We start from the raw sequence: 115,343 nt of genomic DNA on the forward strand, positions 1-115,343 counted from the left end.
CGCAAGAAGCTCGACAAAGATTGGATTCTCACTACGGAGTTACTCGCGAAGATTTCTCCTTCGTCGAAATGACAAATAGTACGCTTAATTCTCCAATAAAAAACTTTGCGACTCTGCGACTTTGCGAGATTAAAAAACAAACTTTGCTTAGGAACATTTACCACAAAGCTGTAAATTTAGAGCATTATTTAGACAAAGTTTGAACTTGTAACTTTAAACAAATAAAACTTGAAACTTTTCCTCCATGATACATCAAGATAAAGAAATAAAAAATACTAAAAATAAAACCAAACCATCCTGCTGTTGTTCACACGACGAACCTGTACATTCAGATAATGACGGACATGACCACGGCCACGATCACGAACATGGAGCCGAAGGCAGTTTGTTTAAATTATTCCTGCCATCTATTATATCTCTTGCTTTATTGCTTATAGGAATTGTTTTCGATTATTATTTCCCTCAAAACTGGTTTTCAGGATATGTTCGAATCGCCTGGTATGTCATTGCTTATCTTCCGGTTGGACTTCCGGTTTTGCGAGAAGCTTATGAAAGCATTGTAAAAGGCGATGTTTTTTCGGAGTTTTTCCTAATGTGTATTGCCACTATTGGAGCTTTTGCAATTGGAGAATATCCCGAAGGTGTTGCCGTTATGTTGTTTTATACCATTGGAGAAACATTTCAGGGAATGGCGGTCAGTAAAGCAAAATCTAATATTAAAAGTTTACTGGATCAGCGACCGGATGAGGTTAATATTTTAGAAAATAATATTGCAGTAAAAATAAATGCCAAAGAGGCTAAAATAGGCGATATCATTCAGCTTAAAGCAGGTGAAAAACTAGGTTTAGACGGCGAATTATTATCAGATTCGGCTTCGTTTAATACCGCAGCTTTAACGGGAGAAAGTAAACCCGACACTAAAAAGAAAGGCGATACGGTTTTAGCCGGAATGATCAACGGAAATACAATTGCACAGGTAAAAGTGACAACGGCTTACAACGATAGTAAACTTTCGAAAATACTCGAATTAGTGCAAAATGCGACAACAAAAAAAGCGCCTGCCGAATTGTTTATCCGCAAGTTTGCCAAAATTTATACACCAATTGTAGTGTATTTAGCAATTGCAATTTGTTTACTGCCAATGCTTTTTGTCGATAATTATGTGTTTAGCGACTGGTTGTACAGAGCTTTGGTTTTTCTGGTTATTTCTTGTCCGTGTGCTTTGGTTATCAGTATTCCGCTTGGTTATTTTGGCGGAATTGGGGCTGCGAGTAAAAACGGAATTCTATTTAAAGGAAGTAATTATCTTGACAGTATTTCGAAGATTCAAAATGTGGTGATGGACAAAACCGGAACTATGACCGAAGGTGTTTTTAAAGTGCAGGAAGTCATTATAAAACCTGATTTTGATAAAGAAGAAATCCTGAAGCTAGTTAATGTTTTAGAAGGTAATAGTACACATCCCGTAGCAACGGCGATTCATAATCATGTTGGTGTAATTGATTCTTCAATAGAACTAAAAAGCGTCGAAGAAATTTCCGGACACGGATTAAAAGCTGAAGTAAACGGAAAAGAACTGCATGTTGGGAATTTCAAATTACTGGATAAGTTCAATATTTCTTATGATATTGATCCAAGTTCAGTAGTTTATACAACAATCGCCATTGCTTACGATAATAAGTTTGCAGGTTATTTAACCATTGCCGATGAAATTAAAGCAGATGCCCAGGAAACAGTTTCAAAACTAAAAACATTAGGTGTAAAAGTTACGATGTTAAGCGGAGACAAAACAAATGTGGTTCAGTTTGTTGCCGATAAACTCGGAATAAAAAATGCTTTTGGAGATTTACTTCCGGAAGATAAGGTCAATAAAGTAAACGAAATCAAAGCCAAAAACGAAACGGTAGCTTTTGTTGGCGATGGCGTAAACGATGCTCCGGTAATTGCATTAAGTACCGTAGGAATTGCGATGGGAGGTTTAGGAAGCGATGCCGCAATCGAAACCGCCGACGTTGTAATTCAGGACGATAAACCAAGTAAAATTGCGATGGCAATTAATATTGGGAAACAAACCAAAAAAATTGTCTGGCAGAATATTGGTTTAGCTTTCGTTGTAAAAGCTTTTGTACTTATTCTCGGCGCAGGCGGACTTGCCACAATGTGGGAAGCGGTTTTTGCCGATGTTGGTGTAGCGTTGTTGGCGATTTTAAATGCGGTTCGCATTCAGAAGATGAGGTTTTAGTTTGATGAAATTCTGCCTTATTTTGATATATTAATAACTGATATAGAACATTCTAATTGTTTTATATAGAGAGATTTTGTAACTGAAAATATATTTAATAATTTATGAATTGGGATAATTATTTATTAGAAGAAAAAGCACCATGTGGAGCAATAGCTCATTTAGGAGTTTTAGAAGGAAATGTTTCTGGAATCTATGATTTATCAAAAGTAGATAATAATACACGAGTTCTGAGCTTATCAACCCCACTTAAAAAATTTAAAAAAGCGTATACAAATTTTTCTTCTTTGATTGTAAATGAAAAAATTGAAGCTATTTATGTCAATGACATTGATAAAGAACGTATTTCAGTTTTTTCAGCATTACCAAATTTAAAATATCTACAAATAAGTTCAAACAAGCAGGACGAAATTCCGAATTTAGATTCTTTAAATTCAGTAGAGGTTTTGATACTTGCAAATGTCACAAAAATTCAAAATCTAGATTTCTTAAAAAATATGAAGAATTTAAAAACCCTTTATATTTATGGAATGAATAATTTATATGACTTAACTCCAATTTCTACTTTAATCAATTTAAAAGAACTAGATATCGAGCATGGAAAGATGAATGGTACCGGAAAAGCTGTAAAAAGCATAAGTCCATTAAAATCATTAACTCAATTAAAGTATCTCAGATTGGCGGTAAAAATAGAAGATGAAAGTGTTGATCTAAAATCTTTATATGGATTAAAAAACCTTCAAAAAATTAGGATACTTCCTAGATATTTAAAAACTGAAAAATGGAAAAGTTTAATAAATGAATTGCCTTTAATAAAATAGGTTTTAAAATGATTTACACCAAATTAAATAAAGAAATCGAAAAGTATTATAAGCAAATTGGTATGTATGCTGAATTGCAGTTCTAAAAGATTATGAAGATTATCCAAACAAAAATGAAGCAGAAAGAATAGAATAGTTTTTTATTTGATAATAGAAGGTTTGAACGGTATAGAAAAAATTGATAAGTTGGATTTGCAAACTTTAAGTGAGTTTTTAGATGAAGTCGAGAAAGAAATATAAAATAAAAGCCCATTTCATAATAGAAACGAGCTTTGTTATTTTGATTAATATTAGAAATTATCTTTTGCAAACTGTTCACAAAACTCTTTTATAGTTTGTCTTACGGTTCTAAACTCCTGTAAAATTTCTTCTTCAGTTCCGGTTGCTTTAGCCGGATCATTAAAGTTTTGATGTATTTTATGAGCTTTTGACGGAAAGAACGGGCAGCGCTCTTTTGCATTATCACAAACTGTAATTACAAAATCAAAATCTATATTTTGGTATTCATCAACATGATTTGAAGTATGATTAGAAATGTCAATTCCATCTTCTTTCATCGTTATAATTGCTCTTGGATTAACTCCGTGCGTTTCTATTCCGGCGCTGTAAATGCTGGCTTTATCGTCTAAAAAGTATTTTAAATAACCTTCGGCAATTTGACTTCTGCAGCTGTTTCCTGTGCAGAGTACTAAAATGTTTTTTGTCATAATTTAAACTAATAACCAAATGATATTGATGATGCAGAATTTTGGCTCAAAGCCAAAAATAAGCTGCAGCACAATTACAGATGTTGTAATGATAATAGGTTTCTTGTATTTAATTATTTTCTGTTTCATTTAGCAGCAGCCCGAATTTGGAGAACAGCTATTGGCTTCGCTTTTGTAAAGTTCAGTCAACCCTATTTTTTCTTTTGATGCAGGAACGCCGCATGCTTCTTGCGCCAGACAAGCCGTAGTTTTGTTTTTTAGAATAAAATGAGTTCCGTTAAATTCTAAATCATATCTCCCGATGGTTTCATTTTGATATTCAACTTCAATTTCAAAATCTTGAATATTTAATTTTTCTTCTGATAATTTAATGATATTCAGAAGTTTGCTTGGTTTCAATCTGTGTTCAAAATCATTTGCATTCCACAACTGAAAATTAACGGCACTTTCGTCGCGAATTACGCCGCCGCAGTCAATAAATTTTTTATTGGTAGTTCCAACTTCAGTTACATGAAAATGTTCAGGAACAAAAGCTCCGTTTTCTAATTGAAATACAACATTTTCCAAATTTGGAAGAATGTTTTTAATGTCTGATAGTTTCATTGTTTTTTTATTTTATAGTTATAATGCAATATTGCGATATAGATTTACAAAAAAAGGTTTAACAGCATTTCTGCTCTTTTGTAACAGCAATAATATTAGAGAAATAAGCTTTTAAAATATCAAAAGTATTTTCATCTATGCAATAGCAAATAGCATTTCCTTCTATATTACCTTTTATAAGTCCGGCATTTTTTAATTCTTTTAAATGCTGCGAAACAGTAGGCTGGGCAAGTGGAAGTTCGTTTACAATATCACCGCAAATACATTCATTTACTTTCAAAAGATATTCAATAATAGCAATCCTCGCCGGATGTCCCAAAGCTTTTGCTATGGTAGCAATTTGGTTTTGTTTATCTGTAAAATGTTCTGTTTTAGTAGCTCCCATTTTATTTTAAATTTTAATATAGCAATATTACGATATAGTTTTTAAAAGAACAAATCATTTTTAATAAAATTTATTCGTCATATTCAGGTTCTTGATCTAAAAATAATAAAAGCTTATTTGCTCTGATATAATCATATTGTTTTTTTGTGAGAAAGATAACTTTTGAGCCTTCTCCTCCGGTATGTAAATCGTAAAATTTCCCGTTGAGCTTATTTTCAGCTGCAACAAGTTCTATAAATTCAAAAAAGTATAAATCAATAAAATAATCGCTTATCCTAAGAACTTTAGTATAAGATTTATTTCCGACTTTAAATTTTAACGTTGACTTTTTAGTTTTTTTGTCAAAAATGTTTGAAATATTGGTTGGATTGAATTGATTATGAGAAATCTTTGAGTATTCTTTTGTTAATTCAGCATACGAATCTTTAAAATTTGGAAGGCTATTAGGAATTGAATATATGATGTTTGGAAAAGCAGAAAGAATTTCTATATAATTATTGTTTTCCTGCTCTGCAACATTTTCTTTTCCCAGATTGATTTGAGCAGCACTTAGATATGAAAATAACCCAATGTTTGAATACTCTTCTATTACTTTGTCGATTTGCGAAGTTGTAAACTTCTTTTTGTAATCTTCCTGACTTGGTATGATATAAGTTTCGTGTATCTTCAGTGCTTTTTCTTGTTCTTTTGTCAACATCATTATACCAAGAACTTCCGGGTAAGTTTCATCTACATTAAATTTAATTTCATGAAGTCTATACGGAGAATGCTGATCATTCAAAATTTTATTGAAAATTTGATAATAGTCTTTACAATTTATTTTATTTATTGAAAAATCATCTTTTGACGATTTGCGAACTCGATAAGAACTTTTCTGTTTGTAAATTTTTCCACCTGATTTTAACGATACAATAAAATCATAAAATTTATCGGTATCAGGAACTATTTTAAGCTCAAAATCAGTAAAGTTTAATTCTGGGGATAAAGAAGCTGTTTTTTTATAAATAGCCTCTAAATACTCTTTTGGTTCATTTGTATCATCCTTTGTGTCAATAGTTATAGATCTTTCACAATACAAAAGTAAGTCAGCATGTTCTTTTATCTTTTCCTGATCTATCGCAGCAATAAGACTTTCATATTTTGTATCTGCTATTTTGTATTCTTTAAGAAAATTTGCAAATTTTTTAAGCCTTTCTAAGTGATCTGCATTTAAGGTCTTATTTGTAATATCTTTTAAAAATTGTATTTTATAACTATACGAATTATTATTTATTTGCTGTTGAAAATAGCTAAATTGCTTTTCATTAATTAGATCACATTTTTTCAGTTTGAAAAGATAATCGCTAAGTTCGATATTTTCTTTTTTTTGTTCTCCTTCAGTAAGTTGTTCATCTTCAATCGCAACCATATCAGTTATAACTTGAAAATAAAAGTGACCATGTAGTTTTTTAAATTCACACTGAAACAATCCATATAAGTAGGAAGTTTTATTTTCCATCTTAAAGTCGAGTTGTTTTAGTTCAAAATCGCTAACATCTTCTTGGTTAATAAGTTGATTGTCGATTAACTTTTGTAAAGTTAAATCTTGTGATTGCGCGTTTGTAAAATTGCTTGTTAAAAGCAGTAATAAGATGATTCGCTGAAATAGTTTTTTCATTTTAAGCTCAGAGTGATATATATACTTTTTAGCATTTTATGAAATTTAAAACACTTGGTAAATATATTGCATTTGAGTATTAAAACTTCAATTCAATTATATTTTCATTGTTCTCTAAAACAATTTCTGTTTTATTACTCTCAGAAGGTGTTTGTGTCGGATACCAATTTCGATTTGGTCTTACTAAAATCAATAAACCTTCATCATCGCCAATTGCTGTAAAAACTTCAGTGTTATTGTTTTTAGAGAAAAAGCTTAAGCCATGTTCTGCGATTAATTTATTTCCTAATTCCAAAGGGTTTTCATTGACAATTCCAATCTCGCTTATATTCAAAATAGATTTAGAACTAAATTCTTCCGTTTGGGCATTATTGAGATCATGACGGGCAATAAACTCTAATAAATTACCATTATTATCATAGAAATATACAGCATGAGCATTCCAGTTTTCAAAATGAGTAACATTTTGATCTTCAATAGTAATTAAATTTACTTTGCCTTTACACCATTGAATAGCATCATCAAGTTTGTTTGTCGGGATGTTGAAAGCGAAATGATAAATGGATTTAAATTGTGGATTTTCAATGAATTTTAAAATAGAGTTTCCGGTTTTAATCGTAATATATTCTGAATCATTTTCTATAATCGAAAGACCTAGAATATCTTGATAAAATGCGGCAGTCTCTTTTATATTGCTGGTTTGGATCTGGATGTGTTCTAATTTCATGATGATATTTTTTATAAAAAGAAAAAGCTTCTTTTCTGTTTCAAACAAATTTAGAAAATCAGAATTCTAGTTTTATCAGGAGACTATTTTATGCTTCAATAGAAATATAGAAAAAGAGTATTGTTGTTTTGATAAAAGTTATGTGTTTTTTAACCAAAGGACGCTAAGGTTTTTGCTAAAAGACTAAAAAGATTTAACGCAAAGTACGTTAAGTTTTTTCGCAAAGTTCACGAAGTTTTTGAGAGAGTTTTATAAACTCTAAGTTCACAAAGCTAAACGTAAAGCTTTGTGAACTTTGAAAAAAACTTTTCTTTCTTTTAAGCTTAGCGAACTTTGCGAAAAAACTTAGTGCACTTTGCGTTAGAAATAAGAGGTAAAAATCAATTTAGAATCAAACTTACTTTTTGAGATAAGCTTTTCGCTAATTCCGGTTTATCGCTGTTATTGATAATCCATGGAATCAGTTTTCTTTTTTCTATAATTTTTTCTTTAGAATAAACCAGTGTAAAATACTCAGCTGGCGAATGGATATTTTTTTTAGATTCTGAAAACTCTTCGTAATAATAACGGGATTTTTTTAAGGAAGGATATTTGTTTAACAAATAATTGTTTACGGTATAAGTTGGACCTTCTTTATATAAATCGTTGCGCGGAATTGCTGTTATCGTAAGCTTTTTAATATTCAGTTTTAAACTGCGGTAAGTTTCTCTTGTAAAGGAAAAATCGGAAGATTTAAGTTTTCCTTTTTCAGATAATTGCCGAATAGGAGAAAGGCGAACATAATCGCCGTTTATTTCGACTACTTTAAAAATAAGATAATTGAATTGTGAACTTTGGCTTCCATTTGAACCTGTTTGCTTGCTAAAAAGGAAACTTCCCATTTGCAATCGATGCTCTGGGGTGTTCATCGCTTTTTTCCACATATAGGGTTTATAAACGATTTCTCTAAAGGCATAAAAAACAGCAAGAACTAATATACTTATTAAAAGTAGTTTTTTCATTAATTATAATTTGAGGCTTATATTTAACAGTTTTATTTCTAAATTTTCGCTAAAAGTAATAAAATACTAATATCTTTCTTTAAAAAATGAAAATATTTTTTTGTTATTTTTTGCCGCTAGGAACATAAAATTTTAACGCAAAGTCCGCAAAGTTTTTTCGCAAAGTTCGCAAAGGTTTTTTATTGAAATGCAGTTTTTTAAAGCAAAGTCCGCAAAGGTCTCGGTAGATTTTTAACGCAAAGAGCGCAAAGGTTTACGCAAAGAGCACAAAGATTTTGTATAAGAGAGTTTTTTAAAACTCGAAGTTCACAAAGCTATGAGTATACATATAGCTTTGTGAACTTTGCAAAAAGACTTTTTCTTTATTAATCTTAGCGCCCTTTGCGTAAACCTTTGCGCTCTTTGCGTTAAAAAAAACTCAGTGCTATAAAAAACTTAGCGTTTAAAATTCCTGCATCCAACACCAATCAACACTAAATTGAAAAGCAGTAATGGCAAAAACGCTTTTACATAACTTGTTTCTGATTTATCATTAAACGTTTGCACTTTAAAATTCTCCCATTTTTGTTGATTAACCGCCGCATTATCAAATATCTTCGGATAAAAATGCAGTCTTAGTTTTTCATGAAATTGATTGGTTTCTTTTAGAAATAAAAGCTGGTTTCTCAAGTCTGATTTTGCAATTTCATTCAATTGAATCTGAGTATGCAATGTTGGAATAAACTGCGCAATCCATTCACTGGCATTATTTCGCTGTTCTAATTTTGACTCTAATTCTTTTGATTGTATGGCAGATTCATCATCGCCCATTTGCTGCATGGCATAATACCAAAGCCAGCTGAATTCACTTTCCGGTAAAGTGTAATGTTTAAACTGCGGATAATGTTTATAGAATTTATTTAGCGTTTGCTGTTTATCCATATCCCATTTTTCGTGATAGGCATTTCGCTGCGTAAGCGTTAATTCTAACGCTTCGGGAACTTTGTATTTATTGATAATATAGGTGTTGATTCCGGCAGGAAGAATGATAATCAGAAATAACCAGATCGTTAATAAAATAACAGCATTGAAGTTCGAATTCTTTTGAAGAGAAACAATAAAAAAGCAAACCGCAAACCAAAATAAAATATATAAAACTGCGATTCCGTAAAATAGGATAAACGCTTTGTCAATCGGAATTTCCAGAAGAAAAACTGCAATTAAAAGTATAAAAGACAAAAGACCAATTAAACTTAAAATACGAATATAAAACAGTTTTAAAATATATAAAAAGGTATTCGGACTTTGTGTTGCCACAATTTTCCAGGTTCCTGATTCTTTTTCTTCGGAAATAATATTATACGAAAAAGCAATAATTAAAAGTGGAAACAAATACAAAAGCACAAAACTAAAATCGATATTTCCAGATAAAAGATTACTTGGATTATTGAGTTCAGAATCGTATTTCTGAGCTTCCAAACCCCGAATCGTCACACTTTGAATCGATGGATTTACATCACGCTGCCCGATTGCTAAACTGCTAATTGGTAAAGTGTTATTGACCAATGAAAACTTAATGTAATATAGCAGAAGTCCAATTTCGTCTTTATGAAAAGCGGCGTTTCTGGCCATATGTTCTTTTTGGTAAATGGCAGCTTCATCTATATTATTTTGCTGTTTTTTCTGAAACTGACGGCCAATTAAAAGGCTTATAAAGCCAATGATTAATAAAAAAAGTAAGCCAATTTTGGTACCTTTTGAGCGGATGAAATTTTTAAATAAGAGAACTAACATATTAAATGGCTTTTAGGTTTTTAGCAGCAATTTTGATCAAAACAAACAGCAGGATTATCCATAGCAATATGGAGATGACAGCAGTGATTTCGGACTTTAAGACTTCCCAAACTGGTTTTGGTTCATAATGAAATTCTTCAATAATAGACCAATGTCTTTTGTCAATTGTTAAAGGTTTATCCTTTGGACCGGGTTTTTTATTGCTGATGTATTTTATTTGTAACGCATTCATTTTCTGCGCCATATTGTAGCGGTAATTTTCCGCTTGCTGCTGAAAATCGATGTACGAATCATAATCTGTATTGGATAATCCCATCGATAAGTTTTTCATGGCGATGTATGGATTTACGAATGAAACAGCTTTAGAAAAACTATTTTGTTTTTCGTAAATTTTTAGAAGATCTTCTAAATGTTTATTATAAATATTTGAACTGATTCTTTCGCCTTCGGTCATAATAAATCCGGAATAATTAAAAGGAAGTTTTTGTACCGAATCGACTTTGTAAACACGTAACAAAGAATCTTTTATGGCTTTATAATGCACATCATTCGGATTATGACTGTCACCTTGTTTCAGGATGTCTTTTTCAATATCGCTGTTAAAACGGATTTTCGAAGGTGCTTCATATAAATACGCTCCAATTGCCTGTGTTGTTCTTGGCAGAATAATGGTCAAAATCAGCCAGATTCCAATTAAAGAAACCAACGCTTTTTTTGAAGTTTTGCTTGACGCCGAAACCAAAACGGCAACGACACAAAAGAACATCAGATAAATAAAATGAAACCCAACAAACAATAGCATTTTTATCGTTTCATCTGCCGAAATGCTAAAGCTTTGAAGCAGTAACCAAATCAAAACCAATACAATAATGGTTGGAACAAAAAGCAGCATAACAACGCTTGCAATTCCAAGGATTTTACCAAACAAAAACTGTTTCCAATTAATTCCCTGACTTAAAAGAATTTTTAAAGTTCCGTTTTCCCTTTCGTAAGCGACTGAATTAAAGCCAACAAAAAAGATCAGTAAAGGCAGTAAAACCTGCAAAACCATCGCAATACTGATTTCGCCAAAACGAAGCATACTGTTTGAGAATCCGGCTTCAGAGAAATTGGCCGTGTTTTGTTTGTGTGCTTCGAGGAAAATAGCATTTCCGAAAAACGGTTCCATCCCAAATTCAAAAACACTTAAAGAAGTACTTTTTCTAAAAGCAAAATTCCCGTAATGTGCCATTCTATGCGGGTTTTTATCCGGATTTTTTAGCCAGTCTTCGCGTGATTCATGCTGATATTTTTCGCTGGTTTCGTTTTGGCTTTTGTAATTATCCCAACCCGAAAAAGCTGCAAATAAAAGCAGCGCACCAATAAAAAGTGTAATAATATAAATCGCCGAATTTTTAAAAACAGCATTTTTTAAATGCCTGGCTATAATGATTTCTTTATCTAATAATTTCATAATTAATTAAAATTTACCTGTTGAGTGTAATTTGTTTAAACACATAGAAACATAGTTTTTAGGTGATTTAAAAAAAGGCGTTTCACTTGCATAAATTCACATAGCTATTGTGTTAGAAACTAGTTTCTTTCAATTATCTTCTTTAGAAAAAAAATCTATGTTTCTATGTGTTTAAATATTTTTCAACTCAACGAATTAAAATTTATAAGTTACGGTAAGGCTTACGTTTCGTGGACTTCCGGGAAATAATCGTAAGTAATTCTGCGCGCCAAGCCAATACGTTTTGTTTAATAAATTGCCGGCATTAACAGCAATCTGCACATTACTTTTGCTTGGTTTGTAAAATAAAGCAGCGTCAAAAATCGTAAAATCAGGAAGTGTAAAATCTCTTGTAAACCAAGGCACTTTAGAGCTTTGATACTGCATTCCAAGACCAATTCCTAAATCCTGCAAAGCAGAATCTGAAGCAAAGTTGTATCTCGTCCATAAATTCGCGCTGTTTTTTGGCGTGTTTTGTTTTCTGGCACCAATTAAAGCCGGATTATTGTCCTTGATAATTTCGGCATCGATATAACTGTAGGAAGCATTTATCTGCCAGTCGGGCGTAATATAACCTGCTAAATCGCATTCAAAACCACGGCTTCGTTCTGCGCCTCTTGTAACCAATAAATCAGGATTTGCAGGATCATTTGCATTCATTAAAATATTGCGCTGTCTGATTTCATAAATGGCCGCGTTAAAACTCATTGAGTTATCTAAAAAAGTTGTTTTTATTCCCACTTCTTTCAAATCACTTTTAAGCGGATCAAACAAACTTCCGGCTGGCAATGAACCCGTTTGGGGCATTAAAGTAACCGTATTCGATTGCGGCTGATACCCTTCGAGATAGGTTGTGTAGACATTTATCGCATTATTTACCGCATAAGTAATTCCAACTCTTGGCAGCAAAGCTGTTTTTTTGACTTTTAATTCGTTGCTGGTTTCGTAATTCGTAATATCCTCAAACCACTCGTTTCGCAAACCCAATAAAAAAGTAAATTTTTCCCATTGAATCTGATCCTGAATATAAATTGCATTTGTAGTAGTTAATGCAGATGGCAAAGCTGTTCGTACATTCAGCGTATAATCTTCCGGACTTGTAATTTTATAAATTGGATTGTTTAAGTTGAAATATTCGACATTTGGTTTTGGCAATACAACGCCGTCAACTGTAATGGTTTGGTAATTTGAGGCATTAGCTAAAACAAAAGAACTCGCAACTGTTCCGTCTTTTAATAAATAACCTCTGGCTGCGTTTTGCCCGCCGCCTTTATTTTTATTCCAGCTGCTTAAATCGTAACCCGTTAGTAATTTATGATTGAGTTTTCCGGTTTTGAAATCGAAGTTTAAAAAAGCATTCAGATTGTCAATATCCCAATTTTGCTGACGCTGCACAAACTGCATCATTGCCAGACTTGTTACAGGCTGATTGTTGATATCGACCGCAAATGCATTTGTAGTTCTGTGTTCCTGAAGATCTTCTGTCCAGATTTGTTTCATGTATGATGCATTAAAAACAATTTTAGAACTGAATTTATGGGCAAAATTGGTCATCAAAATCATTTCTTTCGACTTAAAAAAATCACTCGGAGCTCCCAGATTTAAACTGATTGGCGTTTTATTTAAACTTGTTTTTCCGGCAACGGCACCAAAAATGGGCTGGCCTCTGTCAAGATTTCCATTCATATCGCTCAAAATCAATTCGGTATTAATGGCCGTTTTTTCATTTGGGATATAACTGAAGGAAGGCGAAATCAAAAACGATTTATTATTCACTAAATCACGAAACGATTTTGCCTGTTGATAAGCACCATTTACACGATACAAAAGTGTTTTTGATTCGTTTAAAGGGCCTGTAAAATCAAGCGTTCCGCGTAAAGTGCTGAAACTGCCCACGCTCATACTGATTTCTTTTCGGTCAACTGTCAAAGGTTTTTTTGTTACCATATTGATGCTTCCGCCCGGATCTACAGATGAAAATGTCGCACTCGACGGACCTTTAATCACTTCAACTCGCTCAATATTACTCGTTAAAGGCTGTAAAAAATAATACTGGCGAGTTCGCATTCCGTTGATAATCTGACCTTCTTCATTTTGGCTGATGCCTCGAATCGTGTATTGATTGTAATAACTTGCCGGAATCACACCACTTGCCATTTTTACGGCATCGGCGAGATAAAAAGCACCTTTATCTGTAATAAGTTCTTTGGTTATGGTTGAGATAGACTGCGGAATATCTTTGTTTAAAGCTGCAGTTTTTGTAGCGGCAAATGAATAATCGCTGGTGTACTTTTTTGTCGAACGCCCCACGATTTCAACGGTTTGTAATTCGGTTCTGGCCATTTTAACAGAATCCTGAACAATACTGTCTGTGTTTTTTTTATTAGTCTGCGATTGTATGGAATGTGTGGCAATTATTAAAAATAAAAAGAGAATTATAGGTTTCATTTTATACTTTGATTGGAAATATCTTTTCCTTTAAACGGTTTGTAAATACAAGTCTTCGAGTTCGTTTGCTGAGATTTTATCGGCTTCGATTACCGTGACTAAATTTCCCTGCTTCATAATGCCAATGTGCGAAGCAACTTCTCTGGCTCTGAAAATGTCATGCGTTGCCATTAAAATTGCTGTTCCGTCGGCAGAAAGTTCTTTTAAAATCTGCGAAAATTCGTTAGAAGCTTTGGGATCTAAACCGCTCGTAGGTTCATCTAATAAAAGCACTTTAGCTTTTTTGGCAATCGCAATTGCAATTCCCACTTTTTGGCGCATTCCTTTAGAATATCCGTCTAAGTTTTGATCGTGCGCTGCTGCCTGTAAACCGGCTTTATTAAGGAAATAAGTTAATTCTCCCGCAGAATATTTGAATCCTGCCAGTGACGAAAAGAATTTTAAGTTTTCTAAACCCGTTAAATTGGGATACAGCATTACAGTTTCGGGAATGTAAGAAACGTGTTTTTTTGTTTCCTGATTGTTTTGAGTAACCGAAATGTTATTGATTTCCAATTCTCCCGATGTTGGTTCGATAAAACCTAAAAAAAGATTGATTGTAGTGGTTTTTCCTGCGCCGTTTTGTCCTAAAAGCGCAAAGATTTCGCCTTCGTTTATGGTTAAGTTTAAAGAATTCAAAGCGGTATGATCACCATATTTTTTGGTGAGATTTTTTGCTGTAAGCATAGTTTTTATGTATTTGGTAAATTGATTTTAAGCAGATATAGAAACCTCAGGCTTTTACCTAATTAGTAAGGCTTGATTGTGATTGTCTAATTTTGAGAAGTGGTGATTTACTACAAGAATTAAAAGGCTGATTTGCTGATTTGAGTTCCAATAAAGGAACCAAAACAGTTGTAAAACAGTATTTCCTTTTACCCATTTTATTGAAGGTAAAAAGCTGTTTTATTTAAAGATGAAGTGTAGTAAATTAAATGAATGCGGGAGGCGCGCGCAGTGCAAAGAGACTGCCTTTAAAAAATGCTGTATAAACCTTCGAATAAAAGAATTTATAAGAGGTTTCAACCGTTATTTTATGAAATGATAAGGCCTGAAAAGAATTCGGAATAAAGGTACTAAAGGCAAAATGGCAAATATGACAATTGGCATCGACCGAATGGCTGTGCGTTATTTGCTTTTGTCCGGCGGTAGTTTTATGCTCACAGTGTTTTTCTGAAGCCTGCCTTAAAATATGCTCGTAGGAGTGAACCGTCTGAAACAGCATGGCGAACAATACTGCAAAAGACATCAGTAAATTTACAACTACGATTTTCTTTTTCATTCGGTGGTATTTCTGCTGAATATCTAACCGTTTCATTATGAAACAAATAAACGCAACAGTGTTGCAAATATAAATATCTTAATTTAGAAATACACTAATGCAACATTATATTTTTAATGAAATACCAGTAAACCGCCTGAATTTATTGATTTTACAAATTACTGTATAGTAGTTGCAGTGTATGAAAATCAGAAGATCCGTCGAAGTATTTATGCAAAACTTCCTGAAAAACCGGTTCTGTATTTTGAATACTTGCAAAAAGCGTCATACAGGATTGCAAATTTTCAACATCTGGCGTACCAAATATATCTACAGCTTCGAGTTCGTCTTTTTTGACTAATTCTTCTGTTATTTCTATAAGGTGTTTTCCTAAAATTGGATGCTCAAGAAAAGCGATTGCTTCATCGGCATTTTTAATTTCGTAGAATTTTGATGTATCAGTAGAACCCATTCCTTTTATCTGCGGAAAAATACACCACATCCACGGAGATTCCTTTTTACCTTTCTTAATTTCATCAAGAGCAGTTAGATACAATTTATTTTGTGCATCTAAAAACCGAAGTAATTCGTTGTTGTTGTAAGCCATTCTTTACTTAATTGATTTGGGGGTATCAGATCATAAAACTACTGAAAATATGTTTAGTTGTACATTACAAAATCCTTTTTTTACTGCTATTTTTTCTGAATATTACGAACAAAAATTGTTGAAAAAATTACCGTAAAAATTTAGCTGCAAAAAGATTCAAATAGCAAGCTAAGTTCTTAATGTTTTGCCACGAAGACGCGAAGGCACTATTTTTTTAATCTCGCAAAGTCGCAGAGTCGCAAAGTTTTTGCTTAAAGAAAAATATTCAATAGCGTCCAGCTTTAGCTGGATGTAAAAATACAGGCAAAGAAAAGGGCTTTAGCCAAACTTTACTAGTTCGGCTGAAGCCTTTTTGCTATTGAAATAAAAACCTCCAGTTAAAGCTGGAGGCAATTGATTTTTATATTCTAAAACGTATTGTTTTTCATTTCGACTGAAAGGAGAAATCGCACTCGTAAATTTACAAAGAGAATCGCCAATCTTTGTCGAGTTTCTAGTGCTATTTGCTTCGCCTATTCGCTATCGCTCGAGTCTCCTTTCAGTCGAAATGACATAAAATGAGAAAAAACTTTGCGACTCTGCGACTTTGCGAGAGATTTCACTTATAAGATTTCACAAAAACTTATTCAACAATCGCAGGTTTCCTAACGTTCTTTCCGACTTTATTAGTCAAATCATCGCCAAGATCTTCTCTGGCGGTTTCGGCTATTTTTTGAATCTCTGCTACAATTTCAGGATATAATTCCTGAACATCACGAACTTCACCCGGATCATGCGCCAGATCATATAACGCAAGCGGAACTTCAACCACAGCGCCTTTGCCTCGTAAACCGCCTTTTCCGGTTAAATTTTTATTGTATGATGTGCTTTTGTGCGGGAAAACCAATTTCCAGTGTTTGTAACGAATCGCTTCAAGATTATTGCTTCCTACACCAAAATAATAATAGAAAGTATCTCTGGGACCTTTATTCGTTTTTCCTGTCAGTAAAGAAAGAAAATCCAGACCGTCGATTTTATTTTCAGGCAAAGCAGATTTGGTTATGTCGGCAATTGTTGGTAAAAGATCCATATTCGTTATAAGCGATCCGTTTACAGTTCCGGCTTCTATTTTTCCGGGCCAGCGAATCAAAAATGGAACTCTGGTTCCGCCTTCCCAAGTGGTTGATTTTCCTTCTCTAAAACCACCAGATGATCCTGCGTTGTCACCAAAAAAGAGCCACGGACCATTATCGCTGGTTACAATTACAACCGTATTTTTGGTAAGTCCTTCTTGATCTAAAGTTTTTAATATTTCGCCAATAGACCAGTCAATTTCCATAATAACATCTCCAAATAAACCTAAATCACTTTTGCCTTTAAATTTATCTGAAACAGCCAAAGGCGCGTGCGGCAGCGGATGTGTGAGATATAAAAAGAACGGCTGTTTTTTATTTTTTTTGATAAAACCCACTGCTTTTTCGGTAAAAACTGTAGTTAATTTAGATGCCTCTTTTATGTTTCTAATAGTATCTATAACAGTCGTATTGCTGATTAATGGAAGAGGAGGAAAGGTAGAACGCAGATCTTGAGGATCGGTTACCAATGAATATCCGTCGTAATCAATTGGCCATACATCATGAGAATACGGAATCCCGAAAAACTCGTCAAAACCATAATTTGTAGGCCAGTACGGTAAATTATTTCCTAAATGCCATTTTCCGTAATTAGCGGTTCTATACCCTGATTTTTTCAAAAGTGAAGCTATCGTTTCTTCTTTTGGATTAAGGGCATGTTTTGCTCCCGGAAGCAGTACACCCGACATTCCAATTCGGTTTGGATAACATCCTGTCAATAACGCCGCTCTCGATGCCGTACAAATAGCCTGAGCCGAGTTAAAATTAGTCAAGCGCATTCCTTCCTGCGCCACCTGATTAAAGTGCGGAGTTGGGATTCCCGTCATTCCGTAAGGTTCAGTATCTCCATAACCCATATCATCCATATTGATAATAACGATATTGGGTTTTTGGCTTTTACTTTGGGCGGTTATTTTACTGCTAATGAAAGGAATTACTAATAAAAGCAGCATTAGACTTTTTCTCATAATTTGTGTGGTATTTATTGGGATAGCTAACTACAAATATAACCCGCAAAAATGAAAAGTATTCTTCTTGGGATAACTCTTTTGTTTCAAATAAATATAAAATTGTTATTTCCTGAGAGTTGAAGCAGGATTATCGTGTGAAATATTTTATTTGATATATCAAATAATTATATATATTTGATATATCAAATAAATTTAAATATAACTTATTTAAAATGAAGCAGAAAAATCCAACAGGAACGGTTCTTTATACCATAGAACAGGCTATAAAAGAATATAGGAAAGTTTGCCAAAAAAACATTGAGAAGGTCGTAAGTGATATTACGGTTGATCAATGTTTGGTGTTAATTATTTTAAATGAAAACGAAAAAATTTCTCAAATTGAAATAGCCAGATTAATTTTTAAGGATAATGCTTCCATTACAAGAATTATCGAATTAATGGTCAAAAAAGATTATTTGATAAGAGAAGCAAATGAAGTTGATAAAAGAAAATCAAAGCTTGTAATTACAGAAAAAGGCAGGGAAACAATTGTTTTACTAACGCCTGTTTTTAACCTAAACCGTAAAACTGCTCTTGACGGTTTATCATTCGACGAAATTGAATTACTGGACAAATTACTGCATAAAATAATTTCAAATTGTAAAAAATAATAAAGATGAAGCAACTTATAAATGTGATATTACTGCTATTATCAATTGGTGTATACGCACAAAAAGAACCTGATTTTACGGAGTTAAGTAAAAAACAAGTTATCGATTCGCTGGGTAAAGAACTCGAAGAATTTTACATTAGACCGAATGCAATTGAAAGTATTCAGAAAAAATTGAAAGAGAATTTTAATGCAGGAGTTTATAAAAACAGTGTAACGCCAAATGAATTTGCCTCAAAACTTACTATGGACCTTTTAGAGGTTAGCAAAGATTTACATTTTAGAGTAATGTATGATCCGGAATGGACTGATCCTCTGCAAAAAAATGAAGATAAAAAGGCACAGGAAAAAATTAAAGCAGCAGAATTAATTGAGGCAAAAAACAGGAATTTCGGATTTCAGCAAGTACGTATTTTAGAGGGAAATATTGGCTATTTAGCATTTGATTATTTTGAAGATCCTGCAATTGGGAGCGAAACAGCCGCTTCTGTGATGCAGTTTTTAAATAATACAGATGCACTGATTATTGATTTGCGTAAAAATAATGGCGGGGCAATGGAAATGGGGCAGTTTATTAGCAGTTATTTTTATTCGAATAAAGAATTACCGCTTTATAAATATTATTATTACGAGAAAAACAGAAAAAAAATTGAAAGAGAAATGTGGCTGCTTCCGTCTGTTCCCGGTAAACGTCTGGCCGATATAGATATCTATATTCTAACAAGTTCCGTTACATTTTCTGCTGCAGAATGGATGAGTTATTCGCTTCAAAATTTAAAACGTGTTACGATTGTGGGCGAAAAAACGGCTGGTGGAGCGCACCCAATAAACCGGGTAGGAATATCAAATGGTTTTTCTGTAAATATACCTTTTGGCGAAGTCAAAGATCCGGTTACGAATCTGGATTTTGAAGGAAAAGGCGTTATGCCGGATGTTTTATGTAAGAGCGAAGAAGCCATAAATACGTCTCATTTATTAGCTTTGAAAAATTTAGCCTTAAAAAATAAAGATTCATTAAATAATCTTAACTGGTTTATTCCGGTTATTAAAAACAGACAAAAACCATTACATGTTGATAATGCTGTTTTAAAATCATATCAAGGCAAATATGGAAAATCTGAATTGGTTTATGAAGGGGATAATTTATATTACAGATGGAATAATATCGTTACTCTTTTATTGACTCCAATTGAAAAAGATTTATTTCTGGTTGATGGAACAGATGAATATCGTATAAAAATTGTTTTCGAGAAAAAATCTTTAACAGCGATAAAAAGAATTTATCATAACGGACAAGAGAGAGTTTATAAAAAAGATAAAGTTTAACCCTTAAAAGCTACAAAGTTTTATCCCAATAAATTGAAAACCCCAATAGATCCTAAAATCTATTGGGGTTTATTATTTTAGCTTATTTTCTAAACTTAAAAAATAAAATTATTGTTTACTTACTGGGATTGCTTTACTGGAAGCATTAGTTTTTATAAAATAAATTCCAGTTGCTTGTTCAGAAATTGAAATTACATTTCCTTTTCCTTGTTTAATTTTATTTCCTGCAGCAGAAAATACAGTCCATTCCAGTTCTTTTGATAAATGGAATATTCCTTTTGATGGATTTGGATAAACTACAATTGCATTTGGTTCTGCATTTGGATTTTCAACACCAAGGTGACAGTCGTGAACCATATATGTAACTGTTTTCGTGTTGCTTCCTTCTGAATTGCTTACGGTAAGTGAAACTTCTTTATCTCCTTCTGTAGAATAAGTTACAGTATGAGGGCCAGCTCCGGTTGCTGTTGCAGGCTGAGCGTCAGCACCAAAATTCCATAAATAGTTATCAATTGTACCAATAGAAACGGATGTAAAAGTAACAGGCTCATTTTCGCAACCCATTTGTGGTGTAAACTCATAATCGGCTACCGGGCTGGTAATTCCAGACAATACAAAATCCATTTTGTTTACGTTAATGTCATTTTCATCAAAATATAAAGTAATGACATGATTACCCTGCGTTAAAGGAATATTAGGAACGGCAACAGTCTGCCATGCCTGGAAACCTCCCGTATTTGGGATATTTAGTATTCCGGTAACGTTTACACCGTCTACCTCAAGATGTAATTTTCGGTTAATATAAGGTGTTGAAATTCTTAAATTGATGGTATAATTTCCGCTGGTACTTACTCTTGCAGAATATTTCAGCCATTCATCTTTTGCTACATACGCAAGATTATATCCGCCTTCGTTACACGCTTCAGTTCCTACGCCGTCGCCAGCTCTGTATACATTATCTCCGCCGCCGTTTTTATCCAGAAAAGCACCCGGGCCAACATCATAATTTTCTGCTTCAATAGTTCCCGGAATTTGAGCAACTAATCCCTGATATGGTGCATTTTGAAGTACAGTTGCTGTATAAAATGCTGTATATGTAATGGTTCCTGTTGCTGGCGCCGTAAAAGTTTGATTTGCAGCTCCGCCCTGACTCCAATGGTCAAAATCGTAACGCGTATTTTCAATATACTGAGGCGTTGGTGCATTTAAAGTTTGTACCGCTGCATTTGCCACAACTTGTTTTGTAGAAGGTGCTGTAACTGGTTTTTGATTGAATTCTAAATTAAGTGGTACTGGTGAACTTGTCGCAGTAACATCAACCAAATTAGGTTTAATATCAACAAAAGTAGTAGCAGTTAAACCATCGCTGTCGGTTACTTTTACCGTAAATCTGTACCACACATTTGGTGTTTTTTCTCCTTGATTTGAAGCGGTGAAATCCCCAGATTTTACACCTTGCGGACTTGCACCAGGATGCGAGTGTCCGGCTCCCGGAATATCTTCGTGAAAAAGATCAATACTCCATGAAAAGGCACTTGCAGGTAAAGTTCCGTCCTCAACATCTGTTGCAGTGGCTTCAAAATGAACTACATCTTCAGCATTCCATTTTAATGATGGAAGCGGAGAAACAATTGTTACCGTTGGTTTATTACTGAATGGTTTTACCGTTAATGTTGCCGGATTACTGGTTACATTTCCTGCTGTATTAGTTACAATAACTTTGTAATCGCCTGCATTTGCATTTGTTACATTAGGAATTGTATAACTTGCTCCGGTTGCTCCGTTAATATCGACATTATTAAACTGCCATTGATAGGTTAAACCTGTTCCGCTTGCCGAAACTGTAAAAGTTACCGGATCTGTTTCCATTATAGTTTGAGAAACCGGATGATTTACAATTGTTGGTGCAGCGGTTGCTATATAGTCTAATTTAATTAATGAACCATTATTTCCGTATTCACAGTAATAAATGAAACCATCATTTCCTAACATCATACCCAATACCTGAAATTGTGGTGCCGAATAAAATTCTGTAGAAACGGGATTCGCAACATTAGGATCAAACCAGCGAATTGCATTTCGGACAAAATCTTTGATAATGAATTTTCCCTGTAAATTAGGATAACGGGAGATTGTTGGATTATACAAAACTCCATTTGTTAAAGCATTTCCAATACTTCCCGTTGCGTAGGTAAATATCGGATTTGTAAATAAATCAGTTTCGGTTTGCATTCCGTCGCCTCCCTGCGGATGTCCCCAGGCATAATTGCGAATTGTTGGATTGCTGATTTCATTAATTTCTTCCCATGAAGTTCCAACATCCAGTACAAATAATTTATCGGCAACAGCATTGGGAACAAGTCTCCACGGATTTCTAAATCCGTAAACCCAGATGCTTTGTCTTTGTACAGAACCGCTTCCGTAAAATGGATTTCCCGGTGCAGGAAGTCCGTCTTCTGTAATACGAAGAATTTTTCCTTTATAAGTGTCTAAATCCTGAGAATTAGTGTTTTGCTGACTATCTCCAACGGTTACATACAAAAATCCATGGAAGAATTTTAAATCTCCGCCATTATGAAATCCGTTACCAATAGGTTCTAAAAGTAAAATTTCCTGTCTGCTTACTACTTGGTTAGCATTGTCAATTTTGATTCTTTCAATTTTATGTCTGACTTTTTCTCCTGCTGGTTGTATAGAATAAAAAACATAAATGTAACCGTTTGTTGCAAAGTTAGGATGCAGCGTTAATCCAAGTAACCCTTGTTCGTTATCTGTTACGGTAGGAACGGTAAATACATTTGTAACCGTATTGTTTTGAAACACTTTAACAATCCCGCCGCGTTCTGCTATAAAAATTCTTCCGTCAGAAGATTGTTCCAGCGAAAGTCCTTCTTTGATAACCGCAGTAGGAGCAAGGTTTTGCGTGATGTATTGCGAATAGGATTGTGAAGAAATCAATAAAGCAAAAGCTATTATTAGATGACTAAGCAATTTATTTTTAATGTTAAATTGTAGATTTTTTCTCATAATTATTCAGAATTTTTAGTGATTTGGGTAATCAAATTTAAACTTTTTCTGTATAATTATTTAGTTTACTAAAATTTCTTTACGATATCGATTTAGTGATAATGCCACAAAGGCACTAAGGCACAAAGTTTTTTTTACACAATCCTTATAATTATCGGGATCAGGTTAAGTAGATTTTAAAATCATTTTAATCCTTTTAATCTGTGGCAAAAAAACTTTTATTTTCCGATAATTTCTTTTCGGTGTAAAGTTCCCCAGTCTTTTAGGGCCATGATAACATCTCCTAAAGATTGACTGTGCTGGGTGCGTGAATATTCGACCGTTGGCGGAAAAGTATCGTAAACAGTTCTAGTAACAAGTTTATTGATTTCGAGATCTTTTAATTCTTTCGAAAGCATTTTGTCCGTAATTCCGTTGATGTCTTTTGAGATTTCTTTAAAACGTTTTGGTCTGTCAGACAAAGCAATTAAAATGGGTAGTTTCCATCTTCCGCTTAAAACTTCTAAAGCATCTCTTACAGGCAATAATGCCGCCATGCATTCTTGTGGTTTGCAATCTTTATCTTCTTTTTTGAATGTTCTTACTGCTGTTTTTACTTCTGCTTCCATATATATCACATTACTATCCTCAAGGGTAGCGCTATCCTCGGGGATAGTACTATAAAAGAGATAGCAAATGTAGATAAGTTTGTATCGTAAAACAAATAATTTAAATCATGAGCCAAAAAATTCTACGCATAATTACCAGTACAAACGGAGACACTTCGTTTAGTAATCAATTATCAAATGCTATTATCGAAAAACTAGCAGCACAAACAGAAACGGAAGTACAAACACTAGATCTTACTCAAACACCTTTGCCTTATTTAACAGGTTCGCATATTAATGCGGTTTATACACCTGCAGAAGCTCATACGCCAGAACAAACAGACGCATTGAAATATTCTGATGCAGCAATAAAAACGTTATTAGAATCGGATATAATCGTGATTGGTGTGCCTTTATACAACTTCGGAATTCCGGCAGTTTTAAAAGGATGGATCGATCAGGTTGCAAGAGCAGGAAAAACTTTTAGCTATAGTCCGGAAGGAGCAAAAGGATTAGTTACCGATAAAAAAGTATACTTGTCAATCGCTTCCGGAGCTATATTTTCTGAAGGGCCATACAAAAGTTACGATTTCTCGGAATCATATCTTAGAACTGTATTAGGCTTTTTAGGAATGACTGATGTTACAACTTTCCGTGTGGAAGGAACTGCAATTCCTGATTTTGCACAAAATGCTTTACCAAAAGCTTTATCTTCTGTTGAAGATTTTGCTTTTTAAAAAAGAAAAGAAAATAAGAAATCTGCCAAATCTGCGTGCAAAAAAAAAATACTCCCGCAGATTTAGCAGATTCAACGGATTTATAAAATGAAATTAAAACCTTATCTTCTGTTGCAGAATTTATTTTTTAAAAAGAGAGAAATTAAAAAATCTGCCAAATCTGCCAAATCTGCTAAATCTGCGTGCAAAAAAAAAACTCCCGCAGATTCAGCAGATTCAACGGATTTATAAATGAAATTAAAACCTTATCTTCTGTTGCAGAATTTGCTTTTTAAAAAAGAGAGAAATTAAAAAATCTGCCAAATCTGCCAAATCTGCGTGCAAAAAAAATACTCTCGCAGATTCAGCAGATTTATAAATTTTATTATTTTTCAATAATCATCGTAACGCCTTGTCCTCCTGCGGCGCAGATAGAAACAAACCCTCTTCCTGAACCTTTTTCATTTAATAATTTTGCCATAACGCCAATTATTCTTCCTCCGGTTGCGGCAAAAGGATGCGCGGCTGCAAGACTGCTTCCTTTTACATTTAGTTTTTCCCTGTCAATTGCACCAAGTGTTTTCTTCAAGCCTAATTCGGCACTCAATTCCGGGCTTTCCCAAATTTTTAAAGTTGCTAAAACCTGAGCGGCAAAAGCTTCGTGAATTTCATAATAATCAAAATCCTGTAAATTTAATTCCGCTTTTTCAAGCATTCTGCTGGCTGCAAATAAAGGCGCCAATAAAAGATTCTGCTGATTTTTTACATATTCAATCGCCGCAATTTCAGCAAAAGTAATATAAGCCAAAATTGGTAATCCGCGTTCGTTTGCCCATTCTTCGCTGGCTAAAAGTATGCAGGAAGCACCGTCAGTTAAAGGAGTTGAATTCCCGGCGGTTAAAGTTCCGTTTGCTTTATCAAAAGCAGGATTTAGTTTCGCCAGTTTTTCTATACTGCTGTCTTTCCTTAAATTATTATCTCGGTCAAGTCCGTTAAAAGGCGTTATCATATCAGCAAAAAAACCTTCGTCATACGCTTTTGCCATATTCAAATGACTTTTAAGAGCCAGATTGTCCTGATCTTCCCTTGGAATTTTATAATATTTTGCCGTACTCTCCGTATGTCCGCCCATCGAAAGTCCGGTTTGTGTTTCTTCATTTCTTGGAACTAACGGAGAAAAATCTTTTGGACGAAGCTTTAAAAACGCCTTGATTTTTTCACCCAATGATTTTGCCTGTCTGGCTTTAAGCAATGTTTTTCTCAAATTTTCACTTACCGCAATTGGCATATCACTAATAGAGTCGACACCTCCGGCAATTCCGGATTCGATCTGGCCAAGCGCAATTTTATTGGCAATATAAACTGCACTTTCAATTCCGGTATCACAGGCTTGCTGCAAATCGCAGGCTGGGGTAGCGGGATCGAGAGCCGTTTTCATAACACATTCTCTGATCATATTCATGTCATAAGAATGTTTTATTACGGCGCCTCCTGCAACTTCACCTAACAATTGTCCCTTTAAATTATATTTATCAATAAGCCCGTTTAAGGCTGCGGTCATCATTTCCTGATTTCCAACATTTGCGTAAGCGGTATTGGCTCTTGCAAACGGAATTCGATTATAACCTACAATAGCTACTTTTCTAACTGTTTTTGTGGTATTCATTGATTTATGTTTTTTGTTGTTCTGGAAATTATTTTGCGGATTAAAGATAACTATACTTCCTCAATTATTTGCTTTCTCTTAAAGTTTATAAAGTTACAAGTGTAAAAATATCACTAAACAGTCTTATTATTTTATATTTATTTAGAATAATTAAAAATAATTTGGAAAACCCAGCATTACCGTTTACTTTTGCCAAACAAAACTTAAAATAGTACTAAAATGAGTATAAATATCATTAAGAAAGTTTGTTTTTTGATGGTTCTTTTGACTTCACTAAATGTAATGAGTCAGGAATTAGGAAAGGTAAACGGAAAGATTTCTTTAAGCGGTAACGAACCAGTGCCGGGTGTTTCAATAGTTCTAAAAGGAACAAGATATTCGGCTGTTACAAATGACAACGGTCAATATGAAATTAAAAATGTTAAGCCGGGTTCTTACACGATTAGTGTTCGTGCAGTTGGAATTCATGCCGTTGAAAACACAATCGTAGTAACGGCAAAACAGACTACTACCAAAAACTTTACACTTTCTGAAAGTCAGGAAGATCTTGATGAAGTTGTTATTACAAAAAATAAATACAAACAAGACAAGCCCTCATTGTCATTACGTCTTCAGACTCCGGTACTTGAAATCCCACAGAATATTCAAATCGTAAGCGGACAAACTTTAAAAGACCAGCAGATTATCAGTATGAGCGATGGAGTGATACGTAATGTGAGTGGTGCTGTGCGATTAGAACACTGGGGAGATATGTATACGAATATTACAATGCGTGGTTCACAAATCCAGGCTTTCCGTAACGGATTTAATGTAGTTACTTCTTTTTGGGGACCATTGACAGAAGATATGAGTTTTGTGGATCATATCGAATTTGTGAAAGGACCAGCAGGATTTATGCTTTCGAGTGGTGATCCAAGCGGACTTTATAATGTTGTGACTAAAAAACCAACCGGGATTACCAAAGGAGAAGCCACTGTTATGGCTGGAAGTTTTGATTTTTACAGAGCAAGTATTGATCTTGATGGAAAATTTGATAAAGAAGGGAAGTTTTTATATCGTTTTAATGGTGCTTTTCAAAAGAAAGGTTCTCACAGACCGTTTGAACACAATGACCGTTATGTAATTGCTCCGGTACTTTCGTATCAAATTGATGATAAAACAAAAGTTACTTTAGAGTACAATTATCAAATGGCTAATATGACTGAGGTTGGTTCTTATTATATTTTTGGAGCTGACGCTGGAGGATATGCAACTTTGCCAAGAAATTTTACTATGACACAGCCGGGTCTGCCAGATACAAAAATGAACGATCACAGCGGATATTTTACATTTGAACATAAATTTGATGACAACTGGAAACTTACTGCACAAACATCATATTTTAAATATCTACAAAAAGGATACAGCTCATGGCCAACCGGAGTTGGGCCCGGACCAGTTGATTTAGATTATGATGAGATACCTGACGGAACTCTTGGGTATGGTGAAATTATACGAAATGTTGGTATTTGGGATGCGGAAAGCGACATGTTTTTAGGACAGATTTTTGTTAATGGTAAATTCAATACCGGACCTGTTTCTCATAAAGTATTAGGAGGAATAGATGCAGGAAATAAAGAATACTATGCAGATTTTTACCAATCACATGATTTAGATACTTTCGATAATCCGTTTAATATTTTTGCACCAAATTACGGATTGCCGGCAAACGGACTGCCTGTTTTTGATCGTGATACACCGCTTAAGGAGAGATCTTTTGGCGGTATGATTTCAAAATATACGGCTGCTTACATTCAGGATGAATTAGGTTTCTTTGAAAATAAATTGAGATTGACTCTTGCGGCAAGATATACATGGATTAATCAGACAAACTGGGGCGATGTTCAAGAAGATACTCACATTACACCTCGTGTTGGTATTAGTTATTCTATAACGCCAAGTACATCGGTTTACGGATTGTATGATCAGGCTTTTACGCCTCAATCAGGAATTATTCAAAATGGAGATCCAATTAAACCTCTTACTGGAAATAATATCGAGTTTGGAATTAAAAAAGATTGGTTTGACGGATCATGGAGTACTACAGTTGCTGCTTATAGAATTTTGAAAGAAAACGAATTGACTTCTGATCCTGCTAATGGACCTAATGATGTATTTAAAGTTGTATTAGGAGAAAAAAGAGCACAAGGTATAGAAGTTGATCTTAGAGGAAAAATCTTTGACGGTCTTAATTTAATTGCAAATTATGCTTTTACAGAATCTATAGTTACAGATTCTAATGTTCCAAGTATTATACAAGGTTCTACTGTACCGGGTTTCTCTAAACATGTTGCAAATGCATGGCTAAATTATACTCTTGTAAATGGTAAGTTAAAAGGATTTGGAGCGTCTATTGGAGGTACATACCTTGCAGGAAGACAAACAGATACTTGGGCTGTCGGACTCGAAAGACTTCCAGAATATTTTAAACTTGATGGTGGTTTATCTTATGAGATTGGAAAAATGAAATTTACAGCGAATGTATTTAATATTTTAGACAAATATCTTTACAGTGGTTCTTATTATGCTTCAACTAATATTAATGCTTACTATTGGCAGACAGAACAACCAAGAAACTTCAGATTTGGCGTAACATACAAATTCTAAAAATATTTAATTGTTCTGGTTGAAAAATTACAATTAAAAAAGAAAGCATCCGCTAAAACGGATGCTTTCTTTTTTATAGGTTCAGAGGTTCAGAGCGGCAAAGGTTCAAAGTTTTTTTGAAAATTTGTCCACGGATTTGACGGATTAAACGGATTTGCACGATTTTATTTTATTAATAGTACCAGATAAAAAACACCAGTGTAAATCCGTTTAATCTGTGTAATCTGTGGCCCAAAACCACACAAACTATTACCCTTTCTTAATCAAAGGAATTAGTTTTGTTCCAATAAGTTCTATGGCGTTCATTAATTGAGAATGTGTTAATCCTGCGTTGTCCATTTGGAACGTAAATCTTTCAACACCGCCAAGCGCTTCGCTGTGACGTAAAATTTTCTCTGCAGCCCTTTCAGGACTTCCCACAATTAAAACACCAAGATCATCAATTAATCCGTCAAATTTACCTTTTGTAACCGGAGGCCAGCCTCTCTCATATCCTAATTTTGTCCACAATTCGGCATAGCCCGGATAATATTCTTCGATAGCTTTTTCGGTTGTATTCGAAACATAACCCGGCGAATGCAATCCAACTTTTAATTCGTGCGGTTTAAAACCAGCCGCTTTTCCGGCTTCACGGTATAAATCAATCAAAGGTCTAAAACGATGTGTTTGTCCGCCAATAACGGCAACCATTAAAGGCAATCCTAAACTTCCGGCTCTTACAAAAGATTCCGGAGTTCCACCAACGCCAAGCCAAATCGGCATTTTTTCCTGTAAAGCCCTCGGATAAACCGGAAGATTATTCAGTTCCGGACGAAATTTCCCATACCACGTTATAAATTCGTTATCTCTAACCTGTAAAAGCAATTCAAGTTTCTCTTTAAAAAGCGCATCATAATCTTTAAGATCATATCCAAAAAGAGGATAAGCTTCAATAGCAGATCCGCGCCCGACAACAATTTCGGCTCTGCCTTTTGAAATTAAATCCAATGTCGCAAAACTTTGGTAAACCCTAACAGGGTCAGCAGCACTTAAAACCGTTACCGCACTTGCCAGTCTGATATTTTTTGTCCGAGCCGCAGCCGCACTCAAAATTACCGCTGTTGCCGAATCCAGAAATTCTTTTTTATGATGTTCTCCAATTCCAAAAACATCCAATCCAGCCTGATCTGCAAATTCAATTCTCTGCAGCAGTTGTTCCATCGCGTCAACACTACTCAAAGTGTTGCTGTCGCCGTACATTGCCGAAGCAAAACTATCGATTCCTATTTCCATAAAATATTTTTAAATTTCAATGACAATGTCAATATCAATATCAAATTCCAATTTTTAAATTCCAAATTCCACAATCTAAAATCTAAAATCTACAATTTTCTAATGTGAAAATCCAAATGAAATACTGGTTATAATAATCAGAATAACAATCAGCGTGATCACTACATATAAATAATCTTTCTCGATCAAAAAAGAGAAAAGAGAAAGTAAAACCCTGAAAACGGGAGTTAAAAACAATAATATGATTCCGAAGAAGATTAAAAATTCGCCGCTTCCCGAAATTACACCATTCACAACCGATGTAATTACTTCAAAGATATTTCGGTCATTTTCCTTAAAAACAGAATAATCTTCAATGTCATTTCCGTGGTGCATCAAATAAACGATTCCGCCAATAAAAGCTACTGATAATGAAATCCAAACGCCATAGCGTAATAAGTTTCCAATAATGGTTTGAAAATCTTTTTCTCCAAATTTTTCGTGCGTCATAACTTTAGATTTTTCCATTAAGTCCATTGTAGATCATATTAACTGCCAGCACAAAAATTAAACAGGCAAAAAATATCCTAAGTTTTTTAGGATTTGTTCTAACCAAAATTTTTGCTCCGGCCATTGCGCCAAACAAAACCCCAATAACAACCGGCATACAAATTCCCGGTTCGATATATCCTTTTTGAATGTAAATAACAGAACTCGCCATTGCCGTAACACCCATCATAAAATTGCTGGTTGTGGTAGAAACCTTAAACGGAATTCGCATAATATTATCCATCGCAATAACTTTAAAAGCACCAGAACCAATCCCCAGTAAACCCGACATCATTCCGGCAATTCCCATCATACAGAAACCGCCAATAACATTTTTAGTTCCGTAGCTTACCACTTGTCCGTCGTGCGTTGGGTAAGTTCCCTGAAGTTTTAAACTTTTAGCAAGCGGACTTGATTCTAAAACAATATGTTCTTCTTTTTTACGAAGCGAATTTATAGCCGAAAAAATCAAGGTAAGTCCGAATAAAACGGCGATAAATGAAGTAGGAGCGATGGTCGAAAGTAAAGCACCACAAACGGCTCCAATAGTTGTAGCGATTTCCAGAAAAATGCCGAGGCGCATATTGGTAATTCCCTCTTTAACATAAGCCGCCGCAGAACCCGAGGAAGTCGCAATTACCGAAACTAAAGCGGCTCCAATTGCATAATGAATATCAACACCAAGAATAATAGTGAGTAGCGGAATAATTATTATACCTCCGCCCAAGCCTGATAATGAACCAATAAAGCCTGCTAAAAAAGCACCAAGCAGCATTATCAGGGTAAAAGTAAGTACTGTCATTAAGATATATTTTGTTTGATGCTAATTTACGAATACATATTTGTTCGGAATGAGTTTACGACCTTAAATATACCTTAAAAATGTTTTTTTAGTTTTCAGTCGCAGTCTCAGTTTTCAGTCTTGGTGCTCAAAAACTTTGTCAAAGTTTTAAACTTTGACAAAGTTATAGCGACTGAAAACTACGACTGAAAACTACGACTGAAAACTGCGACTGAAAACTGCGACTGAAAATTAACAATTCACCATTTACAATTAACAATTAAAAAAAATCATCATTTATAATGACTTCTCCACTATAACGAACTTTTACATTTGCGGTTTTAAAATTGAAGAATAAATCATGAAAAATTACCGTTCGTATAAAAGAGTTGATCCCGTTTACTTTAGCGGAGAAATTTTCTTTCCTGTCGGATTATTGTTTGTTGCCGCGCTTATAAGTTATTTTCTATTGTACTTCCTCGGACTTGGATTTGCGGTGTTTTTTAATGCTGCCATTGCCTGGTGCGGTTATTTTTACTTTTTTTATTACGGAAAATCCAGTGCCAGTATCAGTTTAGAATTTGTGTTTGGCGTTATTGTGATAACCGCATTGCTGCTTTTTGTCGATTATGGCGTTTATGCTTTGGTTACGTATCAAAAAACAGGAACTTTTAATGGCTTGTATTTTTCAATATGGCTTGCCGTTTTACTTGGTACTCCGCTGGTTTATTATACACATTATTTTGGCTCAAATCATTACGCACAAGTCAATCTGGCCAGTACTTATTTTAAAGCCACTTTTAGCGTTTTTCACGATCGCGAACTTTTAATGCATATTGATTCGATTGCATTTGTTAATTCTTCAAAACATGTAATTTCAGATATAAAACTGGAGAATAATATTTGTTTTTATTCAGAAGAAGAACTTTCAGAAATGGAAACACAATCTAAATACTATCATTTAAACCAATCAACTTTTTCCGGTTTAATTCATATTCCGTTTGATGCAGACCGTTTTCAAATCTCATGGTTTTCTATAGTGGAAGATCGGTATTATAATATTGATGTTCCGTTTCCGATGGAGAAATTAGAGCTTGAAGAAGAGAAATATCCGTTAGACGAACCCAAAAACATTCGAGGTAAAAAGTCGAAGCGAATCTATCTTCATATTTACCAAAACGGAGGCTTTAAATTATACAACGATGATACGGTTTTACTGGACTTTGAAGCCAATAATGAAACTGAAATAACCGAAGAACAAAAACAAGAAAAAATTATAGCAAACCGACGTTGTCATAGATTTTATGATAACGAAGAACGTTTTTCTCAGTTAATTGAAAGAATAAAAAACTCCAATGACATTCAGGAACGTTTTGAATTAAAAGATAAACTTGTAGTTTGGAATTTAGAATTTGAAGGCTTAGACAAACGCAATTATCTCGAAATAAACGATAATTATTTTAAATATTATAAAATTGAAAAAGAAGCCATTGCAGAACCGGCTTTAAGACATTTGCCCAGAAAAATCATTTTTGTACATAGAGGGTCTTATTTACGAACCTGGATGCGAGTACATGTTGATGTTCAAAAATTAAACCAGAAAATTGAAGAAGTTCTGGCAGCGGGTTCAAAAAACCAGGTTTTGTTTTCTCTTGATTTTAAAGATGCTGTAGCAAAAGATTTAATTTTTACAGTAATTGGAAACGATAAAAAAATAGTTTTCACAGGCTGGGAAATTGAAATAGACGAATATCGAAAAAAAGAAATAGACGACGAACATCTCGAGCAAAAAGAAGACGAAACCAAAAGGGCACTTTTAAAAGAAGGCTGGGATTTTATTTTTGCCAAAAATTATGAAGAAGCACAAAAAACATGTAATGCTATATTGCTTATAGACCCTCAATATGCTTCGGCTTATTTTCTTGAAACCAGAATATTATGGTATACGAAAGGTTTTGAAGCCAGCTTTAAAAAAAGAAAATATTATTTCACAAAAACACAGCACGAGCCTCCTGTAAATGCTCTTATTTACAACAATTACGGATGTATTTTAGATAGAGAACTTCGCTATGAAGAATCACTGCCGTATTTTGAAAAAGCAATCGAAATAAATCCGAAAGAACCCATTTTTGTGTGCAATCTCGGGGAAATGTATTATAAATTAAAACAGCCCGAAAAAGCACTAAAAGAAGCCAGAAAAGCAAAAATGATGGGATATCAATCGGCAATGTTAACCGAAATTATAACCAATAAAGGCAAAATTGATTCAGATAAATCAGTATTAAAATAGAAATCAAAATCACTATAAATAGTGATGCCAGATAAAAATACGGAAGATAAATTTGCCCCAATAATTAATCAATTAAATTAAATATGGGATTAGCAGAAAAACGTTTAGCAGAATCGATTAAAGTAGAAAAACTTCCGGCTTTTGAAGCAAAACTAAAAGAAAGAGCGGGTTATGATATTAAAGTAGATATTGACTGGAATACTTTTACAGCTTATGATCAATATCCTTTATCAAGACTGGATATTGTTTTTGACGACGTAGAATCTTTCGTAAAAAAAATCTGTTCTGATGATATGGGAAAAGAAGCGCTGCAGGAAAAACTGAGCACCATTAACTTAACAAATTCTGAAAATAATGATGACGTTAAAATGGAATTAAAAGATGACACCTTGTTTTTAACCGTCCAATTGGTGCAGTCTTCTTTTAATTCCCAAACTGATTCTCAAATCGCAAACTATGTAGAAGCACTTTTGTAGGTTATTGGTGTTTTTAAATATTTTGTGGGGCAAAACGGGATAGAGTAGTCTATCCCGTTTTCGTTTTTTGATATCCGGTCATCATTCCGTTAGGAATGTTTCATTGGTAGAAAAATTACAACCATCGGCATTTACATTCCGTAGGAATGTTTGATGTTTCAAATTGTTAAAAATGAGAAAGCCATGTCAAAATCAAACGTTCCTACGGAACGCAAACAATAATAACAATATAATTTTCTACCAATGAAATGTTCCTACGGAACAAAGAAAATTATAAAATAAAAAGAGGTTATCTCGACTTTTGAGACAGCCTCTTTTGTTTTTTTATATTTTATTATCAGCAGCAAAAGCAGTTTTACCAATTGTAGAAAGCAGTAAAGCCGCAGCAGCACTTGTCAAAACAGAATAATCAAAAGGCGCTTTTACCGAAATAGAAATTGCCATTGCAAATGCAAAAACCAACATTAAAAAAGCAGTTCCTAAAGCAGCAATTCTGGTTTTGAAACCAAAGATTAATAAGACAGAAAACAGAATTTCAAAACCTGTTGCAATTGCACCCAATACTTCGGCTGTCGATTTGCTGGCAAAAGAATTAAGCGTCTGCGTATAAAGAACAAAATTTTCCCAGTTTCCCCATGCAACACCATTCGAACCGGGCGCGCCCCAAAATCCAAATCGGTCGGCAACTGCTGATAACATTGTTATTCCTAAAACTATTCTTAAAACTAAACCTGCTTCTAATATTGTTATGTTTTTCATTCTGTGTATTATTTATTTGTCAAATTGGGGGATTAAACGAATGTTTTTCCAACTAAAAAAAGCTGGCAAATCATTTTTATAACGATATTCTAAGCTTCAAATTGTTTAAAAAGGAGAATTCACAATCGATATTACTTTTTTTATAGGCTTTTTAATGAGAAATCATCATTTCTAATGATTTTTACTGCTGAATGAAATTCTACATTTGCCTCAGGATTTTTTGTTTTTATTTTTAGAAGTTCTGTAAATTAACTTGGAACGTAATCATCAGCAACTTCTTTTTAAAATAGGCTTCTATTTTAAGTATTAGTAAAGTAAAAAAGGGATAGAAAATTAATTCTATCCCTTTTTGTTTTCAAATATCTGAATTCTTATTTCAATGTTGTTTTAATTACAACCGCAGCTTGTTGAATTGCAGTTTGAATCGCCGGAACATTTGCAATTGGATTTAAAAGTCCGTAATCGTGAATCAATCCGTTGTATCTTGTTAAAGTTACAGGAACTCCGGCTTCGTTTAATTTTCTCGCATACGCTTCACCTTCATCTCTTAAAACATCATTTTCAGCAGTCTGAACTAAAGCAGGAGGTAAGTCTTTCAATTCTGCTAAACTTGCCTGAAGTGGGGAAGCATATTTTTCTGTTCTTTTTGAAGCGTCTGGCAAATAATTATCCCAAAACCATTTCATCATATTTTTAGTTAAGAAACGTCCGTTAGCATATAAATTATAAGATTCAGTTTCAAAATTAGCATCAGTTACAGGCCATAATAAAACTTGTAATTTAATATGAGGACCTTTTTTATCTTTAGCCATTAAAGTAATTGCAGCAGTCATATTTCCACCCACGCTATTTCCCACAACAGCCAGGTTTTTACCGTTTACACCAATTTCTTTTCCATTTTCGGCTACCCATTGCGTTGCTGCGTAAATTTCATTAATTGCCACAGGATATTGAGCTTCCGGAGAAGGAGTATAATCTGGGAAAACCGCAACTGCACCACTTTCTACAACTAAATCTCTAACCAGCCTTCTGTGAGTTGGATAATCTCCTAAAACCCATCCGCCGCCGTGAATAAAAATAAATACAGGAGCATTAGCTTTTGCACCTTTAGGTTTTGTAATATGGATTTTAACTTTTAAACCGTTTTGAGAAATTACTCTTTCAGATTCTTCGATACCAGAATAATCAACTTCAACTGATTTTTGTGCACCAACTAAAACGTTACGTGCGTCTGTAACAGATAATTGTTCCAAAGGTTTTCCGTCACCAGAATTTAATGCGTTTAAGAAACCGCGTACTTTTGTAAAAATTTCTGGGTCATTTTGCCCTTTAAATTGTCTTTCTTGTGCTGAAGCAATTGTATTTACGATTAACAATGCTGCAATAAATAAACCTTGTTGTAATACTTTAATAGTTTTCATATCATTTGTCTTTTTAATTATTTATAATTTGATAGGACAAATATATGGCGGTAATAAGGCTGTAAAAATAGACAAAAGTCTATTCTAATTGTACATTTTTCCCTTGAAGGTATTTTTTCTTGAAATTAGACGGAGTGTCGCCAACTTTATTGGTAAAAAGTCGGTTAAAGTAAGCCGGATCTTCATATCCTAATTGATATGCAATCTCTTTTACACTTAAGGAAGAATAGCCCAAAAGCCTTTTAGCTTCCAGAATAATTCTATCCTTAATAATATCGTTGGGCTGAGAAAGCTCTAAACGATTGAATTTATTCGAAAGTGTTTTTGGCGCAAGACCTAAAATATCAGCATAATCAGCAACCGTATGTTTGGTTCTGAAATGAATTTCGACCAATCGGCTGAAATCCCTGAAGAAATCCATTTCCTTTGAAGGTTCATCATTTAAAACACCCAATTGCTGTATTTTCCAGATTCGGGTTGCTTTAATAATAAGTTGTTTCAAATAAGTGCGGATCATTTCTTCCTGCGAAGAATCGGGAGCATCAAATTCCTGCTGAATCTGACTGTAAATACCTTCCACAAATAAAACCTCTTTTTCAGGTAAAGTTGTCATTGGCATTTCAAAAATATTATTGAACAACAAACCGTCGCAGGCAACCTCGGCATCATGAATCTGCACGCAATAAAAGTCACGGTTATAATACATAAAATAACCCTGCTTTTTTCCTTCCTTATTAATCTGTAAATATTGATTGCTGTTTATAAAAAACAAAGAAGGACTCGAAGTTTTGTATTGTTTAAAGTCAATTGTTATTTCATAACCTTCTGGTAAATACAATACCTTAATATAAGCTTTGTAATCTTCACCATTAATTTCCTCTACAGTTTCCTGATTCAGAATTAAAAATCCCAGTTTCTTATAATTAGATTCAAATATTTGGTGGTTCATTTCGGCTTGTTTTGGTTTAAAAATACTAATTTTCTTTGGCAGAGCCGAATTTTAATTCGGACTTATTTGGAGATGATCCAGTTTTTTTCCAACCAAAGTTTTTTTGCCCACAACCTTAAATCCAAGTTTTAAATAAAGACTTTTCGCCAGCGGATTATCTTCGTCAACCAATAATCCTAAAGTCAGTTTATTTTTATGCACATATTCATCAATTAGAAACTGAAGTATTTTAGAACCAATTCCTTTTCCCTGATATTTCGGGTTTATTCCCACCGAATCAATATAATATTCACCAGCCTGCGTTTCTTCTTCAAGATGAAAATCAGGATTAAAGTTGAGATGTACATAATCAATAATAGGAGCGCGTAATTCACGTAAATCGACACCATTATAAACGCTGACGGCGCCAATAATTTCATTTTCAGACTCGGCTACAAAACAATTTTCATACGAATATTGATTGCCTTCTCTTGCTGTAAAATAAGAAACCAATTCGAGTGCGCTGTCATGATCCTTTTTGCCCATATATTTGTAAATGATATCTTCCATTGCCAGTAATAAAATAGGAGCAATGGATTTTGAATCGGATATATTGGCTTTGCGGATATTCATTTTGAGAAGTTTGATTTAGCAAATTTAAAGTTTTTTAAACACATAGGAACATAGTTTTTCTTTGTGTGTAAAGGCGTTTCACTTCTTTCAATGCACATAGCTATGTGTGAAAAAACGAGTTTTTTTTAATATCCTCTTTTTCAAGAATTAAAAATCTATGTTTCTATGTGTTTAAACAAAAATGCCGAATTTCGACCAATATAAAATAAAAATATATCAGCTCTATTATTTTAAAGAGATTTGCTTTAAAAAATATGTTTCCCGCGGATTTTGCAGATTGAGCTGATAAATAAAAATATCTGCTAATCTGCAAAATCTGCGAGAGAACAAATAAAAGGCATTGAAAAATTTGTACCGATATTTTATAAAAATATACAAGTTATAAGAGTTAAAGCCCTCGTATCTTTGTTAGTATATTTTAATTAAAAATTTAGAAAACGATGAAAGCAATAGGATTCAAATCATCATTACCCATAGAAGAAAAAGACAGTTTTATAGAATTTGAAACTGCAAAACCAATACCCGGAGCGCACGATTTATTAGTAAAAATTGATGCCATTTCTGTAAATCCGGTAGATTTTAAAATTCGCCAAAGCGCTGCAAAAGATACTGTTCTGGAAACCCCAAAAATTATTGGCTGGGATGCTGTAGGAATTGTGCAGGCAGTCGGCGAAAAAGTAACTTTGTTTGAAGTTGGAGATCCGGTTTATTACGCCGGAGATTTAACCAAACAAGGAAGCAACGCCGAATTTCAAATTATTGACGAAAGAATTGTAGGCAATAAACCAACATCATTAACCAATGCAGAAGCTGCCGTGATTCCGTTAACTGGTTTAACAGCCTGGGAAATTCTTTTTGACAGAATCAGAATCAATCCTGAAAAAGACAAAGGAAAATCTATTTTAATTATTGGAGGTGCCGGCGGCGTTGGCTCTATCGCCATTCAGCTATCAAAGAAAATTGCAGGATTAACGGTTATTGCGACAGCTTCACGTCCGGAAACAATAAAATGGTGTAAACAGCAGGGAGCCGATTTTGTGGTTGATCATAAAGATTTAGTTACTTCGGTTAGAGAAGCGGGTTTTCAGCACGTAGATTTTATTTTAGATTTTGTTGATACAAATGCGTATTGGGATATTATGGCAGAATTAATTAAACCTCAAGGACATATTGCATCCATTACCGGAAGTGCAGAACCTGTTGTTTTAAATAAACTGAAAGGGAAAAGTGTTTCCTTTTCATGGGAATTAATGTACACGCGTTCGATGTTTCAAACAGAAGACATGATCGAACAGCATCATATTTTAAATAAAATCGCCGATTTACTAGACGAAGGCGTTTTAAAAACAACTTTAAAGGAAACTTATAAAGGACTTTCGGCTGAGAATCTTAAAAAAGCGCATCAGCTTTTAGAATCCGGAAAAACGATTGGTAAAATTGCTATTAAATATTAATTGCATTTTTTAGATAGTAAAGAAATCCCATTTTGTAATGGGATTTTTTTGTTTACAGCAGTTTTATTTAAACACATAGAAACATAGATTTTTTAATTCTTGAAAAGAGGATATTAAAAAAACTGGTTTTTTGCACATAGCTTTACGCATTTTGATGGCGCAGCTTTGTCAAAGTTTTAAACTTTGACAAAGCTTTAAACGCACAACTATGTGCATTAAAAACAAGTGAAACGCCTTTATACACAAAGAAAAACTATGTCTCTATGTGTTAAAAAATTAATTGCATTCCAAAACTCAGAATAGTATTTTTGCGATCCAATACCAAAACTTATTACATGCGATTTCTATTTTTCTTCTCTGTTTTTATCCTCACTTTTTCGGCAAAATCACAAGCAGTTTCAGGAACTGTAAATGGTGCAAACGGAAAACCATTATCTGATGTTTTGATTCGGAATTTAATTTCTAAAACGCACGCTCATACGGATATAAACGGAAAATTTACTTTAGAAGAAACTAAAATCGGCGACAGCCTTCAAATTTCAAAACAAGGATTTATTACACAGAAAATAAAGCTTTTATCAAATGAAAATCTATCGATTCAATTAGAAGAAAAACCTTTTTTATTGGAAGAAGTTACGATTACCAATAATCTAAAATATCTTAATACAATCTCCAAAATAGATTTAGAAATTCAACCCGTATCTAATTCGCAGGATTTATTGCGAAAAGTTCCGGGACTTTTTATTGGTCAGCACGCGGGCGGAGGAAAAGCAGAACAGATTTTCCTGCGTGGTTTTGACTGCGATCATGGAACAGATATTAATGTTTCTGTAGATGGAATGCCGGTGAATATGGTTTCGCACGCACACGGACAAGGCTATGCCGATCTTCATTTTGTAATTCCGGAAACGGTAGATAATATCGATTTTGATAAAGGATCTTATTTTGCAGATAAAGGTGATTTTACAACCGCAGGATATGTTGGTTTTAATACCAAAAATGCTTTACAAAATAGTTCACTTTCTTTTGAAGGCGGACAGTTTGATACTTTTCGTACGGTGGCTTTGTTCAATTTGCTGAATAAAGAAAATCAGTCGGCCTATTTTGCGGGAGAATATATGATGACCGATGGTTATTTTGATGCGCCGCAAAACTTTAACCGAATCAATTTGTTTGGAAAATATGCTGCAAAAATGAATAACGGCGACAAACTGGCAATTGCTGTTTCGCATTTTAAAAGTCAATGGGACGCCAGCGGACAAATTCCGGATCGTGCCGTAAATGACGGAACCATTTCGCATTATGGCGCAATTGACCCAAACGAAGGAGGAAACACTGGAAGAACTAATTTCAACTTACAATACGATGCCAAAATCGATGAAAACACGCATATTAAAAACACAGCGTATTTGAGCAAATATGATTTTGAATTGTATTCGAATTTTACTTTCCTGAATGATCCTGTAAACGGCGATCAAATCAAACAAAAAGAAAACAGAACAATTGTAGGTTTTCAATCAGAATATAATGAGAAGATCAGCGACAAATGGCTTTTTAAATTAGGGGCAGGATTACGAAATGACAATAATAAAGATGTGGAATTATCGCATACTTTAAATAGAAAAACGGTTTTAGAATATTTGAGTTTAGGAAACGTCAACCAAACAAATTTGTTTTCTTATAGTAGTTTAGATTTTACATCTGGAAAATGGTTAATAAATGGAGGTTTGCGATTGGATTATTTTAAGTTTGGATATGAAGATCAACTAGCTTCAACTTACACCAATCAAACGCAGACAAAAGCAATTGTAAGCCCAAAACTGAATTTCCTTTATACCCAAAATGAAAAATTACAATATTTCTTAAAAATGGGAAAAGGATTTCACAGCAACGATACACGCGTAGTGGTAGCGCAGAAAGGTGAAAAAATCCTGCCTGAAACCTACGGTGCCGATTTAGGAATTAACTGGAAACCGTTTCCAAGAATGATCGTGAACTCGGCAATTTGGTATTTGTATTTAGCACAGGAATTTGTATATGTGGGCGACGAAGCAGTTGTTGAACCAAGCGGAAAAACAGAACGTAAAGGTTTTGATTTCGGTTTTAGATATCAGTTAACGAACTGGTTATTTTGGAATACAGATTATACGTATACACACGCAAGAGCAATCGACGAACCAAAAGGAAATGATTATTTACCGCTTGCTCCGGTTCATACTTTAATGAACGGATTTTCGGTAAAAGATTTAAAAGGGTTTTCGGGAAGTTTAAGAACGAGATTTTTGGGAGATCGTCCGGCGAATGAAGATAATTCGGTTGTGGCAAAAGGTTACTGCATCACCGATTTCTCAGTAAATTATCAAATTAAAAAAGTTTCGATAGGCGTAAACATCGACAATATTTTTAATACAAAATGGAAGGAAACACAATTTTTAACAGAATCCCGTTTAGCAAATGAAACTGATCCTGTTGAAGAAATTCATTTTACAGCAGGAACGCCATTTAATGCTAGATTGATATTGAAATACAGCTGGTAGGTTATGCCAAAAATATTTGTATAATATTTTATGTTCCGTAGGAACACCTCGTCGGTAGAAAATATTATGTTATTATTATTTACGTTCCGTAGGGAACGTTTGATTATGGCATCATTTTTAATAATCGAACGTATCAAACGTGCCTAAGGAAAGTAAACCCGGACAATTATTATTTTTTTCTATCAATGAAACATTCCTATGGAATGATAATCGGGATCGAAATTCAATATAAATTCTGTAAGTCTTATCTTAAATTATATAAAATTTTTGAATTTTTATTTTAGATATTTGAATTTATAACCCAAATTAATTTAATAAATATCTACGATGAAAAATTTAAAGTACATTTTGATTCTTTCGAGTGCATTATTTGCATTTAGCTGCAACAACAACGATGATGATCCTGAAAATGGAGGCGGAACCGTAACGAACCCTGTAGAAACAAATCCTGCAAATACTCAATATAAACCTGCTTTTGCCGGACAAACCAGAATTAGCGGAATGACTACCAATACAGAATATAAAGCCGACATCATTACATCGGCGCTTACAAGTCCGTGGGGCGTGAAAGTGCTTCCAGACGGCCGACTTTTGGTAACTCAAAAAACAACGGGAACTTTGCGCATTGTGACAACTGCCGGAGTGGTCAGTGCGCCAATTACAGGTTTGCCTGCCGTAAATCCTGCGAATCAGGGAGGTTTATTAGGTTTATGCCTTGATCCTGATTATCCAACAAACAAAATGATTTACTGGGTATTTTCTGAAGCCGTAACAGGCGGAAATATTTCTGCTGTTGCAAAAGGTAAACTTTCAAATGACGAAAAAACTATAGAAAACGCAACCGTAATTTATCGTTCAAGTCCTGCAAATCCAAGTGATTTACATTATGGGGGAAGAATTCTGTTTGATCAAACCGGAAATCTTGTTGTAAGTACGGGTGAACGTTCTGTTTTGCAAACCAGACCTTTGGCACAATCTTTAACAGCAAGTCTTGGTAAAGTAGTCAGAATTACAAAAGACGGACAGCCTGCACCCGGAAATCCAACTTTTGGAGGTGCAAATGCTTTACCAGAAATATTTACATATGGACACAGAAACCCACAAGGACTTGCTATGCATCCGGTTACGAAAGAAATCTGGGAGAGCGAACACGGACCAAGAGGCGGTGACGAAATCAACCGTTTGAAAGCCGGAACAAATTATGGATGGCCAACTATTACGTACGGAATTGAATACAGCGGACAGCCAATTGGCGATGCTATTCAGCAGAAAGACGGAATGGAACAGCCGGTTTATTACTGGGATCCTGTGATTTCGCCTAGCGGAATGACTTTCTACTCAGGAAATCGTGTACCGGAATGGGAAAATAATCTTTTCATAGGTTCGTTAAGCGCCACGCATATTGCACGACTTGTTATAAGAGATAATAAAGTGGTGGGCGAAGAAAGATTATTGGCAAGTGAAGGACAGCGTTTTAGAGATATTACACAAGGTGCAGATGGTGCTTTGTATGCGGTAACAGATCAGGGAAGACTTTATAAAATAGACAAAAAATAATTATTTGAATGGTTAATTATTAATTGTTAATTGTGAATTATTAAAAAACGGTGCTTTATGCGCCGTTTTTTTTGGTCGTTATTTTATAAAAGTTTTTGATGATGTTATAAAACTATATCAGTGTTTGTGATTTAATTTTAAAGCTAATTAAATGAAAGAGTTATGAGATCGATATGGACAGGTTCAGTGAGTTTTGGATTGATTAATATTCCAATAAAAATGTTTTCGGCGGTAGAGGAGAGCAGTCTTGATATGGACATGCTGGATAAAAAAGACCATGCCAATATTAAATTCAAACGTGTTAATGAAGATACGGGTAAAGAAGTTGATTTTGCAAATATTGTAAAAGGCTACAAAATTGAAGATAAATATGTCATTTTAGAGGATTCTGATTTTGAAGCCGCAGATGCCATCAAAACCAAAACAATTGCTATTGAAAGTTTTGTTCTCGAAAAAGAAATTCAAAGTATTTATTACGAACAGCCGTATTATCTGGAACCGGATAAAGGCGCAATGAATGCATACGGATTGCTTCGTGATGCACTTGAAGCTTCAGGAAAAGTAGGCGTAACGCGTTTTGTTTTACGAAACAAAGAAAGTCTTGCGATTTTAAAACCATACAAAAATGTCATTGTTTTAAACCGAATTCGTTTTGAACAGGAAATCAGGGCTACAGACGAATTAAAACTGCCTCCGGTTTCTAAAAAAGCCACCAAAGAAATGGATATGGCCGAAAAACTAATCGACCAACTTACTGAGAAATTTGATATTACGGGTTTTAAAGATGAATATACCGCCAAACTTTTGGATATAATTAAAAAGAAAGCCAAAGGAAAAACAGCCAAAGCGCCTAAACTTAAAGTGGTGCACAGCAAACAAAGCGACGATTTAATGTCAATGCTGAAAGCGAGTTTAGAAACAAAGAAAAAGTCATCTTAGACTCTTTCTTGTTTCTCTTCTAATTTCTTGATTATCTTTTTAATATTGGCACCTTTTGATAAAACAGGTTCCCATAAATCCCCTTTTTTCTCAAATCGCTGTAATACATTTTTAATCGTAAACTGCGACGGATGTAATTTAGTAGTAACTTCACTCCATTCTAAAGGTGTTGAAACTGTTGCACCAGGTTTAGGACGAACAGAATAAGGCGCGGCCAAAGTTTGTCCGCGGCGGTTTTGCAGATAATCGATATAAAGTTTATTATCTCGTTTTTTGATGCTTCGCTCAATTGTTGTAATATCCGGAAGCCTTGTCTGAACTTCCTTGGCGATTAATTCTCCTAAAATTTTTATCGAATCATAATCGTATTGTGCACCAAGCGGAATATAAATATGTAACCCTGTCGCGCCCGAAGTTTTGCACAAACATTCCGTTTCCAATTCATCCATAACTTGTTTTACAACTTGTGCAGTTTCAACAACAATATGAAAATCGTCTTCTTTTGCAGGATCAAGGTCCATTACAAGCCAGTCGGGATTATGAATGTTTTTTATGGTCGAATTCCACGGATTAATTTCTATACAGCCCAAATTTGCCATATAAAGCAATGTTTCCTTATCATTGCAAATAAGATAATCTATGTTTTCTTCGTTCGATTCTGAGAATATTTTTTTGGTTTTGAGCCATTTTGGAGTTTTCTCCAGATCAATATCTTTTTGATAAAAACTTGGCGCATCAATTCCGTTAGGAAAGCGGTTCATAGATTCCGGACGATCTTTTAAATAAGGCAGCATAAGGGATGAAACTTCATTGTAATATTGAATAATTTCGCCTTTTGTAATACCGTCAGCAGGAAAATAGACTTTGTTCTGATTTGTTAAATGTAAAGTGGCTTTTCCAACTTTTAAATCGTAATCATTTTCGGTTTTGTGTTCTTTTAAATCTTCCATTTTATTTTGCTTGAGGTTAGTTTTGCTTTTGCCACTGAAAACAACTTCATTGGCTTTTTTATCAATTCTTAATCCCAGATAAACAGGATGTCTCAGGTTATTATCCTGTGTCCATTCTGAATATTTAACCTGACAGACAACTTTGGGTTTAACCCATTGAATTTTATCTCTTATTGGAACTTTTTCGTTTAGCGGGGATTTATCCAGAAATAGTGGTTTAAGCTTTGTATAAAGCTCCTTTAGAACTTCTTCTGAAAAACCCGTTCCGCATTTTCCAATATATTTTAATTCTCCGTCATTATATTGGCCCAGTAAAATGGCGCCAAAGTATTTTCGGGAATTTTTAGGTTCTGTTATTCCAATGATGATTGCTTCTTCTTCATTAGAAATTTTAATTTTAAGCCAGTTATTACTTCTGGTGGCTATATTATAGCTACTGTCAGCTTTTTTGGCAATAATACCTTCGCTGTTATTTTTTCGGGCTTTTTCAAATTGTTTAATTCCGTCCCCAATAGTATGTTCCGAATAAAAAACATTTGTAAAATCATATTTATTAAATAAAATTTTCAAAAGCTCTTTTCTGTCAAGCAGAGAAAGGTCTGTAACCGAATTTCCATCTAAATTGAGCAGATCAAAAACATAATATTTTAGGTTTCCGATTCCTGTTTTAAGATAATTTTGAAGAAGTTGAAAATCAGCTCTTCCAGATTCATTTTCAACCACGATTTCGCCATCAAGAATTACCGTATGATCTATTTTTTTCAATTCGTCTGCAACGGGTTTAAAACTGACATTGAACGAAATTTGATTTCTGCTGAATAAATTTACTTCATCCGGATTAATAACGGCAACGGTACGATAGCCGTCATATTTATTTTCAAAAACCCATTCTTCATCATCAAAAGGTTTTTCGACTGTCGTGGCAAGCATTGGTTTTACAAAAGAAACTTCGGCAGGTTTGGCTTTAGACTTTTTTTTTATCGTTTGCTTTTCTTCTTTTTCTTCTGGTTTTGCCTTTACTTTTTCAGATTTTTTCTCCAGTTCTTCTAAACTTCTTTTAGAAATAACCGATTTATTTTTTTCTAAAATATCAGCATTTGTAGCATATTTATCTTGTTTTTTGATCAACAGCCAGGCGTTTTCCTGTTTTCCGTGAAGTTTTACCAATGAAAATTCCCCTTTAAGTTTTTTTCCTTTTAAGATAAAACTTAAACGTCCTTTTTTCAAATCGGCTAATAATTGTTTTTCGTCTGAGGCGGTTTTTTCGTCAGAAGTATACGTTCCGTTATCCCAGACAATAACATTTCCGGCACCATAATTTCCTTCGGGAATTGTACCTTCAAAATCTTTATAACTGTACGGATGATCCTCGACCATCATGGCGAGGCGTTTTATTTCCGGATCAAGTGATGGACCTTTTGGAACAGCCCAGCTTTTAAGAACGCCATCCATTTCTAACCTAAAATCATAATGCAAATGTGATGCAGCATGTTTTTGAACGACAAAAATCAATTCACTTCCTGATTTTCCGATTTTACCCTTTGGTTCGCGGGTTTGTTTAAAATCTCTTTTTTCGTTGTATTTAGACAGTGACATATGCGTTTGCTAATATTAAAAGTGTTAACGTAACAGAGTAGAGCGCCGTGGCGACAATGGCAAAAATTATATGGGCAAAGAACAGCTGAATGTAATAACCCTTAAAATCAATTGGGGGGTGATGGTGGGTCATCTTAAAAATAATTATCCAGCTGACTATGCCAACTACACCGCTTATCACTCCTAATATAAGAGCGGTTAACGGTGAAATTGGCAGTATATCCTTTACCCAAATAATATGATATCCTATAACAAACAAAAGACCAATTATATAATGTAATAACCAGCCCCAGATTTTTTTTGACTTCGGTGAGAGCTCTATTTTCATTTTGTCGATAGCATAACTCAAAAGCACCGGTTCTTTATACAATTCTCTAAAGCTTTTTGACATGGCATAACTAAACCACGTCATGGCTGATGTTGCCATAATTGAAACCACAACCAATTGTATAATAACATTAAAAATCATGTACGGTGTTTTTAAAGTGACTTACTCAAAATTACTTTTAGAAACACCTTTTTTAGTTATACGATTAGATTTCGTAATTATATAATTATAGGATTAAATAATTGATATCATGGATATTGTAATATGAATGTTATAAGCCTGAAACCAAATTGTATAATATTTAACATGAAAAGCCTTCTAACTTTGTTTAGCTATTTTGCTAAATATTCTTCTATCGAAATAGACCAATTATTAAGTCACCAATACATTTTAAATCAAGAAACAAATGAAAAATTCAAAGAAAACAAATCAGGATAATTCTGATGGAAAACAAAGAGATTTAGATTTAAATAGATCGAATGGAGAAAATCAGTTTTTGACCACTAATCAGGGAGTTAAGATTAATGATAATAACAATTCCTTAAAGGCAGGAGAAAGAGGACCGTCTCTTTTAGAAGATTTTATTCTTAGAGAAAAAATAACTCATTTTGATCACGAACGCATTCCGGAACGAATCGTTCACGCAAGAGGCTCTGGAGCTCATGGATATTTTGAACTTTATAAAACCATGGAAAAATATACTAAAGCCGGATTTTTAAACAACACAAGTATTAAAACTCCCGTTTTTGTTAGGTTTTCAACTGTTGCCGGTTCAAGAGGATCAACAGATTTAGCACGCGATGTTCGTGGATTTGCCGTAAAATTTTATACTCAGGAAGGTATTTTTGATTTAGTTGGAAACAATGTTCCGGTATTCTTTATTCAGGATGCCATGAAATTTCCAGATTTAATTCACGCTGTTAAAGGCGAACCGCACAATGAAATTCCGCAGGCGGCGTCTGCACATGATACTTTTTGGGATTTTATTTCCTTAATGCCAGAATCCATGCATATGGTTATGTGGGTAATGAGCGACAGGGCAATTCCGAGAAGTTTAAGAATGATGGAAGGTTTTGGAGTTCATACCTTTAGATTTGTGAATGCACAAAACGAATCTCATTTTGTAAAATTTCACTGGAAACCAAAATTAGGAACTCATGCTGTTGCCTGGGACGAAGCACAAAAAATATCAGGTAAAAATTCTGATTTTCATAAACTGGATTTATGGGAAGCGATCGATACCGGAAATTTCCCTGAATGGGAATTAGGTGTTCAGATTATTCCGGAAAGCGATGAACATAAATATGATTTTGACCTTTTAGACCCAACAAAATTAGTTCCTGAAGAATTGGTTCCGGTAACCATTATTGGAAGAATGGTACTGGATAAAAACCCAGACAATTTTTTTGCAGAAACAGAACAGGTTGCGTTCCATCCGGGGCATATAGTTCCGGGAATTGATTTCACAAATGATCCGTTATTACAAGGCCGTTTATTTTCTTATACAGATACACAATTATCAAGGTTAGGAAGTCCTAATTTTCATGAAATACCAATTAACAGAACCATTGCGCCTATGCACAACAATCAGCGTGACGGGCATATGCGTCAGGAAATTGCAGTTGGTAAAGTAAGTTATCATCCTAATTCCCTAGGCGGCGGATGTCCTTTTCAGGCAAAAATTGACGAAGGAGGTTTTGCCAGTTTTAATGAGCGAATTGATGCTCATAAAATAAGAGAAAGAAGCGAAAGTTTTTCAGATCATTTTAGTCAGGCCGTACTTTTTTATAACAGCCAGACTCCGGTAGAACAAGATCATATTGCAAACGCATTGTCTTTTGAACTTGGTAAAGTTGAAACTGTTGCAATTAGAGAAAGAATGCTTGGGCTGCTAAATCAAGTTGATGGTAATCTGGCATCAAAAGTTGCCAAATCCTTAGGAATTCCGGTTCCAAAGAATATCGAAAAACCCATCAATCATGGAGTTGGTGCCGATGATAAAGGCAATCACGAACCAACAAAAGTGAAACAAAGCATTAAAAATTCTGATGCTTTAAGTATGCTGAAAAATCCAACTATTTCGAATACTATTGCAACACGCCAGATTGCTTTTTTATGTGCTGAAGGCGTAAATGCATCATCAGTAAAAGCAATGAAAACGGCGCTTCAAAATGCAGGTGCAAAAGCAGTAATTATTGCACCGCATTTAGGAACAATTACATCAGAAGACGGAACAGCCATTCCGGTGGATCAAACTTATAAAATTGCAGCTTCGGTACTTTTTGACGGGGTTTTTATTCCGGGAGGAAAAGGAATTAAAGAACTTTCAAGAATCAAGGAAGTGAAAGAATTTATAAATGATTCCTATAATCACTGTAAGTTTATTGCAGCTGAAGCAGAAGGAATTCAAATAATAAAAACAAACAGCGATATAAAAGAGAAGGATGCAGGAGTTTTAATTAGCAATACTATTGCTGACAAAGCTTTAAACACTTCTTTTATAAAAGCTTTAGGAAGACATCGTTTTTGGGAAAGAGAAAAGATGCTCTAACAAATTGTTTATATAAAATATACTGAAACCATTCATTAATTTGAATGGTTTTTTTTTGTGGAATCAGAGCAAATAGGTTTCAAATTATAATTTGAAACCTATTTGTAAGATTTTGGTTCTTAGTAAGTTGTAACTTAGTTGTCCCTTAAAACCACAAATCATGAAAACAAACGACATTTTAAATGCTGCTTTAATTTTCATAAAAAATAAAGCAATACTTCTATTATTTGTAATTATTGGTACACAGGTTACTTTTAGCCAGGAAAATGAAAAACCGGAAACTCCAAAAGTTTTGCCGCAACCTGATTTTCATTTTTCAGGATATGTGGGCAGAACGTATCTGGATTCAGATCCGCCGCAATTTCCTCAGCCTGTAAAAGCTCCAAAAGGCGCACCAAACGTGGTGCTCATTTTATTAGATGATTCGGGATTTGGACAGTTTAGTACTTTTGGCGGCGGCGTACCTTCGCCAACAATGGATAAACTTGCAGCAGAAGGAATTCGTTACAATAAATTTCATACTACAGCGCTTTGCAGTCCAACGCGTGCAGCCTTAATAACAGGACGAAATCATCACTCAGTTTCTTTTTCCGGAATTACAGAAGCGGCTACAGGTTATGACGGCGCAGTTTGTATACTACCCAAAAATGCCGCAACCATTGCCGAAGTTTTACGTCAAAATGGTTACATGACGGCATGGATTGGTAAAAATCACAATACACCTGCTTGGGAAACCAGTGAAGCAGGACCGTTTGACCGCTGGGCAAACGGATTAGGCTTCGAATATTTTTATGGATTTAATTCTGGAGATATGAATCACTGGAACCCGGTTTTGTTTGAAAACCGAAATCTTGTTCCAGTTTCTAAAGATCCAAATTATCACATGACAGTCGACCTTGCAGATCATGCTATTGCATGGGTACAAAAAGTAAAATCGATCGCGCCAGATAAACCTTATTTTTTATACGTTGCCCCGGGTGCGGCACATTCACCGCATCATGCTCCGCAGGACTGGATAGACAAGTTCAAAGGTAAATTTGATATGGGCTGGGATGCTTACAGAGAGCAGACTTTTGAAAGACAGAAAAAACTGGGTGTTATTCCGCCAGATGCAAAACTTACTCCAAGACCAGAAAGTCTGCCAGCGTGGAGTTCACTCAATGCCGATCAAAAACGTTTGTATGCCAGAATGATGGAAGTATTTGCGGCATACGGTTCACATTGTGATTATGAAATGGGAAGAGTGGTCAATGCTGTAAAACAATTGCCCGATGCAGATAATACCATTATTATTTACATTGCCGGAGATAATGGCGCCAGTGCCGAAGGCGGAATAGAAGGTTCTGTAAATGAAAATTTATTTTTTAACGGAATTCCCGAAAAATGGCAGGATAACCTTAAAGTGATAGACGAGTTGGGCGGGCCAAAACATTTTAATCATTTTACGGCAGAATGGGCGTGGGCAATGGATACACCTTTTCAATGGACAAAACAGGTGGCAAGTCATTTTGGAGGAACACGAAACCCTATGATTATTTCATGGCCTGCCAAAATTAAAGACAAAGGAGGTTTAAGAAGCCAGTTTACACATACCATTGATGTTGTACCAACGCTTTATGATGTCATTGGTATTACACCACCTGAAGTTGTAAATGGTATTACTCAAAAGCCTATTGAAGGAATTAGTTTTGCTTATACTTTTAATGATGCCAAAGCAAAAGAAAAACATACAACCCAATATTTTGAACTGGCTGTAAACAGAGGTATTTATCACAATGGCTGGATGGCTTCGGCATTATCATTTGCACCGTGGAATCCAAATCGTGGTGCATTTGATCCCGATAAACAAAAATGGGAGCTTTATAAAGTCGATGAAGATTTTAGTCAGGCCAATGATTTAGCAGCAAAAAATCCGCAGAAATTAAGAGAAATGCAGGATTTATGGTGGGTTGAAGCGGCTAAATACAATGTACTTCCGCTGGACTGGCGTGCTGTTGAAAGACTGAACGGAGAATTAATGGGAAGACCAACGCTGGCCGGAGACACCAATACTTTTACTTATTATTCCGGACAAGTGGGTTTACCAAATGAAGCCGCTCCAAGAATCCTTAATAAATCATGGTCAATTACCGCCGATATTGATGTTCCAGATAATGGAGCAGAAGGAATGATTGTAACACACGGAGGTTTAGTAGGCGGTTACGGACTTTATGTACAAAACGGTAAACCAAGTTTTGTTTACAATAATCTTGCTTTAGAACGTCCTACAGTTACAGGAAATGAAGTATTGCCAAAAGGAAAAGTAAAACTGGTTGTTGATTTTAAATATGAAGGCAAAGGGGAAGAAAGAGGAAAAGGAGCAACGGTTACACTGCTTGTTAATGGCAAAAAAGTAGGAGAAGAACATCTGGAAAGAACAATACCTATTCAAATATCTCTTAATGAAGGTTTAGATGTGGGAATGGATGCCGGTTCTCCAGTTGATTTTAATTATAAACTCCCTTTTGAATTTACCGGAAAAATTGAAAAAGTAACGTATAACCTGAGTGAAAACAAAGGCTCAAAAACAGGAAAATCCGCGAAAGCGAAATAACTATAAAACCATTTTTTATGAAAAAGCTATTTCTATATTTTAGTCTGCTTCTTCTTGTTTTAAGCAGCTGTAAAAAAGAATCTGATACTTCAGTTTTAGACAATAACTCGTCAGATTCAAGTTCAGACGGTTATGAATTTGTTGGAGGATATCCAACCGAAAAAACAATACAAAAAGCATACGATGATGCTGATTTAAACAGGGCAATACAAGCTTATAAATTTTTCTATCCAACAGTTTCTGGTGAAGGTTTGGTAAAAGGAAACGACACGATTAAAATTATCCCAAACAGTTCATTTGGAACATTAGACACTAAACCAGGGCAAATTGGGTTTACATTAAACTCTGATACTCCGTATGGTCCAATTCCAATTGATTTGTCAAAAGGGCCAATGATTATTGATGTTCCTAAAGGACCGCTTATTGTGGTTGCTATGGATGTAAACCAGCGATGGGTTGCCGATATGGGTATTCCGGGGCCTGATGCAGGAAATGGAGGGAAACATTTATTACTTCCGCCTGCTTATAAAGGCTCTGTTCCGGGTTCTGGTTATTATGTATGGAAATCTTCATCAAATAATCTTACAGTTGGGATACGATCGCTTCCTGTAGGCGGTGATGTAAAAGCGGCTATGGAACGCATTAAAACAGTAAAAGTATATCCGCTAAACAAAGGAGCCGACTGGAAAGATCCAAGCTGGCTTGAACTTACAGATAAACCTCAAAATACAACACCTGTTGCGTGGGAAAATAATATTAAATACTGGGAATCGCTAAACGATGTAATTCAGCGTGAACCTGCTTATGATGGGTATCGAAATTATTACGGAGAACTGGCTGTATTGGGTATCATAAAAGGAAAACCTTTTAAACCAGATGCACGTTTGAAAGGAATACTCGAAAAAGCGGCGAAAATAGCAAATGCGCAAATGAGAGTACAATCGTTTGCTGATCGCCGCCCTGATAAAGTAGTATGGAATGACAGAAAATGGGAATGGGTTGGCTTAAGATTTGAAGACGGAGACTTCAATACCCAAAATTATGTAGATCTTGATGGTCGCGAAACATGGTTTTATCAGGCTATTGGAGCCTCTCCTTCAATGTTTCGCAGAAAAGAAGGTTCTGGATCGTTGTACTGGCTTGGACTTAAAGACGGCACAGGAAAATATGTGGATGGCGGAAAAACATACAAGCTTACGATTCCTACGCCTGTTCCTGCAAAGCTTTTTTGGTCGGTAACTATTTATGATGCGCTTACGAGAAGTCAGGTTATAACAGATCAGAATAAAGCGGCTCTTCGTTCTTTATTTGAATTGAAAGATAAAATAGGAGGAAAGAGTATCGATTTGTATTTTGGACCAAAAGCTCCTGAGGGAAAAGAAGGACAATGGATAAAAACGCTTCCTAACAGAGGCTGGTTTGCCTATTTTAGAATTTACGGCCCGGAAGCCGCCGCTTTTAACGGAAGCTGGAAACCGGGGGATTTTGAGGAATTGTGAATTGTTAATGGTTAATTATCAATTATATAAAAGGGGCTGATCATATTTTTGAGTCAGCCTCTTTTTAATATTTGATTTGTATGTTTAATGAGATGTTGTCCCTACGGGACAATTTTTCTGTGGTCGATATTGGTTTTTCTACCGATATGAAACTCCTAACGGAGTTTACGTTTGCAGAATGTATTAGAATTTATTTTTTTTCTAGGATATGAAATTCCTAACAGAATTTATGTTTGCAGAAATGCATTAGGATTTAAAAAACTCCGTTAGGAGTTTCTGGTCGCTAGAAAATGTTTGGAAATTTGCTGCAGAAAAAAAACTCCGTTAGGAGTTTCAGATCGGTACAAAAAAATGCATTACCCGATATTATTGTCCCGTAGGGACTACATTTTTTTATACAAATGAGTAAATTATTTAATTGTAATTGTCATATTGGGTACGACGATATCACCAGTAAGTCCTGTGTAACGCTGTGCAAAAATTTCAATATAATCACCATTAACTAATTCTACTGATGCATTAATGGGTAAAACTACTATATCATTTGTTGCTTGGCCTCTCCCATAAATTTTATATTGAGTTATGGGAGTTCCATTTTTACCCACATAAATAATATAAGTTCCGGCAAAAGGAACCTGAAAAGATATAGATCCTCCAATTTGGAAAATTCGTTTCTTTTTTCCCTGATATCGTAATCGATTAACATTATCTGTTGAGAACCTGAATAAATTCGTGTATGTGGTAGTGGGAGTACCAGTTGCGCCAACTTTTACAATATTACTAGGATTTGCAGAGTTAAAGGTGACTCCAAGTCCACTTCCAACAGTATAATCCATAGACATATCACCAACAGCACTTGCGTCAGTTTCATTAGGAATTCCGGCAGCTCTTACGCTCCAGCTATTAGTAAAATTATATCCTGTATACGATCCCGTTGTATAGCCTTTTACATACCCTGTTGTATTTGAACCCGTAAAAACAACAGATTCTAATACAGCATCTCCAGTAATAGTAAGCCCGGATGTAGAAACATCAAATCCTACGGCAGTTCCGTCAACCTGACTAAAACCACCTTGTTTTTCTACTAATGTAAAAGTTCCGGTTAGTTTTTCATAAGTTCCGGTATTATTGCTAAACCAACCCATATTACTTAGTAAAAGCAGATTAATATTGTTATAAGTTATTCCGGTTGTATTTCCCGTAAAATTGACAATACTCAAAAATACAAGTCCAAAACCAGATATTGTCCCTACACTTGCCGAATTGGCAACGATACAGTCCCTAAAAACTAAATTTTGAGTTGCTGATCCACTCAGGTTAAAAACACTTCCTGTTGCTGCTCTAAGGGTTACATTTTTTATATTTCCTCCTGTAGCGCCTTCAAAAATATTTCCTGTTGTTCTAAGTATAATATCATCATTTGAATCTAAACCGTGTACATAAGCATTATTTAATTCTATAGGAAAATTGAAAGTAACAGTACCATTTATTTCATATAATGTATTTGAGTTTAAAAGATATTTTGATCCTCCGCCTGCAGTCAGTTCTGCTGCCAAAACGGTTGCTAAATTATCTGTAGATCGAATACGTTTAAAATTTAATCTGGGATTTACACCGCTGCTCACCACTAACCATGACGTTGTACCTGATGAATAATAATAAAAAGCTTTTAAATCAGTATCATATACAATTAATCCGTCAGCAGGAGTTGTTATGGCAGCTCTTTGGGCGGTAGTCATTCTGGGAGTCAGCATACCCTGAGTAGTTGAGGTAATATCTAATACTGAACTGGCATTAGGAGTAGTAGTTCCAATTCCGACCTGAGCGTATGATATAAAGGATAAAAAAATAAAAACGAGTAGTAATAATGCCTGGTGGTTTTTTGAGGCTGTATTTTTCATAATTTCAGGTTTTAGATAGTTGAAAGGCAATAAAAAACATTATTAATTTCCTGCATTCGAAATAATTACTTTTTGGGATATTTTTTCATTATCAGCAGTTATGAAGGTCGCAATATATACTCCGGAACTTAAGCCGGAAGTAGAGAAACTATAGTTTTCTTCAACCCCCAAGTTCTCTTTATACCGAACTGTTTTACCCACCATATCATAGAGATAAAATGACTTAAACAAAATAAAATCCGGATTTGAAGCTTTTAATAAACGGCTTGAATTGTCCTGCATAATGAAAAAATTACTTTTAGCATTTTCATCTGTGCCCAGTGTTTTGTTTGTGAAAGTAATTTTAAAACGATCCGGGAATACGCCTGCCGGAATGGTAACTTCATAATTCCCCGTTTTAATATTATGATACGATGCATCTGAAGCATCATATATAAATATATTTTGCGCAGGGTCGAAGTTGATAACTTCGGGAATATAAAATTTAAGGGTAGTGCTGGCTTCGGCCTTTACGGTTAAAGGAATTTGTTTGGTAATATCAAAATTAGTACCTGTAATAATATAATTTTTTCCTTCCATCAAAAAGAAAGTATCGCTGGGAAAATTGTCCATGCTTACGGCGTCAAGACCTCTGTCAACTCCGTCAGTAGCTTCCGGTAAAAATGCAAGAGCCAGCTGTCTGGTAAATTCGTTGTTGATAATAGCATTTATCCTGATGTGCGGAATATCATTTGATTCTTCGGCTTTTTCAGTTTTAGCTGTTGCTTCGGTTTTAGCAGTGGTTTTATCTTTTGCGGGTTTTTCAAATTGCGACAAACCTGCGCCTTCTTTATAAAATATTCGATACGAATTTCTAAAGGTTACCGTTCCGTTTGCAGCGCCTTTAATTACAAATCCCTGTCCAATAGGCGAGTATTTACGCTGACGCATAAGCCCAGACGAAGTACCAACCGTATTTAACGAACCATCACCATTATAACTATTAAAAGTGGCCGGAACATAAATACCGTTTGAACCTAAACTTCCGGGTGAATAAGTGGCATATCCGCCTCTGTAAGCCTTAATTAAGTGTGAATTTGTGGTTTTGTCCTGTTCCCAGAAATAAGCAATTCCCGTACAGGCACTGTTTAGCGGATCTAATAAAAAAGCATTTAAATGCAAGGCAGAAGGATATGGATTTCCGGTTAAGGTTGAGGCATTTCCCGCACCAACGGTAACGGTAATATTTCCGTCATTGGGTTTTCCTCTAAAATCATAACGCTGAGCGCCAGTTCCGCCGGGATTATTTGCTCCTGTTCCTTCCGGGTCTACAGCATCAGTGCCACTGGTTCCTTTCATGGTGAAACCTTCACCGGGTGCCAGTGTAGTAGTAGTTCCTACCTGAACCCATTGCGAATAACTATTGGCATTGGTCAATTTATAAATCCATCGTGAAGCAATAGAAAGCGGATTTGCAATTCCGTCATAACTTGCTAACGGAAGGATTGTTGCGGCAGTCGAAGCCGTTGAGGTTGTAGGCCTGTTTAGCAGTGTAATACCAAAATTTCGATTTCCGGTTGCAGCTACGTTTACGCCTACGGGAGAACACCAGTAATTGTAGTCAAAATTATCTGCGCTTCCTTCCTGATAAACAGAAATTATTCCGGTTCCTACATTAGTCGAAGTTCCTGTTGTACCCTGAACCAGCTGAGATAAATTACGCAGATATAAATTTGAATTTGCGGCAAGGTTTATGGTTTGTCCTACGTAAAGAACCTGGTTTTTTACATAAACGGGAGTACTTGCGCCAACATAAATCTGTCCAAAACTTTGAATAGAAATGATATAAATTAATAAGGCAAATTTTTTCATAATTTTTAGTTTAGTTAAAAATTAGATGCTTTTGAAACCCTTAATTATATATTTCCGCCTGCAGCAAATAGTTGCTGTTTCCTCACTGCATGATTAAGAATTCACTTTTATAAAAAACGGAAAGTAAAGTACGATTGAAACTAATTTAATTGTAAATAAAAGCTGCATTAAATAGTTTGCTAACTAGAAAAATACTTACTTAAAACTTACAATAAATCAAATATTTAAGAAATTTACTATACTCAAATTTAGACTCTATATAACTTAAATTTTTATATAATTTCCTACAATTTTTATATAATTTCCATTTTACGCCCTTGTCTTATAAAAGTGAATCGATATTAAAGAACTTTTTTGACTACATTGGTTTTAAAGAGATTAGAATATCCTCTGGCAATTAGTCTTGTTTCGGTTTCATTCCAAATCTCGCATTGCGCATTCACGAATTGTTTCCCTTTTTTTATTATAGAAGTTTTAGCCAGAATATTGTCTCCGGAATGAGCAGGAGCGAAGTAATCAATAGTCAGGTTTATTGTAGTGTAAAAATGTTCCTCGTCAAGCGAAAATAACGTCGCACCAATACAATCATCTACAATTGCCGCCGTAACTCCGCCGTGAAGAGATTTAATTGGATTTGTCATTTCCTCTCTAATGTGATATTTAAAAGTTACTGTTCCAGGCTCAGCTACAACAACGATAGGTTTCATCCAAAGCATAAATGGAGAAGGTGAAAGCACAAATTCCCCGCCAATGTGATCTTGCAGCACTTCTAATCTTGTTTTTGTTTTCATTATTTAAATTTTAAATTAGTAATTATACCAATCGGTATATTTTTGTATATAAAAAAAGCAATCGGTAGAATATTGCTTTATTCTAAGTCGTCGATAATTTTGTTAAGCGAAAGCATTATAGCAGATAAATCAGTGTCACTTCCTGTTAATTTGCTTATCATCATGCCTCCTTCAATCAATGCAATTATGGTTAAAGCTGTGTTTTCAACATTAATTGATTTTGCTTTAAATTCTCCGGCATTTATACCCTGATTGATGAGGTACATTAGTTTCTCTTTCCAATACAACAGCGTTCTTTCGGCATATTTTTTAAGAACCGGATGCGTATCGTCAGATTCAATAGCAGTATTCAAAATAGGACAGCCTCCAAGTGTTACATCCAGACTTGGGTATTTGGCATAAACGCGTGGATAAACTAGCAATTTTTCTTTAAAAGTTCTTTGTTTTTCGATTTCCCGGCTTAAAACATCGTGAAGCTTTTTCACATTAAACTTAAAAGAAGCAATGGCAACTTCATCTTTATTCTCGAAATTACCGTAAATACTTCCTTTGGTAAGACCTGTTGCTGTTGTCATATCATTTATAGATGTACCGCTGTAACCCTTTGTATTAAAGATTGGAGCTGTTTTTTCAATTATAAATTGCTTAGTTTTTTCTGCTTTACTCATCTTGAAATGATTTAGTTATACAAATATATACCAATCGGTATAATTTTAAAGCGATTTATATAATTATTTTTTATGAGATTATTGTGAGTTGGTTTTAATCTACAAAAATTGAAATTTAGTATCTTAGTATTTATTGCAAAAAGCGAATTTACAATTCCCTTATTTTTAATTTAAAAAATCAAAGTATGCCTTGGAATCCAGATGTTTATAACAAGTTTAAAGATATTCGATACAAACCATTTTATGATTTAATAGAATTTATACAACCGCAAAAAGGAATGAAAGCTATTGATTTAGGATGCGGTACGGGAGAACAGACTTCTATTTTGGCAGATAAATTTAAAGAGGCTCATTTTCTGGGTATAGATTCTTCTGCAGAAATGCTGGAAAAGTCAAAATCGTTAGAAACTGATAATCTCCATTTTAAAAAAGCAACTACAGAAGAAACCATAAATTCTGGTGAAAAATGGGATTTGATTTTTAGCAATGCAGCTTTACAATGGTCATACGATCATGAAAGTTTGTTTCCGAATTTATTAAAATTACTGAATAAAGATGGGCAGTTTGCCGTACAAATGCCCGTTCAGCCAAAAAATAAACTCAATAAAATCCTTTCTGAACTTGTTGATGAAGAACCGTTTAAATCTTATTTAAAAGGTTATAAAAGAGATTCTCCGGTTTTAGGTCTTGACGAATATGCACAAATACTTTTTGACGGAGGTCTTAAGGATATTGAAATCCTTCAGAAAGTGTATCCCATTATTGCTGATGATCACGAAACGCTTTATAATTTTATTTCGGGTTCGGCATTAATTCCTTATATCGAAAGGCTTGAAGGCGAACAAAAAGAACTTTTTATTAAAACGTATAAAGAGAGAATTGCAGTAAATTTTCCTAAACTTCCTGCTATTTATGCTTTTAAAAGGATTTTGATGTATGGAAGAAAGGGGGGCAATTAGTGGTCAGTGATCAGTTAATTAGTCATCAGTTAAATAGTGGTCAGGGAATTAGTGATCAGTGAATAGTAAAAAGTAAAAAGCCTGTAGATTTCTCTACAGGCTTTTTTGAATTAATAGTCAAATTTAGTCTTTATATAAAATAATTACAGCTTTGTAGCCTGTTCCAACATTCCATTGGCTGGCTTCAATCACTTTTCCGTTGTCGTCATAAACCTGAAATTCGGCTGTGTTTGGTGATGCTGAACCTTCGTTTAAAGCTTCAAAATCAATTTTATTCATTCCTTTTACCAGGTTTATTTTAAATCCTTTAAATTCTCCTACCAGACTAACTTCCGGTTCGATCACTTTATCATTAAGATATACTCTAATTTTATCACCGTCAACAAAAGCAGCATCACGATAACGAATGGTTGAGGTTGTTGATTTGGTTACAAATCCTCCTAAATATTCATTTCTTCTGTAAAAAATACCTTCAACGTTTGCCTCTCTTTTATAAAGCGTGTTGTCCTTAAAAAGTTCCTCCGGATTTATTTTTAAAACAATCGGGTCTTTTGCAAGAGTAGGTTCATCCGGCGGCGGTGTTTCCGTTGGCGGAATAACTTCTTTAGTTTCCGGAGTTTTAGATTGAATAGGCTGATATTTCCCTTTAACTTCTCCCTGAGAATAAGCTTGAAGTGAAGTAACGATTATAATTAAAAACAATATTCTTTTCATACTTAAATTTATTTTGAAATGTATAGAAGCAATTTTGACCTCTAAATATCTATTTATAACAATCGATTAAGCCATTTATTGCCCAAAAAAGTAATTAAATAGCCAGATGTAGAAGTTTTGTAATAATCGTATCGAAATAGTGTAAAGATTTGTTTACATATCTGGGTAATTTTAAAATTGTAATTATTTAATATTCAGGAGATGCATTTAACATTTAGAAAAATAGTACTTGGAGCATTTTTATGTATGGCTGTAAGTGTGCAGGCGCAACAAAAAAATGACAATGAAAAATGCCGTTATACCAAAACTACTTATGGTTATTTGATGGTTTTGCGTGAGGGAGATAATGTACTCAGCTTGATTGAAAACTTAGCGAAAGAACAGCAGATTCCTTCGGCAAATTTTACCGGAATTGGTTTTGCGCAGGAAGTTACTTTTGGATTTTACGATTTTAATCAAAAGAAATTTAATCCTAAAACATTCAATAAGGTCGAAATGGGAAGTTTAACGGGCTCAATTGCATGGAATGAAGGAAAACCATCCCTGCACATTCACGGAGTTGCTACAGATGATAAATTTGATGCTTATGGCGGACATATTCTTGCGCTGAAAGTTGGAACGGGTTCTATGGAAATTTATATAACGGTCAATAGTGAAAAACTCGAAAGAAAAATAGAGCAGCCTTTGAATGCTAATGTATTACAGCTTCCGTGCATAAAATAAATTTAAAGTTTACAAACTAAAATTATAATTATGAAATCATTTTTTAAATCAAATATAGCCTTACTCTTTATTCTGATTACAGTTTTATTTTCATGTAAAAATAATCAGGATGGTTACAGCGATGAAATTGAAACCACAACTGTAACAGACAGCACAAAAAAGCCTGTAGACAGTACAGGCACAAATGAAACCGGAACGAATAAAAGTACGGGCAAGCCAATTACAGGCGCTGCAAGTTCAACGACCAATAAAGATTTAGGAAAAGAAGGTACTGCAAAAGGCGGAACCGGAACGGGAATAGGACCAGGCGAAGATGCTCAGGATGGCGCTACTTATACCAGCTCTTCAAAAAAGCAAAATATTGATAAAGATTCGGTTAGAATAAAACCCAGAAAATAGTTTATTCTATACTGGCTAATGCTGTTGGCGAATAACCAAATTGTTTTTTGAACGCAAAAGAGAAATGGGAAAGATTTTCAAAACCAACTTCGTAATATATTTCGGTTGGCTTTTTTTTATTCTCTGCCAAATGATAATGCGCTAATTCAAGCCTTTTTTTGGTAAGCCATTTTTGAGGCGTTGTATTAAAGTACTTTTTAAAATCCCGATTAAAAGTAGATAAACTGCGGCCTGTTAAATAACTCAATTTTTCCATTGGCATATTAAACATAAAATTACGCTGCATAAAATCGATCAAATCAATTTTTCCAGGTTCGTCAAAGCTTGCTAAAACAGCATCAATTCTTTTGTCGATTGTCCTTAAAATAGTGATCGCTTCGGTTATTTTTAAAGAAGCAATATCTTCTGGAAAATCGCCTTCAATATCAAAATAAGGCATTAAGGAAGCCAGACAGCTTTCTAATAACGGATGATTGCTGTAAGAAATGATTTTTTGTTCAGAACCTGTTTTGGCACTTAAATCAATGTTTTTATAAAACTCTTTTAAGCGTTTAACCGAAAGATGCATGACAACCGTTTTGTGCGGCTGGCCATTTTTGGGATAATTGATAATAGTCGCCAGTAAATTTCTGGGAATAAGGAAAATATCTCCGGCTTTAAAAGTGAAAACGGCATCGGTTTGTATGATTTTGGTTTCTCCGGAAATAAACCAAATCAGCATATGATCATCAAAAACCAAATCAGATTTGAAGAACTTATCTTCATAACAAGAAAGTTTGATTTCAGGAGTTAAATATTTTGATATATGTTCCATTTTACAACAGTTTTAACCGCCAGGTTTTTTCTTCGATTATCAAAGATAAAAATCCTGACGGTATATTATTTTCTAAATCCGGATTAAATAACGTCAAATGACATTCCTAACAAACGTTCGCTTAAATCCCAAAGCCTTTTTGCATTATCCTGATCTACAGCATAAGGCTGAACGCCAAATATAGTTGAAGGATCATCAAATTTGTGTTCGACATCTCCAAGATCTAATCGGGCAACATCAGCATCTTCACAATAAACACCGCCAATGTTGTTCAATAAAGGACTCACAGCGCACCAAACCGTAGTTGCAGCGCCTTGATGCACGTTTTTTAATAAAGCAGCAACTTCTGGTTTTAAATTTCCGTCCTGATCATGCGTTCCTAGTTGTTTAAACAATTCAATAGGTTCGTCTCTGCCTAAATCAGTTCCCAAAACACTTCCCGGATGCAGGGAATACGCTCTTACATTAAAGTCTTTTGCACGGTTGTCCAGTTCTAAAGCAAATAAATTACACGCCGTTTTAGATTGTCCGTAACCTTGCAAAGTATGATATTCACGGTGAAGAAAATTAGGATCGTCAAAATTAAACGGCGCCATTTGATGCCCGAATGAAGATACATTTATGACTCTCGCGCCAGTTGCCTTTTTAAGTGCCGGCCATAATTTTGCCGTAAGCTGAAACTGTCCTAAATAATTGGTTACCAATTGCGATTCGTAACCACGATCATCTCTGCGTAACGGAACCCACATAATTCCTGCGTTATTAATAAGAAGATGAAGCGGTCTTCCTGAAGAAAGGAACTTTGCCGCAAACGAATCGATAGCATCCGGATTCATGAAATCTAAAGCTTCTAATTCTACATTAGGAATTCCGTCAAGATTTTTCTGTGCTTTTGCAATATCTCTCGCCGCCACAATTACAATTGCTCCGGCATTTACAAGTGTTTTGGTAGTTTCTAAACCAATGCCCGTGTGTCCGCCTGTTACAATGGCAATTTTTCCTGTCAGGTCAATTCCTTTAATTACATCTGCCGCAGTCGATTTTGCATTAAATCCTGATTGTAAAGGGTTTTGTAATGCTCCCTGATAATTATTTGCTTTCATTTTATAAATGTTTAATTGTTATGAAGCAAAATTATAGAGAAGCAAAACTTTCGATTTTGTTTAAAACGCCATTTTACTTTGTTTAAAATGTCATTTTCAATTCATTGTTTTTAAGTATCTTTAACGCTGTACAACCAGTCAATAAAACCTGAATTTATGAAAGCATTGGTAATTGGGGCTACAGGCTCAACCGGGAAATTTTTGGTAGAAGAACTGCTCAAGGATAATGATTATTCGTCTGTCGTAACTTTTGTTAGAAAACCTTCGGGCAAAGAACATCCTAAATTGACAGAACATATTGTCAATTTTGATGATATTGAATCTTTTAAAGATCAGATAAACGGTGGTGTTTTGTTTTCCTGCCTGGGAACAACTTTAAAAGCTGCGGGTTCAAAAGAAAAACAATGGAAGATAGATTTTGATATTCCGGCTGCATTTGCCGTTGCGGCGAAACAAAATGAAGTAAAATCTTTTGTACTTGTTTCTTCTTACGGAGCTTCTGCCACAAGCAGTGTTTTTTATTCTAAAATGAAAGGAAAGCTGGAAGATTATATCGCCGAACTTAATTTTGAGCAGTATGTTATTTTTAGACCGGGACCTTTGGTACGTGAAGATACTGACCGACTGGGCGAAAAAATTTCGGTTAAACTTTTCAATTTTCTCAATTCAATTGGCATTCTTACTAAGTTTAAACCGCTTGAAACACAGCTTTTGGCACAGAAATTAGTGAAGGCCCCAAAAATACTTCCAGCGGGAAAGAAAATAATAGAACTTAAAGAAATTTTTAAATTTTAATATTTGAAAAAGAAATAACGCAATTAAAAAGAAATTGTAATAGATTTTTTAAAAAATTGGCAATGTTTTTTTATAAATTTGTTTTTAGTGAGAAAAAAAAGATTCTCCTAACAGCATAACATTACCTACAATGAACACAAACCCCGCTTCTTTGCTTTCTTCAGAATTTCTGACGGATATAAAAACACAAACCGCTACTTCTCATAAAAAATTAGAAAGCCTTCCGGTGTCAGCTTCTATTTTGTCTCCAGAGATGAAAATCGAAGATTATATTCACTATTTGAGTTTAATGCATGACGTTCATAAAAACACGGAAGACACAATATATCCCTTACTTTCTGGTATTGTTGAAGATTTAGAACAAAGAAAAAAAACACATCTTATTGAAGAAGATTTTCTTTTCCTTCATCACCAAAAAACAGGATCGGCAAAGGTTTTTCATCGTACAGAAATGACAGTCCCTTTTGCACTGGGCGTTTTGTATGTTATTGAAGGTTCAAGTTTAGGCGGAAGATTTATACTAAAAAACATTGTACTTAACCCGCAGCTTTCTAACGATCTGGGTATATCGTATTTTAAAGGTTACGGAGACAAAACAGGCAGTTACTGGAAAAATTTTCTAAATATACTTGCTGAATATGAACAAGATTATAATTGCGCAGACGATATCATAAAAGGAGCTATATATGCTTTTGATAGTATTTACAATCACTTTGAGAAGGCATAAAGAAAATGAAGATTAAAGATATAGTTAATCGCAATATTGTTACACTAACCAACTGTGAGCACGAACCAATCCATATTCCGGGAAGTATACAGCCACATGGTTTTTTAATTGGCCTGAATGCTGATTGGAAAATAGATTTTTGTACCGCTAATATTGCTGAATTTATTGATATACAGCATACCGAAGTATTAGGAAAGGATCTAACAGCAGTTTTTGGTTCAAAATCGCAGGAGCAGATTTTAGAATATTTAAATGAAGATAAAATTCAGAATGTATTTCCACTTGAAATTAATTTGCTCGAAAAGCAATTTCAGCTAAGTATTCACAAGAGTTTTGATATTTATGTTCTGGAGGCAGAGCCAAAATTTCCCGATAGAGAAAAACTGGCTGATGTTTATACGCAGACTATTCAGTTTGTAACCCAAATGAACAATACAAGTTCTCTTAAAGACCTGTGTGCACTTGTTGCGAAGGGAACGCGCGAAATTACCGGTTATGACCGTGTTATGATTTATCGTTTTGATGAACAGTATAATGGTGAAGTAATTGCTGAAAACTGCAGGGAAGACCTTGAACCTTTTTTAGGTTTGCATTATCCGCATACCGATATTCCGCCTCAGGCGAGAGAATTATATATAAAAAACCAGCTCAGGTTAATTGTTGATATTGATTATAAACCCGTTCCTATTTTTACGATTGATGATAGCAGAGAAGATAAGAATCTGGATTTAAGCCTTTCGATACTTAGAAGCACGTCTCCAATTCATGTTCAATATTTAAAAAATATGGGCGTTGGCGCGACACTAACGATTTCACTTATTCATCAGGACAAACTTTGGGGCTTAATAGCCTGCCATCATTATTCTAAAAAGAATATTTCGCCGGAAATCAGGCTCGCAGCAAAACTTCAGGGGCAGTTTATTACTTCTCAAATCGATATACGACAATCAAATGATGAAAATGTAAATGCCAGAAAAACATCTTTGGCACTCGAATTATTATCCGGTTTAGAACTTCCGCTTACAGAGGATTCATTAGAAACGATTATCAAGTCACCGCAATTATTGAATATTTGTAATGCGTCTGGAGTTTCTGTTTTGGTAAAAGATAAAATTTACAAAAACGGTTTAACGCCGTCAAATGAACAGATTATAAGCCTAATTGAATCGATTAGTAAGAAAACAACAGACAAAACATTTAGCACAAATAAGCTAAGGGACCATTTTCCGGAAATGGAAGAATGCTCTGATTTTGCTGGTATTATTTATCATTCTCTCGACAGTGCCAACCATATAATCTGGTACAGGCCCGAAACAATTTCAGAAATTAACTGGGGCGGCGATCCCGAAAAAGCTATTGTAAAAGACAGCAACGGCCTGCATCCCAGAAATTCATTTAATATCTGGAAACAAATTATTAAAAACCAAAGCAACATCTGGAAGCAGTACGAAATTAATGCCGCAACCCAGTATGCACATACGCTTCACAACCACTTGATGATGATAATGCTTAGTGAAGAGGAAGAAAAATACCGTACACAAAGCGAAATTTTGCGCGAAACCAATGCTGAACTTGAAAATATCAACTGGATTAGTACACACGATTTGCAGGAACCGCTGCGCAAAATTCAGTTAATTACTTCAAAAATGCTGACAGAATTAGATGTTATTCCTTTAGAATCCATTTCCAGTTCGTTAGTAAGAGTATCAAAATCTGCGGCAAGAATGCGGGTTTTACTAGAAGATATCCTAAAGTTTACGCGAATAAAATATACCAGAGATGCGTTGCAAGAAGTTGATCTGAATCAGATTTTGGAGATAACTTTAGCAGAAATGAAAGAAAATATCGCTGAGAAGAATGCAGTTATAGAAAGTGAAAACCTTCCCGAAGTTCACGCCATTGGGTTTTTAATGCGTCAGTTATTTTCTAATATTATTCAAAATTCATTAAAATACGCTTCGCAGGAAAGAACGCCTGTAATTAAAATCACGGCTTCAAAAGAGGCGGAATTGGTGGGGCATTCTAATAAAATTTACTGCCATTGGGTTAATTTTTCTGATAACGGAATTGGTTTTGAACAGCAGTATGCCGAAACAATTTTTAAAGTCTTTACAAGACTGCATAATCAGGATGAATACGGCGGATCTGGCGTAGGTTTGGCTTTATGCAAAAAAATTATGCAGACAGTTGGCGGCAATATTTATGCAACGGGAAAATTAGGAGTAGGGACAGATATAAAAATTTATTTTCCGTGCAATCCGGAAGATTCGCTTATATAAAAAATCAAATCCATTCTCCGGATGCATCATAATCATCTGGCAGATAGGTAAGGTATTGTACCATTCTTGGACTTAAACCTTTGTTTGGTGATGCACAATGCGGTAAAGTATTGTTCCAGATTATAAAATCGCCTGCATTGCCAGTAATCGGTTCTGGTTGTAAGATTTCGATGGCTTTGTTTCTTGGATTTTCATTTGGTTCAAGATCATTGAGCCAGTCATTTATTTTATTATGAAATCCCGGAACGCAATGAAAAGCACCGTCATCAATTCCACAATCTGTAAGATAGAGCAATCCCTGAAAACCAAAAGTAATGGGCTGTTTTAAACTAATATCCCAATGCAGCGGACTTCCTAAAAAAGTAAACTCGTTAGTTTCAGGCGGATTAAAACTGACTTTGTCAATGGTTTTGTAAATTTTGGTGGAATTATAAAGCTGTTCGTAAGCCTTTTTTATTCTTGGCGAAAAACGGTTTTTATTTAAGGTTTCATGATCAGAAAAATTAAGCATTAAACCTTTTTGATCTTTATGTCTTTTGTACCAGCTTTCGCTTTTATCAGGATCCATTTCTAAATAATCCCAAATGGCGTTAACGGTATCTTCGCAGTCTTTTTTCGAAACAGCATTTTTTACAATTACATAACCATTTTTATCCCAAAACTCAAGATCTTGTTCTGAAAGCACATTGTTTACAGTAGCTGCGACAGTGTTTCCGTTTTTCTTTTGATTGTTAATCCAGGTTTTAAAAGTTTCAAAATCAGGTTTTTCAAAATATAAAAACTGAACCGTATCTTCCATGCTGATTCCTAACTGGAACAAGGTTTTAATTTCCAGGTCCCATTGTTTATCCGTTATAACAGTGGATGTATTTATAGTGCGGTTCCATAAATTTTCAAGAATATTCCAAGGCATATTTTATTGTTTCAAATCGTCAGGAAGATAATCAAAATACAATTGAAGTGAAAAATCTCCCATTATAATATCATTTGCCACAAATAAATGACCATTAGGAATATCACCAACCGCCGCATTTGTTGAAATACTATGAATGCCGCCGCGAAATGAACCTGCTTTAACTGATTTTATATTAATGGGATTTCCCTCTTTATCGACAAGTTCTTGTCCCGGCTGCAATTGCGAAGCAGGAGCATATTTACCGTTACTCAATAAAAAAAGCTGATCTGCGCTGCAGGTAATATTTTTAGATGAACCTTGAAAGTCCATTAAATCCAGATAAATCATGCGGGTTTGTTTGCTGCATTCGATACCATTGCTAAACGAAACTTTTGCCTGAGAAGCAGTTAGTTTAACGGTACCCGATTCTAATTTTGCCGAAAAAGCTAAAATTGAATCTCCAATTTGAAAAGATTGGATATCTTTTTCTCCGTTTGGAGTTGAAATTTTTGCAGAATAAGCGAAATCATTACTATTTAAGTGTTTTACAGATTGATTTGGGTTTGTTTTCATATTGTGCCGATATTTAGTTAAACCTGCTTATACGTAATTGTTCTCTCAAATTTAAGCAATTATTTTTTCTTTTTCTAGGTATAAATACCTGTTTTTGTGTTTGTTGCAGGTAAAAAAAAAGTGCTTTATCTTTTGAATAAAGCACTTTAAAATTTTATAAGGTTCAGATTAATCAATTTTATACCCATCGTCGGCAAAAGTTTCCGGCTCGCGGTCATTTTCATCATAATCTTCTACTAAATCATCGTCAAGATCATTTTCATCAAGATCATCTTCTTCATCAAAATCATCTTCTTCTAATTCACTTTCGTCAATATCTTGTTCTAAATCTTCATCGTCATCTCTTTCTAGTGCATTCGAAAATTCATTATCCAGATAATTCTGATCTTCATTTAAAGAATAAGCGTGTTCAAAATTATTTTGATCTCCAATGTGTTCTTGCTGATATTGATCAACATAACTCTGATTGTCGTTTGTGATATTACTATCATCCTGATCGTAATATCTATTATTATCTGCTGTCATATAGAATGTTTTTAAAATTAAGTCAACAGCGAAACCTTGATTTAAGTTTCACGCTATTTCAAAAGTACTCACATAGTCAGCCTATTTTATTATACGATTTTAGCAAACAATTACTTAATTATCATTGAAGGTTGTAAAGCAGTAATAACGAAAAGCAATAAATCTTTTATCTTTGATTTGCAAAACTGAATTATGGAAAAACTACGAAAGCATATTGAAGAAATTATCCCGGTTACTGATGAAGAATTTGAATCGATAAAACCATTTTTTACCATACGAAAGGTTTTAAAAAATCAATATTTGATTAGTCAGGGCGACGAAGCAAAGTACGAATACATTATTGTAAGCGGAATTTTCAGGGTTTTTTATCTTGATGATGACGGGAAAGAACATATCGTACAGTTTGCAACCGAAAACTGGTGGATGTCTGATTATATTTCCTATTTCAACCAAAAGCCCGCAAACATGTATGTTGTATGTATGGAAGCGGGAGAAGTTTTGTGTTTAACGCTCGAAGGAAGAGAAAAACTTTCGATTGCATTGCACAAAATGGAACACTTTTTCAGGGTTAAATTAACCAAGGGATATATTGCGCTTCAGCAGCGAATAATCTCCTTACTTTCTAACAAACCGGAGCAGCGATATAAAGAATTTGCCAATCTTTATCCAAACTTAATGCAGAAGATTCCCAAAAAATATATTGCAGAATATCTGGGTGTAAGCCGTGAAACCCTTAGCAGGCTTTACTCCGGCAATAAATAGCATCATTAAAACCTATCAAAGTGTGATTTTCGTCACACTTTTTTTGTGACTTGCCTCCTCGCATTCAGGAGGCATGCCGATATAAATTTGTCTTGTAAATAATTCATAACCAATTAAAAAATAATACAGATGAAAAAAATTATGATTTTGACAATGGCACTTTCCTTTTTTGCAGCTAGTGCACAAACTAAAAAAGAAAACAAAGTATCGGAAGAAAAAACAAACCACAAAAAAGAAACGAAAATGAAAAAGAGAATTTTAATTATTGTATCAAATGCAAATGCAATTGGTCCAAACAACAGAAGAACAGGAAGTTTTCTTCCTGAAGTAGCACATCCATATGCTGAATTTGACCGAGCAGATTACCAAATTGATTTTGCAAGTTTAACCGGAGACACTCCGTATTTAGATGCCCTTAATTTAGCAGGAGATCCAGACAATCTTGCTTTTTTAACCGGAAAAGGATGGGAAACCATGCAAAAAGCAGTAAAATTATCAAATGTTGATGTAAGTACTTACGATGCCATTTTTGTTCCCGGCGGATTAGCTCCAATGGTTGATATGCCTGAAAATGCGCTTCTTAAAAAAGTAATCAAAGAAACTTACGAACGCAATGGAGTTGTTGGCGCTGTGTGTCACGGTCCCGTATCTTTACTAAACGTAAAATTAAGCGACGGATCATATTTGGTAAACGGTAAAAACATTACCTCATTTACAGATGAAGAAGAAAAAGGGTACGCCATTGCCGATGTGCCATTTTTATTAGAATCTGCCTTGACAAAACAAGGAGCAAAATTTCACGCAGCAGCCGTTTGGTCAGCCCACAGCATTGCTGATGGAAATTTGGTTACAGGTCAAAATCCTGCATCTGCAAAAGGAGTAGCAGAAAAAATGATTGCTATTTTAGAAGCTCCTAAAAAATAATATGCTGATTCTATTGACCTCTTCCAAAATCCGGCAGAGGTCAATATGATTTTAAAATCAATTATCTCATTAAAAGAAAACAAAAATGAAAAATCAAAATCCAATTCATGTTTTCGCAACATGGAAAGTTAAGGAAGGTCAAATTGAAAACGTTTTGCAGTTACTACAAACTGTTCAGGAAAAAAGTATTCAGGAAAGCGGTAATCTTTTTTACAACATTCACCAAAGCATTACGGATTTAAATACAATCGTATTGTTTGAAGGATATACAAACGAAGATGCCGTAACAGAACACCGAAACACAGCACATTTTCAGGATTTAGTTTTAGGGCAGATTGTACCGCTTTTAGACGAAAGAAATATCATTTTGACTTTACCAATAGAATAAGAATTATTTAAATTGCCCATATTTAATTGTGTAACAAATAGTTAAAATATTGAAACATAATAAAATACCTAATAATTAAATTTGATAAGCTTTATTATAAACTTAAAAAAAATTAATTATGAAAACGATATTAAACTCCAAACTACTGGTATGTATTGCTTTAATAGCACTATCAGTTTCTTGTAAAACCAGTTCTTCTTCAGGAACTGCCATGAGAACAGATTCTGATGCTATAAAAGCAGGGGACAGTACATCATTAAATACAGGAACAAAAGGCACAACACGAGCTAACGAAGGAAACGAACCAAGTGATCCACAGCCAAGTGATGCAAATGCTCCTAAAAAATAAATCACTTTTATAAAAGCAGACAAATCTTTATAAGATTAAAATTAAAACCGCTGAAAAGCGGTTTTTTTATGCTTCTTAAGTTTAAAATTATTTTAAGCAAAGCTAAAGCTAAATCTAAATTCAAAAATCTAAAATCTAAAATCTAAATTATTGTTATATCGCCACTTTTACCTCTGATAGCGATATATGGTTATTAATTGCATTTAGTAATATTTGTAAAGTCTTTAGAATAAAGCTTTTCGTATAAAGGCATCATTTTGGTTTCCCGGTTGGTATTCGATAATCGAAAATCTAAAAAAATTACCAACAATTAATTTTAAAAAAATTATGAAACCAATTTTTAACCAAAATTTTGGGTCTTTAAAAATGTTTACAGGCCTTTTAATCATCAGTTTATTTTCTCTAACCTCTTGTAATAAAAAAGAAGAACCGGCAAAAGCAGCCGAAGAAACTACAATAGCAGAAGATACCGCTGCGGTAAAACCCGCCAATCCACCGGCTAATTTTAAACACCAAACTGCTTTAGTAAATGGTGTCAACATTCACTACGTTATAGGCGGAAAAGGGGAGCCGCTTGTACTTGTTCACGGTTTTGGACAAAACTGGTATATGTGGAACCGTTTATTACCGGAGCTTTCGAAACATTTTACCGTAATCGCACCAGATTTAAGAGGAGTAGGCGAGTCTGATAAACCAGAAGGCGGTTACGACAAAAAAACAATGGCGACCGACATTCATGAGTTAGTAAAAAAACTAGGGTATAATAATATAAATCTGGCAGGTCACGATATTGGACTTATGGTAGCGTATGCTTATGCGGCGCAATACGGTTCTGAAGTTAAAAAACTGGCCTTAATGGATGCTTTGCTTCCGGGAATTGAACCAGTTTGGTCACAGGTTTCTGCTTCTGCATGGTGGTTTGGATTCTTTGCATGGCCGGCTTCGGGAGATATTGTTAAAGGAAAAGAAAAAGAGTTTTTGACTAATTTCTGGCCAATGGTTGGACACGTAAAAGATCCTTTCACTCCAGAAGAAACTGCAGAATTTGTTAGGGCTTATGCTGTAAAAGATGGTGCAAAATCAAGTTTTAAATGGTTTGGAAATTTCCCTCAGGACGGAAAAGACAATTTGGTTTTTGCCAAAACAAAACTAAAAATGCCTTTACTGGCAATGGGCGGTGAATATTTTGCAGCAGCATTTTTAAAAGACCATTCTAAACTGGTGGCAGAAAACGTAACCGAATCTAAAATTGCAGGTTCAGGACACTGGCTGGTTCAGGAAAATACCGCGCAGGTTCAAAAAGATCTTTTAGCCTTTTTTACTGCAAAATAACTTCAACTCAATAATTGAAGATTCTAAGCTATTTTCTATAAACCATCGATAATGAAAACTAAAAAAATCATTTTAAGATTTGCAATTCTAATATTGCTTATTTTAAGTAATACAGCAGCTTACGCACAATTTCCTATGCCGGATCATGTTCCTATTTGGGATGCTAATACGGTAACTCTAAAACTTCATAAAATTGCAGAAAACGTTTATTCAGTTGCGCCGGAAACGGTTGAAGCCGAAACAACAAAAGGTATTGCACAAGCAACATCGGCAGGTTTTATTGTGGGTGAAAAAGGAGTTTTGGTAATTGAAACTTTGCTGAGCAAAAAATTGTACGATCAGTTGTATAAACTTATAAGATCCGTTACTGATAAACCTATTGTTTATGCCGTAAATACCAGCGATCATGGCGATCATTGTTTTGGAAATTATTTGCTTCCAAAAGAAACCATTATCATTCAGAACGAATTCTGCAAAGAAAACCTTTCTAAAAATTACGAGAATATCAAACAATTTATGATTATGCTTTTTGGTAAAGGCAGAGGAATTGAAGAAAGTGTTTACCGTCCGGCAGATATTACAATCGCTATCAATCAAAACCTAAAGATTGATATGGGAAAAGGAAACGTTGTTGAGATTATAAACGTGGGAACGGCGCAATCTCCGGCAGATCTTTTTGTGTATTTAAAATCGCCAGCGGGAAATGTACTTTGGGCAGGAAATCCTTTTATTGCCGAAAGTCCGACAATTCCGTGGCTGTTTGATGGTTATTTTTTAGAACCTGTAAACAACCTGAACAAGATTTACAATATGATTGGCGACAAGGATATTGTAGTTCCGGGACACGGACGAATTACCAATAAAGCCGGAATAAAATATACGATTGATTATGTCGAAGCATTAAAAACAAACGTTGAAAATGCGGTAAAAAAAGGCCTGACTTTAGAAGAAACCAAAACCGCTGTTAAAATGAAAGAGTTTGACAAAGGTTATGAACTTTTTAACTGGCTTCATTTCAATTTCAATATTCCGAATGCGTATAAGGATATCAAACAAAACAGCCCAAAATAATGCTGTTTACAACTTGTAAATGTTTTAAAATAAGGACAATGAAAAATACAATTTTATTAGTGATTTTGTTGATTTCATTGTCCTGTTTTGGACAACAGTATCCTGATTTTAAATCGCTTCGATATGATGAAAATTATAGTTTCCTAAAAAGCGATACCACAACTGATAATTGGTATAAAACAATGAAGTTTTTACCGCTTTCAACATCTAAGGAAAATTATATCAGTTTTGGCGGAAGCATTAGATATCAATATTTCTATGCCGAAAATGAAAATTGGGGAGACGGCCCGCAAGACAGCGACGGTTATATTTTATCACGGTATTTGTTTCATGCAGATTTTCATGCGGGAAATTTTTTCAGGGCTTTTGTACAGACGCAAAGCAGTTTGGCCGACAGCAGAATTGACCCAAGTCCGGTTGATCAAAATCCGCTTGAAGTACATCAGGCTTTCGCCGATTTTAATTTCATAAATGAAAAAAATCACAAGTTTATTTTAAGAGCGGGAAGGCAGGAACTCACGTACGGATCACAGCGTTTGGTTGCTATGAGAGACGGGCCAAATAATCGGCAGTCTTTTGATGCTGTAAAATTGATAACTTCAAAAAACAATGTTTCGGCTGATTTTTTCTACAGTCATTTTGTTGTGGCGCACGACGGAATTTTTGATGATAATTCAACTCCCGAAAGACAGTTTTGGGGCAGTTATTTTGTAATTAATAAAGTTCCCGTTATCAAAAATATTGATGTTTATTATTTTGGATATGAAAGAACAAAAGCCACATTTAATGACGGCGCAGGAAAAGAAGAACGACATTCTGTAGGAACCCGAATTTGGGGAAAAACCGAAAACTGGCGTTACGATGGAGAAGCTTTGTATCAGTTTGGTGATTTTGCTTCAAAAGATATCAGCGCATGGACAGCTTCGATCAATTTGGGATATCGTTTTAATGAAATAAAGTTTCATCCTGAACTGAGTTTTAAGGCCGAAGCTATAAGCGGTGATAAACAAATGGGAGATAATCAATTACAGACATTTAATCCGCTGTTTCCGCGTGGTGGATATTTCGGTTTAGCCTCTATAATTGGGCCGTCAAATCTTCTGGATTTTCACCCCGGAATAAGTTTAGAACTGAGTAAAAATATTGACTGGGTGATCGATTATGATATGTTTTGGAGATACAGCAGCAATGACGGAATTTATGGGCCAAATACTTTTTTGATTTATCCGGGAGATACAACAACAAGCAAGAAAATTGGAAACCAGCTTGAAACTGAGGTAATTTGGCAGCCAAACCCGTATCTTTATTTTCGTTTTGAATCCACGTGGTTTAATGCGGGAGATTATATAAAAGCTTCGGGAACAGGGAAAGATATTTTTTTCGCCGGAATCACAATGCAGCTAAATTTTTAGGTTTAAAAAAAATTGTAATTAAAATGAATTGGATGATTTGTAATGCCGGATTGAAATTCGGCGTTACAAATCTAAAATAAACCAAATTGAAAATCGGGTTGTATAAATTATGCGTAAACCGGATTGAAATCCGTTAAAAATTTAACCGCCATCCATATGAGTTCCGAAGGAACGGATCATATTGTAGGGCTGGATTTCAATCCAGTTTACAAATATAGGTTGTAAAATTAAAAATCATGAAAAGCTATGAATTATCATAAATTATTTGAACCGTATGAATTAAGCGGCAATCAATTAGCAAACCGTTTTTTAATGGCTCCCATGACGCGTTCAAGAGCTTCACAGCCAGGAGACATTCCAAATGCTTTAATGGCCGAATATTACGCACAGCGAAGTACAGCCGGTATCATAATTACAGAAGCCACTCAGGTTTCATTACAAGGAAAAGGCTATGCAAACACGCCCGGAATTTACAGTAAACAGCAAATAGAAGGCTGGAAATTAATAACAAATGCCGTACATCAAAACGGAAGTAAAATATTTCTTCAGTTATGGCATGTTGGCAGAGTAAGCAGTTCAAAAGTCAACGGATTACAGCCTATTGCGCCTTCGGCATTAATAGCTCAAAATACCAGCGTTTATGTATTTGATGGCGCTGTAAACGGAGATGCGACTTTTGTTCCGGTAGAAGAACCCAGAGCAATGGATAAAACCGATATCGATACTGTAATTCAAGAATTTGTGCAAGGAGCTAAAAATGCAATTGAAGCTGGTTTTGACGGAGTTGAAATTCACGGTGCAAATGGTTATTTGATCGATCAGTTTTTGCGAAGTAACAGCAATAAAAGAACCGATGAATATGGCGGAACACAGGAAAACAGAATTCGGTTACTGATGGAAATTTCAAAAGAAGTAGCAAATGCCATTGGAAAAGAAAAAACAGGAATAAGATTATCTCCCTTTATCAGCTTTAAGGACATGAACGATCCCGAAATTCTGCAAACCATAATGATTGCGGCGGCTGAATTAAACAAACTGGATGTTGCGTATATTCATCTTTGCGAAGCCGACTGGGATGATGCGCCTCAAATTCCGCTTGATTTTAGAATAGAACTCAGAAATACATTTAAAAAGACCATTATTGCGACAGGAAATAAAACTCCCGAAGAAGCAGAGAAATTACTTGAGGAAAATTTGGTCGATTTAGTTGGCTTTGGCAGAAAATTTTTAACCAATCCCGATTATCCTGTTAAAGTAAAAGAAAACTTCAGGTTAAATGAAATTTCAGATACTCATACTTTATTTGGCGGCGGCACAGCAAGAGGTTATACAGATTATCCTTTTATGAGGTAATATAATATTATGTGTAAACCGGATTGAAATCCGGCTTTATAATATGTTTCGTAAACCGGATTAAAATCCGGCTTTGCAATTATTTTAAACTGGATTGAAATCCAGCCCTACAATATGATCCGTTCCTTCGGAACTCATATCGATGGCGGTTAAATTTTTAACGGATTAAAATCCGTTCTTACAATATAATTCTTCGCAATTTTAAAAAAGAACCGGAGGTTCGATTTATATTGTAGGGCTGGATTTCAATCCAGTTTAAAATAATAAAAATGTCGGATTTCAATCCGGTTTACGAACCATATTGCAACAAAATATTTCAATCCGGTTTTATTTTTTATCAATTAAAAATTCAGACAAAAATTCAATTTTTATAGTAGTTCCATTTTGATTTTCTATTAAAAGTTTAGCGTCTAAATCATCACTTAAACCCTTTATCAAACTCATTCCAAACGAGTTTTTTCTTTTTGAAGAAATGGCAACATCAAAACCAATTCCGTTATCAGCGATAGTAAGCAAATAATAATTTCCGGTTGTTTTTTCTACCGAAATATAAATCATTCCCACAGCATAATTTGGGAACGCATATTTTATCGAATTTGTTATAGCTTCATTTAAAATAAGCCCAAGCGGAACGGCCTGTGCGACATCTAATTCCAGCGGATCTGCTTTTATTTCAAACCGAATTCTTTGTCCTAAATTGAAAGATTCCTTTAAATATTCAGCCAATTCTTTAATGTAATTTGGCATATTAATCGTCGAAATATTTTCAGAATTATATAATTTTTGATGAATTAAGGACATTGAATGAATTCTGTGCTGGCTGTTTTTTATTGCCGACAATGCCATATCATTATCTAAATAAGCCGATTGTGAACTGAGCAGACTAATAACAGTTTGCAGATTGTTTTTTACCCGATGATGAATTTCTTTTAAAAGCCATTCTTTTTCATCAAGCAAATGCCGCAGATTTTTATTTTTTTGGTTTATTTCTTTTTCTTTAAGTTCAAGTTTAATGTTATTTTGCTGTTTCAGTCGGTATCTGTTAAACAATAAACCAATAACAATTAGAAGTAAAATAAGACTCCAAATAGATAATGTATTTAAAAGCTTTGATTTTTTCAGCTCACTTTTTTGTAATGTGGATTGTTTACTTAAAAGCTTTATTTCCTGTTCTTTATTTTTGGTTTGGTATTGAATAATAAGTTCTTCGATTTGTTTATTTTTTGAAAAATTATTGATAGAGTCATTTATCTTTTTATAATTCTTATAATGGTTTAAAGCAGATTGATAATTTCCTTTTGCAGAATCGATTATAGACAGCGAGATTTCGAGGTTTTCAGAATTATAATTTCTTTTATATTTTTTTGACAGCGCTAAAATTTTATCTGCATACAATTTTGCTTTTTCAACCTGATGTCTGCGGGCATAAAAAGAAGCCATTGAGGAATAAGCATTTAAAACATCCATTAATGTTTCGGGACCAGCTAATTGACTGGCATAGTGATCCATTTCCTTAAAATACTTTTCTGCTACAGCAAAATTATTTATTCGCTCATAACAATTTGCTTTCGTACTATTCACAATCATTTTATCAAAAAGATCAACAGGCGGATAATCTGTCGTCATTGAATTCAAATAATTAATAGCTTCCTGATTTTTTCCTTTAGATGACATGGCTAAAACCAGACTGACATAACTTCTGTAAAAACCGCCGCTGTTCATATTTTGATGACCCATTTCGACACTTTTTTTATAGATATCAAGAGCTTCTTCATAATGGCCAAGCGCTAAATAAACATTTCCAAAACGCAGGTAAAAAATGTCTGCAAAGTTATAATCATGAATAGTTTCCATTGTTTTTATACTTTTTAAAGCATAATACAAGGCACTCTTTGTATTGTAAAGAAAGAGTTCTATATATGAAATAGTAGCTTCGGTAAAATGAGTATGCTTAAAACCTATTTTTCTCTGATCGTATAAACTTTGATAAAATTCTTTTAAGGCAAGTTTGATATTTCCTTTCGCGTAATGAACGGTTATCAGCCTCATGTGGTTTCCTATTTTCTTTTCTTCCAGATTTAACTGCGTGTAAAGTTTTATAGCTTCATTTAAAATGATTTCTTTTTCAGGATCTGAATTTGGCAGACACATTGCTTCATTTGCTAAAGCATCTGCAAGTGATTTTGAATCATTTTGTTTTCGGCATTCCTTTACAACTTTAATGAAACAACTTTTGCTTTCTGCAAAACGGGATGACTGAGCGTAATATTTTCCAAGTAATAACAAACTCTGCTGCTGTAATTTTTTATCGTTTAGTTTATTACTTTCTTTTAAAGCTTCATTTATATAAGTAAAAGCATTTTGAAGGTCATTTGATTTTGTTCCGGTTTTAAAAAGATAGAAAGAACCCAATTGCAAAAGCATTTTAATTTGAGTATCCTTTTTTGATTTAGATAAAAGCTTTTTATAGGCGTTGATATTTCCTTTTTCGATAAGCTCATTGCCAATTAAATTGGCCTTAACATCATAACCTTCATCATAACTTAAATAAACGGGTAATTTGTAAGCTTTGCAGGTTAATACAACGGAACTGTCTTCGTCAATTTTTCCTTGATTTTTAGCATACAAAAACATCGAACCAAACTGGATCAATAATCGTTTTTTCTTTAAATCATAATCTGCAGTAGAAGATGTTGTTTGAGAAATACAATGAAACGAAATAAAAAGCAGAATAAAAGCATAAATTTGTTTCATAAGTATTTAGTAAATAACGACTTAATTGATCGTTAATAAACAAATATAGGGATATAAATCAAGTCTGGAGAGCTCTCTGGTTTGTATCAGCTATCATAATTTTAACAGTAAATATTGATTTTCATAACCTCTTGTTTAAAACTATATTTTTTCTGTTAAATAATTTTAGAATAAATTTCTGTTCTTTGCAGTAATAAAATAAGGAATACAGTCTTTACAGAAAAAATTCGTGTACAATATTATTTTGAACATGGAGTTAAGACTAAGGATCATATTTACGTTATGGACAATAAAAAGTTTATATTAAGTTTAAAAAAAGGTAATGAGGCTTCCTTCAAAGAAGCTTACCTAAATTACTACGATAAACTTATTGGTATTGCCAGACGTTTTAATTTTACGGTTCTTACTCCGCAGGATTTTGTACAGGAAACTTTTTTAAGACTTTATAATAAAAGAGAATTACTTAATGAAGATGTTTTGTTTGACAAGCAGCTGTTTGTTATCTGCAAAAATATTATCATCAATCACGTTAACAGGGAAAATAAAATAATTCAGCTCGATACTTCAAATTTTGAAATCGAAAATGAAGATTATGATGATGTGATTTTTGAAGAAAGAAAAGAAAAACTGTATGCTTTTATAAATTTACTTCCGGAGCAGCAGCAAAAAATATTTACTTTACACAAACTGGAAAACCTTAGCTATAAGGAGATTGCGGCAATGACAGACCTTTCTGAAAAAACAATTGCCAATCATATTTACCTCGCCAGTAAATTTATTCGAAAAAAAATCGAAAACGATTAGGAACTTTTTTGTTCTCGTTTGTTATACTAATAAACAGAAACAAAAAATGCATATTGAGTCTTATAAAACTGATGTTAAAACCAAGGAAGATGCAAGCTTTATTGTAGTGCTTCTTCGTTTTATTATTTCTGATTGTTCAATGGATTTTGTGGTAGATGATAGTAATCATATTCTAAAAATCGAAACGAACAGAGAGATTAAAGAAATGGTGTATGGTGTTTTTAATAAACAAGGATTTTATTGTCAAAAACTTTAACGCTCTAAAGACATGGACGAAAAGAAAATAGAAGAGGAATTGAAAAAAATATGGGACGAAATCTCTGTTTCACATTCTGATAATGAAAAAGAGATGTCTTGGGAACAATTCCAGGCAAAGGCATTTTCTCCAAAAAAGAAAAAGAATAATTCCTGGCGTTATTTTGCGGCAGCGGCGGCTGTTTTGATTTTTGTTCTTATAGGAACCGGACTTTACTTTAACGGAAGTGATCCTATAACGAATAATATTCAACTTACCGAAAATGTAATTGAAAATACAACTTCGATAATAAAAACGGCTGTTTTGCCAGATAGTTCAAGAGTAGAGTTGAGTCCGAATTCTAAAATTGCTTACGCCAGTAATTTTGCAGCAAACAGAAAAGTGGAAGTTTCGGGAGAAGTTTATTTTAAAGTAACCAAGGATAAAAAACATCCGTTTCAGGTATTTTGCAACGAAACAACCACTACAGTTTTAGGAACTTCTTTTATAGTAAAAGGGTATACTCAAAAAGGAGTATTGGTTGAACTTTATGAAGGAAGTGTTCAAATGAATGTAAAAGGTATGGATGAAAAATGGATCCTAAAACCGGGCGAAAAATTCACATACGGAAACCAAACTACATCTGTTACAGAATTCAACAGATTTATAGATTTTGACAATCAAAAGCTAACAGATGTAAGCACTTATATCGAATCAAATTACGGATATAAAGTAATTATGCCGCAGGAATACGAGAACCAGCGAATTACGGTACGCATCAATAAAAAAGAAGAATTAAATACGATTATCCAATTAATATCAGAAATGTATAACCTAAACTATGAAGTAAATGAAAAATTAAAACAAGTTACTTTTCAATAGAAAAGAAAAGGATGCACTAGCCGCGAAACTAAAAACATCCTTCCTATAGTCAGGATAGTATAAAACTATTCCATTTAATAATTCAAAAATACAAAATTTCATGAAGCATATAATTTCAGCGTGCTTTTTTTTATTCAGTTGGGGAGTTTTTTCCCAAAACGTCACGGTAACTGTAGATCAAACGGTAACATTAAAGGAATTCTTTAAACAAATTGAAAATCAATCTGATTTTAAATTTGCCTTTACAGATCAAATTAATACCAGCCAAAGATATTTTACGCAAAAAAACGTGTATACTAATATTGATATCAAACAGCTTATTAATGAATTAAATAAAAACACATCGATTCAATTTTCGATTGTAGGCAGTAATATTTTTGTAAAACAAAAAGCTGTAAAAACGGCTAAAAAAAAAAATAAACTGACAGGACAGGTTCTTGATGAAAACAAAGAGCCCGTAATAGGAGCGAATGTTTTCATCATAGAACTTTCTACGGGTGTTACAACAGATATTAATGGAACCTTTAGCATAGATGTGGACAAAGGTATTTACAATCTTGTTGTAAGTTATGTAGGCTTCAAAAACAAAGAAAGACAGATTGCAGTTGATGGTGATGAAAGAATAAAATTCAACATGGAATCTGACAGTCAGCAGCTAGAGCAGGTAATTGTAACCAATAGTAAAGCTGTTGATGTAAGGAATACTCAAATGAGTGTCAACAAACTTTCGATGGCAGAAATTAAACGAATTCCTGTTGCAATGGGTGAGCCTGATCCTTTAAAATCATTGTTAACACTGCCTGGAGTTACAAACGCAGGAGAAGCTTCTTCTGGTTTTAACGTTCGTGGAGGTGCTGCAGATCAAAATTTAATTCTGCTGGATGGTGCGCCGGTATACGGCGACTCACATATGTTTGGATTTTTCTCTATTTTTAATGCCGATGTTGTAAACGGACTGGATTTATATAAAGGTGGAATTCCGTCTAAATTTGGCGGACGTGTATCTTCTGTTCTTGACGTAACGCAGCAAACCGGAGATTTTGAAAATTACAAAGTTAACGGAGGAATTGGTTTAATCTCAAGCCGACTTTTAGTGCAGGGACCAATACAAAAAGATGTGGGTTCGTTTCTTATTGCAGGTCGTGCCTCTTATGCACATTTATTTTTAAAACTGGCAGATAATAATAATTCGGCTATGTTTTATGATATCAATGCGAAGTTCAATTATAGATTGGGAGCTAATAATACACTTGCTTTTTCCGGATATTTTGGAAATGATGTTTTTGATATAAACGATCGTTTTTCGAGTACTTATGGAAACACAATGGGAATTTTAAGCTGGAAACATAAATTTTCTGAAAACCTGAATACTAATTTAGCTGTTTTTTACAGTGATTATAAATTTAACCTTGGTTTACAGCAGGAAGATTTTGACTGGAACAATAACATTCGAACGTACGGACTTAAATATGGTTTTAATCATATTGTAACTGATAAGTTTAAATTAAACTACGGAATCGACGGTCAGTATTATAATTTTAATCCCGGAACAGTTCAGCCTACAAGTTTAGATTCGGACTTTAATTACAAACAGCTGGATAAGAAATATTCGTTAGAAACATCTGCTTATGTGGATTTTGAAAATCAAATTACGCCAAAATTAAACCTTCGTTACGGACTTCGTTACAGTTTGTTTTATCGTTTAGGTGATGAAACTATTAATACTTATGCAGATGGAAAAGCAGTAGTATTTAATCCATTATATCATATTTATGAAGAAGGTACTCCAACAGGATCTATAACATATGGAAAAGGAGATAAAATAAGCAGTTTTGATAATCTTGAACCACGTGTGGCATTATCATATGCTTTTAGTGATGATGCTTCTGTAAAAGCAAGTTATAACAGAATGGCGCAGTACATTCATATTTTATCAAATACACAATCGCCATTGCCTACAAGTGTCTGGACGCCAAGCGGTCCGTTTACAAAACCACAATTACTGGATCAATATGCGGCCGGATATTTCAGGAATTTTAAAGACGGCGATTATTCTTTTGAAGGAGAATTATTTTATAAGAAAATACAAAACCGTATTGATTATATTGATGGTGCCGATATATTGGCCAATAACAATATCGAGCAGGTTATCTTAAATGGTAAAGCCAGATCGTATGGTATGGAATTATCATTTAGAAAAAATACAGGAAATTTTACAGGATGGGTTTCCTACACTTTATCAAGAGCAGAACAAAAAACACCGGGAAGAACTCCTGATGAACCTGGAATTGCAAATGGTGACTGGTATTTATCTGGATATGATAAACTGCATAATTTGAACATTGTAGGAAGTTATGAATACAATCCAAAATGGTCATTTAATGCTAATTTCACTTTGCAGTCTGGTCAGCCGGTAACGTATGCAAATGGTTATTATGAATTTGGCGGAATCAATATACCAAACTTTTCACTTCGAAATGAAAACAGACTGCCGCTTTTTCACCATTTAGATTTAGCAGCAACATACACGCCAAAACCAGATAAAAAGAAAGGATGGCAAAGCTATTGGGTATTCAGTCTTTATAATGTTTACAACAGAAAAAATGCAGCTTCTATGACGTTTGCAACAAATGAAGACACGGGAGCGAATGAAACCAGAAGACTTTCAATTTTTGGAGTCGTACCTGGAATTTCTTATAATTTTAAATTTTAATGAGTATGCAAAGGATTAATAAATATAATTTTAAAAGTAAAGCACTAGTTTTATTCAGCTTGTTTTGCGTGCTGTTTTTATCATCTTGTGAAGATGTAGTCAATCTTGATTTAGAAACCGGACAGACAAGAATAGTAGTCGATGCTGAGATTTTATGGTTTAAAGGAACAGCTGGTAATGAACAAACTATAAAAATCAGTAAAACAGCTCCGTATTATAATAACACAACACCAAAAGTTTCGGGAGCGCAGGTAAGAGTTGAAAATAGTACCGGAACTGTTTTTACTTTTAATGAAACAGAACCGGGTGTTTATAAGTGTACCAATTTTGTTCCTGTTTTAAATGCAGATTATACGCTTTACGTACAAGCAGAAGGTCAGAGTCTTACCGCTACTGAAAAGCTGACATCTGTAACGCCAATTGATAGAGTAGAGCAGGCAGTTGTTCCTGATTTTGGAGGAGAGGATGTTATAGAACTGACTTTTTATTATAAAGATCCTGCCGATCAGGTGAATTATTATCTTTCGGATTATAAAAGTGAATTCCTAATTTATCCGGAATATGAGCTTACAGATGATGATTTTTTTAACGGAAATGAAGTAAGCACAAGGTTTAATCATGAAGATATGAAAGCAGGAAATACAGTTGATATTACACATCGCGGTATTTCAAAAAACTTTTATAACTATATGAACTTACTTTTAGAAATATATGGCGGAAGTCCGTTTTCAATTCCTCCCGGAAATATCCGTGGAAACATTGTAAACACTACAGATGCTAATAATTATGCCTTTGGTTATTTCAGGCTTTGCGAAGCAGATAAAGTTTCCTATTTGGTAAAATAACGATTTTAATTAGGTTGATTTGTACGCGAACATCTGGCATTAAAGCAATTTAGTGTCAGATGTTTTTTGTGATACTATTTCAATTAATAAGCAGCATTTGAAATGATATTAAAGCTCTTCGTTTGCGAATTCAATTTTACTTAAATTAATAAAATCAGGTCGTTCAGAATCCGTTTCGTGTGAAATTTTAATCTCATTTTCAGATATAAATTTTATTTCCTTATCACATCCTACATGACAAGATTCTACAGCAATTGGAAAATATAATTTTTTGTTTTTATCATAACCTATAATGTTGTTTCGAAAATAAGAAACAATCTTAAAATCTTCATTTTCAATTACTCGATCTTTATCATATTCTCCATTAAATTCAAATAAATTTTCACTATAATAAGTACTTTTTACAATAGTTGGATAAGAACTTTCTTTTCCTTCAGGATAATTGTCTTCATCCCATTTTTGTTCAAAATTCTTATAATAATTGATGTCTTTTTCTTGTTCAGTTGGCTTATAAATCCATTTACTTTTAGCACCAAATTGATATAATTCATTATAGACTGCAGTGTTAGATTCCAGAGTTTTATCTTTTGTAAATTCACCATCAACAAATTCTCCGGATCTTAAACTATATTCACCATCATATTTTAAGGTATAAAACTTTAGATTATTTATATTTAGCATAATAAAACTTAGGTATATTCCAGGATCACCGTTGCCTAAAGGAGATTCTTTTACAGCAAATAGAAAATAATCTACACCTTGAATTTTTTTTCTTAACGTATGTTTTGGGTCGATTACGATATGATTATAGTCACTTATTACCAAAGTGTCACTTTTAAGCAATTCAAGATTTTTTTTATACTTTGAAGCTATTATTATATTTTTTGCACCGCCAAGATAAAAATCATCTTCATCGCCAGCATCGCTGCCAGATATTTTAATTACTTCAGTATTATCCTCATTGTTAAAAGAAAATAAAGTTACCGTTCTTATTGTTTCGTCGTTATCTTCTTTAATCTTTGGTAATGTGTTTTCCTCGTTTACTTTTTGATTCGGAATTTTGTCTTCTTTTTTGCAAGAATGCAGCATAATAGAAGACAAAAGAATTATGGCTAGTTTGGTTTTAATGGCGCTCAATTTAGTTATCGGGTTTTAGGTTATTGGCAAGATAAAAATTATTTCAGAATTAAAAAATATCCTATGAAATGTCTTTTCATTGATAAATAAAATTTGTTAGATTTACTGAAAAACAAAACGTGATAAAAAAAATACTCTGCCTGTTTCTTGTTTCAATTGCTGTTATTTCGTGTAAAAAGGAAAAAGAAACTCTCAATAAAACAGCGGTAAAAACTCATCAAATTAGTGAAGATGAAACTACAGAAACGGTATATAAAGATTATACAACAGCGCCTGTCGATTTTTTGGATGAAAAATATAAAATTGATGGTTTAGACTTTCCAGGTATTTCACCACCTTATCCTGCCTATCATTTTTATGATGAAAATTTAGGACAGTTTAATGTCAACTATGTCGGAAAGTCAAGGTTAATCCGTTATTATTGGGATACTGATAATTCTGATGGTTTTTTTGCTCACTTTAGACCTGAAAATCCTGCTGAAGAAGACCCAAAACTAATGAAAAAACAGGCAAATGATATTATAAAAAAGAGCTTAAACGATTATTACTTTGTTGTTGAATTTTCGCCTAAAGAAGCATTAACCCGCAGCAAAGACGGATTTCTTCAATCAAAAAAAGATGCCTATACTTATTTTTATGTTTATGAAAATAATAAATGGATTTTTTTGAAAAGACTTTTTACCAGTGATATTCAAAAAGAAGGAATAGAGCTTTTTACAGAATTATTATTACCTCATAAATTAAAAGATATTAAACCAATTGCCGAAGAATTTCAAGGTAAATTTAAAGCTGAAGCCGACGGAGAATATACTAATGATGGACAAGGTCATACGACTTATTATTTTACCATTACAAAAAATAAAATTGATTTAAAGTATGAAGCTTTTAGAGGAGATTTTGTTTGCGAAGGCGAGTATAAAGGAATACAGAATGGTACTATTTTAGAATTGTATTATGATAGAGAAGACGATCGCTGTTTAAAATTAGATCCTACTTATTTAATAAAAAAAGAAGACGATAATTTTTTTATAAAAGGAATTGGCGGCGAAGGAACTATTAATGAATGGATAAAAATGGATAAAGAATGATGAAAGTTAAAATAATGATTTACTTTCTGTTTCTTTCATTATGCGCCTGTAAAGAGCCAAAGAAAGAAATAAAAGAAACAAAAGAAATAACTCCAAAAGTAGTTGAAGATAAATTTCAATCTGTCAGTAATGATCAGTTAAGTGATTTCGTTGGAGAGTATGAATTTAAAGATCCGGATAATCCAAAGGAAAACCTTCTTTTGGTTATGAAAACAGCAGATATTAAAAGTATTGCTGATTTTGAAGGTTATGCATGGGAAGAAACAAATGAAAAAGGAGAAATTGTTGAGAAAACATTAATTGGATTATTTTACGGTAACACAGATTTATTTGATCAAGCGAGGGAAGGCTATGAGCCTGGTTTTTTTGTTGCAAATGTACAAGTTGAACCTGCTGGGGAGAATTCATTGCAAGTAAATATTCGGGCAACTGCTTCGGATATTTTAGAAAATCCTGTTTCGCCGCCAATTAAATCAACTAAAGAAGCTTTGGAAAAAGGGAATAAAAAATGGGAGATAACAGAAATTGATATTTTCAGAGAGTTAATTTTTGAAATTAAAAATCCTAAGGAATTAATACTCAAATCAGATTTAGGTTTAGAGGATAAAACATTTAAAAAGATAAAGTAATTACTTAGAGAATTAAAAAATGAAAGAACAGCTTACCGAAATTATAAGGCAGGTTTATCATAAAAAGAACAGAAATCTATTTACATTTTTAACAGGTGCAGGAATTTCTGCAGAAAGCGGTATACCAACATACAGAGGAGTAGATGGCATATGGATAAAAGGAACTAAATTTCATAAACCGGAAGAATTTGGAACGTTTAAATATTTCAAGGAAAATCCCGAAGAAGTCTGGCAATATTCGTTGTTTAGAAAAAGGATGTTTGAAAATGCCCAGACAAATCAAAGTCACCATGAAATAGTAGCAATTGAAAACCTTTTGCAAGACAGATTTCATTTAATAACTCAAAATATAGACAATTTACACCGTCGTGCCGGCACGGAAAGAATCTATGAAATACACGGAAAAGCCAGAGAAATCAAATGTTCTAACGGATGTAAAGAGATAGAAAATTTACCAGCTGAAATTGAGGGCAAAGACATAGACGAAGACCTGACAGAAAAAGATATCGAATTATTGAAATGCAAAGAATGCGGCAGCTGGATGCGACCAAACATTTTATGGTTTGATGAATATTATGATGAAAAAACAAATAAAAAATTCAGCTCTTTAAAAATCGCTAAAAACTCAGGAATTCTATTTATTGTTGGCACTTCTGGAGCAACAAATCTGCCAATGGCAATTGCAGAAACCACATTGAAATATGGCGGAACAATCGTTGATATTAATACCGAAGACAATTTATTTACTCAACTTATTAAAGAGAAAAAAAATAAAATTATCATTCGTGAAACTTCAACAGAAGCATTAAAAACAATACGAGAAATATTGCAAAATATATCAGAGGAATAACGATTTTTAATATCAAAATATATGTGTCAAAACGGAAAAGAAATCAAACTTTGTACCTGCATTCCCAACGGAATGGATACCATTATTCACCACAAGAATTCCCGTAAAAACAGACAAAAAAGGCGTGTCGATTTTACCTGGACGTTAGAAAAATGTTTGGGCTGGAGTAAAACTACAATGGATGGAATGGGGTATATGCCGGAGAAAGCTTTAACGGAAGATTTGACAAATGAAAGAATGCTTGTTGATCTTAACAGTAAAAATTGTTTCGATTTCGATTATGAGCCTAATGAAAAAGATAATCTTCAAATTTTCACTCCTGAAAGCTCTATTAGAAGACATTTATCTTTTATTTTTCGAAATGGAGAATGGGTAGCAGGTTCTCATATGCCTTTTATGTACGAGATGGAGAAAATAAATTTTGGAAAAGTAACTTTAGAAGATAAAACTGAAAATAAAAATGATTAAAAAAACACTATTTCTATTAATAACCGCACTAGTATTAATAAGCTGCAAACATCAAAATGAGGAGAATAAATCTTTAGATGTAAAAAAAGAGAATAGCAGCAATTCAGAAGATCTTTTAAAAAAGAATAAAGATACTGACACTATTATTGAGGTTGAGGAGACTGAAAAACCTACCGAAGTTCTTTTCAAATGCAAAGAAAACGACAACGGTATGTCGAGATATGATGATCCTTTAAATAAAACCTGTGTATGCAATGAAACTACATTTGACGGCGCTTATGAAATATTTTATAAGGAGTCGCCAGATTACGAACAAAAGAATTTATTGAAAAAATTACCACAGAAAAATAAGGAATGGAAAGCTCCTGATGCAGACGTTACCTACACATGGGTTGAGCAGGATACATTAAAAATAAACTTGTTTTATCAAGGCGGCGAAGATACTTATGTTTTTTATAAAAACAGCGATAATAAAATAGAATACAAACAATATGTATCGCTGCCATAGCTTTAGATTTAATCGCAGCGATAACCATGCAAATCTAATCCTTCAACATATATTGTTTTAAATTTATCGTTTTTTTGCTGAATAAGGATTCTTCTTTCGGGAAATTTGGTTTTCGATTTAGCGGAAGTTTTTCCCCACAAAAAATCATCATTATAAACAAAATAGGCAGGACCAATATTAGCAAACACTTTTACTTTGGTGCTGTCTTCATCACTATATCTGTAAACGATGCTGTCATCCATTTTTTGAATTTTTCTTTGAATGGGAAAATAGCCTTTTCCGTAATTTAGATTTAATGGTTTTTTAGAACATAAAAGTGGTTTGCCGTTTTTAGCAGTATCAAAATTCTTGATGGTCAGGCCAATGAAATTTTCTCTGCAATCATCAATTCTACAGATTACTTCATCAACCTTCATTTCTGCAAAACCTTTAGTTCCGTAAACATAATATTTAGGTTCGATGATTTTTTTAATCTCCTTTTCTAAGTTTTTACTTTTAATAAGTTTGACAATTCCTAAAGTATCATAAAATTCAAGTTTTATATTTTTTACAGATTTAGGATCATAAAAACCAGACTCTAAAGAATCTGTTTCATTTATTCTTCTGTAGATTTCTTCGTATTTGGATATTGTATCAGATTCAAACATGGTGATAACAATAGCTGTAGTGTTATCTGCCAGATCATAAACAGGATAAATGCTATCCTCTTTTATTTCTGATTCTAATTTTGAGTTATCTTCTGCTATTTCTTTTAATGGGATATTCTTGTGTTCTTTCCTTTTTTCCTGACAAGAAAGGAAGAGAGAAAATGAAATTATAAAGAGTATAAAAGTTGTTTTTTGCATCGGATATTTTTAGATAGATTTCGAAATGTTTTTATAAAGATGATTAACAGCAGCCTATAATATCAACTGCTTTTTTCAGTTTTTTAGAATATCCAATATAAGTCATATCTTCTTCTGAAAGTGAAATCGGGAACAAAGGTCTTTTATCATTTTGGCATTCTATAAAGACATCGTAGTTCATAAACTCATCTTTTGGCTGACCAAAAATATCATCTTTTCCTATTTCATTTTTATCAGATATATCGGTAAGAGAATCTGGATCAACCATTTCTTTAGCTGTAGTTAAAATGTACTTTTCCATTTCTTCATCATTTTTAATATGTATCAAATGATAACCATTTGCTATGTATCTTGTTTTAAAAGATTTTTCATATATCAATTCACCAATGCTGTTAAAAATTTGAAATACTGATGTTGTCTCATTTATATTTCCCTTTGGAACAGTAATAATAAATTTATCATCAGTTGACAAATCTGAGAATTTTGCAGACAAAGAATCTTTAAATTCTTCTTTGATCACAGTATTAACAGGATCAAAATATACTTCTGCCGACGGGTGTGCAACGGTTAAAGTATCTTTTTTGGATAAAGTATCGCTTACAATTGCAGTTTTTTTGATTGGCTTTTTTTCAACTTTATTGCAGGCATAAAAAAGTAAAACAGATAAGAAAAAAATCAGCGTATTTTTATACATATTTAAGTATTTGAATTGAGTTTTAATATTTTAAATAACTTATTTAACCGCTTTTCCATTCCATTTCTCACTCAAATATTTTCGAAGCGGAATATCATAAAAAAACATTACTAAATAAGCAAATGCAACCAACAAAATCGTTCCGGAAATAGTAATAATAGTAAGCTGTAAAGTATCTGGTTTATGCGAAGTATAATAATTGCCAAACATCCACAAGGCGGCATAATGCGTCATGTATAACGGATAAGAAATCTTTCCGGAAAATACGCAGATTTTTTTAAGGTTTGGTGTTAGTTCTGCACCCGCGCCCAAAGCAATTAACAAAGGAAAATAAAACAAAACTACCAAAGGTTCAGACAGCCAGTTCCATTCTGAAGATGGCATTACGAAAGCCATAAGCAAAAATATTGTCAGGCTGATAAACCCCAATTTGTTTTTAATAACCCAGTTACAGCGATAAATAAGCAAACCCGCTAAAAAAGAATAAGAAATTCGGGCGCAGCCATCCCAAAATGTCGGACCGCTCCAGCCTCCCAATAAATTATCTGAATTATAAGCCACATAGCAAATTGCCAAAGCAGCCAGAATTGTTAGAATTTGAAGGTAAAATCGATTAATGCGACACAGTACAAAAGCATACATAATATTTGCAATATATTCCCAAAAAAGCGACCACGCCGGAGCATTAAAGCTGAACAAATTAAAACCACGATCAGCAATTACAGGCAGCGGAATAAGAAATAAAGAACAGATAAAAGTTAGAATAATTTTACCCGTACTATACAATTCTGGATGACCACCAAAAGGATCAAACAAAAACGCCAGTAAACCTAACACAGAACCTATAATTACAAGTGGATGAAGCCTAATAATTCTCGAAATAAAAAACTTACGAAGCCCCATTTTTGCTATACGATCATCATAAGCATAACCAATTACAAATCCGGAAAGACAGAAGAAAAAATCGACCGCCAAAAATCCGTGTCCGATAAAATTTTGGGCAGGATCTGTAAAAACCCATTCCATAAAATGAAAAATCACAACCGCAATCGCAGCAATGCCTCTTAGTCCGTCGAGAATTTCAAAATGTTGTTTCGTTTGCAGGTTTGATGCGGTAATTGTATTCGTATTCATTTTAATGTATATCCGGTCATATTAAACTAAAGGCGTCGATAAAAACACACGCGTGCTTTCATGGCAATATATGTAAAATTAGCTTGCCAAGTAACCAGAAAAAGACAAAAAAATGATGATAATTGTTAGAAAAAACTACTTAAAATTATTCCTTAAACCGATTATCGTTTGATTAGGTACATCAAGATTTACAAAACCTCTGCGGGGTCTGTCTAAATCAAGTGTAAATAAAATTACTAACGATACCAAAAGACAAAAACCAATTTGAACTAACCAGTCAATTTTACCTTTAAGCCCTTCAGAATATCCAGAATAAAATGCAATTATCATAGACAGAAAAAACAGCATCACTAAAATACTTTCGGGAACTTTTGCTTTTTCTCCGGATAGGCGGGAAGTAGTAACATCAATCAAGTCGTTAAGTGCAGGAATCATTTGCTGTGTTGCGGCGAGATTAGCCGGATCTTTTGAAAGAGTGGTCGCACGTTTCCATAACTTCGCAGAAATAACCTGTGATAAACTATCAGCCTTTAAAATTCCTTTTACATTGGGCCCAACTTTATAGTACGAAATTCTTGTTTCTACATAATCCTTAAAATCTTTTCGGAACAATGCCCGCGTTGAATCCGGATATAAATCACTTCTCAATATAGCGGTACCAATGATATTGGATTCTTCAACCACAATTTTTCTTCGGGAATCGTAACGATCGCTGCTCATGCTAAATGTAAATGCCAGTAAGAAAAAAAGCAAGGCAATAAGTGAAGATGTTTCTGTCGTTTTTTCTTCTTCAGGGTTTTTCTTCCGAATATGATTTCCGGCTACTTTTCCAATAAAACTTGAAATAAGCATTAATACAAAAAGCAATAGCGCAATTACCCACGCTTCAGTTTGATAGAGAATACCTGTATCCATACGATTAGCTGTTTTTTAGAAATAATGAAACGACTGAATTAACAGAAAAAGACTCTCAAATATAAAGAAAAAAATGTAGGAATTAACTATGAAGCAGCAAGTTGTAATTTGCAGTTAGTTTGTCAGGCTTCTTTTTTCTTCAAACATCGTCCTCTGGGCTCATCACCTTCATGAAGGACAATATCAGAATGTAAAAATTGTGCAGCATCTGCAGAATCTTTTACTTTGGCTGCACTGCGTTCTAACATTTCTGCTTCAAACTCTGTTAATACACTTTTCCTGATTCCGGATTTTCTCCATTGCGATAAAGGTTTACATCTTTTTGCAATTGCTCTGGCAAGTGATAATGCATCCAGCAAAGCTTGATTTGCACCTTGTCCTTTAAACGGACTCATTGGGTGTGCTGCATCTCCAATCAATGTTGATGAACCTCCTTTATCTAATAATTCAGAATCGAGTAATTGACGGTCGTAAACAGGATATCCCGAAATCTGAGTCGCTAAAGTTGCTTCTAAAATTTGCGGAATTGGATCGTGCCATTGTGTTCTGCGGCAAGCTTCTTCTTTTAAAGCTAAAGGTCCAAGAGCGCTTAAAGATTTTGCTTCGTCTTCAGACATTGGAAAACTCAATTGCCACATTACAGAATCTGAAGTATACGGCATGATATAGATTCGCTCATTTCCATTTGCAGTTTGAAATACAGTTGCAGAATCCAGTAAAGAACTATCAACTCCTTCAAGCGCGCTTAAAGGGCAAATTCCCAATATTACAATACAATCTAAATAACGTAAAGGTGTAATATCATCGCCAATTAAAAGCTTTCGAACCGAACTGCGAATACCATCGGCACCCACAATAAGATCGGCTTTGGTGCTTTTTATTTCACCATTTACCAAAAAATTTATGTCGAGACTTTCATCCTCACATTCTTTAAAATCAACTAATTGATGTCCCCATTTTATAACATCATGTCCGCCAAGTTGTTCTAGTAATTCTAAGCGAAGCGATTGTCTTGCGATATGCACATTAGAACGTTTTGCAGCTACTTTAGCATCAGTCTGCAGCCATTTTCTAATTCCCCATTCGCCAACTACTTTTCCTTCGGGAGTATGCACTAAATGTCGTGTAGAAACTACGCCGTCTTTTAATGAAAAAATACCTAAACCTTCGATCGCTTTACTGGCTTGCTGCAAAGTAAGTCCGTAACCCTGAGATCGGGCAGCGAAGTTGTCATCGCGCTCATAAATAGTAAAAGGAATTCCGCGGTGTAAACAGGCAACAGCAAGTGCAGTTCCGCCAATTCCGGCACCAATAATAGCAACGTGAGGGTAATTTTCTGTATCCGGTTCGGGAAAAAAGTTAGATTCAACTAATCCAGATCCGTTGCAGTTCAAACATTTGTATAAGTTAGCCTTAGGACGAACAGGAGGAGTTCCATTGCCTTGTGTTTTTTCAAATTCTTCGAATGCCGTTTGGTAATTAAGCCGTACTTTTTTGCTAAGTCTTCGACTTTTTTTACCACGACCTTGGCATTCCGGGCAAGTAGTCCACATATTCGTTTGTTTAAAACTAAATTTTTGTACCAAATTTAGAATGGGCAAATTTAGAGCGAAATTAGTATATACACAAATTCAATTTTTTATTGAAGCACAATCGCGGTTCTATTTTTTAAATATCAATAATTTTCAATACCAAATTAGCGAAATAAAATAAATAAGATTTTTTCTATAGCTGTAAGGTGTTGAATTCTTTGGTTTTATAAAAAAGGTATATTGATTGCTTATGAATTGAAACTGATAACAGAATTTTAACATAGTTCTGCTTAACATTCCTTAATTTGTTAAGGAAATAAATTAAAAACCAAAAACGAATTTTATTAAAATTAATTCCCAATTAAACATTTGTATATGGAAAATTTAAAAGCATCCTTAACGGCTATTGACGGCCTTTTTACAGCAGAAAATCTAATCCCCCAAGAATATCAGATTTCAGAAATCCATCAAAGAGAATATCTCTTAAACGGTAAATTAGTTCCTTGGAACGGAGACGTTACGGAGGTTTTTTCTCCCGTTTTTGTGAATGGAGCAGACGGACTTAAACGTAAACTTGTTGGAACAATTCCGCATACTTCTGCCAAAGAAGCATTAGAATCACTTGACGCAGCGGTTGCAGCTTACGACGACGGACAAGGCGTTTGGCCAACAATGAGCGTTGAAGACAGAATTAAATGCATGCAGAAATTTGTGTATTTAATGATTCAGCAGCGTGAACTGGTGATCAAACTATTAATGTGGGAAATTGGAAAAAGTCTTCCGGATTCAACCAAAGAATTTGACCGAACCGTGGAATATATCAATGCCACAATTGACGCCCTAAAAGATTTAGACAGACAATCTTCAAGATTTGAAGAAGCAGAAGGCGTTTTGGCACAAGTAAGACGATCTTCTCTGGGTGTTGTTTTGAGTATGGGACCATTTAATTATCCTTTAAATGAAATTTTTACCACGCTGATTCCGGCCTTAATAATGGGAAATACCATTTTATTTAAATTGCCTAAACATGGTGTTTTAGCACATTACCCGTTATTGAATGCCTTTAAAGAAGCATTTCCTCCGGGAACGGTAAACACACTTTACGGACGAGGCGCAGAGATTATTTCTCCATTAATGGAAAGCGGAAAAGTAAATGTATTGGCTTTTATTGGGTCAAGTAATGTCGCAAATGGATTAAAGAAATTACATCCAAAAGCCAACAGACTGCGTTCTATTTTAAGTCTTGATGCAAAAAATGCAGCCATCGTAACCAAACACGCCGATATAAATGTGGCTGTAAATGAATGTTTACTCGGCGCATTATCTTTTAACGGACAACGTTGTACAGCATTAAAATTAATTTTTGTACAAAAAGATGTTGCCGATGAATTTGTTCAAAAATTGAGTGAAGCTGTCGCAGCCTTAAAACCTGGACTTCCGTGGGATAAAGATGTAAAAATTACACCGCTTCCGGAATTTGATAAGCCGGCTTATCTTAAAAATTGTCTGGACGATGCTTTGGCAAATGGAGCAAAAATTATAAATGAAAACGGAGGATATACCAATAATTCATTCGTATTTCCGTCTGTAGTTTATCCGGTAAACGATAAAATGAAATTGTATCACGAAGAACAATTTGGGCCAATTATTCCGGTTGTTCCTTTTGATTCTATCGATGAACCAATTAATTACCAAATTAACGCATCGCACGGAATGCAGGTGAGTATTTTTAGTGAAGATCCGAGAGAAGTAGCAAGTTTAATTGATCCGTTTGTGAATTTGGTAAGCCGTGTAAATATCAACTGCCAGTCACAACGCGGGCCGGACGTTTTCCCGTTTACCGGAAGAAAAGACAGCGCAGAAGGAACTTTATCAATTTCTGATGCATTGCGTTCGTTTTCAATTCGTTCGCTTGTTGCCACGAAAGCTACAGACGCCAATAAAAAATTGTTTAACTCAATTGTAAGAGATCACGATTCTAATTTCTTGAGTACAGATTATATATTTTAATAGAAAACGAGCAATTGTATTATCTTTGTTAGGCTAGAAAAATTAGCTTTTTAAAGTTTTTATACCCAAGATATGTTTGAAGTTTTTGCCAAATATTTACTGAATCAGATACAATTAAGTGATGAAGAATTAGAAATGATTCGGGAAGTTACCGTTGTACGCAAACTTAGAAAAAATCAATACCTGCTTCAGGAAGGCGATATCTGGCGTTTTAATGCTTTTATAACAAAAGGCTGTTTGCGAACGTATAGTGTAAATGATAAATCGAACGAACACATTATTAATTTTGCTATTGAAAATTGGTGGATAGGAGACAGAGAAAGCCTTCTTAACGGAACGCCTTCGCGATTTAATATCGATGCGATTGAAGACAGCGAAGTATTATTGATAAGTAAAGATAATTTTGCAATGCTTACCAAAAGTATTCCTCAATTTCAGGATTTGGTGAACCTTATTATTGAAAGAAGTTTTGTCGCAAGTCAAAACCGAATTAACAGCAGTATCAGCCATTCTGCAGAAGAAAAGTATAAAAACTTTATGGAAAAACAGGCTCATATTGCCTTAAGAGTTCCGCAGCATATGGTCGCTTCTTATTTAGGAATAACACCTGAAACTTTAAGTCGCATACGAAAGCAGACTTTGAAGAAATGAGTTTATAATTGATGTTAATTGTTAATTGTGAATGGTTAATTATTAATTGTTAATACTGAATATTTTAAAAGGGTAGAAAACTGGTGTTTTCTGCCCTTTTTTTATTTTAAATAAACATGCGCTAAAAACCTTGATTAAAGTCAATTTGTTTGATATTATATATCAATGTTTTCCAAAATTAGAAACAAGAACTTTGTAACATTTATAAATAATTAAACCATTGTATTATGTCAAATTTTAAAAGCGATGAAGCGCTCTTGTTAACTACTAAACTTTATATAGGAGCGTGGCTTTTATCTAACAGAAGATTACACAATTTAATTATCAAACTTTCTGAAGAAGAAATCTACAAAGAAATTTCTCCCGAAAGAAACCGTGGAATTTATCTTTTGGGGCATCTTATTTCAACAACTGATACCATGATTGAGTTATTAGGTTTTGATAAAAAAAGATATCCTGAACTCGATCCTATTTTTGTTTCTGCTCCGGATAAATCGGGTAAAATTTTTCCTGATTTTGAAGTTTTAAAACAAAACTGGGAAAAGATAAATGCTGTTATGTTAGAGCATATCGAAAATATGTCGCCGGAACAATGGCTTGAAAAACACGCTTCTGTAAGCAAAGATGATTTTAAGAAAGATCCAACACGAAACAAACTTAATGTTTTGATTAGCAGAACCAATCATCAAAATTATCATTTAGGACAATTGGTTTTGTTATTATAATATTTATATCAATTGCGTTTTTGATATAAAAAAAAATATGAATTTATGTGCCTGTGTAATGCAATTTTATAAAATTACTTTATAACTATATTGCATTTATAATTTTAATAGCTAGTTTTATTAGACTATTTAAAATCATATTTACAAAGCCAATCCATAATCGATTGGCTTTTTTTATATTTGTTTAAAACTAATTTTATATAAGTAATTTAAATAAATACAAAGTCAAAATGAACATTGGTAAATGTAAATTATGTTTAAAAGAGGATGTAGAATTACTTAGTAAATCACATATCATTCCGGATTTCTTTCATGTTGGTCTAAAAAATGAAAAGGGAAGATATAGTTTAATTTTACCAGATAAGTATATAAAAGGAAGAAATCAACATTTAAAAAATCCATTTGGAGCGATGTTTGAATCAGATTTACTTTGTGCAACATGTGATAATAAAATCATCAGTAGTTATGAAACAGCCTTAAACTCTATGCTAATCGAGAATGAAAATAGTAACTGTGATTTCGAATATGGCGGGAAAAACTTTAAGATTTATAAAAACATTGATTACAGGAAATTAAAATTAGGATTATTATCCATTTTATGGCGAGCTTCAATTGCTAAAAATGAAATGTTTGAACAAATAAACATTCGTACGGAGCATGAAGAAAAATTGAGGTTAATGATTTTAAACAATGATGCCAAAGATGTTGAAGATTATCCAATATTCATATATTTATTTGATAAAGATGACGAGAAATTAATTACGAATCCTAGATTTCTTGATGATAATCCAAACCAAAAAGCACAATTTATAATAAATGGATATATGTTTATATTTATCATTGGGAAAGACTCTACATTTAAATTATCCTCATCCGTTCCTAATAATTCAGGAGAAATATTTTTGGAAATAAAAGAAGAAAAATATTTAAAAAATCATATGTGGGAACTTGTAGAAAAGACAAAAGAAAAATTGAATAAATTAAATTCAAATGAGAATAACTACTAAAAAATGCTATTACTAACTATTTGATTACTAAATGATAATTTTATATCTAAAAAAATCAAATGAGCATTCTTATAAATTGAAAATATTCCAAAAACCTAATAAATACTATGGTTTTATATAAAATTCTTTGAGCTGGACTATAAAATGCATGTTATTTTTGAAAAATAAATTACATGAATACCTGCGATAAAACTTCCTCAAAAGGCTTTTAGGATAAGTTTTTAAATTATGGTTAATCTCATGGGTATTCACAAGAATTATGTAAACTTCTATTTCTTAACTTGAAGTAAAAAAACAAAATACACATTTCATTTTAGTATTGTGTACATTTCATTTTTTCGGTCATACAAAAAACTATGTTCCTATGTGTTTAAAATAATTATTTTTTGGCAGTTTGATTTCTAATTCTGCTAAGTGTTTCTGCAGAAATTCCAAGATAAGAAGCAATCATGTGCTGTGGAAATCTGGGATGTACATCCTGAAATTTATCGAGGAAATTGGTATATTTTTGTTCCGATGTTAAACTGATATTCGACAAAACCCGATTTTGAGATTCTATAAAACTAATTTCAAACAGCTTTTTCATGAATTTTGAAAGATCTGGAATTTCAGTTAAAAGCTTTTCAAAATTTACTTTCGAAATTAATATTACTTCAGAATCTTCCAGAGCATCAATATTTAGATTTGAAGGTATTTCAGAAGAATAACTTTCCATATCGCCCGTCCAGGAATTCTCCAAAGAAAAATCAATAATATGTTCAACACCGCGATCGTCTACACTATACGTGCGTAAAAGCCCTTTTAAAACAAAAGCATAATAACGCCAAATTTCACCTTCCTGCAGCAGAAATTTTCTTCTTTTAATATTTTTATGAATAAGAGTTTCCTGTATTAATTCAAATTCGGATTCAGAAATTTGAAGTTTCGTTTTTAAATAATCGAGAAAATCCTGAGACATAAGAATGAGTTTGGGTAAAATTATCGATTTTGATTTATATAATAAAAAAATCCCGCCATAAAGCGGGATTTTAAAGTTAAAAGGATTTTGATATTTATTTTTTTAATCCGTCGATAAAAATGTAAAGCGATTTAATTTTGTTGTTTTCTATTGCAAAAACATCCTGACCAGTAATGGTATCGGGTTTGCTTTCTGGACCAAACTGCCAAAAAAGGCGTGCAATATTATTATGGGTTTCAATTGGTTTTGCCAAAGAAAATTTAAATCCCGGATGTTTTTTCTGAAGATCATCAATAAACGGATTCAGGTTAGCAGTTCCGTTTAAAATAAAAAACGGATCTACAATATTCACATCTTCGGTATAAATCAGTTTGAAGTTTTTGGTTCTTTTCTCTACATTTTTTTCGCCCCAAGTTGCCAAATGCAATTGAAGTAATTTTTCTACTTCATTTACAGCCGTAATTTTGGTTGTACTTGTGATAGCAAAAGATTCTCCGGCCAATTTTGGCGACCATAATTTAGTCTGCGGATTTTCTTTTTCATACGCTTTTCCGTTAGGATACGAAACCAGTTCAAACTGCGCTCCCCAAGGTGCTAAAAAATAAACCCAAGATTCGCCAGCAGTTGGTCCCGCAGTACTTACATTAGGATCACTCAAAACAGTTATCCCTTTTGATTTAAGATATTTTACGCTGTTATTAATATCATCAGTATAAAAAGCAGTATGATTCCAGCCAAGATCATCTCCGTAAGGCACTTCTTTATTTCCCTTTGGCGATTTGTATTCAAATAATTCAATATTAGCTCCGTCACCGGCTCTCAGCGATACGATTTTTTCAACCTGAGCGCCAGAGTGAATTTTGTATTTTTCTCTCCAGGCATCATCAAGTTCAAAAGGGCCAATTTCTGTTACAGGCGTAAATCCTAAAATATCTTTAAAAAAAGGAAGAGCCGTTTTCATGTCAGGAACCGTAATTCCAATGTGTTCAATGCCTTTAACTACAGGAGTTTGAGCAGATGTGTTTTGCGAAAATATAGTGGTTAGCGTTAACATATAGATTGTTTTATAAATTGTTTTCATTTGTTTATTATTTTATTTCTGTTAGAAATTCCGAGATTGGTTTTCTAACCTTTTTTGCTTTTAAATTATAATCGTTGGTTTCGTCTCTGTAGCCTAAAGCCAAAAGCATGGAACTTCTCAGTCCTTTTTCGGGCAATCCTAATAATTGATCTAATTGTGCGGGATTGAAACCTTCCATTGGTGTTGCATCAATTTTTTCGAGTGCGGCGGCGGCTACAGAAAGTCCAAGTGCAATATGTGCCTGTTTTGCGGCGTGATGGAAATTTTCTTCTTTAGTGAAATTTCCAAAGTAACTAATGGCGAAATTCTTCTGACGTTCGGTTACGGTTTCTTCCTGATTTCTTTGTTCGTTAAGATGTTTAAAAACACCATCAATTCTTTCCGGCGTATAATTATCCCAGGCTGCAAATACCAATAAATGTGAAGATTCAACAGCTTGCGGCTGATTCATGGCGATAGGCAGAATTTGCTGTTTAAGCTCTTGATTGCTGATCGCGATGATTTCATAAGGCTGTAAACCAATTCCCGAAGGTGCAAGATGAGCGGCTTCAATTATGCGTTGTACAATTTCATCCGGAACTTTTTGGCCTGTCATTTTCTTGGCTGCATAACGCCAGTTCAGTGCTTCTATAATAGATTTCATAGTAGTTATTTTGAAGAGTGAATAAGGCTTTACGAGTTTTGCAAAGCCTTATTTTTAGTTGAATTAGTTGCTGTAAGCAGAAAGCCATTTCGCTTTAATCTCCGCTCTTGCAGTAATAAATTCCTGATCTGTTCCCTGAGCGATAGCGTCAAGTGGTAAACGTAAAGGGCGTGTACCTTTTTCCATGTTTACAAGAGACAAAATACCGTCGGCAATAGTTTGAGGATTCATGTCATATTGTGCCATTTTTCCATAAAAAGCACCACCAAGAGCGTTGAATTTAGCGGCAGTTTCTTCGCCGTATTCAGCAATGATATCTGCTTTATCAGCTTGAAGACCTGATTTTTGACCGTTGTTCATTTCTGTTGGATAAACGCCCGGCTGAATACTTACGTTTTCAATTCCAAATTCGCTTAATTCATCCTGAATTCCTTCTGTAATACTTTCTACACCAAATTTAGAAGCTAAATAAGGTCCCATAAAGGGTAAAGTGTGACCGCTTGCGCCAGAAGTAAGGTTGATAATTAGACCATTTTTAGCTTTACGCATACTTGGCAAAACGGCTTGATACGTACGAATAACACCGTAGAAGTTAACTTCGAACATGTTTCTGATCTGGTCTAAAGTCCAAGATTCCCAAACGCCATATCCGGCAACTCCGGCATTGTTTATAAGCACATCGATTGTACCATGTTTGGCTAAAGTTTGTTCGAATGCTTTTGTTACAGACTCGTCGTTTGTAACATCAATATCAACTACTTCAACATTTGGCAAAGCTGCCAGTTCTTTTGCAACGGCTTCGTTTTTACCGTTTGTTCCGCGCATACCCGCAATAATGGTATGACCAGCATTTGAAAGCGTGATTGCAGTTAATTTTCCAAATCCTGTACTTGTTCCTGTAATAAAGATTGTTTTTGACATTTTGTATCTATTTTAATTAGTGAAATATTTATAGTACAAAGTTGCGTCAGGAACACTCGTTAAGTCATTGATGTTTATTACAAAAAATCTTGACATTTATCAAGAGAATGGAAGAACGGGACGTATTGTTTTATTTTTTATAAGCTAATTTCCTTATTCTGCTTAGGGTTTCGGGGGTAATGCCTAAGTAAGAAGCTAACATATGCCTCGGAACACGATTGGCGAGCTGTGGATAAAATTCAAGAAAATGAAGGTATTTTTCTTCGGCGGTATAACTAATATCGGCCTGAATTCTTTTTTGGGTGGTATTCATACTTTTTTGAAGTATGCTGCTTATGATCGAACTGAAGGTTGGGATTTTTTCGCAGATTTTATCAAAGTCGTCTTTATGTATTAAAAGAACTGTTGCGTTTTCGATGGCTTCGATATTTAGTTTGGAAGGTGTTTCGTTTAATAAACTTTCACGATCGCCAGTCCACCAATTTTCGATTGAAAACTGAATCGTATGTTCGATGTTATCAGCATCTACAGAATAACGTCTGACGCAGCCGTCGCAAATAAAAGCGTGAAAATTCCAAACATCGCCTTCTTTTAAAACCAGCTGATGTTTACGGAACTTTTTAACATTGCTGACAGATTCTATAAACGCCCATTCGTCATCAGACAGAATAGCTTTACTTTCGATATATTTTTTAAATACACTAAACATAATTACAAAGATATAGTATTTATAAACGGGTTAAATGAAATAAAAAGGCCGGAATTAGAGATTAATTCCGGCCTTAAATTATAATGTTATGATTGTTAGTTTCCGATAAGAGTATTGGTCTGGAAAATGTTTATTTTATTTCCGTCAACATCTGTAATCATGGTACATAACATTTTATCTCCAGCCAGATATTGTTCTTTCCATACAAAATTGACTCCTTTTTCTTCAAGTTCTTTTGTAGCAACTGCCAGATCTTCAACCTGCAAAACAATTGATTTATTGCCAAGCGGAATTAAATGAAGCGGAGCATCGGCAAATAAAGCTTCGATTCTTTCGGGATTTGGAATATTCAAAAGTTCGATGCGCATTCCGCCAGCTTTTAGAATAGCGGCTTCTGCAGATCCAGACGGAATGGCAAATGTTGTACGGCTGACTAATTTGAAATCAAATATTTCTGAATACCATTTAATGGACTGATCGATATTTGAAACCGTAAAAGCAATATTGTAAAGAGAGAAGGAGGCAAGTCCTGTTTTATTTGCAGTTGTATTTTCCATGTTTAGAGGATTTTAAAAATTTGTGTTTTCAGTAATGTATTTTATGATACAAATTTCAAACAAATCTTATTTTAAAACATTGACATTTGATAGGAAATGTATTGATGTAGATCAAGAACATTTGATAAATTAATGATGGATGCGAAAAAATAGGCAATTAAAAATTAAAAGCTGCCACTCAATATTTAATCTATGAATGACAGCTTTTAATTTTTAATCTTTAATTTTTTAAAGCTATTTAATATCCTTTAAAATCGCAATGATTTCAGTAATTTCACTGCGTAAGGTATTTATTTTACCAACCGTTTCGGGACTAAATTCTCCCAGATTGGCTTCTTTCTCAATAATAGAGACATAATTGCTAAGATCCTTCAGCAAAAAAATATCTAAACTGGATTTCATAGTATGCGAAATTTTTTTGGCAGTATCAACATCATTTTTATGAATAGCTTCTTCCAATTGCGTTACTTCATTCGGGATTTTTTCTAAAAATAAATGAATCATATCTTGTCGAAAATCAGGATCTCCGCAGGAAACTTCATCTATAAAAGACAAATCGATATTTCGTTTTTGAGTAAGCGGAATATCTTTGTTCATTACAGTTTTTATTGCATCTAAAAGTACAGCCTGTTTAAAAGGTTTTGGAACATAACCATTCATTCCTTCCTGATAACAGCGTTCTTGTTCGCCAACCAAAGAGTGCGCTGTCATGGCAATAATAGGAATATTCAGCTTCATTTCATTTCTAATGTACTGCGTAGTTTGATACCCGTCTTTAACAGGCATCTGAAGGTCCATTAGAATTAAATCGTATTTATTTTTTGATAATAATTGGATTCCTGCTTCACCATTTTCGGCAATATCGACTTCATAACCAAAGTTGTAAATAACGCTTTTTACCAATTTTTGGTTTAAAACATTATCCTCACAAAGCAGTATTTTATATTTATCCTGATTATGTTCCGGTAAAGCTGTTTTTATTTCTTCAACATCATCAGCTTTTTTATAAGTAAGAGTGAAGAAAAATTCTGAACCGTGACCCAGTTTACTTTTTACCTGAATCTCAGAATGCTGTAATTCAATTAATTGCTTTACAATATTGAGTCCAAGTCCTGTACCGCCAAATTTTCGTGTTGTACTTTCTTCTGCTTGTGTAAAACGTTCAAAAATAGTTTTAAGCTTCTTTTCAGCTATTCCAATTCCGGTATCTTTAACAGAGAATCTAAGCGAATAATTATCAGCTGTTTCAGCAGTCTTTTTTACAGAAACGGTAACTTCGCCTTCTTCAGTGAATTTAAGGGAGTTTCCGGCAAGATTCACCAGTATTTGATTCAGTCTTCCCTGATCGCCAATAACCATTTCCGGCATATCGGCATCCAGGAAAAGATTAAATTCGACATTGGCAGGAACTTTTACCTTTAATAAATCATAGATATGCTTAAGGGTATTTTTTAAATTGAATGGATGGGCATCGATAGTCAGGTTTCCCGATTCGATTTTGGATAAATCCAGAATATCATTCACGATTAAAAGCAGGTTTTCTTCTGCAATTTGGACACTATTAATATAATCGCGCTGAATAGTATCAAGCCTTGTTTGGGCAAGAAGATCCGTAAAACCAATAATAGCATTTAAAGGCGTTCTGATCTCGTGACTCATATTGGCCAAAAAGCTGTCTTTTGCTAATACGGCACGTTGCGCAATTTTTTTCTGCGCAGCAAGTTCAATATTTTTAGTTCTTAATTCGAGTTGATTGATAATATGCTTTGCTACAATCGAAAGCGCATTTTTTTGATTTTCATTCAGTTCTTTCGAAATGTGATCGATCGCGCAGATAGTTCCAATATTATAACCTTCAGGAGTTGTAAGCGGGATTCCGGCATAGAACCTAACTTTAAAACCATCGACTACATTAGGATCGTCTTTAAATCGTTCGTTTAAATGGGTATCGCCAATTTCAACCATTTCGGAATCTAAAATAGTATAACGGCAAAAACTAATTTCACGCGGCACTTCAGATACTCCAATTCCAATTTCAGATTTAAACCATTGTCTGGTTTCATCTATAAAAGATATGTGTGCAATAGGCACGGCACATATATAAGAGACTAATTTGGTAGCATCGTCAAATATATGCTCAGGAAGTGAGTCCAATATATTATAACGTTTTAATGCTGCTAAACGTTCTGTTTCGTTGTGTGGTAGAGGTTGTTGGGGCTTGCTCATTCTAATGAAAAGTAAAATGCAAAAATAGAATAATATTAAATAAAACTCGTCAGCTTGTTCTTAAATCTGTCTGTATCAGGAAGAAAATTAGATTATGATGTTTATGGATACTATTAAATCAAAATGATAAAAACGTATCATTTTGAGAAGTATTTTATAAACGCCACTATTTTGTGTTTTTAATACAAAATGCTTGTAAACAGAGAGTAATGTTTGGTTTTTAATTGTAATACTACATTTGGTCTCTAATTTGAAAGACGTGTTTGAATTATAGAATTACGCTTTATTACTAAATTAAAATGCGATAAATCAAATATGAAAACCCAAGAACCGCCCGTAGATTTTTCAGACAAAGATTTTCTGTCTGCCTCCATTTTAGATAAAACCAACTTATTTTCCCACAATCAAAATCCTGAAGATCCAATTGAATTTTGGGTTGAAACAGCTAATTCCGATCATATTTTTTGGGTTCAGGAAATTTGCGACATGACATTATCATCTGCTTTAGCGCGCGGAACTGGAATTTCCGGACGGTCGCCGGAACTTCTTAAAGAAAAAATAGAAAAAGGTGAAGCTGTTATTGCTTTTGCATTAGACGGAAGATGGGCCGGATTTTCTTTTATTTCTTCCTGGGATAATGGCCGTTTTGTTTCAAATTCAGGTTTAATAGTGGCTCCCGAATTCAGACATACCGGACTTGCAAAAAACATTAAAAGAAAAATTTTTGAGTTAAGCCGTCAAAAATATCCCGAAGCCAAAATATTCAGTCTTACTACAGGTTTGGCAGTAATGAAAATGAACCACGAACTCGGTTTTGAACCCGTTACTTATTCCGAATTAACTACCGATGATGTTTTTTGGGAAAACTGTAAATCCTGTGTCAATTGTCCGATATTAAGCAGTAAAGAAAGAAAAAACTGTTTATGTACGGCAATGTTATATGATCCGAAGAAACATTAAGATTTAGCTTGTTTGGTAAAAAGTAAGATCCTGTAACTTTTAAAAATGATTATATAAGTGTTTGATTTTGAGTTTAAGTAATTTTAATAAAATTTAAAACTTAGAGTTATGAATGCAAAAAATCCAAATCCGAATAACACTCCAAAGAGTGGTTCTGATAATCGAAGTGACATGAGAAAACATCAATATAAAGATCATGATGAAGTTTTAACAAACGACGAGAAATATGATGTTGATACTCATAAATTTAAAGGTAAAGAACCTGATTTTGACGATAAGTTGAACAACGAAGAAAAAAAATAATTTTAAAACGTCTCAAATTCATGTTTGAGACGTTTTTATTTTGACTTCATAATAATTGTTTACTAACAATAATGACAATGCTTTGCTAAGTATTCAACCAGACAGCAGTTTATATTTGTTAATAAATTTTGCGAAGTAAAAAAAACTATGGTTTGATTTTTATAGATTTGCAAATCTATAATTTCCAAAAATTAGTTTTTTGGAAACAATTATAAAAGCCAAAGACAATGAAATCCGTTACCTCAATATTTTTATTTTTAATATTCGGTTATTCAAATTGTTACTCTCAATTGAGCTCAGATCAAATATGGGAAAGCTTTAAACAAGGAGAACGTACCAACTGCTCATCGATTGCTTTAATCAAGGCCGCTTTAAATATTTACGGGTTAGACAATCTTTTTATAACTCAGAAAATAAACGAAAACGAGCAAAAAATTACACTAAAAAATAATGCTTCCTTTACTCTAAAAAGTGCTGAACTCGATAAAGCCAGATTTTCTGCCGGGTTTGTTTTGATTAAAGATAATTGTGAGGCCGAAGCCATAACAGACTATGCAATACTGGCTTACGCAGTAATGGCAAAATACAAACAGATTATTGACAAAGATGCCACTTTTGATAAAGCACTGGAAGATTTAGAAGATGGTGAAGTTTATACACCAACTATTTATAAATATCTGGGATTTGAAAAAGGCAAACAAATTCAAAAATTAAAGCGACAATCCGGAAATGAATTTTGCGGCGTTGTGGCCTGGTCAAACGCACATGCGGTGTTTGTTTGCGAAGAATTTATGGATTATTACGGCAATAAAAAGAGTATTTGGATAAAATATCCGGGAAGATTTAGAATTATAAAGTCGCCAGACGATATAAGAAATAGTCATCAAATCGCCGAAATTCCTAAAGATACTCTTACTTATGATGACGAAATTGAATGATATTACACTCATTGTTAAAGTTTTCTAAAAAAAAGAAATGAAATAAGTTGTGATTTAAGTTAATTTATATATTTTTGTCACAACCAACAACTAATTTACATCTACAAAATGAAGAGCAAAATTATACTATTATGTGCCCTTTTCTTCTTGACGACTGGCGCTATCATGGCACAAGCAAAAAATGCCCCAAGAAGTATCATCAGTACAACAGCCTTAATTCGTAAATACCACGATCAAAAAGAATTAAGCGGAATGCAAAAAGGTGAACTTTTAGAATTGTACATCGAGCGTATTAAAGTTTTAGTGAAAACTCTTCCTTACATCGCATTGGTTACAAAACCAGGAGTTACTATGGCAGATTTAGGTATTCCAGACGATGGAGACCACAAAAAAATCTTAGATAACCAAGCAATTGGTACTTCTACTTTCTTAGATACTACAGTAGAATTTCAAAGAAAAATGATGCCTTACTCTGATAAAGGAAACCTTATCGCAGCAATTTTATTCTACGAAAACACATTAAAATCTTTACACGAATTCAACGACTTGAACGAAATGTAATAAACATACAAGTTTGAAAAAACTAAAAAAACTCCAAAGTCATTTGATTTTGGAGTTTTTTTTATGCTGTTTTTGAATTAAATCTTAAAACAATTCCAGTTGATTATTGGGATTTGAAGGTTTATTTTTTGGAGGTTTTGCATCGCCAAAAATAGTTCTTCCGCCATATTTATAAGATTCATCACGTTCTTTTTGAATCAAAGCATCAAAATTATCATTGGGCGTAAAACTTTCTTCGGCTTTTCTGGAGATTTCAGATAGCTTTTTAATCGCGTCTATTTTATCGCTGTTTCCAATTTTAGCACGATTAATGGCTCTTTGCAAAGTATCGATAGTTTCATCGTATATTTTTACAGGAACAGGAAACGGATGTCCGTCTTTTCCGCCGTGAGCAAATGAAAAGCGTGCAGGATCTTCAAATCGGGTAGGAGTGCCGTAAATAATCTCGCTAACCAAAGCTAACGACTGCAAAGCTCTTGGTCCCATGCCTTTTAAAAGCAATAATTCCTGAAAATCTTCGGGCCTGTTTTCGTGCGTTGTCCACAGCATTGCTCCAAGTCTTTTCATATTCACATCTTCCATTCTAACATCATGATGCGCAGGCATAGAAAGATATTGCATTTCTTTCATGATTTTTGCTGGAGATTCTTTTGATAATTCTAAAATACCTTCTCTCGATTTTTCTGCCGCCTGAGCCGTAAGATTTAAAATAGTACCTTGATTTTCGCCATAAATAAAAGTATGTGGCTCATTTATAAAAGATTTTAAATCCTGCGAATGCCAATGGTATCTTCTGGCAGTTTTAGAATCTGGATTCATTCCCTGCTGAATAACCGCCCATTGTCCTTTATTATCTACAATAAAATTATGCTGATACAATTGAAATCCGTCCTGAATAGCCGTGTTGTCTACTTTAGCCGTAAGTTTGCTGCAATTGGCGAGATTGCTTCCGTCAAGCCCTGTTTTTTCGCCCACAAATAAAAGTTCCTGCGGTGTTAAAAGTGAATGTTTGCCTTTGCCGCCGCAAATGTATATTCCGAGTTCTTTTGAATGCGGGTTTACCGATTTTTTTAAGGCTCCAAGTACAGAAGTTGTAATTCCTGACGAGTGCCAGTCCATTCCCATAACAGCGCCAAAACTCTGAAACCAAAAAGGATTGCTGAGTTTACTTATAACTTCGGAAGTTGAAAATTCCATAGCAATCGTTTCAACAATTGCAAAGCCAAGTTTAGCCATACGTTCAGATAGCCATAAAGGAACTTGCCCATAATGTAATGGAAGATCTGCTGTACCGGAACGTTTCATGGAATATTGAGTTTTTACAAAAATACGAAAAAAGACGTTAGTAATAGTTTGCTGTTCAAACCATTAAAGAACTACTTTTCGTCCCATTCTCTTTTTAGCATTGCATATTGAAATTCGCTTCCCCATTTTCCTTTAAAAAATATATTTTCAATAAAATGTCCTTCTTGTCTAAAACCAATAGTCTTTAGCAGATTAATTGAAGCAATATTTTCTGCATCAACAATTTCGACTACGCGGTGAATTTTTATTTCATCAAACAAAAATGATAAAATCCCCAAAAAAACTTCTTTAGCATAACCTTTTTTTTGTTCCAGATGTGAAACCGTGATTCCTATTTCGGCAATTCTTGGATCATATTCGTCAAGTTTTATGGCGCAGTCACCAATAAGTTTTCCTGTTGTGCGATTTTCAATTCCGTATTGTACCCATTCTCCGGCTTTGCCAAAATACTTACTCGAATTATCTGTAATAAAATCTTCTGCCTGTTCCATTGTCATAACATCAAAACCCTGATATTTTGTAACTTCTGGATTGGAACGATAAATAATAAAGTCTGATAAGTCAGATAATGTTAAATGTCGAATAATAAGCTGCGGAGTTTCTATATGTAAAGGTTTCTCGATCATTTAGTTATCTAAAGTTTTAAGATGAATTTTGATTAAATGAAAGTAGGCCAATTTCATTGAATTTACAAATTGGAAAAAAAATAATTATAAAAAGCGAATGTCATTATAAATGAGACCTAATTTTTTTATATTCTCATTTTCAGAGCCTTAAATTATCAAGTTTGCATCTATATTTATTCTTGATTTTTTATTTCCTTAAAAAATATATGTAATTGATTATTAAGTTTTTATATAAACGAAATCGATATATGAGTCTTGATTTTTTGTCAACCTTTTCTTTAATTTCTTTTTTAAGTATAGTTTCGTTATGCCCTTTTTAAGGCACTAACTATTTAAAAACCAAAACTTATGAGAAACAAATTACATGCTATTTTTTTTAAAAGAGAGAAATATTTCCATATCCTGTTATGGATTTTTTTCGTTCTCTTAACTTCAAGTTCTTATGCGCAGAGAGGTTATTATGATGCGCCGTATAAAAGATACGAAGCTAATTTAGGCCAACTGTCTAATGGCGCAACAACTACTTCAAAATCATATGTGCAGTCTGATCTTCAATCAGAAGCTTCAGATCAGCAATGTGTAAATCTTTCGGCTACAAATGCTACAGTTCAATGGACACTTACAGAAGCTGCTGACGGACTTGTAATTCGTTACAGCGTTCCTGACGGACAATCTGGAACTGTTGGCGTTTATAATGGAAACACAAAGCTTACAACGCTTACTTTGACTTCAACATGGTCTTGGGAATATTTGTGGAGCAACGGAAATCCTAATAATAACGGAATCACAAATCAAAACCCAAGAATGCGTTTTGATGAAGTTCGTTACAAACTTCCTGCTAAAATTGCCGTTTCGGGAACTTTAAAAATAGTGAGAGAATCCGGTAACATTCATTTGGACTTTGCAGAAATGGAACCAATTCCAACGGCAGTAACTGCTCCGTCTGGTGCAGTAACGTATAGCGGAAACGGAAGTGATCTTCAAACTTTTATCGACGCAAACGGCGGTAAAAAAATCTTTGTTCCAACGGGTGTTTATAACGTAAACCGTGAATTGTATTTTGGTTCGGCAAACACTTCTTTAATTGGTGCGGGAATGTGGTATACTCAAATTAATTTTACCAACACAAGCAGTTTAAACGGAGGATTGCGTGCCAATGCCAGTAATATTTCATTTACGGATCTTTATTTAACGACAAACTCGGCTTCGAGAAGTAACTCTTATAAAGGGATAAATGGAGTTTTTACCAGTGGTTCAATTGTAAAAAATATTTGGGCAGAACATTTTGAATGCGGCGCCTGGATTGCACAATACAATACGGGAGGCCCTGCAATTGCCGACGGATTTACATTATCTCATTGTCGTTTTAGAAACAATTATGCGGATGGAATCAACCTTTGTAAAGGAACTGCAAACTCTGTTGTAGAGCATTGTAATTTCAGAAACAATGGTGATGATGATCAGGCAATCTGGTCTGCTGACGGACTGGAATGTATCAATAATACATTTAGATACAATACTTCAGAAAACTGCTGGCGTGCTTGTGGTCTTGCTATTTACGGCGGAAAAAATAACAAAGGCTACAATTTGATTATTAAAGACAATCTTGAAGCGGGTATCAGAGTGAGTAATAATTTTCCGGGTGCGCCATTTAACAATGACGGAATGCACGAAATTCACGATATTACGGTATCAACCTGCGGAACTTTTAATGATACGTACAATAATCCTGTAGCGGCGGTAGACATTTTTAGTGCTACAAATGCCGGATCTCAGGTTAAAAATGTACAGCTTTATAATATCGATATTAATGATTCAAGAAATGATGCAATTTCTATCAGTAAAAGATCGGGAGATGGAATTTATAATCTTTCATTTAAAGATATTACCGTTAACGGAACTGGTAAAGAATTTCCAAACAATAATGCATTAAACAGAAACTGGGGCAGAGGTTACTTTGTATTGATTGCAGGTTCGCCTAGCGGAAATGGTACGTATTGCAATATGAATTATTCTAACAGAGGCGGAAATGCTGCTGCAAATGAAGAAATCAGTGCAATTGGTTCTTTTTCGTGGACACAAAGCAGCAACTGTTCTACTGTAAATGTTCCGGTTACGGGCGTTACCATTTCTCCAACAACAGCTACTTTAGGCGTTGGCGCAACGCAGCAATTAACACCAACTGTTGCTCCGGCAAATGCTACAAACAAAAACGTAACGTATAGTTCTAATAATACGGGCGTTGCAACTGTAAATAGTTCAGGTTTAGTTACGGCAGTTGCTGCGGGATCGGCAACTATTACGGTGACAACACAGGATGGAAATAAAACAGCAACAGCTGTAATTACTGTGAATTCATCAAATATTGCGGTTACAAGTGTGAGTTTGAGTCCAACATCTGCAACATTATCTATAGGCGGAACACAGCAATTAACGCCGACAGTTTTACCATCAAATGCAATAAATAAAAACGTAACGTATAGTTCTAATAATACGGGCGTTGCAACTGTAAATGGTTCAGGTTTAGTTACAGCAGTTGCTGCAGGAACCGCTACGATTACCGTAACAACTGTAGACGGAAATAAAACAAGTACAGCATCGATTACGGTTAATGCTGCAACAGGAAATTATTTTACAATTAAAAACAGATGGACTGGTAATTATTTATATGATGCCGGAGCAAATGTTGGATACGGAGCAACTGTTGCCAACAACAATTACAAATGGGAAAAAGTTGCGGTTGATGCTACTTTTTATATCCTGAAAAATGTAGGTACAGGCGATATAATGAATATTGAAAACTTAACCGGAGCGGTGCAATGTACGGCAGGATCAACTGGCTGGTGGAGTGCACAATGGTCAAGTGAAAATGTGGACGGAACTTACGTGAGAATTAAAAACAGATGGCAGACAGGAGCTATGATTCACATTGAAAACTTAAACGGTTCTGCTCAATATAACGGAGGTCAAAACAATTGGGAAAGTGCACAATGGCAGTTTCAATCGACTTCTACATTAAAAAAAGCTAATGTTGAAGCAGAAATAAAAGTTGAAAATTCTGTAGTTAGTATTTATCCAAATCCGTCGATTAACAATGAATTTAATGTTGTTTTACCGGAATTAGAAGCGGGTGATTCGGCAACTGTAACGGTTACGGATATTAACGGAAGAAAAGTTTTGGTAAACAAAATCAATTCTTCTGCAAAAATCAATCATCATTTAGCTTCTGGAATTTATGTGGTTACCATTAATTCAAATGCTTTTAATGTTTCTAAAAAGTTGATTATTAAGTAATAAATTAGAATTTTATGTAAAGGTTTCAACTTTTACAGTTCAAATTCTTCCTCTTGAAAACGATCAGATATGTTTTATATCTGGTCGTTTTTTGTTTTTCTAAATATTTTCTCTATTACTTTCAAAATACAGAATTTCTTCAAAATTGGTGTTCAACTTTGCCTTATAATTTAATTGTTTTCTATGAGGAAAAACTACGTTTATTTTAATCACCAAGCGTAATTATTAATTTCTAATTTTCATTTAAAATGGGAAAATCGTTCCTCTTATTTATTTTTGGTATGACTTCTATTTGTGCCCAAAACACAGTAAGTGATACAATTGCAGTACAAGACACTGTACACAATTTAAAGTTTAACTACAAACAATTGATCATTCCAAGCGTTCTTATTGGTTATGGTTTTATTGGTTTAGAAAGTGACCAGCTTAAAACTTATAACACACAAATTAAGGAAGAAGTAAATGAAGATATCGATCACAAAATCTCTATTGATGATTTCTCGCAATGGGCGCCTGCGGCTTCTGTGTACGGATTAAATGCTTTGGGTATAAAAGGAAAAAATAATCTGAAAGATCGTTCTATTATTTTAGCGAGTTCTTATTTAATGATGAGCGCTTCGGTATTTGCTTTAAAAAATATTACTAAAGTAGAAAGACCGGACGGATCTTCTAACAATTCTTTTCCGTCAGGACATACTGCCACCGCTTTTGCCGGAGCTGAATTTATGTATCAGGAATATAAAGATCAATCGATTTGGTATGGTATTGCAGGATATGCTGTCGCGACAGGAACGGGACTTTTTAGAATGTACAATGACAGACACTGGCTTACAGATGTTGTTGCAGGCGCAGGAATTGGAATTTTAAGCACAAAAGCGGCGTATTGGATGTATCCGTATTTGCAGAATAAAGTTTTTAAATCTTCAAAAGAAAACAAAACCACATCGATGATTATGCCTTTTTATAACGGAA

The 115,343-nt window shown here is 34.1% G+C and carries 102 protein-coding genes (1 of these 102 running past the window's edge); 50 read left to right on the top strand and 52 right to left on the bottom strand.

Translation table 11 applies throughout. The annotated features are described in order from the left end of the window. From APR43_RS24605 to APR43_RS00015, 3 genes are all read left to right on the top strand, one after another. The coding region (locus APR43_RS24605) for a hypothetical protein (protein WP_205720316.1) at positions 1-203 on the top strand (203 nt) is incomplete at its 5' end. 41 nt (positions 204-244) lie between these two features. After that, positions 245-2,242 carry a heavy metal translocating P-type ATPase gene (locus APR43_RS00010; RefSeq protein ID WP_053470304.1) on the top strand — a complete coding sequence of 666 codons (1,998 nt, stop codon included), beginning with the start codon at positions 245-247 and terminating at the stop codon, positions 2,240-2,242. Positions 2,243-2,346: 104 nt separating this feature from the next. Continuing rightward, positions 2,347-3,063 carry a leucine-rich repeat domain-containing protein gene (locus tag APR43_RS00015; protein ID WP_053470305.1) on the top strand — a complete coding sequence of 239 codons (717 nt, stop codon included), beginning with the start codon at positions 2,347-2,349 and terminating at the stop codon, positions 3,061-3,063. 290 nt (positions 3,064-3,353) lie between these two features. Here the strand turns inward: APR43_RS00015 and APR43_RS00020 are convergent, their stop codons facing one another. From APR43_RS00020 to APR43_RS00080, 14 genes are all read right to left on the bottom strand, one after another. After that, positions 3,354-3,770 carry an arsenate reductase ArsC gene (locus APR43_RS00020; protein WP_053470306.1) on the bottom strand — a complete coding sequence of 139 codons (417 nt, stop codon included), beginning with the start codon at positions 3,768-3,770 and terminating at the stop codon, positions 3,354-3,356. 3 nt (positions 3,771-3,773) lie between these two features. Further along, the gene (locus tag APR43_RS24725) at positions 3,774-3,899 is read right to left on the bottom strand and encodes a hypothetical protein (protein WP_256379778.1); all 126 of its coding nucleotides are present in this window, start codon (positions 3,897-3,899) and stop codon (positions 3,774-3,776) included. Beyond that, positions 3,900-4,373, bottom strand: coding sequence for a DUF6428 family protein (locus APR43_RS00025; RefSeq protein ID WP_053470307.1), 474 nt, complete (start codon positions 4,371-4,373; stop codon positions 3,900-3,902). It abuts the gene before it with no gap. Positions 4,374-4,431: 58 nt separating this feature from the next. Next, the gene (locus APR43_RS00030) at positions 4,432-4,758 is read right to left on the bottom strand and encodes an ArsR/SmtB family transcription factor (protein WP_053470308.1); all 327 of its coding nucleotides are present in this window, start codon (positions 4,756-4,758) and stop codon (positions 4,432-4,434) included. A 70-nt stretch (positions 4,759-4,828) separates the two neighbouring features. Then, positions 4,829-6,415 carry a hypothetical protein gene (locus APR43_RS00035; protein WP_053470309.1) on the bottom strand — a complete coding sequence of 529 codons (1,587 nt, stop codon included), beginning with the start codon at positions 6,413-6,415 and terminating at the stop codon, positions 4,829-4,831. A gap of 79 nt (positions 6,416-6,494) precedes the next feature. After that, a complete protein-coding gene (locus tag APR43_RS00040) occupies positions 6,495-7,142 on the bottom strand; it encodes a VOC family protein (protein WP_053470310.1) in 648 nt (215 codons plus the stop codon). A gap of 380 nt (positions 7,143-7,522) precedes the next feature. Beyond that, complete coding sequence (locus tag APR43_RS00045) at positions 7,523-8,143, bottom strand: hypothetical protein (RefSeq protein WP_123959084.1); 621 nt, start codon at positions 8,141-8,143, stop codon at positions 7,523-7,525. Between the two features lie 435 nt (positions 8,144-8,578). Beyond that, positions 8,579-9,916, bottom strand: a complete 1,338-nt coding sequence (locus APR43_RS00050; protein WP_053470312.1) for a DUF3526 domain-containing protein — start codon at positions 9,914-9,916, stop codon at positions 8,579-8,581. Position 9,917: 1 nt separating this feature from the next. Further along, entirely contained in the window at positions 9,918-11,369 is a 1,452-nt protein-coding gene (locus APR43_RS00055; protein ID WP_053470313.1) for an ABC transporter permease, read from the bottom strand. Positions 11,370-11,564: 195 nt separating this feature from the next. After that, positions 11,565-13,856 (bottom strand): TonB-dependent siderophore receptor, encoded by a 2,292-nt coding sequence (locus APR43_RS00060; protein ID WP_053470314.1) that lies wholly within the window; start codon positions 13,854-13,856, stop codon positions 11,565-11,567. A 30-nt stretch (positions 13,857-13,886) separates the two neighbouring features. Next, positions 13,887-14,582 (bottom strand): ABC transporter ATP-binding protein, encoded by a 696-nt coding sequence (locus APR43_RS00065; RefSeq protein ID WP_053470315.1) that lies wholly within the window; start codon positions 14,580-14,582, stop codon positions 13,887-13,889. Positions 14,583-14,826: 244 nt separating this feature from the next. Beyond that, complete coding sequence (locus tag APR43_RS00070) at positions 14,827-15,177, bottom strand: hypothetical protein (protein ID WP_053470501.1); 351 nt, start codon at positions 15,175-15,177, stop codon at positions 14,827-14,829. A 151-nt stretch (positions 15,178-15,328) separates the two neighbouring features. Further along, complete coding sequence (locus APR43_RS00075) at positions 15,329-15,763, bottom strand: DUF1810 domain-containing protein (RefSeq protein WP_053470316.1); 435 nt, start codon at positions 15,761-15,763, stop codon at positions 15,329-15,331. 622 nt (positions 15,764-16,385) lie between these two features. Beyond that, positions 16,386-17,843, bottom strand: a complete 1,458-nt coding sequence (locus APR43_RS00080; protein WP_053470317.1) for a sulfatase — start codon at positions 17,841-17,843, stop codon at positions 16,386-16,388. Positions 17,844-18,058: 215 nt separating this feature from the next. On the opposite strand from APR43_RS00080, the gene APR43_RS00085 reads away from it, so the two are divergent. Then, positions 18,059-18,496: a MarR family winged helix-turn-helix transcriptional regulator gene (locus tag APR43_RS00085; protein WP_053470318.1), complete on the top strand. Its 438-nt coding sequence runs from the start codon at positions 18,059-18,061 to the stop codon at positions 18,494-18,496. 5 nt (positions 18,497-18,501) lie between these two features. Then, the gene (locus APR43_RS00090; protein ID WP_053470319.1) at positions 18,502-19,821 is read left to right on the top strand and encodes a S41 family peptidase; all 1,320 of its coding nucleotides are present in this window, start codon (positions 18,502-18,504) and stop codon (positions 19,819-19,821) included. Positions 19,822-19,929: 108 nt separating this feature from the next. Here APR43_RS00090 and APR43_RS00095 read toward each other — a convergent pair whose 3' ends face one another. Beyond that, entirely contained in the window at positions 19,930-22,848 is a 2,919-nt protein-coding gene (locus tag APR43_RS00095) for a PQQ-dependent sugar dehydrogenase (RefSeq protein WP_053470320.1), read from the bottom strand. Positions 22,849-23,066: 218 nt separating this feature from the next. Beyond that, entirely contained in the window at positions 23,067-23,456 is a 390-nt protein-coding gene (locus APR43_RS00100; RefSeq protein ID WP_082356351.1) for a winged helix-turn-helix transcriptional regulator, read from the bottom strand. A gap of 107 nt (positions 23,457-23,563) precedes the next feature. On the opposite strand from APR43_RS00100, the gene APR43_RS00105 reads away from it, so the two are divergent. Next, positions 23,564-24,172 (top strand): FMN-dependent NADH-azoreductase, encoded by a 609-nt coding sequence (locus APR43_RS00105; RefSeq protein ID WP_053470321.1) that lies wholly within the window; start codon positions 23,564-23,566, stop codon positions 24,170-24,172. Positions 24,173-24,536: 364 nt separating this feature from the next. Here APR43_RS00105 and APR43_RS00110 read toward each other — a convergent pair whose 3' ends face one another. After that, positions 24,537-25,817, bottom strand: a complete 1,281-nt coding sequence (locus tag APR43_RS00110; RefSeq protein WP_053470322.1) for an acetyl-CoA C-acetyltransferase — start codon at positions 25,815-25,817, stop codon at positions 24,537-24,539. Positions 25,818-26,036: 219 nt separating this feature from the next. On the opposite strand from APR43_RS00110, the gene APR43_RS00115 reads away from it, so the two are divergent. Continuing rightward, positions 26,037-28,463: a TonB-dependent receptor gene (locus APR43_RS00115; RefSeq protein ID WP_053470323.1), complete on the top strand. Its 2,427-nt coding sequence runs from the start codon at positions 26,037-26,039 to the stop codon at positions 28,461-28,463. A 249-nt stretch (positions 28,464-28,712) separates the two neighbouring features. Here the strand turns inward: APR43_RS00115 and APR43_RS00120 are convergent, their stop codons facing one another. The 3 genes from APR43_RS00120 to APR43_RS00130 form a co-directional block, all read right to left on the bottom strand. Beyond that, positions 28,713-29,735 (bottom strand): LLM class flavin-dependent oxidoreductase, encoded by a 1,023-nt coding sequence (locus APR43_RS00120; protein WP_053470324.1) that lies wholly within the window; start codon positions 29,733-29,735, stop codon positions 28,713-28,715. Between the two features lie 99 nt (positions 29,736-29,834). Continuing rightward, positions 29,835-30,242, bottom strand: coding sequence for a DUF1634 domain-containing protein (locus APR43_RS00125; RefSeq protein WP_082356352.1), 408 nt, complete (start codon positions 30,240-30,242; stop codon positions 29,835-29,837). Further along, positions 30,229-31,065, bottom strand: a complete 837-nt coding sequence (locus tag APR43_RS00130; protein ID WP_053470325.1) for a sulfite exporter TauE/SafE family protein — start codon at positions 31,063-31,065, stop codon at positions 30,229-30,231. Before APR43_RS00130 ends, APR43_RS00125 begins: the two co-directional genes overlap by 14 nt. Before the next feature lie 340 nt (positions 31,066-31,405). On the opposite strand from APR43_RS00130, the gene APR43_RS00135 reads away from it, so the two are divergent. Together APR43_RS00135 and APR43_RS00140 are read left to right on the top strand one after the other, a co-directional pair. Continuing rightward, entirely contained in the window at positions 31,406-33,334 is a 1,929-nt protein-coding gene (locus tag APR43_RS00135; RefSeq protein ID WP_053470326.1) for a tetratricopeptide repeat protein, read from the top strand. Positions 33,335-33,417: 83 nt separating this feature from the next. Further along, the gene (locus APR43_RS00140) at positions 33,418-33,810 is read left to right on the top strand and encodes a hypothetical protein (protein WP_053470327.1); all 393 of its coding nucleotides are present in this window, start codon (positions 33,418-33,420) and stop codon (positions 33,808-33,810) included. Positions 33,811-34,134: 324 nt separating this feature from the next. Here APR43_RS00140 and APR43_RS00145 read toward each other — a convergent pair whose 3' ends face one another. From APR43_RS00145 to APR43_RS00160, 4 genes are all read right to left on the bottom strand, one after another. Beyond that, entirely contained in the window at positions 34,135-34,569 is a 435-nt protein-coding gene (locus APR43_RS00145; RefSeq protein WP_053470328.1) for a DoxX family protein, read from the bottom strand. Between the two features lie 371 nt (positions 34,570-34,940). Continuing rightward, the gene (locus APR43_RS00150; protein WP_205720317.1) at positions 34,941-35,990 is read right to left on the bottom strand and encodes an alpha/beta hydrolase; all 1,050 of its coding nucleotides are present in this window, start codon (positions 35,988-35,990) and stop codon (positions 34,941-34,943) included. Between the two features lie 79 nt (positions 35,991-36,069). After that, positions 36,070-36,939 (bottom strand): helix-turn-helix domain-containing protein, encoded by an 870-nt coding sequence (locus tag APR43_RS00155; RefSeq protein ID WP_053470329.1) that lies wholly within the window; start codon positions 36,937-36,939, stop codon positions 36,070-36,072. A gap of 51 nt (positions 36,940-36,990) precedes the next feature. After that, positions 36,991-37,551 carry a GNAT family N-acetyltransferase gene (locus tag APR43_RS00160; protein WP_053470330.1) on the bottom strand — a complete coding sequence of 187 codons (561 nt, stop codon included), beginning with the start codon at positions 37,549-37,551 and terminating at the stop codon, positions 36,991-36,993. 440 nt (positions 37,552-37,991) lie between these two features. On the opposite strand from APR43_RS00160, the gene APR43_RS00165 reads away from it, so the two are divergent. The 4 genes from APR43_RS00165 to APR43_RS00180 all read left to right on the top strand — a co-directional run bounded on the left by APR43_RS00165 (position 37,992) and on the right by APR43_RS00180 (position 44,038). Continuing rightward, entirely contained in the window at positions 37,992-39,005 is a 1,014-nt protein-coding gene (locus APR43_RS00165) for a zinc-binding alcohol dehydrogenase family protein (RefSeq protein WP_053470331.1), read from the top strand. Positions 39,006-39,340: 335 nt separating this feature from the next. Further along, positions 39,341-41,542, top strand: coding sequence for a TonB-dependent receptor (locus APR43_RS00170; protein ID WP_053470332.1), 2,202 nt, complete (start codon positions 39,341-39,343; stop codon positions 41,540-41,542). A 327-nt stretch (positions 41,543-41,869) separates the two neighbouring features. Further along, complete coding sequence (locus tag APR43_RS00175; RefSeq protein WP_053470333.1) at positions 41,870-43,099, top strand: PQQ-dependent sugar dehydrogenase; 1,230 nt, start codon at positions 41,870-41,872, stop codon at positions 43,097-43,099. A gap of 162 nt (positions 43,100-43,261) precedes the next feature. Continuing rightward, positions 43,262-44,038 (top strand): Ku protein, encoded by a 777-nt coding sequence (locus APR43_RS00180; RefSeq protein ID WP_053470334.1) that lies wholly within the window; start codon positions 43,262-43,264, stop codon positions 44,036-44,038. On the opposite strand, the gene ligD is transcribed toward APR43_RS00180, so the two are convergent. Together ligD and APR43_RS00190 are read right to left on the bottom strand one after the other, a co-directional pair. Then, complete coding sequence (gene ligD, locus APR43_RS00185) at positions 44,035-46,584, bottom strand: DNA ligase D (protein WP_053470335.1); 2,550 nt, start codon at positions 46,582-46,584, stop codon at positions 44,035-44,037. The genes APR43_RS00180 and ligD overlap by 4 nt on opposite strands. Continuing rightward, positions 46,571-47,053: a hypothetical protein gene (locus tag APR43_RS00190; protein ID WP_053470336.1), complete on the bottom strand. Its 483-nt coding sequence runs from the start codon at positions 47,051-47,053 to the stop codon at positions 46,571-46,573. Before APR43_RS00190 ends, ligD begins: the two co-directional genes overlap by 14 nt. Positions 47,054-47,318: 265 nt before the next feature. Between APR43_RS00190 and APR43_RS00195 the strand changes: the two genes are divergently transcribed. The 3 genes from APR43_RS00195 (at position 47,319) to APR43_RS00205 (ending at position 53,555) form a co-directional block, all read left to right on the top strand. After that, positions 47,319-49,463 (top strand): catalase, encoded by a 2,145-nt coding sequence (locus APR43_RS00195; RefSeq protein ID WP_053470337.1) that lies wholly within the window; start codon positions 47,319-47,321, stop codon positions 49,461-49,463. 160 nt (positions 49,464-49,623) lie between these two features. Then, positions 49,624-52,056: an arylsulfatase gene (locus APR43_RS00200; protein ID WP_053470338.1), complete on the top strand. Its 2,433-nt coding sequence runs from the start codon at positions 49,624-49,626 to the stop codon at positions 52,054-52,056. A gap of 17 nt (positions 52,057-52,073) precedes the next feature. Next, positions 52,074-53,555, top strand: a complete 1,482-nt coding sequence (locus APR43_RS00205) for a DUF1254 domain-containing protein (RefSeq protein WP_053470339.1) — start codon at positions 52,074-52,076, stop codon at positions 53,553-53,555. A gap of 410 nt (positions 53,556-53,965) precedes the next feature. On the opposite strand, the gene APR43_RS00210 is transcribed toward APR43_RS00205, so the two are convergent. From APR43_RS00210 to APR43_RS00225, 4 genes are all read right to left on the bottom strand, one after another. Then, positions 53,966-55,456: a hypothetical protein gene (locus tag APR43_RS00210; protein WP_053470340.1), complete on the bottom strand. Its 1,491-nt coding sequence runs from the start codon at positions 55,454-55,456 to the stop codon at positions 53,966-53,968. A gap of 42 nt (positions 55,457-55,498) precedes the next feature. Continuing rightward, positions 55,499-57,307, bottom strand: a complete 1,809-nt coding sequence (locus APR43_RS00215) for a T9SS type A sorting domain-containing protein (RefSeq protein ID WP_053470341.1) — start codon at positions 57,305-57,307, stop codon at positions 55,499-55,501. A gap of 341 nt (positions 57,308-57,648) precedes the next feature. Further along, positions 57,649-58,098, bottom strand: coding sequence for a PaaI family thioesterase (locus APR43_RS00220; protein WP_053470342.1), 450 nt, complete (start codon positions 58,096-58,098; stop codon positions 57,649-57,651). Positions 58,099-58,175: 77 nt separating this feature from the next. After that, entirely contained in the window at positions 58,176-58,766 is a 591-nt protein-coding gene (locus APR43_RS00225; RefSeq protein WP_053470343.1) for a TetR/AcrR family transcriptional regulator, read from the bottom strand. Between the two features lie 185 nt (positions 58,767-58,951). On the opposite strand from APR43_RS00225, the gene APR43_RS00230 reads away from it, so the two are divergent. Continuing rightward, on the top strand, positions 58,952-59,725 hold the full coding sequence (locus APR43_RS00230; protein WP_053470344.1) for a methyltransferase domain-containing protein: 774 nt from the start codon (positions 58,952-58,954) through the stop codon (positions 59,723-59,725). 123 nt (positions 59,726-59,848) lie between these two features. On the opposite strand, the gene APR43_RS00235 is transcribed toward APR43_RS00230, so the two are convergent. Next, positions 59,849-60,439, bottom strand: coding sequence for a hypothetical protein (locus tag APR43_RS00235; protein ID WP_053470345.1), 591 nt, complete (start codon positions 60,437-60,439; stop codon positions 59,849-59,851). Between the two features lie 201 nt (positions 60,440-60,640). Between APR43_RS00235 and APR43_RS00240 the strand changes: the two genes are divergently transcribed. Together APR43_RS00240 and APR43_RS00245 are read left to right on the top strand one after the other, a co-directional pair. Beyond that, positions 60,641-61,162: a PPC domain-containing DNA-binding protein gene (locus APR43_RS00240; protein WP_082356353.1), complete on the top strand. Its 522-nt coding sequence runs from the start codon at positions 60,641-60,643 to the stop codon at positions 61,160-61,162. Positions 61,163-61,192: 30 nt separating this feature from the next. Next, on the top strand, positions 61,193-61,561 hold the full coding sequence (locus APR43_RS00245) for a hypothetical protein (protein WP_053470347.1): 369 nt from the start codon (positions 61,193-61,195) through the stop codon (positions 61,559-61,561). A 1-nt stretch (position 61,562) separates the two neighbouring features. Here APR43_RS00245 and APR43_RS00250 read toward each other — a convergent pair whose 3' ends face one another. Both APR43_RS00250 and APR43_RS00255 read right to left on the bottom strand, forming a co-directional pair. Then, positions 61,563-62,375 (bottom strand): helix-turn-helix domain-containing protein, encoded by an 813-nt coding sequence (locus APR43_RS00250; protein WP_053470348.1) that lies wholly within the window; start codon positions 62,373-62,375, stop codon positions 61,563-61,565. An 83-nt stretch (positions 62,376-62,458) separates the two neighbouring features. Next, positions 62,459-63,478, bottom strand: coding sequence for an SDR family NAD(P)-dependent oxidoreductase (locus APR43_RS00255; RefSeq protein ID WP_053470349.1), 1,020 nt, complete (start codon positions 63,476-63,478; stop codon positions 62,459-62,461). 156 nt (positions 63,479-63,634) lie between these two features. Between APR43_RS00255 and APR43_RS00260 the strand changes: the two genes are divergently transcribed. The 3 genes from APR43_RS00260 (at position 63,635) to APR43_RS00270 (ending at position 67,279) form a co-directional block, all read left to right on the top strand. Beyond that, positions 63,635-64,273, top strand: coding sequence for an NAD(P)H-binding protein (locus tag APR43_RS00260; protein ID WP_053470350.1), 639 nt, complete (start codon positions 63,635-63,637; stop codon positions 64,271-64,273). 130 nt (positions 64,274-64,403) lie between these two features. Continuing rightward, positions 64,404-65,000 (top strand): biliverdin-producing heme oxygenase, encoded by a 597-nt coding sequence (locus APR43_RS00265; protein ID WP_053470351.1) that lies wholly within the window; start codon positions 64,404-64,406, stop codon positions 64,998-65,000. A gap of 5 nt (positions 65,001-65,005) precedes the next feature. After that, positions 65,006-67,279: an ATP-binding protein gene (locus APR43_RS00270; protein WP_053470352.1), complete on the top strand. Its 2,274-nt coding sequence runs from the start codon at positions 65,006-65,008 to the stop codon at positions 67,277-67,279. A gap of 4 nt (positions 67,280-67,283) precedes the next feature. Here the strand turns inward: APR43_RS00270 and APR43_RS00275 are convergent, their stop codons facing one another. The 3 genes from APR43_RS00275 to APR43_RS00285 form a co-directional block, all read right to left on the bottom strand. Continuing rightward, positions 67,284-68,192, bottom strand: a complete 909-nt coding sequence (locus APR43_RS00275) for a phytanoyl-CoA dioxygenase family protein (RefSeq protein ID WP_053470353.1) — start codon at positions 68,190-68,192, stop codon at positions 67,284-67,286. Positions 68,193-68,195: 3 nt separating this feature from the next. Then, positions 68,196-68,747 (bottom strand): hypothetical protein, encoded by a 552-nt coding sequence (locus APR43_RS00280; RefSeq protein WP_053470354.1) that lies wholly within the window; start codon positions 68,745-68,747, stop codon positions 68,196-68,198. Between the two features lie 168 nt (positions 68,748-68,915). Next, positions 68,916-69,272 carry a hypothetical protein gene (locus APR43_RS00285; RefSeq protein ID WP_053470355.1) on the bottom strand — a complete coding sequence of 119 codons (357 nt, stop codon included), beginning with the start codon at positions 69,270-69,272 and terminating at the stop codon, positions 68,916-68,918. Between the two features lie 192 nt (positions 69,273-69,464). Between APR43_RS00285 and APR43_RS00290 the strand changes: the two genes are divergently transcribed. The 8 genes from APR43_RS00290 (at position 69,465) to APR43_RS00320 (ending at position 76,863) form a co-directional block, all read left to right on the top strand. Further along, positions 69,465-70,034, top strand: a complete 570-nt coding sequence (locus tag APR43_RS00290; protein WP_053470356.1) for a Crp/Fnr family transcriptional regulator — start codon at positions 69,465-69,467, stop codon at positions 70,032-70,034. Between the two features lie 129 nt (positions 70,035-70,163). After that, positions 70,164-70,958 carry a type 1 glutamine amidotransferase domain-containing protein gene (locus APR43_RS00295; RefSeq protein ID WP_205720318.1) on the top strand — a complete coding sequence of 265 codons (795 nt, stop codon included), beginning with the start codon at positions 70,164-70,166 and terminating at the stop codon, positions 70,956-70,958. An 85-nt stretch (positions 70,959-71,043) separates the two neighbouring features. Then, positions 71,044-71,346 (top strand): putative quinol monooxygenase, encoded by a 303-nt coding sequence (locus APR43_RS00300; protein WP_053470357.1) that lies wholly within the window; start codon positions 71,044-71,046, stop codon positions 71,344-71,346. A 118-nt stretch (positions 71,347-71,464) separates the two neighbouring features. After that, positions 71,465-71,695, top strand: coding sequence for a hypothetical protein (locus tag APR43_RS24255; RefSeq protein ID WP_123924577.1), 231 nt, complete (start codon positions 71,465-71,467; stop codon positions 71,693-71,695). Between the two features lie 327 nt (positions 71,696-72,022). Further along, positions 72,023-73,027, top strand: a complete 1,005-nt coding sequence (locus tag APR43_RS00305; protein WP_205720319.1) for an alpha/beta fold hydrolase — start codon at positions 72,023-72,025, stop codon at positions 73,025-73,027. 51 nt (positions 73,028-73,078) lie between these two features. Continuing rightward, positions 73,079-74,098 (top strand): MBL fold metallo-hydrolase, encoded by a 1,020-nt coding sequence (locus APR43_RS00310; RefSeq protein ID WP_053470358.1) that lies wholly within the window; start codon positions 73,079-73,081, stop codon positions 74,096-74,098. 38 nt (positions 74,099-74,136) lie between these two features. Further along, a complete protein-coding gene (locus APR43_RS00315) occupies positions 74,137-75,510 on the top strand; it encodes an alginate export family protein (protein ID WP_053470359.1) in 1,374 nt (457 codons plus the stop codon). Between the two features lie 246 nt (positions 75,511-75,756). Further along, positions 75,757-76,863: an alkene reductase gene (locus APR43_RS00320; protein WP_053470360.1), complete on the top strand. Its 1,107-nt coding sequence runs from the start codon at positions 75,757-75,759 to the stop codon at positions 76,861-76,863. Between the two features lie 327 nt (positions 76,864-77,190). On the opposite strand, the gene APR43_RS00325 is transcribed toward APR43_RS00320, so the two are convergent. Further along, positions 77,191-79,617: a sensor histidine kinase gene (locus APR43_RS00325; RefSeq protein WP_053470361.1), complete on the bottom strand. Its 2,427-nt coding sequence runs from the start codon at positions 79,615-79,617 to the stop codon at positions 77,191-77,193. Positions 79,618-79,899: 282 nt separating this feature from the next. On the opposite strand from APR43_RS00325, the gene APR43_RS00330 reads away from it, so the two are divergent. The 5 genes from APR43_RS00330 to APR43_RS00350 all read left to right on the top strand — a co-directional run bounded on the left by APR43_RS00330 (position 79,900) and on the right by APR43_RS00350 (position 85,096). Then, positions 79,900-80,421 (top strand): RNA polymerase sigma factor, encoded by a 522-nt coding sequence (locus APR43_RS00330; RefSeq protein ID WP_053470362.1) that lies wholly within the window; start codon positions 79,900-79,902, stop codon positions 80,419-80,421. A gap of 46 nt (positions 80,422-80,467) precedes the next feature. Further along, complete coding sequence (locus APR43_RS00335; RefSeq protein WP_053470363.1) at positions 80,468-80,677, top strand: hypothetical protein; 210 nt, start codon at positions 80,468-80,470, stop codon at positions 80,675-80,677. Between the two features lie 12 nt (positions 80,678-80,689). Further along, positions 80,690-81,538 carry a FecR family protein gene (locus APR43_RS00340; RefSeq protein WP_053470364.1) on the top strand — a complete coding sequence of 283 codons (849 nt, stop codon included), beginning with the start codon at positions 80,690-80,692 and terminating at the stop codon, positions 81,536-81,538. 100 nt (positions 81,539-81,638) lie between these two features. Continuing rightward, complete coding sequence (locus tag APR43_RS00345) at positions 81,639-84,251, top strand: TonB-dependent receptor (protein WP_053470365.1); 2,613 nt, start codon at positions 81,639-81,641, stop codon at positions 84,249-84,251. A gap of 5 nt (positions 84,252-84,256) precedes the next feature. Then, a complete protein-coding gene (locus APR43_RS00350) occupies positions 84,257-85,096 on the top strand; it encodes a DUF4249 domain-containing protein (protein WP_053470507.1) in 840 nt (279 codons plus the stop codon). A 108-nt stretch (positions 85,097-85,204) separates the two neighbouring features. Here APR43_RS00350 and APR43_RS00355 read toward each other — a convergent pair whose 3' ends face one another. After that, complete coding sequence (locus tag APR43_RS00355; RefSeq protein WP_123924606.1) at positions 85,205-86,233, bottom strand: hypothetical protein; 1,029 nt, start codon at positions 86,231-86,233, stop codon at positions 85,205-85,207. Positions 86,234-86,352: 119 nt separating this feature from the next. Here APR43_RS00355 and APR43_RS00360 point away from each other — a divergent pair, with 119 nt between their 5' ends. From APR43_RS00360 to APR43_RS00380, 5 genes are read left to right on the top strand one after another with little or no spacing between them, the layout of a single operon-like run. Further along, entirely contained in the window at positions 86,353-87,321 is a 969-nt protein-coding gene (locus APR43_RS00360; RefSeq protein WP_053470367.1) for a hypothetical protein, read from the top strand. Continuing rightward, positions 87,318-87,950 (top strand): hypothetical protein, encoded by a 633-nt coding sequence (locus APR43_RS00365; RefSeq protein ID WP_053470368.1) that lies wholly within the window; start codon positions 87,318-87,320, stop codon positions 87,948-87,950. Before APR43_RS00360 ends, APR43_RS00365 begins: the two co-directional genes overlap by 4 nt. Before the next feature lie 19 nt (positions 87,951-87,969). After that, the gene (locus APR43_RS00370; RefSeq protein WP_053470369.1) at positions 87,970-88,800 is read left to right on the top strand and encodes an SIR2 family NAD-dependent protein deacylase; all 831 of its coding nucleotides are present in this window, start codon (positions 87,970-87,972) and stop codon (positions 88,798-88,800) included. A 21-nt stretch (positions 88,801-88,821) separates the two neighbouring features. Further along, positions 88,822-89,268, top strand: coding sequence for a hypothetical protein (locus APR43_RS00375; protein WP_053470370.1), 447 nt, complete (start codon positions 88,822-88,824; stop codon positions 89,266-89,268). Next, positions 89,261-89,776 (top strand): hypothetical protein, encoded by a 516-nt coding sequence (locus APR43_RS00380; RefSeq protein WP_053470371.1) that lies wholly within the window; start codon positions 89,261-89,263, stop codon positions 89,774-89,776. The genes APR43_RS00375 and APR43_RS00380 overlap by 8 nt, the downstream gene beginning before the upstream one ends. 8 nt (positions 89,777-89,784) lie before the next feature. On the opposite strand, the gene APR43_RS00385 is transcribed toward APR43_RS00380, so the two are convergent. From APR43_RS00385 to APR43_RS00405, 5 genes are all read right to left on the bottom strand, one after another. Continuing rightward, the gene (locus APR43_RS00385) at positions 89,785-90,621 is read right to left on the bottom strand and encodes a hypothetical protein (protein WP_053470372.1); all 837 of its coding nucleotides are present in this window, start codon (positions 90,619-90,621) and stop codon (positions 89,785-89,787) included. 43 nt (positions 90,622-90,664) lie between these two features. Continuing rightward, complete coding sequence (locus tag APR43_RS00390; RefSeq protein ID WP_053470373.1) at positions 90,665-91,315, bottom strand: hypothetical protein; 651 nt, start codon at positions 91,313-91,315, stop codon at positions 90,665-90,667. 39 nt (positions 91,316-91,354) lie between these two features. Then, entirely contained in the window at positions 91,355-92,449 is a 1,095-nt protein-coding gene (locus tag APR43_RS00395) for an acyltransferase family protein (protein ID WP_053470374.1), read from the bottom strand. Between the two features lie 135 nt (positions 92,450-92,584). Continuing rightward, a complete protein-coding gene (locus APR43_RS00400; protein ID WP_053470375.1) occupies positions 92,585-93,364 on the bottom strand; it encodes a DUF4239 domain-containing protein in 780 nt (259 codons plus the stop codon). A gap of 122 nt (positions 93,365-93,486) precedes the next feature. After that, entirely contained in the window at positions 93,487-94,917 is a 1,431-nt protein-coding gene (locus APR43_RS00405; RefSeq protein WP_053470376.1) for an FAD-dependent oxidoreductase, read from the bottom strand. Positions 94,918-95,271: 354 nt separating this feature from the next. Between APR43_RS00405 and APR43_RS00410 the strand changes: the two genes are divergently transcribed. The 4 genes from APR43_RS00410 (at position 95,272) to APR43_RS00425 (ending at position 99,289) form a co-directional block, all read left to right on the top strand. Then, the gene (locus APR43_RS00410; RefSeq protein WP_053470377.1) at positions 95,272-96,906 is read left to right on the top strand and encodes an NADP-dependent glyceraldehyde-3-phosphate dehydrogenase; all 1,635 of its coding nucleotides are present in this window, start codon (positions 95,272-95,274) and stop codon (positions 96,904-96,906) included. A gap of 72 nt (positions 96,907-96,978) precedes the next feature. Then, entirely contained in the window at positions 96,979-97,557 is a 579-nt protein-coding gene (locus APR43_RS00415) for a Crp/Fnr family transcriptional regulator (protein WP_053470378.1), read from the top strand. Between the two features lie 227 nt (positions 97,558-97,784). Continuing rightward, positions 97,785-98,282: a DinB family protein gene (locus APR43_RS00420; protein WP_053470379.1), complete on the top strand. Its 498-nt coding sequence runs from the start codon at positions 97,785-97,787 to the stop codon at positions 98,280-98,282. Between the two features lie 230 nt (positions 98,283-98,512). Further along, the gene (locus tag APR43_RS00425) at positions 98,513-99,289 is read left to right on the top strand and encodes a hypothetical protein (RefSeq protein ID WP_053470380.1); all 777 of its coding nucleotides are present in this window, start codon (positions 98,513-98,515) and stop codon (positions 99,287-99,289) included. A 379-nt stretch (positions 99,290-99,668) separates the two neighbouring features. Here the strand turns inward: APR43_RS00425 and APR43_RS00430 are convergent, their stop codons facing one another. The 7 genes from APR43_RS00430 to APR43_RS00460 all read right to left on the bottom strand — a co-directional run bounded on the left by APR43_RS00430 (position 99,669) and on the right by APR43_RS00460 (position 106,384). Next, positions 99,669-100,247 carry a Crp/Fnr family transcriptional regulator gene (locus tag APR43_RS00430; protein WP_053470381.1) on the bottom strand — a complete coding sequence of 193 codons (579 nt, stop codon included), beginning with the start codon at positions 100,245-100,247 and terminating at the stop codon, positions 99,669-99,671. A 94-nt stretch (positions 100,248-100,341) separates the two neighbouring features. Further along, entirely contained in the window at positions 100,342-101,328 is a 987-nt protein-coding gene (locus APR43_RS00435) for a VOC family protein (RefSeq protein WP_053470382.1), read from the bottom strand. Positions 101,329-101,335: 7 nt separating this feature from the next. Next, entirely contained in the window at positions 101,336-101,971 is a 636-nt protein-coding gene (locus APR43_RS00440) for an NAD(P)H-dependent oxidoreductase (RefSeq protein ID WP_053470383.1), read from the bottom strand. Between the two features lie 63 nt (positions 101,972-102,034). Further along, positions 102,035-102,892, bottom strand: a complete 858-nt coding sequence (locus APR43_RS00445) for an SDR family oxidoreductase (protein WP_053470384.1) — start codon at positions 102,890-102,892, stop codon at positions 102,035-102,037. Between the two features lie 130 nt (positions 102,893-103,022). After that, the gene (locus tag APR43_RS00450; RefSeq protein WP_053470385.1) at positions 103,023-103,601 is read right to left on the bottom strand and encodes a Crp/Fnr family transcriptional regulator; all 579 of its coding nucleotides are present in this window, start codon (positions 103,599-103,601) and stop codon (positions 103,023-103,025) included. A gap of 95 nt (positions 103,602-103,696) precedes the next feature. After that, complete coding sequence (locus APR43_RS00455; RefSeq protein ID WP_053470386.1) at positions 103,697-104,158, bottom strand: VOC family protein; 462 nt, start codon at positions 104,156-104,158, stop codon at positions 103,697-103,699. A 234-nt stretch (positions 104,159-104,392) separates the two neighbouring features. Beyond that, positions 104,393-106,384 (bottom strand): ATP-binding protein, encoded by a 1,992-nt coding sequence (locus APR43_RS00460; RefSeq protein ID WP_053470387.1) that lies wholly within the window; start codon positions 106,382-106,384, stop codon positions 104,393-104,395. Between the two features lie 315 nt (positions 106,385-106,699). Between APR43_RS00460 and APR43_RS00465 the strand changes: the two genes are divergently transcribed. From APR43_RS00465 to APR43_RS00480, 4 genes are all read left to right on the top strand, one after another. Further along, on the top strand, positions 106,700-107,344 hold the full coding sequence (locus tag APR43_RS00465) for an N-acetyltransferase (protein WP_053470388.1): 645 nt from the start codon (positions 106,700-106,702) through the stop codon (positions 107,342-107,344). A 108-nt stretch (positions 107,345-107,452) separates the two neighbouring features. Continuing rightward, positions 107,453-107,647: a hypothetical protein gene (locus APR43_RS00470; RefSeq protein ID WP_053470389.1), complete on the top strand. Its 195-nt coding sequence runs from the start codon at positions 107,453-107,455 to the stop codon at positions 107,645-107,647. A gap of 227 nt (positions 107,648-107,874) precedes the next feature. Next, on the top strand, positions 107,875-108,585 hold the full coding sequence (locus APR43_RS00475) for a hypothetical protein (RefSeq protein ID WP_240514904.1): 711 nt from the start codon (positions 107,875-107,877) through the stop codon (positions 108,583-108,585). Positions 108,586-108,693: 108 nt separating this feature from the next. Beyond that, on the top strand, positions 108,694-109,146 hold the full coding sequence (locus APR43_RS00480; RefSeq protein WP_053470390.1) for a hypothetical protein: 453 nt from the start codon (positions 108,694-108,696) through the stop codon (positions 109,144-109,146). Positions 109,147-109,230: 84 nt separating this feature from the next. Here the strand turns inward: APR43_RS00480 and APR43_RS00485 are convergent, their stop codons facing one another. Both APR43_RS00485 and APR43_RS00490 read right to left on the bottom strand, forming a co-directional pair. Further along, positions 109,231-110,451, bottom strand: coding sequence for a DUF763 domain-containing protein (locus APR43_RS00485; protein WP_053470391.1), 1,221 nt, complete (start codon positions 110,449-110,451; stop codon positions 109,231-109,233). Positions 110,452-110,522: 71 nt separating this feature from the next. Further along, on the bottom strand, positions 110,523-111,077 hold the full coding sequence (locus tag APR43_RS00490; RefSeq protein WP_053470392.1) for a GNAT family N-acetyltransferase: 555 nt from the start codon (positions 111,075-111,077) through the stop codon (positions 110,523-110,525). A gap of 348 nt (positions 111,078-111,425) precedes the next feature. Here APR43_RS00490 and APR43_RS00495 point away from each other — a divergent pair, with 348 nt between their 5' ends. Next, entirely contained in the window at positions 111,426-114,371 is a 2,946-nt protein-coding gene (locus APR43_RS00495; RefSeq protein ID WP_053470393.1) for an Ig-like domain-containing protein, read from the top strand. 248 nt (positions 114,372-114,619) lie between these two features. Next, positions 114,620-115,343 carry the 5' portion of a phosphatase PAP2 family protein gene (locus tag APR43_RS00500; RefSeq protein WP_053470394.1) on the top strand. The gene runs 35 nt beyond the window's last position, so the window shows 724 of its 759 coding nt (coding positions 1-724); the start codon lies at positions 114,620-114,622; its stop codon lies beyond the right edge, outside the window.

It is taken from the genome of Flavobacterium sp. NLM, from assembly GCF_002210235.1.
In the GTDB taxonomy this organism is placed as follows: Bacteria; Bacteroidota; Bacteroidia; order Flavobacteriales; family Flavobacteriaceae; genus Flavobacterium; species Flavobacterium panici.

Coding starts and splice junctions, on each gene's coding strand:
- APR43_RS00385 (WP_053470372.1), bottom strand. CDS start 90,621: ATGCAAAAAACAACTTTTATACTCTTTATAATTTCATTTTCTCTCTTC.
- APR43_RS00280 (WP_053470354.1), bottom strand. CDS start 68,747: ATGAAAACAAACCCAAATCAATCTGTAAAACACTTAAATAGTAATGAT.
- APR43_RS00010 (WP_053470304.1), top strand. CDS start 245: ATGATACATCAAGATAAAGAAATAAAAAATACTAAAAATAAAACCAAA.
- APR43_RS00095 (WP_053470320.1), bottom strand. CDS start 22,848: ATGAGAAAAAATCTACAATTTAACATTAAAAATAAATTGCTTAGTCAT.
- APR43_RS00100 (WP_082356351.1), bottom strand. CDS start 23,456: ATGGAAGCAGAAGTAAAAACAGCAGTAAGAACATTCAAAAAAGAAGAT.
- APR43_RS00325 (WP_053470361.1), bottom strand. CDS start 79,617: ATGAAACAAATTTATGCTTTTATTCTGCTTTTTATTTCGTTTCATTGT.
- APR43_RS00260 (WP_053470350.1), top strand. CDS start 63,635: ATGAAAGCATTGGTAATTGGGGCTACAGGCTCAACCGGGAAATTTTTG.
- APR43_RS00440 (WP_053470383.1), bottom strand. CDS start 101,971: ATGAAATCTATTATAGAAGCACTGAACTGGCGTTATGCAGCCAAGAAA.
- APR43_RS00370 (WP_053470369.1), top strand. CDS start 87,970: ATGAAAGAACAGCTTACCGAAATTATAAGGCAGGTTTATCATAAAAAG.
- APR43_RS00080 (WP_053470317.1), bottom strand. CDS start 17,843: ATGAGAAAAAGTCTAATGCTGCTTTTATTAGTAATTCCTTTCATTAGC.
- APR43_RS00120 (WP_053470324.1), bottom strand. CDS start 29,735: ATGGAAATAGGAATCGATAGTTTTGCTTCGGCAATGTACGGCGACAGC.
- APR43_RS00130 (WP_053470325.1), bottom strand. CDS start 31,065: ATGACAGTACTTACTTTTACCCTGATAATGCTGCTTGGTGCTTTTTTA.
- APR43_RS00235 (WP_053470345.1), bottom strand. CDS start 60,439: ATGAAAAGAATATTGTTTTTAATTATAATCGTTACTTCACTTCAAGCT.
- APR43_RS00110 (WP_053470322.1), bottom strand. CDS start 25,817: ATGAATACCACAAAAACAGTTAGAAAAGTAGCTATTGTAGGTTATAAT.
- APR43_RS00175 (WP_053470333.1), top strand. CDS start 41,870: ATGAAAAATTTAAAGTACATTTTGATTCTTTCGAGTGCATTATTTGCA.
- APR43_RS00415 (WP_053470378.1), top strand. CDS start 96,979: ATGTTTGAAGTTTTTGCCAAATATTTACTGAATCAGATACAATTAAGT.
- APR43_RS00330 (WP_053470362.1), top strand. CDS start 79,900: ATGGACAATAAAAAGTTTATATTAAGTTTAAAAAAAGGTAATGAGGCT.
- APR43_RS00215 (WP_053470341.1), bottom strand. CDS start 57,307: ATGAAAAAATTTGCCTTATTAATTTATATCATTTCTATTCAAAGTTTT.
- APR43_RS00230 (WP_053470344.1), top strand. CDS start 58,952: ATGCCTTGGAATCCAGATGTTTATAACAAGTTTAAAGATATTCGATAC.
- APR43_RS00240 (WP_082356353.1), top strand. CDS start 60,641: ATGCATTTAACATTTAGAAAAATAGTACTTGGAGCATTTTTATGTATG.
- APR43_RS00365 (WP_053470368.1), top strand. CDS start 87,318: ATGATGAAAGTTAAAATAATGATTTACTTTCTGTTTCTTTCATTATGC.
- APR43_RS00490 (WP_053470392.1), bottom strand. CDS start 111,077: ATGATCGAGAAACCTTTACATATAGAAACTCCGCAGCTTATTATTCGA.
- APR43_RS00225 (WP_053470343.1), bottom strand. CDS start 58,766: ATGAGTAAAGCAGAAAAAACTAAGCAATTTATAATTGAAAAAACAGCT.
- ligD (WP_053470335.1), bottom strand. CDS start 46,584: ATGTCACTGTCTAAATACAACGAAAAAAGAGATTTTAAACAAACCCGC.
- APR43_RS00430 (WP_053470381.1), bottom strand. CDS start 100,247: ATGTCTCAGGATTTTCTCGATTATTTAAAAACGAAACTTCAAATTTCT.
- APR43_RS00150 (WP_205720317.1), bottom strand. CDS start 35,990: ATGAAAACTATTAAAGTATTACAACAAGGTTTATTTATTGCAGCATTG.
- APR43_RS00305 (WP_205720319.1), top strand. CDS start 72,023: ATGAAACCAATTTTTAACCAAAATTTTGGGTCTTTAAAAATGTTTACA.
- APR43_RS00170 (WP_053470332.1), top strand. CDS start 39,341: ATGCGATTTCTATTTTTCTTCTCTGTTTTTATCCTCACTTTTTCGGCA.
- APR43_RS00295 (WP_205720318.1), top strand. CDS start 70,164: ATGAAAAAAATTATGATTTTGACAATGGCACTTTCCTTTTTTGCAGCT.
- APR43_RS00420 (WP_053470379.1), top strand. CDS start 97,785: ATGTCAAATTTTAAAAGCGATGAAGCGCTCTTGTTAACTACTAAACTT.
- APR43_RS00090 (WP_053470319.1), top strand. CDS start 18,502: ATGAAGCAACTTATAAATGTGATATTACTGCTATTATCAATTGGTGTA.
- APR43_RS24255 (WP_123924577.1), top strand. CDS start 71,465: ATGAAAACGATATTAAACTCCAAACTACTGGTATGTATTGCTTTAATA.
- APR43_RS00395 (WP_053470374.1), bottom strand. CDS start 92,449: ATGAATACGAATACAATTACCGCATCAAACCTGCAAACGAAACAACAT.
- APR43_RS00105 (WP_053470321.1), top strand. CDS start 23,564: ATGAGCCAAAAAATTCTACGCATAATTACCAGTACAAACGGAGACACT.
- APR43_RS00015 (WP_053470305.1), top strand. CDS start 2,347: ATGAATTGGGATAATTATTTATTAGAAGAAAAAGCACCATGTGGAGCA.
- APR43_RS00220 (WP_053470342.1), bottom strand. CDS start 58,098: ATGAAAACAAAAACAAGATTAGAAGTGCTGCAAGATCACATTGGCGGG.
- APR43_RS00045 (WP_123959084.1), bottom strand. CDS start 8,143: ATGAAAAAACTACTTTTAATAAGTATATTAGTTCTTGCTGTTTTTTAT.
- APR43_RS00115 (WP_053470323.1), top strand. CDS start 26,037: ATGAGTATAAATATCATTAAGAAAGTTTGTTTTTTGATGGTTCTTTTG.
- APR43_RS00060 (WP_053470314.1), bottom strand. CDS start 13,856: ATGAAACCTATAATTCTCTTTTTATTTTTAATAATTGCCACACATTCC.
- APR43_RS00290 (WP_053470356.1), top strand. CDS start 69,465: ATGGAAAAACTACGAAAGCATATTGAAGAAATTATCCCGGTTACTGAT.
- APR43_RS00320 (WP_053470360.1), top strand. CDS start 75,757: ATGAATTATCATAAATTATTTGAACCGTATGAATTAAGCGGCAATCAA.
- APR43_RS00135 (WP_053470326.1), top strand. CDS start 31,406: ATGAAAAATTACCGTTCGTATAAAAGAGTTGATCCCGTTTACTTTAGC.
- APR43_RS00425 (WP_053470380.1), top strand. CDS start 98,513: ATGAACATTGGTAAATGTAAATTATGTTTAAAAGAGGATGTAGAATTA.
- APR43_RS00495 (WP_053470393.1), top strand. CDS start 111,426: ATGAGAAACAAATTACATGCTATTTTTTTTAAAAGAGAGAAATATTTC.
- APR43_RS24725 (WP_256379778.1), bottom strand. CDS start 3,899: ATGAAACAGAAAATAATTAAATACAAGAAACCTATTATCATTACAACA.
- APR43_RS00030 (WP_053470308.1), bottom strand. CDS start 4,758: ATGGGAGCTACTAAAACAGAACATTTTACAGATAAACAAAACCAAATT.
- APR43_RS00405 (WP_053470376.1), bottom strand. CDS start 94,917: ATGTGGACTACTTGCCCGGAATGCCAAGGTCGTGGTAAAAAAAGTCGA.
- APR43_RS00480 (WP_053470390.1), top strand. CDS start 108,694: ATGAAGAGCAAAATTATACTATTATGTGCCCTTTTCTTCTTGACGACT.
- APR43_RS00070 (WP_053470501.1), bottom strand. CDS start 15,177: ATGAAAAAGAAAATCGTAGTTGTAAATTTACTGATGTCTTTTGCAGTA.
- APR43_RS00190 (WP_053470336.1), bottom strand. CDS start 47,053: ATGATTTTTAATGTTATTATACAATTGGTTGTGGTTTCAATTATGGCA.
- APR43_RS00340 (WP_053470364.1), top strand. CDS start 80,690: ATGGACGAAAAGAAAATAGAAGAGGAATTGAAAAAAATATGGGACGAA.
- APR43_RS00065 (WP_053470315.1), bottom strand. CDS start 14,582: ATGCTTACAGCAAAAAATCTCACCAAAAAATATGGTGATCATACCGCT.
- APR43_RS00450 (WP_053470385.1), bottom strand. CDS start 103,601: ATGTTTAGTGTATTTAAAAAATATATCGAAAGTAAAGCTATTCTGTCT.
- APR43_RS00310 (WP_053470358.1), top strand. CDS start 73,079: ATGAAAACTAAAAAAATCATTTTAAGATTTGCAATTCTAATATTGCTT.
- APR43_RS00165 (WP_053470331.1), top strand. CDS start 37,992: ATGAAAGCAATAGGATTCAAATCATCATTACCCATAGAAGAAAAAGAC.
- APR43_RS00125 (WP_082356352.1), bottom strand. CDS start 30,242: ATGGAAAAATCTAAAGTTATGACGCACGAAAAATTTGGAGAAAAAGAT.
- APR43_RS00445 (WP_053470384.1), bottom strand. CDS start 102,892: ATGTCAAAAACAATCTTTATTACAGGAACAAGTACAGGATTTGGAAAA.
- APR43_RS00300 (WP_053470357.1), top strand. CDS start 71,044: ATGAAAAATCAAAATCCAATTCATGTTTTCGCAACATGGAAAGTTAAG.
- APR43_RS00335 (WP_053470363.1), top strand. CDS start 80,468: ATGCATATTGAGTCTTATAAAACTGATGTTAAAACCAAGGAAGATGCA.
- APR43_RS00375 (WP_053470370.1), top strand. CDS start 88,822: ATGTGTCAAAACGGAAAAGAAATCAAACTTTGTACCTGCATTCCCAAC.
- APR43_RS00390 (WP_053470373.1), bottom strand. CDS start 91,315: ATGTATAAAAATACGCTGATTTTTTTCTTATCTGTTTTACTTTTTTAT.
- APR43_RS00085 (WP_053470318.1), top strand. CDS start 18,059: ATGAAGCAGAAAAATCCAACAGGAACGGTTCTTTATACCATAGAACAG.
- APR43_RS00195 (WP_053470337.1), top strand. CDS start 47,319: ATGAAAAATTCAAAGAAAACAAATCAGGATAATTCTGATGGAAAACAA.
- APR43_RS00270 (WP_053470352.1), top strand. CDS start 65,006: ATGAAGATTAAAGATATAGTTAATCGCAATATTGTTACACTAACCAAC.
- APR43_RS00020 (WP_053470306.1), bottom strand. CDS start 3,770: ATGACAAAAAACATTTTAGTACTCTGCACAGGAAACAGCTGCAGAAGT.
- APR43_RS00255 (WP_053470349.1), bottom strand. CDS start 63,478: ATGAAAGCAAATAATTATCAGGGAGCATTACAAAACCCTTTACAATCA.
- APR43_RS00210 (WP_053470340.1), bottom strand. CDS start 55,456: ATGAAAAATACAGCCTCAAAAAACCACCAGGCATTATTACTACTCGTT.
- APR43_RS00205 (WP_053470339.1), top strand. CDS start 52,074: ATGAAAAAGCTATTTCTATATTTTAGTCTGCTTCTTCTTGTTTTAAGC.
- APR43_RS00465 (WP_053470388.1), top strand. CDS start 106,700: ATGAAAACCCAAGAACCGCCCGTAGATTTTTCAGACAAAGATTTTCTG.
- APR43_RS00455 (WP_053470386.1), bottom strand. CDS start 104,158: ATGGAAAATACAACTGCAAATAAAACAGGACTTGCCTCCTTCTCTCTT.
- APR43_RS00155 (WP_053470329.1), bottom strand. CDS start 36,939: ATGAACCACCAAATATTTGAATCTAATTATAAGAAACTGGGATTTTTA.
- APR43_RS00035 (WP_053470309.1), bottom strand. CDS start 6,415: ATGAAAAAACTATTTCAGCGAATCATCTTATTACTGCTTTTAACAAGC.
- APR43_RS00055 (WP_053470313.1), bottom strand. CDS start 11,369: ATGAAATTATTAGATAAAGAAATCATTATAGCCAGGCATTTAAAAAAT.
- APR43_RS00350 (WP_053470507.1), top strand. CDS start 84,257: ATGCAAAGGATTAATAAATATAATTTTAAAAGTAAAGCACTAGTTTTA.
- APR43_RS00435 (WP_053470382.1), bottom strand. CDS start 101,328: ATGAAAACAATTTATAAAACAATCTATATGTTAACGCTAACCACTATA.
- APR43_RS00475 (WP_240514904.1), top strand. CDS start 107,875: ATGAAATCCGTTACCTCAATATTTTTATTTTTAATATTCGGTTATTCA.
- APR43_RS00470 (WP_053470389.1), top strand. CDS start 107,453: ATGAATGCAAAAAATCCAAATCCGAATAACACTCCAAAGAGTGGTTCT.
- APR43_RS00265 (WP_053470351.1), top strand. CDS start 64,404: ATGAACACAAACCCCGCTTCTTTGCTTTCTTCAGAATTTCTGACGGAT.
- APR43_RS00410 (WP_053470377.1), top strand. CDS start 95,272: ATGGAAAATTTAAAAGCATCCTTAACGGCTATTGACGGCCTTTTTACA.
- APR43_RS00040 (WP_053470310.1), bottom strand. CDS start 7,142: ATGAAATTAGAACACATCCAGATCCAAACCAGCAATATAAAAGAGACT.
- APR43_RS00025 (WP_053470307.1), bottom strand. CDS start 4,373: ATGAAACTATCAGACATTAAAAACATTCTTCCAAATTTGGAAAATGTT.
- APR43_RS00380 (WP_053470371.1), top strand. CDS start 89,261: ATGATTAAAAAAACACTATTTCTATTAATAACCGCACTAGTATTAATA.
- APR43_RS00200 (WP_053470338.1), top strand. CDS start 49,624: ATGAAAACAAACGACATTTTAAATGCTGCTTTAATTTTCATAAAAAAT.
- APR43_RS00140 (WP_053470327.1), top strand. CDS start 33,418: ATGGGATTAGCAGAAAAACGTTTAGCAGAATCGATTAAAGTAGAAAAA.
- APR43_RS00250 (WP_053470348.1), bottom strand. CDS start 62,375: ATGGAACATATATCAAAATATTTAACTCCTGAAATCAAACTTTCTTGT.
- APR43_RS00485 (WP_053470391.1), bottom strand. CDS start 110,451: ATGAAACGTTCCGGTACAGCAGATCTTCCATTACATTATGGGCAAGTT.
- APR43_RS00145 (WP_053470328.1), bottom strand. CDS start 34,569: ATGAAAAACATAACAATATTAGAAGCAGGTTTAGTTTTAAGAATAGTT.
- APR43_RS00245 (WP_053470347.1), top strand. CDS start 61,193: ATGAAATCATTTTTTAAATCAAATATAGCCTTACTCTTTATTCTGATT.
- APR43_RS00275 (WP_053470353.1), bottom strand. CDS start 68,192: ATGCCTTGGAATATTCTTGAAAATTTATGGAACCGCACTATAAATACA.
- APR43_RS00160 (WP_053470330.1), bottom strand. CDS start 37,551: ATGAATATCCGCAAAGCCAATATATCCGATTCAAAATCCATTGCTCCT.
- APR43_RS00050 (WP_053470312.1), bottom strand. CDS start 9,916: ATGTTAGTTCTCTTATTTAAAAATTTCATCCGCTCAAAAGGTACCAAA.
- APR43_RS00075 (WP_053470316.1), bottom strand. CDS start 15,763: ATGGCTTACAACAACAACGAATTACTTCGGTTTTTAGATGCACAAAAT.
- APR43_RS00180 (WP_053470334.1), top strand. CDS start 43,262: ATGAGATCGATATGGACAGGTTCAGTGAGTTTTGGATTGATTAATATT.
- APR43_RS00460 (WP_053470387.1), bottom strand. CDS start 106,384: ATGAGCAAGCCCCAACAACCTCTACCACACAACGAAACAGAACGTTTA.
- APR43_RS00400 (WP_053470375.1), bottom strand. CDS start 93,364: ATGGATACAGGTATTCTCTATCAAACTGAAGCGTGGGTAATTGCGCTA.
- APR43_RS00345 (WP_053470365.1), top strand. CDS start 81,639: ATGAAGCATATAATTTCAGCGTGCTTTTTTTTATTCAGTTGGGGAGTT.
- APR43_RS00285 (WP_053470355.1), bottom strand. CDS start 69,272: ATGACAGCAGATAATAATAGATATTACGATCAGGATGATAGTAATATC.
- APR43_RS00315 (WP_053470359.1), top strand. CDS start 74,137: ATGAAAAATACAATTTTATTAGTGATTTTGTTGATTTCATTGTCCTGT.